101 protein-coding genes are annotated in these 115343 nt (G+C 37.2%); 61 read left to right on the top strand and 40 right to left on the bottom strand.

Annotation, left to right across the window (positions count from 1 at the left end; all coding sequences use genetic code 11):
- Window positions 1-60: 60 nt before the first annotated feature.
- Window positions 61-951 (bottom strand): hypothetical protein, encoded by an 891-nt coding sequence (locus ACI6PS_RS00505; RefSeq protein WP_421010579.1) that lies wholly within the window; start codon window positions 949-951, stop codon window positions 61-63.
- Window positions 952-1093: 142 nt separating this feature from the next.
- On the opposite strand from ACI6PS_RS00505, the gene ACI6PS_RS00500 reads away from it, so the two are divergent.
- The 8 genes from ACI6PS_RS00500 (at window position 1094) to ACI6PS_RS00465 (ending at window position 11149) form a co-directional block, all read left to right on the top strand.
- Window positions 1094-2131, top strand: a complete 1038-nt coding sequence (locus tag ACI6PS_RS00500; protein WP_421010578.1) for a formimidoylglutamase — start codon at window positions 1094-1096, stop codon at window positions 2129-2131.
- Window positions 2132-2806: a response regulator transcription factor gene (locus ACI6PS_RS00495; RefSeq protein ID WP_421010577.1), complete on the top strand. Its 675-nt coding sequence runs from the start codon at window positions 2132-2134 to the stop codon at window positions 2804-2806.
- A gap of 44 nt (window positions 2807-2850) precedes the next feature.
- Window positions 2851-4203, top strand: coding sequence for a HAMP domain-containing sensor histidine kinase (locus tag ACI6PS_RS00490; protein WP_421010576.1), 1353 nt, complete (start codon window positions 2851-2853; stop codon window positions 4201-4203).
- Window positions 4204-4299: 96 nt separating this feature from the next.
- A complete protein-coding gene (locus tag ACI6PS_RS00485) occupies window positions 4300-5586 on the top strand; it encodes a TolC family protein (protein WP_421010575.1) in 1287 nt (428 codons plus the stop codon).
- A 24-nt stretch (window positions 5587-5610) separates the two neighbouring features.
- Window positions 5611-6690 (top strand): efflux RND transporter periplasmic adaptor subunit, encoded by a 1080-nt coding sequence (locus tag ACI6PS_RS00480; protein WP_421010574.1) that lies wholly within the window; start codon window positions 5611-5613, stop codon window positions 6688-6690.
- Between the two features lie 108 nt (window positions 6691-6798).
- Window positions 6799-9888, top strand: a complete 3090-nt coding sequence (locus tag ACI6PS_RS00475) for an efflux RND transporter permease subunit (RefSeq protein WP_421010573.1) — start codon at window positions 6799-6801, stop codon at window positions 9886-9888.
- A gap of 105 nt (window positions 9889-9993) precedes the next feature.
- Entirely contained in the window at window positions 9994-10788 is a 795-nt protein-coding gene (locus tag ACI6PS_RS00470) for a HipA family kinase (protein ID WP_421010572.1), read from the top strand.
- Window positions 10766-11149: a DUF3037 domain-containing protein gene (locus ACI6PS_RS00465; RefSeq protein ID WP_421010571.1), complete on the top strand. Its 384-nt coding sequence runs from the start codon at window positions 10766-10768 to the stop codon at window positions 11147-11149. The genes ACI6PS_RS00470 and ACI6PS_RS00465 overlap by 23 nt, the downstream gene beginning before the upstream one ends.
- 54 nt (window positions 11150-11203) lie before the next feature.
- On the opposite strand, the gene ACI6PS_RS00460 is transcribed toward ACI6PS_RS00465, so the two are convergent.
- Window positions 11204-11683 carry an Lrp/AsnC family transcriptional regulator gene (locus tag ACI6PS_RS00460; protein ID WP_026705124.1) on the bottom strand — a complete coding sequence of 160 codons (480 nt, stop codon included), beginning with the start codon at window positions 11681-11683 and terminating at the stop codon, window positions 11204-11206.
- Between the two features lie 90 nt (window positions 11684-11773).
- On the bottom strand, window positions 11774-12928 hold the full coding sequence (locus ACI6PS_RS00455) for a M14 family metallopeptidase (RefSeq protein ID WP_421010570.1): 1155 nt from the start codon (window positions 12926-12928) through the stop codon (window positions 11774-11776).
- Window positions 12929-13241: 313 nt separating this feature from the next.
- On the opposite strand from ACI6PS_RS00455, the gene ACI6PS_RS00450 reads away from it, so the two are divergent.
- On the top strand, window positions 13242-13688 hold the full coding sequence (locus ACI6PS_RS00450; protein WP_421010569.1) for a helix-turn-helix domain-containing protein: 447 nt from the start codon (window positions 13242-13244) through the stop codon (window positions 13686-13688).
- A 130-nt stretch (window positions 13689-13818) separates the two neighbouring features.
- Here ACI6PS_RS00450 and ACI6PS_RS00445 read toward each other — a convergent pair whose 3' ends face one another.
- On the bottom strand, window positions 13819-14364 hold the full coding sequence (locus ACI6PS_RS00445; RefSeq protein WP_421010568.1) for a 1-acyl-sn-glycerol-3-phosphate acyltransferase: 546 nt from the start codon (window positions 14362-14364) through the stop codon (window positions 13819-13821).
- A 60-nt stretch (window positions 14365-14424) separates the two neighbouring features.
- Between ACI6PS_RS00445 and ACI6PS_RS00440 the strand changes: the two genes are divergently transcribed.
- Entirely contained in the window at window positions 14425-15099 is a 675-nt protein-coding gene (locus tag ACI6PS_RS00440) for a spermidine synthase (RefSeq protein WP_421010567.1), read from the top strand.
- A gap of 159 nt (window positions 15100-15258) precedes the next feature.
- Here the strand turns inward: ACI6PS_RS00440 and ACI6PS_RS00435 are convergent, their stop codons facing one another.
- From ACI6PS_RS00435 to ACI6PS_RS00425, 3 genes are all read right to left on the bottom strand, one after another.
- Entirely contained in the window at window positions 15259-15717 is a 459-nt protein-coding gene (locus ACI6PS_RS00435; protein WP_421010566.1) for a hypothetical protein, read from the bottom strand.
- Between the two features lie 43 nt (window positions 15718-15760).
- The gene (gene mnmA, locus ACI6PS_RS00430) at window positions 15761-16948 is read right to left on the bottom strand and encodes a tRNA 2-thiouridine(34) synthase MnmA (RefSeq protein WP_421010565.1); all 1188 of its coding nucleotides are present in this window, start codon (window positions 16946-16948) and stop codon (window positions 15761-15763) included.
- 149 nt (window positions 16949-17097) lie between these two features.
- Window positions 17098-17778: a toxin-antitoxin system YwqK family antitoxin gene (locus ACI6PS_RS00425; protein WP_421010564.1), complete on the bottom strand. Its 681-nt coding sequence runs from the start codon at window positions 17776-17778 to the stop codon at window positions 17098-17100.
- Between the two features lie 390 nt (window positions 17779-18168).
- Between ACI6PS_RS00425 and ACI6PS_RS00420 the strand changes: the two genes are divergently transcribed.
- On the top strand, window positions 18169-19155 hold the full coding sequence (locus ACI6PS_RS00420; RefSeq protein WP_421010563.1) for a fasciclin domain-containing protein: 987 nt from the start codon (window positions 18169-18171) through the stop codon (window positions 19153-19155).
- Between the two features lie 77 nt (window positions 19156-19232).
- Here the strand turns inward: ACI6PS_RS00420 and yidC are convergent, their stop codons facing one another.
- The 8 genes from yidC to ACI6PS_RS00380 form a co-directional block, all read right to left on the bottom strand.
- Window positions 19233-21137 (bottom strand): membrane protein insertase YidC, encoded by a 1905-nt coding sequence (yidC, locus tag ACI6PS_RS00415; RefSeq protein ID WP_421010562.1) that lies wholly within the window; start codon window positions 21135-21137, stop codon window positions 19233-19235.
- Between the two features lie 441 nt (window positions 21138-21578).
- The gene (locus ACI6PS_RS00410) at window positions 21579-23192 is read right to left on the bottom strand and encodes a CTP synthase (protein WP_421010561.1); all 1614 of its coding nucleotides are present in this window, start codon (window positions 23190-23192) and stop codon (window positions 21579-21581) included.
- Between the two features lie 178 nt (window positions 23193-23370).
- Window positions 23371-23604 carry a DUF3820 family protein gene (locus ACI6PS_RS00405; protein WP_421010560.1) on the bottom strand — a complete coding sequence of 78 codons (234 nt, stop codon included), beginning with the start codon at window positions 23602-23604 and terminating at the stop codon, window positions 23371-23373.
- Between the two features lie 2 nt (window positions 23605-23606).
- Window positions 23607-24008, bottom strand: coding sequence for an OsmC family protein (locus ACI6PS_RS00400; protein ID WP_421010559.1), 402 nt, complete (start codon window positions 24006-24008; stop codon window positions 23607-23609).
- Between the two features lie 10 nt (window positions 24009-24018).
- Window positions 24019-25977, bottom strand: coding sequence for a LysM peptidoglycan-binding domain-containing protein (locus ACI6PS_RS00395; protein WP_421010558.1), 1959 nt, complete (start codon window positions 25975-25977; stop codon window positions 24019-24021).
- A 71-nt stretch (window positions 25978-26048) separates the two neighbouring features.
- Window positions 26049-27578: a glutamine-hydrolyzing GMP synthase gene (gene guaA / locus ACI6PS_RS00390; RefSeq protein ID WP_421010557.1), complete on the bottom strand. Its 1530-nt coding sequence runs from the start codon at window positions 27576-27578 to the stop codon at window positions 26049-26051.
- A 101-nt stretch (window positions 27579-27679) separates the two neighbouring features.
- Window positions 27680-28729, bottom strand: a complete 1050-nt coding sequence (locus tag ACI6PS_RS00385; protein ID WP_421010865.1) for an RluA family pseudouridine synthase — start codon at window positions 28727-28729, stop codon at window positions 27680-27682.
- Window positions 28719-29336, bottom strand: coding sequence for a PASTA domain-containing protein (locus ACI6PS_RS00380; protein WP_421010556.1), 618 nt, complete (start codon window positions 29334-29336; stop codon window positions 28719-28721). The genes ACI6PS_RS00385 and ACI6PS_RS00380 overlap by 11 nt, the downstream gene beginning before the upstream one ends.
- Window positions 29337-29538: 202 nt before the next feature.
- On the opposite strand from ACI6PS_RS00380, the gene ACI6PS_RS00375 reads away from it, so the two are divergent.
- The 4 genes from ACI6PS_RS00375 to ACI6PS_RS00360 all read left to right on the top strand — a co-directional run bounded on the left by ACI6PS_RS00375 (window position 29539) and on the right by ACI6PS_RS00360 (window position 32126).
- Window positions 29539-30513: a D-alanine--D-alanine ligase gene (locus tag ACI6PS_RS00375; protein WP_421010555.1), complete on the top strand. Its 975-nt coding sequence runs from the start codon at window positions 29539-29541 to the stop codon at window positions 30511-30513.
- Between the two features lie 63 nt (window positions 30514-30576).
- Window positions 30577-31035: a pantetheine-phosphate adenylyltransferase gene (coaD, locus tag ACI6PS_RS00370; RefSeq protein ID WP_421010554.1), complete on the top strand. Its 459-nt coding sequence runs from the start codon at window positions 30577-30579 to the stop codon at window positions 31033-31035.
- A gap of 43 nt (window positions 31036-31078) precedes the next feature.
- Window positions 31079-31492 carry a hypothetical protein gene (locus tag ACI6PS_RS00365; protein WP_421010553.1) on the top strand — a complete coding sequence of 138 codons (414 nt, stop codon included), beginning with the start codon at window positions 31079-31081 and terminating at the stop codon, window positions 31490-31492.
- Window positions 31493-31559: 67 nt separating this feature from the next.
- Window positions 31560-32126 carry a PhnA domain-containing protein gene (locus ACI6PS_RS00360; RefSeq protein WP_421010552.1) on the top strand — a complete coding sequence of 189 codons (567 nt, stop codon included), beginning with the start codon at window positions 31560-31562 and terminating at the stop codon, window positions 32124-32126.
- Between the two features lie 75 nt (window positions 32127-32201).
- Here ACI6PS_RS00360 and ACI6PS_RS00355 read toward each other — a convergent pair whose 3' ends face one another.
- On the bottom strand, window positions 32202-33545 hold the full coding sequence (locus ACI6PS_RS00355) for a DEAD/DEAH box helicase (protein WP_421010551.1): 1344 nt from the start codon (window positions 33543-33545) through the stop codon (window positions 32202-32204).
- An 84-nt stretch (window positions 33546-33629) separates the two neighbouring features.
- Entirely contained in the window at window positions 33630-34226 is a 597-nt protein-coding gene (locus ACI6PS_RS00350; protein ID WP_421010550.1) for an NUDIX hydrolase, read from the bottom strand.
- A 7-nt stretch (window positions 34227-34233) separates the two neighbouring features.
- Between ACI6PS_RS00350 and pyrE the strand changes: the two genes are divergently transcribed.
- From pyrE to ACI6PS_RS00325, 5 genes are all read left to right on the top strand, one after another.
- Complete coding sequence (pyrE, locus tag ACI6PS_RS00345; protein ID WP_421010549.1) at window positions 34234-34881, top strand: orotate phosphoribosyltransferase; 648 nt, start codon at window positions 34234-34236, stop codon at window positions 34879-34881.
- Between the two features lie 67 nt (window positions 34882-34948).
- Window positions 34949-35341, top strand: a complete 393-nt coding sequence (locus tag ACI6PS_RS00340; protein WP_421010548.1) for an SRPBCC family protein — start codon at window positions 34949-34951, stop codon at window positions 35339-35341.
- 163 nt (window positions 35342-35504) lie between these two features.
- Window positions 35505-35942 carry a response regulator gene (locus ACI6PS_RS00335; RefSeq protein WP_421010547.1) on the top strand — a complete coding sequence of 146 codons (438 nt, stop codon included), beginning with the start codon at window positions 35505-35507 and terminating at the stop codon, window positions 35940-35942.
- A 9-nt stretch (window positions 35943-35951) separates the two neighbouring features.
- Entirely contained in the window at window positions 35952-36566 is a 615-nt protein-coding gene (locus tag ACI6PS_RS00330) for a biliverdin-producing heme oxygenase (RefSeq protein WP_421010546.1), read from the top strand.
- Window positions 36567-36569: 3 nt separating this feature from the next.
- Window positions 36570-38828, top strand: coding sequence for an ATP-binding protein (locus ACI6PS_RS00325; protein ID WP_421010545.1), 2259 nt, complete (start codon window positions 36570-36572; stop codon window positions 38826-38828).
- Between the two features lie 52 nt (window positions 38829-38880).
- On the opposite strand, the gene ACI6PS_RS00320 is transcribed toward ACI6PS_RS00325, so the two are convergent.
- Window positions 38881-39612 (bottom strand): biotin--[acetyl-CoA-carboxylase] ligase, encoded by a 732-nt coding sequence (locus ACI6PS_RS00320; RefSeq protein ID WP_421010544.1) that lies wholly within the window; start codon window positions 39610-39612, stop codon window positions 38881-38883.
- 92 nt (window positions 39613-39704) lie between these two features.
- Here ACI6PS_RS00320 and rsfS point away from each other — a divergent pair, with 92 nt between their 5' ends.
- The 7 genes from rsfS (at window position 39705) to ACI6PS_RS00285 (ending at window position 45346) form a co-directional block, all read left to right on the top strand.
- Entirely contained in the window at window positions 39705-40079 is a 375-nt protein-coding gene (gene rsfS / locus ACI6PS_RS00315) for a ribosome silencing factor (RefSeq protein ID WP_421010543.1), read from the top strand.
- 3 nt (window positions 40080-40082) lie between these two features.
- The gene (gene ftsH / locus ACI6PS_RS00310; protein WP_421010542.1) at window positions 40083-42017 is read left to right on the top strand and encodes an ATP-dependent zinc metalloprotease FtsH; all 1935 of its coding nucleotides are present in this window, start codon (window positions 40083-40085) and stop codon (window positions 42015-42017) included.
- Window positions 42018-42131: 114 nt separating this feature from the next.
- Entirely contained in the window at window positions 42132-42731 is a 600-nt protein-coding gene (locus ACI6PS_RS00305) for a lactate utilization protein B/C (protein WP_421010541.1), read from the top strand.
- 1 nt (window position 42732) lies between these two features.
- Window positions 42733-43566 carry a phosphatidate cytidylyltransferase gene (locus ACI6PS_RS00300; protein ID WP_421010540.1) on the top strand — a complete coding sequence of 278 codons (834 nt, stop codon included), beginning with the start codon at window positions 42733-42735 and terminating at the stop codon, window positions 43564-43566.
- A complete protein-coding gene (locus ACI6PS_RS00295) occupies window positions 43550-44209 on the top strand; it encodes a phosphatidylserine decarboxylase family protein (RefSeq protein WP_421010539.1) in 660 nt (219 codons plus the stop codon). The genes ACI6PS_RS00300 and ACI6PS_RS00295 overlap by 17 nt, the downstream gene beginning before the upstream one ends.
- The gene (locus ACI6PS_RS00290; RefSeq protein WP_421010538.1) at window positions 44210-44479 is read left to right on the top strand and encodes an acyl-CoA-binding protein; all 270 of its coding nucleotides are present in this window, start codon (window positions 44210-44212) and stop codon (window positions 44477-44479) included. It begins immediately after the preceding gene.
- A gap of 225 nt (window positions 44480-44704) precedes the next feature.
- A complete protein-coding gene (locus ACI6PS_RS00285) occupies window positions 44705-45346 on the top strand; it encodes a superoxide dismutase (protein WP_421010864.1) in 642 nt (213 codons plus the stop codon).
- A 71-nt stretch (window positions 45347-45417) separates the two neighbouring features.
- Here the strand turns inward: ACI6PS_RS00285 and ACI6PS_RS00280 are convergent, their stop codons facing one another.
- Window positions 45418-48051, bottom strand: a complete 2634-nt coding sequence (locus tag ACI6PS_RS00280) for a valine--tRNA ligase (protein WP_421010863.1) — start codon at window positions 48049-48051, stop codon at window positions 45418-45420.
- Window positions 48052-48387: 336 nt separating this feature from the next.
- On the opposite strand from ACI6PS_RS00280, the gene ACI6PS_RS00275 reads away from it, so the two are divergent.
- Window positions 48388-48825, top strand: coding sequence for a DUF1573 domain-containing protein (locus ACI6PS_RS00275; protein WP_421010537.1), 438 nt, complete (start codon window positions 48388-48390; stop codon window positions 48823-48825).
- A 135-nt stretch (window positions 48826-48960) separates the two neighbouring features.
- On the opposite strand, the gene ACI6PS_RS00270 is transcribed toward ACI6PS_RS00275, so the two are convergent.
- The 3 genes from ACI6PS_RS00270 to ACI6PS_RS00260 all read right to left on the bottom strand — a co-directional run bounded on the left by ACI6PS_RS00270 (window position 48961) and on the right by ACI6PS_RS00260 (window position 53016).
- The gene (locus tag ACI6PS_RS00270; protein WP_421010536.1) at window positions 48961-49845 is read right to left on the bottom strand and encodes an OmpA family protein; all 885 of its coding nucleotides are present in this window, start codon (window positions 49843-49845) and stop codon (window positions 48961-48963) included.
- A 32-nt stretch (window positions 49846-49877) separates the two neighbouring features.
- Window positions 49878-50660, bottom strand: a complete 783-nt coding sequence (locus tag ACI6PS_RS00265) for an OmpA family protein (RefSeq protein WP_421010535.1) — start codon at window positions 50658-50660, stop codon at window positions 49878-49880.
- Between the two features lie 166 nt (window positions 50661-50826).
- The gene (locus ACI6PS_RS00260; RefSeq protein WP_421010534.1) at window positions 50827-53016 is read right to left on the bottom strand and encodes a glutamine synthetase III; all 2190 of its coding nucleotides are present in this window, start codon (window positions 53014-53016) and stop codon (window positions 50827-50829) included.
- Between the two features lie 578 nt (window positions 53017-53594).
- Between ACI6PS_RS00260 and ACI6PS_RS00255 the strand changes: the two genes are divergently transcribed.
- Complete coding sequence (locus ACI6PS_RS00255) at window positions 53595-53852, top strand: LPXTG cell wall anchor domain-containing protein (protein ID WP_421010533.1); 258 nt, start codon at window positions 53595-53597, stop codon at window positions 53850-53852.
- Window positions 53853-54256: 404 nt separating this feature from the next.
- A complete protein-coding gene (locus ACI6PS_RS00250; RefSeq protein WP_421010532.1) occupies window positions 54257-56635 on the top strand; it encodes a glycosyltransferase in 2379 nt (792 codons plus the stop codon).
- A 112-nt stretch (window positions 56636-56747) separates the two neighbouring features.
- Here ACI6PS_RS00250 and ACI6PS_RS00245 read toward each other — a convergent pair whose 3' ends face one another.
- The 3 genes from ACI6PS_RS00245 to ACI6PS_RS00235 form a co-directional block, all read right to left on the bottom strand.
- On the bottom strand, window positions 56748-57281 hold the full coding sequence (locus ACI6PS_RS00245) for a hypothetical protein (RefSeq protein WP_421010531.1): 534 nt from the start codon (window positions 57279-57281) through the stop codon (window positions 56748-56750).
- Between the two features lie 74 nt (window positions 57282-57355).
- On the bottom strand, window positions 57356-58333 hold the full coding sequence (locus ACI6PS_RS00240; RefSeq protein WP_421010530.1) for a T9SS C-terminal target domain-containing protein: 978 nt from the start codon (window positions 58331-58333) through the stop codon (window positions 57356-57358).
- Between the two features lie 3 nt (window positions 58334-58336).
- The gene (locus ACI6PS_RS00235; protein ID WP_421010529.1) at window positions 58337-59203 is read right to left on the bottom strand and encodes an alpha/beta hydrolase; all 867 of its coding nucleotides are present in this window, start codon (window positions 59201-59203) and stop codon (window positions 58337-58339) included.
- A gap of 391 nt (window positions 59204-59594) precedes the next feature.
- Here ACI6PS_RS00235 and ACI6PS_RS00230 point away from each other — a divergent pair, with 391 nt between their 5' ends.
- Window positions 59595-59774, top strand: coding sequence for a hypothetical protein (locus tag ACI6PS_RS00230; RefSeq protein ID WP_421010528.1), 180 nt, complete (start codon window positions 59595-59597; stop codon window positions 59772-59774).
- Window positions 59775-59853: 79 nt separating this feature from the next.
- Window positions 59854-60552, top strand: a complete 699-nt coding sequence (locus ACI6PS_RS00225) for a hypothetical protein (protein ID WP_421010527.1) — start codon at window positions 59854-59856, stop codon at window positions 60550-60552.
- 3 nt (window positions 60553-60555) lie between these two features.
- On the opposite strand, the gene menD is transcribed toward ACI6PS_RS00225, so the two are convergent.
- Window positions 60556-62211 carry a 2-succinyl-5-enolpyruvyl-6-hydroxy-3-cyclohexene-1-carboxylic-acid synthase gene (menD, locus tag ACI6PS_RS00220; RefSeq protein WP_421010526.1) on the bottom strand — a complete coding sequence of 552 codons (1656 nt, stop codon included), beginning with the start codon at window positions 62209-62211 and terminating at the stop codon, window positions 60556-60558.
- A gap of 121 nt (window positions 62212-62332) precedes the next feature.
- On the opposite strand from menD, the gene ACI6PS_RS00215 reads away from it, so the two are divergent.
- Both ACI6PS_RS00215 and ACI6PS_RS00210 read left to right on the top strand, forming a co-directional pair.
- The gene (locus ACI6PS_RS00215) at window positions 62333-63517 is read left to right on the top strand and encodes a thioredoxin family protein (RefSeq protein ID WP_421010525.1); all 1185 of its coding nucleotides are present in this window, start codon (window positions 62333-62335) and stop codon (window positions 63515-63517) included.
- 1 nt (window position 63518) lies between these two features.
- Complete coding sequence (locus tag ACI6PS_RS00210; protein ID WP_421010524.1) at window positions 63519-64022, top strand: GNAT family N-acetyltransferase; 504 nt, start codon at window positions 63519-63521, stop codon at window positions 64020-64022.
- A gap of 10 nt (window positions 64023-64032) precedes the next feature.
- Here ACI6PS_RS00210 and ACI6PS_RS00205 read toward each other — a convergent pair whose 3' ends face one another.
- Window positions 64033-64626 carry a glutathione peroxidase gene (locus ACI6PS_RS00205; protein WP_421010523.1) on the bottom strand — a complete coding sequence of 198 codons (594 nt, stop codon included), beginning with the start codon at window positions 64624-64626 and terminating at the stop codon, window positions 64033-64035.
- Between the two features lie 175 nt (window positions 64627-64801).
- Here ACI6PS_RS00205 and ACI6PS_RS00200 point away from each other — a divergent pair, with 175 nt between their 5' ends.
- Window positions 64802-65332 (top strand): RNA polymerase sigma factor, encoded by a 531-nt coding sequence (locus tag ACI6PS_RS00200; RefSeq protein WP_421010522.1) that lies wholly within the window; start codon window positions 64802-64804, stop codon window positions 65330-65332.
- On the top strand, window positions 65333-66127 hold the full coding sequence (locus tag ACI6PS_RS00195; protein WP_421010521.1) for an anti-sigma factor: 795 nt from the start codon (window positions 65333-65335) through the stop codon (window positions 66125-66127).
- 117 nt (window positions 66128-66244) lie between these two features.
- Here the strand turns inward: ACI6PS_RS00195 and ccsA are convergent, their stop codons facing one another.
- Window positions 66245-69400 carry a cytochrome c biogenesis protein CcsA gene (gene ccsA / locus ACI6PS_RS00190; protein ID WP_421010520.1) on the bottom strand — a complete coding sequence of 1052 codons (3156 nt, stop codon included), beginning with the start codon at window positions 69398-69400 and terminating at the stop codon, window positions 66245-66247.
- 231 nt (window positions 69401-69631) lie between these two features.
- Here ccsA and rlmD point away from each other — a divergent pair, with 231 nt between their 5' ends.
- The 3 genes from rlmD to ACI6PS_RS00175 are packed head-to-tail and all read left to right on the top strand — an operon-like array spanning window position 69632 to window position 72310.
- Complete coding sequence (gene rlmD / locus ACI6PS_RS00185) at window positions 69632-71044, top strand: 23S rRNA (uracil(1939)-C(5))-methyltransferase RlmD (protein ID WP_421010519.1); 1413 nt, start codon at window positions 69632-69634, stop codon at window positions 71042-71044.
- Window positions 71045-71055: 11 nt separating this feature from the next.
- On the top strand, window positions 71056-71601 hold the full coding sequence (locus tag ACI6PS_RS00180) for a DUF6452 family protein (protein ID WP_421010518.1): 546 nt from the start codon (window positions 71056-71058) through the stop codon (window positions 71599-71601).
- The gene (locus ACI6PS_RS00175; RefSeq protein WP_421010517.1) at window positions 71570-72310 is read left to right on the top strand and encodes a DUF6048 family protein; all 741 of its coding nucleotides are present in this window, start codon (window positions 71570-71572) and stop codon (window positions 72308-72310) included. The genes ACI6PS_RS00180 and ACI6PS_RS00175 overlap by 32 nt, the downstream gene beginning before the upstream one ends.
- A gap of 47 nt (window positions 72311-72357) precedes the next feature.
- On the opposite strand, the gene ACI6PS_RS00170 is transcribed toward ACI6PS_RS00175, so the two are convergent.
- Window positions 72358-72591: a hypothetical protein gene (locus ACI6PS_RS00170; protein WP_421010516.1), complete on the bottom strand. Its 234-nt coding sequence runs from the start codon at window positions 72589-72591 to the stop codon at window positions 72358-72360.
- Window positions 72592-72602: 11 nt separating this feature from the next.
- The gene (locus tag ACI6PS_RS00165) at window positions 72603-73772 is read right to left on the bottom strand and encodes a THUMP domain-containing class I SAM-dependent RNA methyltransferase (RefSeq protein ID WP_421010515.1); all 1170 of its coding nucleotides are present in this window, start codon (window positions 73770-73772) and stop codon (window positions 72603-72605) included.
- A gap of 67 nt (window positions 73773-73839) precedes the next feature.
- On the opposite strand from ACI6PS_RS00165, the gene ACI6PS_RS00160 reads away from it, so the two are divergent.
- From ACI6PS_RS00160 to ACI6PS_RS00115, 10 genes are all read left to right on the top strand, one after another.
- Window positions 73840-74583, top strand: coding sequence for a class I SAM-dependent methyltransferase (locus tag ACI6PS_RS00160; RefSeq protein WP_421010514.1), 744 nt, complete (start codon window positions 73840-73842; stop codon window positions 74581-74583).
- Between the two features lie 22 nt (window positions 74584-74605).
- The gene (locus ACI6PS_RS00155; protein WP_421010513.1) at window positions 74606-75325 is read left to right on the top strand and encodes a ZIP family metal transporter; all 720 of its coding nucleotides are present in this window, start codon (window positions 74606-74608) and stop codon (window positions 75323-75325) included.
- Between the two features lie 42 nt (window positions 75326-75367).
- Entirely contained in the window at window positions 75368-76180 is an 813-nt protein-coding gene (murQ, locus tag ACI6PS_RS00150; protein ID WP_421010512.1) for an N-acetylmuramic acid 6-phosphate etherase, read from the top strand.
- A 54-nt stretch (window positions 76181-76234) separates the two neighbouring features.
- Window positions 76235-76456: a DUF6095 family protein gene (locus tag ACI6PS_RS00145; protein WP_421010511.1), complete on the top strand. Its 222-nt coding sequence runs from the start codon at window positions 76235-76237 to the stop codon at window positions 76454-76456.
- A gap of 24 nt (window positions 76457-76480) precedes the next feature.
- Complete coding sequence (locus tag ACI6PS_RS00140; RefSeq protein ID WP_421010510.1) at window positions 76481-76711, top strand: hypothetical protein; 231 nt, start codon at window positions 76481-76483, stop codon at window positions 76709-76711.
- Window positions 76696-76998 carry a type II toxin-antitoxin system RelE/ParE family toxin gene (locus ACI6PS_RS00135; protein ID WP_421010509.1) on the top strand — a complete coding sequence of 101 codons (303 nt, stop codon included), beginning with the start codon at window positions 76696-76698 and terminating at the stop codon, window positions 76996-76998. Before ACI6PS_RS00140 ends, ACI6PS_RS00135 begins: the two co-directional genes overlap by 16 nt.
- Window positions 76998-77570 carry a pentapeptide repeat-containing protein gene (locus ACI6PS_RS00130; protein ID WP_421010508.1) on the top strand — a complete coding sequence of 191 codons (573 nt, stop codon included), beginning with the start codon at window positions 76998-77000 and terminating at the stop codon, window positions 77568-77570. Before ACI6PS_RS00135 ends, ACI6PS_RS00130 begins: the two co-directional genes overlap by 1 nt.
- Before the next feature lies 1 nt (window position 77571).
- Complete coding sequence (locus ACI6PS_RS00125; protein ID WP_421010507.1) at window positions 77572-78147, top strand: DUF1572 family protein; 576 nt, start codon at window positions 77572-77574, stop codon at window positions 78145-78147.
- Window positions 78144-78518 carry a DNA topoisomerase IV gene (locus ACI6PS_RS00120; protein ID WP_421010506.1) on the top strand — a complete coding sequence of 125 codons (375 nt, stop codon included), beginning with the start codon at window positions 78144-78146 and terminating at the stop codon, window positions 78516-78518. Before ACI6PS_RS00125 ends, ACI6PS_RS00120 begins: the two co-directional genes overlap by 4 nt.
- A gap of 141 nt (window positions 78519-78659) precedes the next feature.
- The gene (locus ACI6PS_RS00115; protein ID WP_421010505.1) at window positions 78660-79433 is read left to right on the top strand and encodes a TerC family protein; all 774 of its coding nucleotides are present in this window, start codon (window positions 78660-78662) and stop codon (window positions 79431-79433) included.
- A gap of 336 nt (window positions 79434-79769) precedes the next feature.
- Here ACI6PS_RS00115 and ACI6PS_RS00110 read toward each other — a convergent pair whose 3' ends face one another.
- Together ACI6PS_RS00110 and ACI6PS_RS00105 are read right to left on the bottom strand one after the other, a co-directional pair.
- Window positions 79770-80597: a hypothetical protein gene (locus tag ACI6PS_RS00110; RefSeq protein WP_421010504.1), complete on the bottom strand. Its 828-nt coding sequence runs from the start codon at window positions 80595-80597 to the stop codon at window positions 79770-79772.
- Window positions 80598-80848: 251 nt separating this feature from the next.
- Entirely contained in the window at window positions 80849-82072 is a 1224-nt protein-coding gene (locus ACI6PS_RS00105) for a porin (RefSeq protein WP_421010503.1), read from the bottom strand.
- Between the two features lie 92 nt (window positions 82073-82164).
- Between ACI6PS_RS00105 and prmA the strand changes: the two genes are divergently transcribed.
- Together prmA and ACI6PS_RS00095 are read left to right on the top strand one after the other, a co-directional pair.
- A complete protein-coding gene (prmA, locus tag ACI6PS_RS00100) occupies window positions 82165-83001 on the top strand; it encodes a 50S ribosomal protein L11 methyltransferase (protein ID WP_421010502.1) in 837 nt (278 codons plus the stop codon).
- Between the two features lie 31 nt (window positions 83002-83032).
- A complete protein-coding gene (locus ACI6PS_RS00095; RefSeq protein ID WP_421010501.1) occupies window positions 83033-83308 on the top strand; it encodes an ATP-dependent Clp protease adaptor ClpS in 276 nt (91 codons plus the stop codon).
- Window positions 83309-83388: 80 nt separating this feature from the next.
- Here ACI6PS_RS00095 and ACI6PS_RS00090 read toward each other — a convergent pair whose 3' ends face one another.
- Window positions 83389-83853, bottom strand: a complete 465-nt coding sequence (locus ACI6PS_RS00090) for a lipocalin family protein (protein WP_421010500.1) — start codon at window positions 83851-83853, stop codon at window positions 83389-83391.
- Window positions 83854-84318: 465 nt separating this feature from the next.
- Here ACI6PS_RS00090 and ACI6PS_RS00085 point away from each other — a divergent pair, with 465 nt between their 5' ends.
- From ACI6PS_RS00085 to ACI6PS_RS00050, 8 genes are all read left to right on the top strand, one after another.
- Window positions 84319-86142, top strand: a complete 1824-nt coding sequence (locus ACI6PS_RS00085) for a T9SS type A sorting domain-containing protein (RefSeq protein WP_421010499.1) — start codon at window positions 84319-84321, stop codon at window positions 86140-86142.
- Between the two features lie 140 nt (window positions 86143-86282).
- Window positions 86283-89090: a triple tyrosine motif-containing protein gene (locus ACI6PS_RS00080; RefSeq protein WP_421010498.1), complete on the top strand. Its 2808-nt coding sequence runs from the start codon at window positions 86283-86285 to the stop codon at window positions 89088-89090.
- Between the two features lie 251 nt (window positions 89091-89341).
- A complete protein-coding gene (locus ACI6PS_RS00075; RefSeq protein WP_421010497.1) occupies window positions 89342-92386 on the top strand; it encodes a SusC/RagA family TonB-linked outer membrane protein in 3045 nt (1014 codons plus the stop codon).
- Window positions 92387-92396: 10 nt separating this feature from the next.
- Window positions 92397-93866 carry a RagB/SusD family nutrient uptake outer membrane protein gene (locus ACI6PS_RS00070; protein ID WP_421010496.1) on the top strand — a complete coding sequence of 490 codons (1470 nt, stop codon included), beginning with the start codon at window positions 92397-92399 and terminating at the stop codon, window positions 93864-93866.
- Window positions 93867-93879: 13 nt separating this feature from the next.
- Window positions 93880-95490: a hypothetical protein gene (locus ACI6PS_RS00065; protein WP_421010495.1), complete on the top strand. Its 1611-nt coding sequence runs from the start codon at window positions 93880-93882 to the stop codon at window positions 95488-95490.
- A 13-nt stretch (window positions 95491-95503) separates the two neighbouring features.
- A complete protein-coding gene (locus ACI6PS_RS00060; protein WP_421010494.1) occupies window positions 95504-97144 on the top strand; it encodes a glycoside hydrolase family 16 protein in 1641 nt (546 codons plus the stop codon).
- A gap of 78 nt (window positions 97145-97222) precedes the next feature.
- Window positions 97223-99523, top strand: a complete 2301-nt coding sequence (gene bglX / locus ACI6PS_RS00055; RefSeq protein ID WP_421010493.1) for a beta-glucosidase BglX — start codon at window positions 97223-97225, stop codon at window positions 99521-99523.
- 72 nt (window positions 99524-99595) lie between these two features.
- Window positions 99596-100348: a glycoside hydrolase family 16 protein gene (locus ACI6PS_RS00050; protein WP_421010492.1), complete on the top strand. Its 753-nt coding sequence runs from the start codon at window positions 99596-99598 to the stop codon at window positions 100346-100348.
- Window positions 100349-101300: 952 nt separating this feature from the next.
- Here the strand turns inward: ACI6PS_RS00050 and ligD are convergent.
- Together ligD and ACI6PS_RS00040 are read right to left on the bottom strand one after the other, a co-directional pair.
- On the bottom strand, window positions 101301-103898 hold the full coding sequence (gene ligD, locus ACI6PS_RS00045) for a DNA ligase D (RefSeq protein ID WP_421010491.1): 2598 nt from the start codon (window positions 103896-103898) through the stop codon (window positions 101301-101303).
- Between the two features lie 12 nt (window positions 103899-103910).
- A complete protein-coding gene (locus ACI6PS_RS00040) occupies window positions 103911-104702 on the bottom strand; it encodes a Ku protein (RefSeq protein ID WP_421010490.1) in 792 nt (263 codons plus the stop codon).
- 211 nt (window positions 104703-104913) lie between these two features.
- On the opposite strand from ACI6PS_RS00040, the gene ACI6PS_RS00035 reads away from it, so the two are divergent.
- Entirely contained in the window at window positions 104914-106551 is a 1638-nt protein-coding gene (locus ACI6PS_RS00035) for an NADP-dependent glyceraldehyde-3-phosphate dehydrogenase (RefSeq protein WP_421010489.1), read from the top strand.
- Window positions 106552-106884: 333 nt separating this feature from the next.
- On the top strand, window positions 106885-107541 hold the full coding sequence (locus ACI6PS_RS00030; RefSeq protein ID WP_421010488.1) for an ATP-binding cassette domain-containing protein: 657 nt from the start codon (window positions 106885-106887) through the stop codon (window positions 107539-107541).
- A gap of 10 nt (window positions 107542-107551) precedes the next feature.
- On the opposite strand, the gene ACI6PS_RS00025 is transcribed toward ACI6PS_RS00030, so the two are convergent.
- The 5 genes from ACI6PS_RS00025 to ACI6PS_RS00005 form a co-directional block, all read right to left on the bottom strand.
- On the bottom strand, window positions 107552-109204 hold the full coding sequence (locus tag ACI6PS_RS00025) for a tetratricopeptide repeat protein (protein WP_421010487.1): 1653 nt from the start codon (window positions 109202-109204) through the stop codon (window positions 107552-107554).
- Window positions 109205-109279: 75 nt separating this feature from the next.
- Window positions 109280-110497, bottom strand: a complete 1218-nt coding sequence (locus tag ACI6PS_RS00020; protein WP_421010486.1) for an ATP-grasp domain-containing protein — start codon at window positions 110495-110497, stop codon at window positions 109280-109282.
- A gap of 3 nt (window positions 110498-110500) precedes the next feature.
- Window positions 110501-111931, bottom strand: a complete 1431-nt coding sequence (locus tag ACI6PS_RS00015) for a leucyl aminopeptidase family protein (RefSeq protein WP_421010485.1) — start codon at window positions 111929-111931, stop codon at window positions 110501-110503.
- Window positions 111932-113068, bottom strand: coding sequence for an alpha/beta hydrolase (locus ACI6PS_RS00010; protein ID WP_421010484.1), 1137 nt, complete (start codon window positions 113066-113068; stop codon window positions 111932-111934). It lies immediately after the preceding gene.
- A gap of 172 nt (window positions 113069-113240) precedes the next feature.
- Window positions 113241-115268, bottom strand: coding sequence for a hypothetical protein (locus ACI6PS_RS00005; RefSeq protein ID WP_421010483.1), 2028 nt, complete (start codon window positions 115266-115268; stop codon window positions 113241-113243).
- Window positions 115269-115343 lie beyond the last annotated feature (75 nt).

Here is a 115343-nt window from a genome sequence, read left to right as displayed (position 1 = left end):
AAAAAGAGTCCGCCTCACAGCGAACTCTTTTTCCTTTTGAATCAATAATTAACTATACTCTTATTTCAGTGCGAAACTTGTTTTAGAAACCAATTCTCCTTTATCGAAGATGTTTACATAATAGGTTCCTTTTTCAAAATCAACACCTTTTCCGTCAAGGAATTCACAAACATCAACAGCTTCGTTATTGTAGGCAACAGTTGTCGTAAAGCTGTATGTTAGCGACATATCGCCGAAATTTTCTGTTTTCTTTTCTCCTAACACATTGTTCTTGCTGTCGATAATCTGAACATAATATTTCTTCTCTCCAGACTTCGCAATTGAATTGGCCGCCAAGGCAAAACATACTTTCAATTGGTCGGCTCTTCTGGCTTTTTCGGTTTCAATCTGTTTTCCAGAACTTCTTACTTTAATGGCTTGCGTTCTCAAGTTCATTACAACCAATTTAGAACCTTTTTCAACGGTTTTCGCAAGGTTTTCATTCTGAACCACCAAAGTATCGTTGTATTTTTTAGCATCTCCTAAAACCAAAATCGTACTGTCTCTTTCAGTAGTAAGTTTTTGGTTTTGCTTTTTAAGTTCATCGTTTTCAGCAATCAAAGCTTTCATATTACTTTGAAGCTTGTTGTATTGGTCACGGTATTTTGCCATTGAAGCGGCATCACCTTTCGACTTTTTCAAGTCAGCAATCAAGTTGATTACTTTTTCTCTTTCGGCAACCAAATCATCGGATAGAGCTGTTTTCTCTTCGATTGCTTTATCATAAGTTGCTTTAAGAATTTCAAGCTCGTCCAGTACTTTTGCTTTCTCGTCTTTTTCAGTTGTTAATTCTGTCTGCATTTTATTTGCATCAGTTGTCATCTTAAAAATGTAGGCCAAACTTCCTGCCAGTAGTAGTGCTAAAACAACAACTATCGCTTTGAGGCTTGAATTCGTTTTTTGATTTTCCATAGCATTAAGGGGTTTAAAAGGATAAATATAAAGATTAATTCTTAAAATTAATTTTAACAAATTTAAAATAATAATAAGTCGTCGCAATCTTATTAACGTAAGTTTATAGTTTTATATTATTTTTGGCAAAGAAAATAAATTTATGGAAAAGTTAATCCCTTTTACACTCACCGACCTTGCAAAAGTGACCAATCATAGAAGCGGAGAAATCAAGTTTGGCGAAAAAATGCATACCCTTCCAAAGGAAATGACTCCGATGGAATTCCTGAAAACCTGTGAAGCCAAATATGTTCTTTTCGGAATTCCAGAAGACATTGGAGTGCGCGCCAATTATGGTCGTCCCGGAGCTGCATCGGCTTGGGAAAGTGCCATAAAAAGCATTGCCAACATCCAGCACAACCGTTTTTGCAAAGGAAGCAGACTGATGGTTTTAGGAACTCTTGATGTAAAAGCAGAGATGGAATTTGTAAAGGATTTGGACTTTACAATTTCTGAAGACCGTGTAAAACTGAGCCAGACGGTAGAAAAAATTGACAAGGAAGTCGCCCATATCATTTTCAATATTGTAAAAGCGGGAAAGATTCCGATTGTAATTGGCGGAGGCCATAACAATGCTTATGGAAATATTAAAGGTTCGGCTTTGGCCAAAGGAAAACCGATCAATGCCATTAATTTTGATGCCCATTCTGATTTTAGAATCTTGGAAGGAAGACACAGCGGCAACGGATTTTCCTATGCTTTTGAAGAAGGTTTCCTAAAGAAATACTTTATTTTCGGGCTTCATGAAAGCTATACATCCAAAAGCGTTTTGGATATTATCAAGAAAATTGAAGATCGTGTTCGTTATAATACTTATGACGAAGTGAACATCCGCAAGCAGAAAAACTTCGACCAAGAGCTTTTTCAAGCGTTGAATTTCATCAAAAATGACCCATTTGGAATTGAAATCGATTTGGATGCCTTGCCGAATATTGCCAGTAGCGCTATGACCATGAGCGGTTATTCGGTGGAAGAAGTTCGTTTGTTTGTGAGCTATTTTGCTCAGAATCAAAATGCTTCTTACTTGCATATTTGCGAAGGTGCACCCGATTTGGGCGAAGAAAAAAACAACCATTTGATTGGAAAATTAATTGGCTATCTTGTAACCGATTTTATCAAGGCCAACCATAAAGAAGAATAAATGAACATCCTGCTCATCGAAGACGACAACCGAATCAGCGACTTTGTAATTAAAGGCTTGGAAGAAAACGGATTTTCCGTAAGCCTTGCCGTTACTGGAGAAATCGCCCGCGAAATGGTGTCTGAAAACGAATGGGATATTATCTTGATGGACATTATGCTTCCGGGAATTGACGGCATCCAATTGACAAAGCTGATTCGCTTCAAGAAAAACCACACGCCTATTCTGGTTTTAAGCGCTCTTGATGATGCTGACAATAAGGTTTCGGCTTTGGACAGCGGAGCCGATGATTATTTGGTAAAGCCGTTTCATTTCAAGGAATTGATTTCAAGAATAAATGCTTTAACTCGAAGAACAAAATTCAATTACAACGAAAAAGAACAGGTTTATATCTGTCATAACTTAAAAGTAAATCTGGACGAACATTCGGTTTTTCAAAACGAAAATCCAATTGATTTATCACCAAGAGAATATAAATTATTGCTTTTCCTTTTAGAAAACAAAAACAAAGTTGTTTCAAGAACCCAAATATTAAACGCTGTTTGGGGAATAAATTACGACAACAATACCAATGTTGTGGATGTTTACATCTCCTATCTGAGAAATAAAATCGATGAAAACGAGCATAAATTTATCCATACTATTAAGGGAACCGGTTATATGTTGAAGGAATAGAAATCTTTCAATCCATTAATCTTTAATCTTTCAATCCATTCGAAATGAAAATCCGAAACCGTTTAACGCTCATCTCATCCGCCACATTTGGGTTTGTGTTCATTATCGCTTCGGTTTTAATTTACATTTCGTTTTACAACAGTTCCGAGAAAGTAGTTTTTAAGGAATTGCAGAAAACCTGTCTGCTTTCGGCGATTTATTATTTGGAAAAAGACGAGCTTCCCAACTACGAACATTCTGCCATCAAGGATCAATTTGAGGAAAATATTCAAAACGATATTGTTCGTGTTTATGATGAATACAACCGGATTGCGTTCGGAAATAAAGAAAAAGACAACAACATAAATGCACGAAATTTAGAATTCATCCGAAAAAATAAAAAGCTAAGTTTTAAGTCCAATAATCATTTTTACTACGGGATTTTATACAACGACAACCAAGGAGATTTTGTGGTTTTCGTTAAAACTACAAGCGAAGTATTCAATTCACAAACCAATCGTTTGTTGGTGATTATGGCGGTAGTTTTGTTTGGTGGATTGCTTTTGATTTTCCTTTTAAGCCGATTACTTTCGAACATTGCATATCGTCCAATCACACAGGTTATTAATCAGGTTAATTCAATGGAATTAAACTCATTAGACAAACCTATCTCATCTTCTAATACAAATGATGAAGTGCAGGATTTGATTACCACTTTCAATAATTTATTAAGTCGATTATCTGATACTTTTGCCATTCAGAAGAATTTTATCAATTATGTTTCACATGAATTCAAGACTCCTTTGGCTTCCATTTCAGGCAATTTAGAAGTATTTGCTCAGAAAGAAAGAACCCCAGAAGAATACCAAAAAGTAACTTCGGAAGCGTTGGAAAATGTCTATCAAATTGAAGAAATTCTGAATAATTTGATGATGCTTTCGGGTTTAAAAACCATTCATTCTGAGAATGAAAAATTCCGAATTGACGAAACGGTTTTTAATATCAACGACAAGATTTTTGAAGTGTATGACAACCAAGAAATTAAAATTGACTTGGAAGTTAAAGATGAAAAACTGCTTTCCGTAAAAGGAAGCGAAATGCAAATCCAATTGGCACTTTACAATCTGATTGAAAATGCGGTGAAATATTCAAGCGGAAATCTAATTAGAATTTCACTTTCAGAAGTCAAAAATCAACTTCAAATCACTATTCAAGATTTCGGAAAAGGCATTCAAAAAGAAGATTTGAATTTAGTTCAACAGACTTTCTACCGGGGCAAAAATGTAGGTGATATCAAGGGAAGTGGCATCGGCTTATCGCTAGCTACGATTATTTTCAAACAAAATAACATTCAATTTTCCATTACTTCCGAAGAAAATGCAGGAACCCTTATCACACTGCTTTTTCCAAAACTCTAATCGTTTTCTAATTTTAGATTAATGCACTCTTAATGTGAGTCCAATTTTACTGTAATCTTTGCACAATAGATTTGCAGTATCTAAAAAAGACTCACATTGAAACGTATTTTATTTACCGCAATTTTCGCCAGTTTTTGGATGTCGGGCCAAGCACAAATTGACGTCGCAAAAGACACGCTGAAGATTTCAAGGGCTGAAGCCGAAACTATTTTCCTAAAAAACAATTTAAGGCTTCTATCTGAAAAACTCAACATCGACCAAGCCGAAGCACAAGTTATTCAAGCTAAATTATGGCCAAATCCTCGTTTGGAAGTGGGCGAAGTCAACCTTTGGTCGAATGCCACATCTGAGCAACTTCCTCCTATTTCTGGAAATTGGGGAAGAACTTCTGAAATTACCGTTGGCCTTGAACAATTGATTCAAACGGCTGGAAAGCGGAAAAAATTGATGGCGATGGAAAAAGTGGGAGTTGAAATCGCTCAGGAATATTTTCAAGATGTGCTTCGCATCGTCAAGATTGAATTCCGAAACAATTTAACGCATCTGCAATATGTTCAGGAAAAGCAAAATATCTACCAAAAACAACTGGTTTCGATTCAAAAACTGCTGAATGCCTACTCTAATCAAGCCAAGCAAGGCAATATTAGTAAATCGGAATTCATTCGATTAAAGGCTTCCGAATTAGAGTTTGTAAAGGAACTGAGCGATTTGCAAAAAGAAAACAACCAGCTTCAAAAAGAATTGAAGACCTTGATGAATCTGCCTTCGCAGAATTTCCTAAAAATTGACAGCGAAAATTTTGTTCCCAACTTGAGCAAAACCGAAAACATCAATCTGGTAGAATTGACTTCATCTGCTTTGGAAAATCGTCCCGATGTAAAGGTTTCCGTATTGGAAGAAAAGTACAACAATCGAAAATACAAATACGAATTGGCACAAAGAACGCCCGATGTGACGTTGTTGGCGAGCTATGACCGTGGTGGAAACATCATGAACAACTTCGTAGGCTTTGGTTTTGGAATTGATTTACCTTTCTTCAGTAGGAATCAAGGAAATATTAAAGTCGCCAAACTCGAAATCGAGAAAAGTCAATATTTGAAAGAAGAGAAGAATAATCAGGCACAACATGAAGTCATTCAAGCGTATGAAGATTTGATTGTTGCTAAGAAATTATACGAAAACATCGATATTTCCTATGAAAATGATTTGGATAAACTACTAGAAAGTCATTTGAAAAATTTTGCACAACGAAACACGAGTATGCTTGAATACCTTGATTTCGTAGAAGCTTATCTCGAAAACAAAACCATCATTTTAGAATCCAAAAAAGAACTGAACGAACATTTTGAAGAATTGCAATTCGTGATTGGAAAAGAACTTTAAACCTAACATTTGAAAATTACCCCTATGAAATATACTTATTATTTATTGCCGATTGTTTTCCTTTTCAGCTGTCAGGAAAAGGAAGTTGTGCTTCCGAAAAGTGAAAAATTTTGCCTCAATGAAGATTTAAAAAAGAAGATTACGATTGAAGAAGTAAAAAAAGAACCCATCTCAGAAACGTTTTCGTTGACAGGAAATGTGACCTACAATGCTGACAATGTAGTGCAATTTACAAGTTTGATAAATGGAATTGTGACCAATACCTTTTTCTCTTTGGGAGATTATGTCAAAAAAGGACAGGTCTTGGCGGAGATAAAAAGCACGGAATTAAACGGATTGCAATCCGAAAATAAATCGGTTGCTTCACAATTGTTAGTAGCTCAAAGACAATTGGCTTCCACAAAATCAATGTACGAAGACGGAATTGCTTCTCAAAAAGATTTGATTCAAGCCGAAAGCGAAGTGAATGTCTTGAAATCTTCTTTGGAAAATATTAAATCCAATCTGGCATTGTACAGTGCGAGTTCAGAGAAATCGGTGTTTCAAATTAAAGCACCTTCGAATGGTTTTATCGTGGCGAAAAATATGAGTTCGGGAATGCAGATTTCCGAAGGAAGCGAGCCGTTGTTTACGATTTCAGATTTGAATGAAGTTTGGGTAATGGTCAATATTTATGCAACCGACATGCAGAACATCAAGGAAAATATGGAAGTCAAAATCAAGACCTTGGCGTATCCCGATGAAACATTTAGCGGAAAAATCACTGCCTTGTCGCAAGTTTTTGATTCGGAAGAACGCGTTTTGAAAGCAAGAATCGTGATGAAGAACAAAGACTTGAAATTGAAGCCTGGAATGTCGGCCGATATCATCTTGAACAAGCAAAATGTTTCGACGGAACTGATGATTGCCGTTCCCGTAAAAGCAGTGATTTTTGACGACAATCATAACTTTTTATTGGTATATAAAGACGATTGCAACATCGAAATCAGAGAAGTTGAACCTGTTACCAAAAATAGTGAAGTGGTATATTTTGATAAAGGAATTCTTGAAAACGAGCAGATTATTACCAAAAATCAGCTTCTTATTTATGAAAGTTTAAAATAAGATTCTCTTAAAAAAAATTCAAAACCTCTTAAATTTTCTTGTATGCCTTATATGGTAAACATTTGACCATTTAAGAAATATAAGATCATTCAAGTTAAAGTAAAATTTATGCAAAAGTTTGTACAAAATATAGTGGCCTTTTCGCTGAAGAATTCGCTTATCGTTTTCTTTGCAACCGCGTTGTTGCTGGCGGGAGGAATCATAAGTTATATGCACACGCCCATTGAGGCGTTTCCGGATGTGACCAATACCCGAGCGAGAATTATTACGCAATGGCCGGGAAGAAGTGCCGAAGAAGTCGAGAAATTCATCACGCTTCCAATTTCAAAACAGATGAATACGATTCCGAAAAAGGCGGAAGTCCGTTCGATTTCACTGTTTGGATTGTCGGTTGTGACGGTTCTTTTTGATGAAGATGTGGAGGATTTTTATGCCCAGCAATATGCCTCGAACAGAATGGCCGGCGTGAGTTTGCCCGATGGTGCCGATGCCGAAATTGATCCACCTTATGGTGCAACTGGAGAGATTTTCCGATATGTCGTAAAAGGTGATTTGCCGATTAAGGAATTGACAGCCATCCAGGATTGGGTGATTGAACGCGAATTGGTTTCGGTTCCCGGTGTAGCCAATGTGGTGAGTTTTGGTGGTGAGGAAAAGATTTATGAGATAAAAATCAACCCAACCGAATTGGTGAATTACAACCTTTCGGCCTTGGATGTTTACGAAGCCGTTTCGAAAAGCAACATCAATGTTGGTGGAGATGTGATTCAGCGTGGCGACCAAGCTTATGTGGTGCGAGGTGTTGGTTTATTGGATAATATTGATGATATCGGGAACATCTTGATTGAAACGAAAGGCTCCACTCCTATTTTAGTAAAGCATGTTGCCGAAGTCAAGATTGGTTCAAAACCTCGTTTGGGACAAGTTGGCTTGGACGACGATAATGATTTGGTGGAAGGAATTGTCGTGATGCTTCGAGGCGAAAATCCGAGTGATGTGATTGAAAAATTACGCGACCGAATCGACGAATTGAACGAGAGAATTTTGCCGAAAGGCGTTACCATCGTGCCTTTTATCGACCGAACGGAATTGGTAAACACAACGGTTCACACCGTTACAAAAAACCTGATTGAAGGTGTTTTACTGGTTTCGTTGATTGTTTTCATTTTCATGTACAACTGGCGTACGACCGTGATTGTCGCATCGGTAATTCCGCTTTCGTTTTTATTTGCCATCATCATGTTGCGGATTCAGGGACTTCCCGCGAATCTGATTTCTATGGGAGCTTTGGATTTCGGACTGTTGCTCGAAGGAACTCTCGTAATCGTAGAGCAGGTTTTTGTCTCGCTCGAAAAAAAGGCACATAAAGTTGGGATGGAAAAATTCAACAAGATGTCGAAAATGGGCTTGATTAAGAAAAGCGTCGGAAGTGTTGCTACCTATATTTTCTTTGCCTTGATCATCTTGATTGTCGCATTATTACCAATTTTCTCTTTCCAAAAAGTAGAAGGAAAAATGTTCTCGCCGTTGGCTTTTACGCTTGGTTATGCATTGGTTGGTTCATTGATTTTAAGCTTGACATATGTTCCTGCGATGTGTAAAGTCTTGCTGACGAAGAACATTGTCGAGAAAGAAAATATGATTTCGAGATTCTTCCGGGAAAATCTTTTCAAACTCTTTAAATGGAGCGAAAGACATCGAAAAGCAACGGTTTATGGATTTATAATTTTATTGGCGGTTTGTTTTGGAAGGTTTGCCTATTACGGTTCCGAGTTTATTCCAAAACTGAATGAAGGTGCGATTTACATCCGTGCGACATTGCCCAACAGCATCAACTTGGATGAATCGGTCCGACTTACGAAAGAAATGAAAGTCAAACTTCAAAAATTTGAGGAAGTGAAATTCATCCTTTCGCAAACCGGAAGACCAAACGACGGAACCGACCCTACTGGTTTCTTCAACATCGAATTTCACATGGAATTGAAGCACCAAGACGAATGGAAACGAAAGGTTTCTAAAGATGAATTGATTGCGGAAATCAAGACCGTCTTGGAAGAATATCCAGGAATTAATTTCGGCTTCAGCCAGCCAATTCAGGACAATGTCGAAGAATATGTTGCCGGTGTAAAAAGTCCGTTGGTAATTAAAATATTCGGTGATGATCTGTTCAAATTGGAAGAATATGCCAATCAGGTGGCCAAATCCATTGCTCCAGTTGAAGGAATTGAAGATATTAATGTGTATAAAAATATAGGATTGCCAGAACTTCGCATCCAATTACACGATTCAAAAATGGCGCGATATGCTGTTACCACTGCCGATGCCCAAGCCGTAATTTCAATGGCAATTGGTGGACAAGCAGCGACAACTTTCTATGAAAATGAAAGGATGTTTGATGTACGAATCCGTTTTGAAAAGGAATATAGAGATTCGAAGGAAAAGATTGAAAATATCCTGATTCCAACAATGGACGGCAAAAAAGTACCGCTTCGGGAAATTGCGACAGTGAGTTATAAAACGGGACCAACCTTTATCTATCGAGAAGGAAACAGTCGCTACATCGCCATAGGCTTTAGCATTGAAGGTCGTGATTTAGGTAGTACAATTGCTGAAGCTCAGAAAAAAGTGAATGCAGAAGTGAAACTTCCGAAGGAAAATACGATGAAGTGGGCTGGAGAATTTGAAAGCAAGGAACGTGCTTCGAAACAATTGGCGATTATAGTCCCGGTTGTGTTACTATTCATATTATTCTTATTGTATTTCAATTTTGGAAATATGAAGGACACGCTGATTGCCACAAGCACGATTCCTTATGCTTTTGCGGGAGGTTTCCTCTCACTCTGGATGACGGGAACTATTTTTGGAATCTCGGCAGGAATTGGTTTCATCATCCTTTTTGGTGTGAATACGATTAACGGGATTATCCTGATTGCTGTGATGAAGGAGAATCTCAGGGCGCAAATTCCTTTAAAACAGGCTATTTCTGAAGGTGTTTACAGCAGAATCCGTCCTATTGTAATGATTGCTTTGATGGGATCTATGGGATTATTGCCTGCGGCGCTTTCATCCGGAATGGGTTCTGAAATCCAAAAGCCATTGGCGATTATGATTGTGGGAGGACTGTTGTTCTGTATGGTTTTCTCTTTGACGGTCTTGCCTCAAATCTTTTACATGGCTTATAAAAAGAAACACGGTTAGTTTTTTAATAATTGGTTTATTGTTTAGATTGTGTGATTAAAGCTCCATTTATTGGGGCTTTTTTCATTTATATTTTATGTATTTTTACATACATTAAAATTGCTTATGACAGCCAAACCCCAATTACGAACGATAAACGTAACCCGATACATCGCTCCTTTGCGAGAAGGAGGCTCCTTGCCTGCCCTTGCCGAAGCAGACGATGATTTTAAATATGTCCTAAAATTCAAAGGTGCCGGTCACGGCGTAAAAGCCTTGATAGCCGAATTGCTCGGTGGCGAAATCGCTCGAACACTAGGCTTAAGAATTCCCGAATTGGTTTTTGCAAACCTTTCTGAAGATTTTGGTAGAACCGAAGCCGATGAGGAAATTCAGGATTTATTGCAAGGAAGCCAAGGTCTGAATTTAGCTTTACACTTCTTATCCGGAGCAATCAATTTTGATCCTGTTGTAACAAATGTTGAAGCTGAATTGGCTTCGCAGATAGTGTGGCTGGATTCCTTTATCACCAATGTCGATCGTACTTTTCGTAATACCAATATGATGATCTGGCACAAGGAACTATGGTTGATCGATCACGGTGCTTCGTTCTATTTTCACCATTCTTGGGCCAATTGGGAAAGCCATGCCAAAAGTCCTTTTGCTTTGATAAAAGACCACGTGTTGTTACCGAAGGCATCTTTATTGGAAGAAACTGATAAAGCATTCAAAGCTATTTTGACCGAAGAAAAAATCAAGGAAATCGTCGATTTGATTCCTGAAGTTTGGCTAGATTGGGAAGATGCCGAAGAAAGCCCGCAAACCATCAAAAAAGTATATGCTGATTTTTTACTTACGCGATTGGCAAATTCTGAAATTTTTATAAAAGAAGCTCAAAATGCAAGACAGAAATCTATATGAATATGCCGTAATTCGCGTTGTGCCAAGGGTTGAACGCGAAGAATTCGTGAATGTAGGCATCATTTTGTTTTGCAAAAGATCACGGTTTATAAAAGTATTGTACCATTTGAACATTGAGAAGATACAATGTTTTTGTTCTCAAATTGATATAGTACAGCTGGAGCTGAATTTACGCTCTTTCCAGAAAATTGCCGAGGGCGCAAAAGATGGCGGACCAATTGCCGCTATGGAAGTTCCCGAACGCTTTAGATGGCTAACGGCTATAAGAAGTTCGGTTATACAAACCTCAAGGCCACATCCTGGATTGACAGCAAATCTGGAAGATACCATAAATAGGCTGTTCGAAGAATTGGTCATGTAAAATAAAAAACCCTCAAACTGTCAAGCTTGAGGGTTTTATTATTTTGAAATGCTATTACATATTTTTGAAGATCGTATGCATCAAACGTTTTTTATCGTTGATACTTTCTTCAAGAGAAATCATAGTTTCAGTTCTGTAAACACCTTCGATATCATCAATCATAAAGATTACATCTTTTGCATGCTTAGTATCTTTTGCTCTTATTTTACAGAAAATATTGAATTTTCCAGTAGTAACGTGGGCAACAGTTACGAAAGGAATATCATTGATACGCTCCAATACAAATTTAGTTTGAGAAGTGTTATTAAGGAAAACACCAACATAAGCAATGAAAGAATAGCCCAATTTTTCATAGTCAAGAGTCAATGAAGAACCCATAATGATTCCTGCATCCTCCATTTTCTTCACTCTAACGTGAACTGTTCCTGCAGAAATCAGCAATTTTTTTGCAATATCTGTAAATGGAACCCTTGTGTTGTCAATCAACATATCCAAAATTTGATGGTCTACCTCATCTAAACGAAACTTGCTCATAGTACTTTGTTTTTATTTTGTTTGCTTTACTTTCAAATTAAAATTCAAGTCCAAAGAGATTAATTTTTTTTCAAAAAAAACAGAAATCGACTATAATTTTACCAAACCATTAACAACTTCGATATCTTTTTCTAAATAAAAATCTGCTTTTTGATTCAAATTCGGAATATTATTATCTGAATCTGTATACATTTTCTCCTTTGCATCAAATTCGTAATGTCCGAAATTATCCTCCAAATCACCAATTTTAACAATAAAAGCGTTAAAAAAGATTTTATTATTTATTAATTCTTCCTTGTATTGAGCAGCAAAATTCGTGATTATTTCTGAACCATCATAATTTATTTTGATATTTCTGTAAACAAAATCAAAAAAATTAGGATTATTTTGAGAAATATGCATATAATCATCAATTCTCTCTTCAACTATAACGTTTTCGTAAATCGCAATAAATCCTGATAATAATGCGAAAAATATAAATTTACGGGTTACTTCTCTCTCATAATCGTCTTGAAAATGGCCTGCCTCAAATAGAATCGTTGGAGTTCCCATGCTTTGAAAAGTATCTCCGATACAATTGATGTTGAAGCCATCATCAAACCTACCTACTTGGCCGGGAATATATTTTTGAAGCACGTCATTCATTCCAGCAATAACGTTTATTGCCTTTATTCTGTTCGCGTTTAGCTCCCGTTCTTCATTATAAGAAGGAGATAGAAATGAAACCGTTGCAGGTTTTCCTGTATCGCCAACTCCAAAAATGGTTCGTTGATCGTGGAGGTTGAAGCAATAATCTGGTTTGAATTCTTCATATATCTTCCTAAGAATTCTACTTTCGGGTTGGGTCAGGTTTTGTGAATCTCGATTCAAATCTACCTTATTTGCATTTTCCCTTGTGTATAATTTTGCACCATCCGGATTCAACATCGGAATTGAATAGAAGGCAAAGGATTCCAATAATTGATTTGCAAGTTCTGATTTGTTGTTTAGAAAATTCAAAAAATCAATCAATGCTTTTGTCGTCGTACTTTCATTTCCATGCATCTGCGACCAAAGCAAAATCTTGGTTTTCCCAGTTCCGATTTGATAGGAATAAATTGGATTTTCTTGAACTGATTTTCCAATAACCTGAAGCTGGTTATTTGAATTTAATTTCATCAAAATCGGTTCAATGTCATCCAAGGTAATATAACGCCCTTTGATTTTTTCTTCCTTGTTCTGGCTAAATATTTTTTCGTAATTCATAGGTCTTTTTTCGTTTTACAAAAGTAAACATCTTTGTATTTACAACTGTAACCGTATTGATTTTATTCAAAATTTAATATTGTAAACACTAATTATTAAACATTTATGACGCAGAACACAAGTCTTTATTAAAAATATAATTGAATTAATAATTACGATTAATTAAATTGATATTCAGTATTTTATATTATTTTATATAAATTAAAAATGTAATCATATTTATTTGTTTTTTAATTATTTACATTTGTAAAATAGTCATTCAATTAGTTTTTATTTACATTTGTAACAACTTCGGAAAAATACACAAGTTACAATGGTAAACACAGACGATTTCATCAAAAGACTCGAAATTTTAATGGAACATTTAGGCATGAATGCCTCCTCTTTTGCGGATAAAATTGGAGTTCAACGCTCCAGTATTTCACATTTACTTTCGGGAAGAAACAAACCTAGTTTGGATTTTGTGATGAAGATTTTAGACATTTTTCCCGATGTAAATCTGTATTGGATTTTGAATGGAAAAGGAAATTTATTGAAAGGCGAAGTTGATTATGAAGCAACACTAGAGACCAAAAACGAAGACGACCACACTCCTATTTTGAGTTCAAATTCATCAGAAGAAAAAAACATCGAGAAGAAAATTGAAGTCGAAAATTTGAAAAGCAAAGTTTCAGAATTTCAAAATTTAAAAAAGGATTCTGACATTTTTAAGATTGTATTTTTTTACAAGGACGGAAGCTTTAAAGATTTCAATCCTTAAAATAAGAAAGCCCCAATCCAAAATTGAATTGAGGCTTTCAAAACCAAATAAAACAAAACACAAAATTTATCTTTAGCAATCTATCCCAGCATTACCATTACATACGATAAATTTTTTCTTTTGGTTTTGCTTAAAAACTATTTTCGGGTATCTTGCCGACTACGTTTTTGTAGAAACTTTTCAGAATCTCAAAATCAGCCTCAATATTTCCAGTTGGATAAAAAGGTTCGTTTAAAACCACTTGCTTTTTAGAATAATCAAAAGCAATCGGGATAATGGGCACTTCGGCCTTTAAAGCGATGTAATAGAATCCCGTTTTCCACTCGGTCACTTTCTTACGAGTTCCTTCGGGAGCAATCGCTAAACGGAAAACATCACGGTTTTTGAAAATCGAAGCAATACTGTCTACAATATTCTTTCCTCCTGTCCTGTCTAAAGGCGCTCCACCCATCCAGCGAAAATATGCTCCGAAAGGAAACATGAAAAGCTCCTTTTTGGCTACATAATTCATTTCCAAACCAATAATTCCTCTTGCAAACAATCCGATATAGAAATCATGCCAACTTGTGTGAGGCACCACAATCATTATACTTTTCTTGATGTTTGGATTCATATTGCCAACGATTTTCCAACCCATTAGCATGAAAAATATCCATTCATAAATAATCCGCTTCATTTCATAGAAAATTTTCGTAAAAATAATATTATTCATTTATTTTTGGTAAAAAACTATTGAATGCTCAAAAGAATCTTCAGTTATATCCTTCCTGTAAATATTTTAAAAAAGAGTTCAACTTTGAGTAAATCTCTTGAAGTTACTTGGGCAAATGGCGAGTTGGTTTTGGATTCTGCCAACACGAATTATTCTTACGGCAGTTTACAGCGTATTTTAAGAAAAGGCTTAAAAAGCATCGGTTATGACAAAATAATCGAAATGGAGCACATACTTGTCCTTGGTGTTGCAGGAGGAAGTGTAATTAAAACGCTGGCAAACGAAATCAAGTTTGAAGGCAAGATTACAGGTGTGGAAATCGATTCTTCGATTATAGCGCTTGCAAATGAGTATTTTCAATTGAATCAGGTTCCGAATCTGGAAATTGTGATTGATGATGCTTTTGAATTTGTATTGAAGACTAAAGAAAAATACGATTTGATTGTCATTGACATTTTTCAAGATACAACGATGCCAAATTTCTTGTTCGAAGAATTTTTCATCAACAGGATTGGATTTCTTTTAAAGGAAAATGCATTCATCCTATTCAATACAATGTGTTTGAAAGAAAATGATAACATTCGTAATGAGCAATACGTTTCGACTTTTACTGAAAAAGGATTTGGAGTTCGAAAAATTCCTAGAGTAGAGCAACATAACGAATTGATCATTATAGAAAAAACAAAAAATCCGAATTAGCATTTAGCCAATTCGGATTTTCTATTGTTTTCTGCTACTTCTCGTCTGTGGAGCAAACCTACATTAGTTTTTATCAATGTACGAAAATTTTTATATTTAGTTTTTTTTTTCAACTAAGAAATCATTACCAACTATTTCAGCATAAGATTGATGACAGTTTTATTCTCGAAAAACGTTTTTTAATTTTTCTATATATTGTTTGTGAAAAATATGACTTTCATTAATTTCTGCTTTTGAAAACTCAATGACTTTTGCTCTTAATTTTTCCAAAAAATCTATTGAACATTTACTCGAATCTAATGCGTTAAACATAGACAAAAAATTCTCAAGTAAATATTCTCCATTTTCATGATTATTTGTTTTCAATAAAATTGAACAATACAAAAAGCTTTTATCAAGATATTCATTCTTACTATCTGTAATTTCATCGACTAAAAAAAATTGAGTTTCTTCATCCCAATTCAAAATGTCTACGGATAATAATTCGCTATCAGTTTGGTTTAAATTACTAATTATATCTCTTATTATAGGTCGGTGAACATATTCCCAACTTCCATCATCCTCATTTTTAAGATTCGCTTCAATATAGTTCTTTAAGGATTTGATTGATTCTTCCATTTTATATGTTTTTGGAATAAAACTACCACTAATGTAAATTGTTTCACGAAATAACTCCCGAACCAATCAATTCATCTCCAATGTGCCAAGAAACAAATTGTCCTTCTGTAATGGCCGATTGTGGTTCTTCGAACGAAACATACATTCCTTTTTCGAATTGATGCAAGGTTGCTTTCTGCAAAGTCTGGCGGTAACGGATCCTAGCCATTACTTCCATCTTCTCACCTACTTTCAAAGCCAAATCTTGACGGATCCAGTGCACTTCTGATTTTTCAACAAACAATGCTTTTTTGAATAATCCTGGATGCTCGCTTCCCAAACCAGTGTAAATTGTATTGGTATTTACATCCGTTGCAATTACAAAAAGTGGCTCAGTTGTTCCACCAACATTCAAGCCTTTTCGCTGTCCGTTTGTAAAATAATGTGCTCCTTGGTGTTTTCCAACAACCTTTCCCATTTCTGGAGCATACGGTAAACTTTGTGCTTTAAATTCTAAATAAGCTTCCTCTGAATCAGTTTCAGGTACTTCTTGACTATAAATTGGATTATTTTTATCAATCTGAACAATCAAGCCTTCTTTGGGCTGTAATTTCTGTTGCAGAAATTCCGGCAAACGTACTTTTCCGATAAAGCACAAACCTTGAGAATCTCTTTTTTCGGCTGTAATCAATTCCATTTCAGAAGCAATCTTTCGCACTTCAGGCTTGGTCAATTCTCCGATAGGGAATAATGCTTTTGATAATTGCTCTTGCGATAATTGACACAGAAAATACGATTGGTCCTTATTATTATCTGCTCCAGAAAGCAATTGATAAACCGACTTTCCATCAACTTCAATTTCACCTTTACGGCAATAATGTCCGGTTGCAACAAAATCGGCTCCAAGGTCCAAGGCAATTTTCATGAAAACATCGAACTTGATTTCGCGGTTGCACAAAACATCCGGATTTGGCGTTCGTCCTTTTTCATATTCGTTGAACATATAGTCCACGATTTTCTCCTTGTATTGTTCGCTTAAATCAACTGTCTGGAAAGGAATTCCAAGCTTTTCAGCTACTAAAAGTGCATCGTTGCTGTCTTCCAGCCAAGGACATTCGTTGGAAATGGTAACCGAATCATCGTGCCAGTTCTTCATAAACAGACCAATCACTTCATATCCCTGCTGTTGCAACAGATAGGCTGCAACACTCGAATCTACACCTCCGGAAAGTCCAACTACGACACGTTTCATCTTAAAATAGTTTTAGAGTGCAAAAGTAAGACTAAATATTTGTTTTGAAAGTTAAGACGATTGTAATTATTTATGACGGTATAGCCCTTAAAAAAGAAGACCTGATAGTTTTAAAATCTGTCAGGCCTCTTCTATTCTAAAAGTAAAAACTATTGTTTCTTTGGAACATCTTCTTTCTTTTCGAATTTTACTTTTTTAGGAAAGGTTTCTTCTTTCTTTAATTTTCCACCTACGAAAAATTGCCATTTTCCTTTCTTTTCTCCGTTCTTGAAGTTCCCTTTTGAAGCTATAGCTCCATTTGGTTCTCTAAAAATAGCAGGACCATCGTACTTGTTATTTTTGAAATTCGCCTCTTCTATCACAACACCGCCTTTTACATAAACTTTATACGGACCTTCTTTTTTTCCATTCACATACGTTGCTTCTTCTGCAATATCGCCTTCAATGAAATAAACTTTTCGAACACCATTTAGCTGACCTTTTACGTAATGTTCTTCCGTCATCAATTGTTTGGATTCCTTGTGGTAGTATTTCCAGATGCCTTCATTGAGTCGATTTACTGTTTTTCCTTCGCTTACGATGTTCTTTTTTGTGTCGAAAACAGTTGTATAGGCTACTTTTCCGTTTTCACTGAATTCGCGTGTCGCAATTAGGCTTCCAGCTTTTGTATCGTCAAAATACTTAAAAGTGCCCACTTCTACTCCGTGTTCAAAAGTGCCTTCGTATCTAGGCCTTTTTGATTCATCGTGGATTCCTTTCCACAAACCGTGTTTTTTTCCATTAGCATCTAGCTTGTTGGATTCGGTTTGGGAATAAATATTAAAATTCATTATAAAACAAAAAAATAAAAACGCTATTTGACTACTTCTCATGTTTAATTTAATTTCTGCAAATTTATGGTATAAATTAGAATTCCAATGTTATAAACTGTTAACGAAAATTCAATTAAAATGGTATTTGGGAATGCATTTTTTTTGGCAATAATTTCTTAGAAAATCAAATTAACATCTGTTTAATAAAAATTAATAATTCAAGAACTAAAACAATATATTGTTATTGAAACAATTACCAACAGCTTAAATTATTGGAGTTAAGATATGTAATAAATACATGCTTTACATTACACTAAACAATTAATATTTTTTTGTTTAACTTTTTATAATAATAATTAAACAAAATAATTAATATCTAAATTTGATAAACCTCAAAATTTACACAATATGAAAAAGTTATTCAGATTTAGAAGCCTAGCATTATTTGTGTTGACGGCATTTTTTTTAACCTCGTGTAGTAATGACGACGATGGTACAGTGGTAGTTCCTCAACAATCCATTGTAGATATCACTGTTTCAAATCCTGATTTTAGTATTTTAGTTCAGGCATTGACCAAAGCAAATTTGGTCACTACATTAGATGGAGACGGTCCTTTTACTGTTTTCGCACCTACCAACTCAGCTTTTACAGCTTTTCTTTCGGCAAACGGTTTCGCTAGCCTTGATGCTGTACCAGCCGATGTTTTGAAACAAGTTTTGTTAAACCATGTCGTATCAGGAGAAAATCTATCCACTGATTTGTCGACTGGATATGTTACAACTCTAGGAAAAGGAAGCGCATCGACTTCAAACAATTTAAGTATGTTTGTTAATACTACAAATGGAGTTGTTCTTAACGGAGGAACAACAAATGGCGGAGCTACGGTGACTACTGCAGATATTGAAGCTAGTAATGGAGTTATTCACGTCGTTAATGGCGTAATTGGTTTACCTACAATTGTGAACCACGCAATAGCAAATCCCAGTTTTGAAATATTAGTTCAGGCGTTGACACGTAACGATCAGCCAGATTTTGCTGGAATTTTGTCGGGAACAGCTAGTTCTCCTTTTACAGTTTTTGCACCAACAGATGAAGCATTTGTTGATTTATTGGCTGAATTGGAATTATCTTCTCTAGCAAATGTTCCACAAGCGGTATTAGAAAACACATTGAAATACCACGTTGTGGCTGGAGCCAACATTTTGTCAAGTTCATTAACAAATAATCAATCGGTAACCACGTTCCAAGGAGGCACGTTTACGGTTGAATTACCTTCTTCTGGACCACAAATTAGAGATGCAAATAACAGAGTGAGTTTGATTATTGCTACAGATGTGCAAGCATCTAACGGTGTGATCCACGCTTTAGACAAGGTTATATTGCCTAATTTATAAGATTAGTTTTTTTGTTCGGTTTAATTAAAAAAGCATCCGTTTTCGGCGGATGCTTTTGCTATTTAATAGAATTACTATTATTTTTTCTTGTTTTGTAATGCTTTTTGAGCTTCGGCTTGTTCCATCATTTCTCTCATTTTTCTTTGGAACTTGCTTTCCGTCTTTGGCTTGGCTTTGTTCTCTTGAATTTGAGCATGGATTTTCTTCTCATCTACGATGTAATTTTTAATGACAAGCATAATTCCGATGGTAATTGTGTTTGAAATAAAGTAGTACAAACTCAATCCAGAAGCGTAGTTATTAAAGAAAAACAACATCATTAATGGTGAGATGTAAATCATCACTTTCATGATTTTCCCCATATCCGGCATTCCTTCCTGCTGTGGAGCCGACATTTGCTGATCGCCCGTTGTCATTTTCATGTAGAAGAAGATAGCAATAGATGCTAAAATCGGGAACAAACTCACGTGGTTTCCATAAAACGGAATATAAAATGGCAGGTTCAAAACTGAGTCAAAAGAAGACAAGTCGTCTGCCCAAAGGAAACTTTTTTGTCTCAAATCGATTGCAGATGGGAAGAATTGGAACAATGCGTAGAAAACTGGAATCTGCATCAAAGCCGGCAAACAACCTGCCATAGGATTTACTCCTGCCTTGTTGTACAACTTCATTGTTTCCTGTTGCTTCTTCATTGGATCGTTTTTGAACTTCTCCCCCAATTCATTGATTTCAGGACGCAGAACTTTCATTTTCGCCTGAGATAAGTACGATTTATACGTTACCGGCGACATCACCAATCTTACCAGAATCGTAAACACAATAATCACGATACCGAAAGAACCAATGAATGAACTCAAGAAATCATACGTAGGAATAAACACATAACGGTTGATCCATCCAAAGATTCCCCATCCAAGCGGAATTACTTCATCCAGATTTCTTTTATATTCATTTAAAATGCTGTAATCCGCTGGACCATAATACCAGTTCATGTTATAGTTTACCTCACCGCCTTTGAAAGCCAATGGCAAAACTGCCTTGAATTGCTTAGTAAAAACAGTGTCGATTTTTTCGTCTTTCACCAGATTTTCAGATGTCAATTTTGCTGATGCAAATGGTGTATCTGTCAACAGTATAGAGGTAAAGAAGTGCTGTTTGAAGGCAACATACGTTACATCCGAAGGATTTTCTTCAGATAATCCGCTTTGTCCTGTGTAATCGTCTTTTCCGTTTTCATATTCAAATACGATTTCGGCATAACGGTTTTCATACGTCACACTTTTCTCGTTTCTGTATGTTTTTAAATTCCATTCCAAATCCAATGGCTTAGAAGTATTCAAAACCGAATTCATTCCTTGTGTACGGATAGAGAAATCAAGCATATATTCGTTTGGTTTCAAAACGTAACGGTATTCAAGGAAAGCAGATGCACTTGATTTCAAACGCATGGTCAAGACTTGATTCTCACCTTCGTTGGTTAAAGTTGGTTCGAAAAACAAGTTCTTGGTATCCAAGGAACGGTTATCCTGAGTTTGCAATTTTAAGTTCAAGCTCGCATTGTTGTCCTTGATGATTTTTACCAGACTACCAGAACCTTTTTCGAATTGCTCAAAGTTTTTTACGGTTGCATCAACGATATATCCACCTTTGTTGGCGATTTTCAAGGAAAGAAAATCGTTTTCAATGGTTGTGAATTCATTTTTTGCTGATGGAAGAGTTGCAGAATAGGCAAAGTTCCCTAAAGTTCCTTTTAGTTTTTCAAGTTGGGCAGTATCGGCAACGGTTGAATCTGTTACCGTTGTAGCAACTGCTTTTGCAACTGCTTCTTGGTTCTTTGCTTCTTTTTCTACTTGTTCTTGTTTTGCTTTTTTCTCAGCAAGTTCTTTTTCTGAAGGCTGGTTTTGGTACATTATCCAAACCATAATTCCGAAAATCAATACAAATCCGATGATCGATTTGATGTCAAACTTTTTTTCTTCCATTTTTATTTTTGTTTCACTTATATGAAGTTTCCCGTTTTTGATGGGAAACTTTTATCTTGAAAACGCTGAACGTTTTGTTTTTGAATCATTTAAGAATGAAGTTTCATTATAAATGAGAACTTGATTCTTTATTTTTAAAAACATTAAGAAGTTAAGAATAAACCTTTTAATGTTTTTGAACCATTAAGAAATTAAGTTCCATTAAGAAATGAGAACTTGATTTTTTCTGATTGGAAACCATTCTGAAAACGAGAATGGATTTTTATCTAGCCCTGACTGGAGGGAAAATCCTTTTTATTTTTTTCTTTAAAAAATAAAAAGATTTGGAAGGAAGGCAGGAATATGGTTTCCCAAAATGCCTGCTGTTTCGCTCCTAAATTTCCTACTACTTTTATTATCTCCTTGGGTTAAAACCCAAGGCAATTTATAATAGTGCGAATACTATTTTTGCTTTGCTTTTACGGTTGCTTCTACGAAACTCACGAAAAGTGGGTGCGGTTTGGCAACGGTGCTCTTGTATTCCGGGTGGTATTGAACGCCTATGAAAAACGGATGCTTCTCTATTTCGACGATTTCTACCAATCCGGTGTCAGGATTTACTCCCGAGGCTTTCAAGCCGGCTTTTTCCAATTTCTCCAAATATTCGCCGTTGAACTCGTATCTATGACGGTGTCTTTCGAGAATTGTTACATCATTGTATATTTTTTGGGCCAAGGTATTTTCCTTGATGTCGCATTTCCAAGCGCCCAGACGCATTGTTCCGCCTTTGTCGGTGATGGTTTTCTGCTCCTCCATCAGGTCAATAACTGGATGCGAAGTTCCCATATTCATTTCAGTTGAATTGGCATCTGAAAGTCCGAGGACGTTTCTTGAATACTCAATTACGGCCATTTGCATCCCAAGACAGATTCCGAAAAACGGAATGTTGTTTTCACGCGCATAACGAACAGCTTCGATTTTTCCTTCGATTCCTCTTTCGCCAAAACCTGGAGCAACCAGGATTCCATCCAGACCTTCGAATTTCTCTGCCACATTTGAAGCATCGATGTATTCTGAATGCACTGAGACTACGTTTACTTTTGTTTCGTTTGCGGCACCAGCGTGAATGAATGCTTCTAAAATCGACTTGTATGAATCCTGCAATTCTACATATTTCCCAATCAGACCGATGTTTACGATGTGTTTTGGGTTTTTCAATCTGTGCAAGAACACGTTCCAGTTTTTTAAATCTGGAGTTGCTTTTTTAGGCAAATCGAGTTTCTTTAAGGCTACAACGTCCAATCCTTCTTCAAGCATCAAATTTGGCACTTCGTAAATCGTTGAAGCATCGATGGATTGTATCACAGCTTCGCGTTTTACGTTGCAAAACAAGGCTAATTTCTGACGCAATTCGTCTGAAAGTTCGTGCTCGGTTCTACAGACCAAAATGTCTGCTTTTATTCCGCTTTCCATTAATGTTTTAACGGAATGCTGGGTTGGTTTTGTTTTCAATTCTCCCGCGGCGGCCAAAAATGGTACCAAAGTCAAATGGATTACAATTCCGTTGTTTTCTCCCAATTCCCAAACCAATTGGCGAACAGATTCGATATAAGGCAATGACTCGATGTCTCCTACGGTTCCACCAATTTCAGTAATTACTATATCAAACTCACCCGTGTTTCCCAACAATTGCATCCTGTCCTTGATTTCGTTGGTAATATGCGGTACGACTTGTACGGTTTTACCAAGAAATTCTCCTCTTCTTTCTTTTTCGATCACGGAAAGATATACTCTTCCTGTGGTTACGTTGTTGGCCTGCGATGTCGGAACATTAAGAAATCTTTCGTAGTGCCCTAAGTCCAAATCGGTTTCAGCTCCGTCATCAGTTACGAAACATTCACCGTGTTCGTAGGGATTTAATGTCCCCGGATCGACGTTGATGTAAGGATCGAACTTTTGAATGGTGGTCCTGTAACCTCTGGCTTGCAATAATTTTGCTAGAGAAGCTGCGATGATCCCCTTTCCCAAGGAAGATGTCACACCGCCTGTAACAAAAATATATTTCGTTTGATTCATTGTGTTGTTGTTTGTAGTTGTGTTGTGTAAAAAACGTGGCAAAAGTAGTGAAATTAATTCGATTATGTTGATTTGGCAATTTGAAAATTTGATGATTTGGTAATTCCGTAGCTTGGAAAATCAACCATCACAATCGCATTATCAAATATTCAAATTATCACATATTCAAATCCTCAAATTATAGCGGTTTTGGATACTGCTTTTTGATGTTTCGAATAAGTTCTTCGAGTCCGTTGAGTTTTAGCTCATAAACGAGTTGCAATTGCTGACCAAGTTCTCCTTTTGGAAAACCTTTGTTGCTGTACCATACGATGTAGTATTCCGGAATATCAATTAGGTGCCAGCCTTCGTATTTTCCGAAGGGCATTTTAGTATGGGCGAGTTTGACGAGTTGCTTTTTCTGATCGTCCAAGATTACTTCCAGTTAAAGGTAACATCCTTTTCTATATCAGGATTTAAGCTTAGCAGAACAGGACAATGCATCGCCGACCTTTCTAAGATTGTTTTGGTTTTTTCGTCTACAGCAACCGACATATTCATGACAATAATAATCTTTGCAATCTTTCTTGGTTCGGCTTGCATAATCTTGGTTACTTCAACTGTAGAACCTTCCAAATCCACATTCAAATCCTTTGATTTTATAGCCATTATGGAAACCATACAGCTTCCTAATGCATTGGCTAATAAATCAGTTGGAGAAAATGCCTCACCTCTTCCATGATTGTCAGTTGGAGCATCCGAAAGGATTTCCGTTCCCGATTGCAAATGCACAGATGAAGTTCTCAATTCTCCTAAGTAAGTTACTTTTGATGTCATAATTGTATTTTTAGTTGGCTACTTTTACTGATAAATCATTATCAAAATAAAGGATATAGAATCCGTCGTTGATGTAAGCTTTTCCGTTTTTCTTTTCGTAGTCGAATTTATTCTCTACTTGTTGCGTGATATTGGTTTCTAAAGTTTCTGCAAATGATTTTTCCTGAGAAAGACGAAGCAGGGCATCAAAAGTGATATCAAAACCACGTGTCGCATATTGATTTGGGAAAACCTTGTTTGCCTCTTTATACTTTTTTTCGAAAATTTGCGCTTCATGAGTATCATTCTCCCTTGCAAGAGACGGATAAAGCAGATTTAATTTCGCCAAATTAGCCGTAACGATTTCATCTGAATCTAATTTTTCGTTTGGTTCCAAGATTACCAATTGAATCTGGTACTCCGCCAAAGAAGCTACGAGCGTATTCATGATGATTTTAATCATATAGGTATTGGACGTTTCTAAAACCACATAATTCTTTTGATCCTTGGTCAATAACGATTTTAGGCTTTCGAGTGAAACTGTTCCTTTATCTCCAAAAGAAACCATTTTTACATTACTATGATTCTCGGCAATGTATTTTCTGGTTGAGATTTTTTTAGGATCAACAATCCCAATAATATTCGCCGATTTTGAATTCATATATTCAAACATCGCATCACGCATGTATTCCGAAGAAGGCATTGATTGTATCAAATTATCATACAGAACACCTGTTTCTTTAGACAATGGAGACATTACCAAGACATTATTTTTGTTTAAGATTCCAGCTGTTTTTTCTACATTTATTTGGTAGAATGGCCCTATAACCAAATCCGTTTGTTGCAGATTATTTTGCTGAATGATGGTTGCGACACTGGAAGAATTCTTCGTTTCTTGTGAATCAAAAATCTTTACATCTACATTCAAATTCAAGGTTTTGGCAGAATCAATCGCCATCAAAGCACCTGAATAAAAATCCAAGGTCATATTCAAAAACTTATCCTTTTTAAGTCTTGCGGAAGTTGAATTTACCGTGTCGCTTTGAATTTTTGAAATATTGAAAGGTAACAACAAAGTCAATTGTTTCCTTTTTTCAAGATGAATTGATTTAGTCAAATCGGCATAACCACTTTCATCTTTTTGAGTCATTCTGGCATTTTCCGGAAGGCTTAAAATCATTCCTTCTTTCACGCCATCTTTCAACTCTGGATTCAATTTGATCAGATTTTCTTGCGAAATACCTAATTTCCTTGACAATCCAAACAAAGTTTCTTTCGGCTGAACGGTATAACCTACTTTTTCAGTTTTAATAATCTCTTCAACTTTCTTTTCTGTTTCAACAACCTTATCTTCTTGCTTAGGAGTAGATTTTGAAGTGCTTGCTGGAATTTTTAAACGGAAACCTATCTGAAGTCCATCTTTAATATCTGGATTACTTTGTTCTAAATCTTCAACAGAAATGCCGTATTGCTTTGCGATAGAATACTTTGTTTCTTTGGCTTCCACTTGATGGAAAATTTCTTTCTCAACAGTCTTATCTTTCTTTTTGTCTTCTTTTTTATCGGCTTTGGTTTCGGTATTTACTACAACGGTTTTCGAAGGAATATTGATTGTAGCACCCACTTTCAACCCTTCTTTTTTCAAGTCTGGGTTTGCTTTTTCGATGTCTTCAACCGAAACATTATACAACTTTGCCAAACCAAATAAAGTTTCCTTTGCAGCAACTGTATGCGTTTTAGAAGTAGCATCTGTTTTTTCTATGATGATCGCGCCGTTTCCTTTTGGAATCAGCAACACCATATCCGGTTTCAATCCGTTTTGCGAATCTGGATTAAGATTATAGATATTGGCTGGTGTTACTTTGTATTTTTGGGCAATCTTAGTTACCGTTTCCCCCTTTTCTACTTTGTGTTTAATAAAATTTTCCTGTGCAAAAGCAGTTGCTGAAAGCAAAAGGAATGAGGCAAATACTAAAAGGCGCTTCTTCATAAAAATGTTTGTTTAAAAGAATTTTAGCATCCTAATTCATCCGAATCAGAATGCTAAAATGTAAAAATTATTTATTCCCATTCAATGGTTGCAGGTGGTTTCGAGCTGATGTCATAAACCACTCTATTCACACCCTTCACTTTGTTGATGATGTCGTTTGATACTTTCATCAAGAAATCATAAGGCAAATGAACCCAGTCAGCAGTCATTCCGTCGGTAGATTCTACCGCTCTCAGAGCCACGACTTTCTCATAAGTCCTTTCATCACCCATAACTCCAACGCTGTTCACAGGCAAAAGAATTGCTCCAGCTTGCCAAACCTTGTCGTACAATCCCCAAGATTTCAGTCCGTCGATAAAGACAGCATCAACGTCTTGTAAGATACGTACTTTTTCTGGGGTGATATCTCCTAAAATCCTAATCGACAATCCAGGTCCTGGAAAAGGATGCCTTCCTAATAACGTCGGATCTATTCCTAATGTTGCACCTACTCTTCTCACTTCGTCCTTGAACAGCATTCGAAGCGGTTCAACTACTTTTAATTTCATAAAATCAGGCAAACCCCCTACGTTGTGATGCGATTTGATGGTAGCCGATGGTCCTTTTACCGAAACCGACTCGATCACGTCCGGATAGATTGTCCCTTGAGCCAGCCATTTTACGTCTTCGCTGATTTTCGATTCATCATCAAAAACTTCGATAAATACACGACCAATGGTTTTTCTTTTGGTTTCTGGATCACTAATTCCGGCGAGTTCATCCAAGAAGCGTGCCGAAGCATCCACACCTTTTACATTCAGTCCCATTCCTTTGTATTGTTCCAATACATTTTCGAATTCGTTTTTGCGTAAAAGTCCGTTGTTTACAAAGATACAATGCAAATTAGCTCCGATTGCTTGGTGCAATAAAACAGCTGCTACGGTAGAATCTACTCCACCAGAAAGTCCTAGAACAACTTTATCGTTTTGAATTTTCTCTTTCAATTCAGCCACCATTTCTTCTACAAAAGCATTTGGCGTGAAGTTTTGAGGCACTTCTGCTATTTTCACTAGGAAGTTTTCCAGCATTTGCTTTCCATCGGTAGAATGGTATACTTCTGGGTGAAACTGGATAGCATAAGTCGTTTCACCTTCAATTTTATAGGCTGCATTTTCTACATCGTGCGTACTCGCCAATTTGATACCGTTCGTTGGTAGTTTTTTAATGGTATCGCTATGGCTCATCCACACTTGGGAATTTTCTGAAACGCCTTCAAAAAAAGCTTCATTTTCCTTGATGAACGACAGATTTGCTCTTCCATATTCGCGGATATTGGAAGGAGCAACCTCGCCTCCGCTGAAATGCGAAAGGTATTGCGCTCCGTAACATACGGCAAGAAGTGGCAATTTACCGCGAATCTGGGATAAATCTGGATGTGGTGCATCCTCTGCGCGAACAGAAAATGGACTTCCGGAAAGGATCACGGCTTTATAACTTGATAAATCACTCGGGAAATGATTATAGGGAAAAATTTCGCAGAAAATATTTAACTCTCTGACCCTTCTCGCAATTAGTTGTGTGTATTGCGACCCGAAATCTAAAATAAGTACGTTGTGTTGCATGTGCAAAAATAACTTTTATAATTGGATTTTGAAATTGGTTTTTTAGGTTTTTTTGCAATAAAAAAACGCCTTGATTTTGCAATCAAGGCGTTTCGTGTTTTCTAATTATCTTCATCCTCTTCAGCCGAATGCGATTTCGAATAATTCCTCCATTTTTCAATGCAATCCTGCATATCCTGAGGCAATTCTGTATCAAAACGCATCATTTCACCCGTTGTAGGATGCATAAATCCTAGTGTTTTTGCGTGAAGTGCTTGTCTTGGCAAAGCCTTGAAGCAATTATCAATAAACTGTTTGTATTTCGTAAAAGTAGTTCCTTTCAAAATCAAATGACCTCCATAACGTTCATCGTTAAATAAAGTATGACCAATGTGTTTCATGTGAACACGGATCTGGTGCGTTCTACCCGTTTCCAATTGACACGAAATCAAGGTAACATAACCAAAACGTTCCAAAACCTTATAATGCGTAACAGCCGGCTTCCCTATTTCTGGATCGGCAAAAACAGCCATTTGCATTCTGTCTTTTACGTGTCGGGCAATATTTCCTTCAATTGTTCCCGCATCTTCCTTTACATTTCCCCAAACCAAGGCAATATATTCCCTTTCAGTTGTTTTCGCTTCAAATTGCTTTGCCAAATGCGTCATCGCTGCTTCCGTTTTGGCAATCACTAAAAGTCCCGAAGTATCCTTATCAATTCTATGAACCAACCCCGGACGCTCACTGCTGTTCATTGGCAAATTCTCAAAATGATGCGCCAAGGCGTTCACCAAGGTTCCTGTATAGTTTCCGTGTCCCGGATGCACAACCATTCCTGGCCCTTTATTGATCAGTAACAAGGCATCATCTTCATATACAATATCAAGCGGAATATCCTCAGGATCAACGCGGTTTTCAAATGGCGGATGCGACAACAAAATCCTCACAACATCCAAAGGTTTCACCTTATAGTTGGATTTCACCGGAACATCGTTCACATAAATATTCCCATTTGTAGCAGCATTTTGGATTTTATTTCTAGTTGCATTAGGCAACATGTGCATCAAATATTTGTCTATTCGCAGCAACAACTGTCCTTTCGGAACATCAAACCTGAAATGTTCAAATAAATCGTCTTCTAATTCTATATCAACCGTATTCTCAGAATTCATCATCTACTGGTGTTTCATTTTCGAGCACTCTAACAGTGTCTATTTCTTCTTCATAACCCACTTTTCCATCTCCCAAAACCAAATCAATTTTCGAAGCCTTCAGGATTTTATCACCCGCTTTTAGTTTCTTTCCGTTAGAATAAACTTCCAAAACCATATCTTTTCCCAGATAAGGCTTGTAGGTTTTCTTTCCAACTTCCAATCCCAAAGCAACTAAAGTCGGTTCCACCTGACGCAAGGTTTTCTCAATCACATCAGGCATTGTAACCTCTTGGTATTTATCAGAATTAATCTTAATATAAATCTTTCTTCCCGATTTCACTTTCGCCCCAGCAACAGGATCCTGCTTCACAACCGAAAATTTAGGATAACCAGCTTGAAAATCAGTAGTATCCAATAAAACATACTCCAAATCAACTTCATCCAGCTTCTCCTCCGCAGCTTCAATCGACAATTTGCTCAAATCCGGAACCGTGATTTCCTCACCGTGATTGGTCGAAAAATCCAACCATTTCAACACCACAAAAGCCAATGCCACAACAATAACAAGTGCAATCGCCAACTGCGTAAAAAACACCTTACTCGTAAGAAACTTGCGTAAACTCATATTTAATTTGATTTCCAGCAAAGATATAAAAATACTAAAGGCAATTCGTTTCAAAAAAAATGATAATTTTGTTTGATAATAATTTTCAGGAGCTAATCCCGCTATCCGTTCCAATCTTTTGTTTTTTAAAGAAAAAAACAAAAGGATTTCCACTACTATCGGGGCTAAGGCATCTGTCATCAATTTAAAATTCTTTCATCAAATGAAAAACATTGCCATCATCATGGGCGGCTATTCGAGCGAATACAAAATTTCACTCATCAGCGGAAACGTAGTCTATCAATTCCTCGACAAAAATCAGTTCACAGGATACAGAATCCACATTTTCAAGGAAAAATGGGTCTATGTAGACGATAATGATGCCGAATTTCCAATTGATAAAAACGATTTCTCAGTAACCGTTGACGGCAACAAAATCACTTTCGATTGCGTTTTCAATGCCATCCACGGAACTCCAGGCGAAGACGGACTGATGCAAGCCTATTTTGAATTGCTTCAAATCCCACAAACTTCCTGTGATTATTACCAAGCCGCACTCACATTCAACAAGCGTGATCTGCTTTCCGTTTTAAAACCTTACGGCATCAAAACAGCCATTTCTTATTACCTTAATAAAGGTGAACACATCAATACCGAAGAAATTATTTCAAAGGTTGGCTTGCCTTGTTTCGTAAAGCCAAACAAGTCAGGTTCCAGTTTCGGAATTTCAAAAGTAAAGACCGCCGAAGAGCTTCCAATAGCCATTGAAGTCGCCTATAAAGAAGACAACGAAATCATCATCGAAAGTTTCCTTGACGGTACCGAAGTTTCGGTTGGTGTAATCAATTATAAAGAAAAAATTACGGTTTTACCCATTACCGAAATCGTATCTGAAAACGACTTTTTCGATTACGAAGCCAAATACCAAGGCAAATCACAAGAAATTACACCTGCGAGAATCTCCGACGAGATGACAGCAAAAGTAAGTGCCGTAGCAAAACGTGCTTACGAAGTCCTAAAAATGAAAGGATTCTCCAGAAGCGAATTTATTATTGTTGATGGCGAACCACACATGCTCGAAATGAACACCATTCCGGGACTGACAACCGAAAGCCTTATTCCGCAACAAGCAAGGGCAGCAGGAATTTCCTTGACGGATTTGTTTACAAATGCAATTGATTTGGCTTTAGAGAAATAACCAGTTAAACAAAACACATCTTCAATTTGTGAAAATTAGTGGAATTTGTGTTCAAATATATTTATGGAAAAAACAGCAATATTCCCAGGCTCCTTCGACCCCATAACATTAGGACATTACGACCTCATTAAAAGAAGCATCCCGCTTTTCGACAAGATTGTAGTGGCAATTGGGGTGAATGCCGAAAAAAAATACATGTTTTCATTAGAAGAAAGAAAGCGCTTCATCGAAGAATCGTTTGCCGACGAACCTTCCATTTCAGTCGTTACCTATGAAGGCCTGACGATTGATTTATGCAAAAAAATGAAGGCCAAATTCATCCTCCGCGGCCTAAGAAACCCAGCCGATTTTGAATTCGAAAAGGGCATCGCCCACACCAATAGACGACTTTCAAAAATTGAAACCGTTTTCCTTTTAACGGCTGCAAACACCTCTTACATCAGTTCAAGCATCGTTCGCGACGTATTGAGAAATGGTGGAGAATATGAATTATTGGTTCCGGACGCTGTTCGAGTAAAATAATAGCCGTTCTTTTTACGTTTACCATACTATAAAATCAAAGAAAATGAAAAAATCATTAATATTATTCTCTGTGCTATTTTTTATAGTTTTGAGTTCTTTCAAAAGGGATCGTAACGAAAAAGTGCTTCCAAATGGTCATTACCTAGTTCAATTAGACAAAAAATATAGCGAACAAGGTCTAAACGATTATGAATTTATATTAGAAGATCGAAAATTCATTCATAAATTGAAAGATAAAATTGATGATTTTCAGATTGACTGGGTCGATGAAAATTCATTTAAAGTAAAAGGTCTGACTGAACCTTTAAATCCTATCGAAAGAGAAAAAGAACTCCTAGAAAACAACACCATCTATTTCAGAATCATAAAAATAGAAAGCAATAATTATCATTTTATTTTAGGCGAAGAATTTGATAAATATCCTGTCTATTCTGGAAAGTTTATAAAAATTAAATAAATGCTTTATTTTCATTAGTAAAAAGCACCATTAAACACTACTTTCGCCAAAATAACAAACGATAAAAATGAGTCTAGAACGTGAATTAATCAAAAGAAGTGGCGGAAAGTGTGAACTTTCAGGAGCTACAGAAAACCTAAAAGTATACCAAGTACTTCCAACAAGAAAAGGCGGCATCGACGAGAGTATTCTGGCAACCCAAACCCTGATCGACCAGATTGAAAATCCAGAAACAATGGATGCCAATTCTTGGAGAGGTCTGAACGACAGCATGTGGAGCGAACACCTTCCTGTTCAAGTCGTTTCTTGGAGAATGCTAAGCCGTTTGAAGAACCAAGAATTGTTGGAGCAGATGTACCTCGACGAAGACGATTTGGCGTGGGCCCAAGCAACAGGCGAAGGCGATGACGACGAAAATAAATTGGTGCACCGCGACAGCAACGGCGTCATCCTACAAACCGGAGACTCAGTAGTCCTAATCAAAGATTTAAAAGTAAAAGGCTCCAGCATGGTTGCCAAGCAAGGAACTGCCGTAAGAAACATCCGTCTGGACCATGAAAACGAAACCTATATCGAAGGAAAAGTAGACGGCCAGCAAATTGTAATCATCACTGCCTACGTGAAGAAGATATAGTTTTTAAATAAAAGAGGCAAGAAGAAAGAGGCAAGAGAAAAGACATTCCAATCTTTCTTCTTGCCTCTTTCTTCTCTACTCCTCTTTCTTCACCACTTTCCTTGCCACCTCAATCTTAAATTTTTTCCCTTTCATCTTTTCATCTTTTATGTTGTGAAGCAAATCTTTCACTTTCCCGAATTTCACGGCAGCAAACGAAATAAAATCCTTCACCTCAATCAATCCCAGATCGCCTTTCTCAAGTTTTCCCTTTTGAGAAAAGAACCCAACGATGTCAATCTTGTTCAGCTTGTTTTTCTTCCCTCCCGAAATATAGATGGTTTGAAATTCAGGTGGTTTAGGCAATGATTTCGAATTCTCTACATTCAAAACATCCATTCCATAATCGACGTAATCAAGCTTTTTTTCACTTTCGTGAACAAGCAAATAAGCCGTTCCAGAAGCCAGCATCCTTGCCGTTCGTCCGTTTCTATGTGTAAATTCATCCTCTTTTGAAGGCAAATGATAGTGAATTACGTGTTTCATTTCAGGAATATCCAAACCTCTCGCCGCCAAATCAGTCGTAATCAAATAACTCACGCTCCCGTTTCGAAACTGAATCAACGCACGTTCGCGCTCATCCTGGTCCATGCCACCATGGTAATACGTTGCATAAATCCCTCTTTCATTCAAAGTATCGCTGATCCTTTCCGCCGCATCACGATGGTTGCAGAAAATAATAGCCGATTGCGATTTCAACGAACAAATCAGGCTAAACAACGTATTGATCTTATCTTTTTCCTTCGAAACCAGCATCTTCATCGAAAGATTGGTCTTCTCCTCTTCCCTCGGAATAAAATCCAAAACCGTCGGATTCACCACCCTTGTATATTTCGGAATCTCAATATCAGAAGTAGCCGATACCAAAATCCTTTTATTCAATTTCGATAATTTCCCAATGATAAACGACATTTCCTCGTGAAAACCGAGTTGCAAAGATTTATCAAATTCATCCAAAATCAGCGTCTCAATCTTCTCTGTCCTAAAAGTCCCTCGGTCAATATGATCCGCAATTCTTCCCGGAGTTCCAATCAAAACCGCCGGCGGATTGCTCAAGTTTTTAATCTCTGTATCAATCGAATGCCCACCGTAACAAACATTCGCCTTGTAGCCCGTACCCATTTTTTTCCAAACCTGCTCAATCTGCAAACCCAGTTCCCTCGACGGAACAATAATCAAGCATTGAACAGAAAGAATTTCAGGCTGCAGCATTTCAAAAATAGGCATCAGGAAAGCCACTGTTTTCCCCGAACCCGTTGGCGAAAGCAGTAAAACATTACTTTCTTCTAAAATAGCTTCTTGCGCAGCAGACTGCATTTCATTCAGGCTTTCAAAACCTAAATTCAATAAAATGTTGTTGGAGTGATGATTTTGATTCATGCCGCAAAGGTAAATGAATTATGAGTTATGAATTATAAGTTATGAATTTTAAAAACCTAAAACACATAAAAAGCGAAAAGCCCCTTACGGGGCCTTTTCTTCAAATAATAATTTTATGTTCTCGTAGGAGTTTTTCAACGCTTCCTTGATTTCATCTGGCCCCAGCCAGGCTACTTTCTCAATACCTTCCTCCAGCTGACCTTGTGGAGTTCCGTCAAAGCTCGTCCTCATTTCAAACCAATGCGTTACTTTCAGTTTATACCTTCCATTTCTTTTAAAGATGTGATAGGTTTTCTGTAATTTATCCGTAATCACCAATTTGTCAACACCCGTTTCCTCCTCCACTTCTCGCAGAGCGGTATATTCAATCTCCTCGCCTTTTTCAATGCCGCCTTTGGGCAAATCCCATTTGCCGTTTCTAAAGATAAACAGTACTTCATTTTTCTTATTATAAACCAATCCGCCACCCGCTTTCTGAACCGGAAGCTTGGTTTTCAAAGTCTTCATAATTTCCTTCTCGTCAGGATGGTAGAGATAGGCCTTTTGAATTTTATTCTGAAATATTTTTACTATAATTTGCTTGATGTCTGCACTTTCCAACAAAAACAACTGAAAATCTGTCTCCTTGAAGATTTCATTTGTTAGAAAAAGTGGTTTGTCGTTCACAAAAACTTTATACATTTGTACTATGATTTTTAATAAAGATACTGCCAGCAAAACTGCCGAATTGCTTTTACAAATAAATGCAATTAAATTGAATCCAGGAAATCCTTTTACATGGGCTTCCGGATGGAAATCGCCTATTTATTGCGATAATAGGATAACACTCTCATTTCCACCGATAAGAAATTATCTAAAAGATGAATTTGCAAAAAATATTGAAAAACAATTCGGGAAACCCGATGTAATTGCCGGTGTCGCCACAGGTGCAATTGGCATTGGTTTGCTAGTTGCCGAAGCTTTGGCGCTTCCCTTCGTATATGTTCGGCCAGAACCAAAAAAGCATGGAAGATTAAACCAGATTGAAGGTTTCTTGCAAAAAGGACAAAACGTAGTAGTTATTGAAGATCTTATCAGCACAGGAAACAGCAGCTTGATGGCCGTTGAAGCTTTAAAGGCAGCCGGTGCAAACGTAAAAGGAATGGCCGCCATTTTCAGCTACGGATTTCAAGTTGCCGACGAAAATTTCAAGAATGCCAAGGTTGATTTATACACTTTGAGCAATTATGAAAACCTATTGCCTTTGGCCGTAAACAAAAAATACATCACCGAAGAAGAAGAAAAAACATTGCAAGAATGGAGAACAAGTCCATCTACTTGGGGTGTTGAAGTGTAGATTTTAGAATGTAGATTGTAGATTTATGATTTACTAATAATCAACTTATAACTCACAACTAAACAAAATGAATTTAGAAAGTCCTAAAGTTAACGTACCAAAATCAGCTCAATATTTGTTTGATGCCTTGTGCGACGTAAAGAATTTCGAAAAATTAATGCCGGAGAGCATCGCAAAATTTGAAGTATTGGATGAAAATGCTTTTATTTTTGGATTGAAAGGAATGCCTGAAATCAAATTAAAAATGAAAGATAAGGTTGCTCCATCAAAAGTAGTTTTAGGTGCCGCTTCGGACAAACTTCCATTTACCTTGACAGCAGATATCAATGAAACTTCAAGTGATGCTTCGGATGTGCAACTTTTCTTCGAAGGAGAATTTAACGCTATGATGGCCATGATGATCAAAGGACCTATCAGTAAATTCATTGAGACTTTGGCGCAGAACATGCATAAGCTTTAAAAACAAGATATTTTTTAGCAAAAGCCTCTTAGTTTCTAAGAGGCTTTTATTTTTACAGAAAAATCTAACAAAAAGTTTTCATCCGCAAATGGTTAGCGAACATTTAACAAAAAAAATAAAAACGATTGCTTATATTTGTTGTTGATGCTTAAAAAAGAATTTTATGAATAATGAGTTAACGATATTTTACACGGATGATGACGCAGAGGATTTAGAATTCTTTACAGAAGTAACCAGCCAAATCGGTGATCACTTGAACATTGTCACACAAAACAATGGAAAGAAATTATTGCATGATCTTGAAAATCCACCACCAAATCCGCACATCGTTTTTTTAGATCTGAACATGCCTGGTTTTAGCGGATTTGATGTCTTACAAAAATTAAGAACTTCAGATAATTTAAAAAAATTACCCGTTGTTATTTTTTCAACATCAAGCGATGAACAAACTATTGCCAAAAGTTTTGCCTTGGGAGCAAGCTTCTATGTGCCTAAACCAACAGATTTTTCGGTATTAAAGAAAACAATACAACACACTTTAAATATAGACTGGAGTACTTTTAAAACCAGTAAAGAAAATTTTGTATATCTAAACAATTAGTTCTCAATAATGAGCATTGAAAATTTAAATCAAGAAGAAGTTGCTACCGCTACTTTTTTAGAAAATTTAAGAAGTAAAACTTCACCATCACATACAGGTCTTGAAGACTTGCCAATTTCTAAAATAATTGTTGATCCAAAAATCACCAATGAAGATTACATCTTGTATCTGAATTTGATGCACGATGTGGTAAAAAATCTAGAAGACAGCATCTATCCTATTTTATCGACTGTTGTCGATGATCTTGAACAAAGAACAAAAGCTTCAATTTTAGCAAATGACATTCTTTTTGCTAAAGGAAAAATCAAGGCTTATCAGGCGCCGTTCGATACAACAAATATTTCTATCCCTTTTGCAATGGGAATTATGTACGTTGTAGAAGGATCTACGCTTGGAGGAAGGTTTATATTGAAGAACATTCAGGAAAGCCTTGGTTTTGACGAAGAAAACGGAGCCTCTTATTTTTCAGGTTACGGAAATAAAACAGGAAGCATGTGGAAAAAATTCCTAAACGTGCTAACGGATTTTGAATCTGAAACCAATTCGGCAGATGAAATTATTGCTGGAGCAGATTATGCCTTTAGTACTATTCACAAGCATTTGGCTGAAAATTCTGCTCGGTAGTTTATGAAGATAAAGGACATTGTAAACCGCGATATTGTAAATCTTACAAATTGTGAATTTGAACCAATTCATATTCCAGGAAGTATTCAGCCACATGGCTTTTTAATCGGAATTAATGCAGATTCATGGAAAATTGATTTCTGCAGTGGGAATATAGAAAACTATATTAAATCGACCTATCAATCTGCTTTAGGAAACGATTTCAAATCTATATTTGGCGAACAGCAGGAAATATTGGTTAGAGCATATATTGAACAAAACTTATTGCTTTCCTCTTCTCTTTTAAAACTTGAATTGTTAGGCAAACATTTCTTATGCACTGTACATAAAAGCAATCAAACATACATTCTGGAAGCAGAACCTTCTGATCAAGATACGAAAAAACTGGCCGATGTTTACGACCAGACCTCGCAGTTTTTATCCTATATGAATGCCACGCATACGCTAAAAGAATTATGTGAAATGGTGGTGAAAGGTACTCGTGAAATAACCGGTTACGACCGTGTTATGGTGTACCGTTTTGACAAGGATTACAACGGTGAAGTTTTTGCAGAAAGCGTTCGCGACGATTTAGAACCTTTCTTAGGTCTGCATTATCCGCATACCGATATTCCCGCTCAGGCAAGGGAATTGTACATGCAAAATCTTTTGCGATTGATTGTGGACATTGATTATACACCTGTTCCTATTTATACAATTGATGATAACGATGCTTCGAAAAACTTAGATTTAAGTCTTTCGATTTTGAGAAGTACCTCTCCAATGCACGTTCAATATCTTCACAATATGGGCGTTGGCGCAACATTGACCATTTCGCTGATTCATCAAAAGAAATTATGGGGACTGATTGCTTGTCATCACTACAGTGTTAAAAATCTTACACCAGAAATTCGATTGGCTGCACAGCTTCAAGGACATTTCATCACTTCGCAGATAGACATCCGTCAATCAAACGAAGAATACGAAGTTTCACGGAAATCGAACATTGCGCTCGAAAAATTAAATGCACTGAATCTTCCCGCGAAGGAGGATGCATTTCAAACGGTTATAGAAAATAATAATCTTCTGGAAATTTGTAATGCTTCGGGGGTTGCTATCCTATTCAATAATACCATTTATAAAAATGGATTAGTTCCGGATGATAAAAACATAAGCAAACTCGCGAAATGGCTATCGGTTTCTATAACTTCCGATACATTTTCAACAGAAAAATTAATAGATCACTTACCTGATGTTAATGATTATTGCGATGAAGCTTCTGGAATAATCTATCATTCTTTAAGCATTGACAACAACGACTGTATCATTTGGTTCCGGCCAGAATCGCTAACCGAAATTAACTGGGGAGGCGATCCAAATAAAGCCATTATTAAAGATGTAAACGGTTTGTATCCTAGAAACTCCTTCAAGTTGTACAAGGAAATCGTCAAGTGTCAAAGCAAAATTTGGTTGCAACCAGAACTAAATGCGGCCGCAAATTATGCGCATACACTGCAAAAGCAATTCAACTTGCTGATCATTTCTCAAGAAGAAGAAAAATATCGAAAACTGAGCGAACTCCTCAAGGAAACGAATTCAGAATTAGAAAATATCAATTGGATCAGCACGCATGATTTGCAGGAACCTTTGCGGAAAATCCAGATGCTATCCTCAAGATTATTAGGAAAAGAAGATGAGGAATTATCCGAAAACGTAATCAATTCGGTACAAAGGATGAATAATTCCGCACAAAGGATGCAGACATTGTTGATTGATATTTTGAAATATACCAAAATTCAACACGTTGACGATTCATTTGAAGTAGTACAACCAAAAGACGTTCTTACAGAAGTTCTATCTGATTTGACAGAGCATATCAATGAAAGAAAAGCAATTATCAACATTCCAGAATTACCTGAAATAAATGGAATTCCGTTTTTGATGAAGCAATTATTTTCAAACCTGATTCAGAATTCTTTAAAATATTCCTTTCCAGATAAAACCCCAATCGTAAACATACGATCTTTAGGAAAACAACCGTTGAATGGCGAATCCTTTGAAGTACTGGAATTTTCCGACAATGGAATTGGTTTCGATCAGCAATTTGCCGAGAATATCTTTAATATTTTCAGCAGGCTTCACACCCAAGAAGTATATAAGGGTTCCGGTGTAGGATTGGCTTTATGCAAAAAGATCATGCAAGTTCACAAAGGATTTATAGTAGCGGAAGGAGTTGAAAATCAAGGCGCAACGTTTAGATTATATTTTCCGTTGAATCAATAAAAATATACCAATTCAAAAAAAAAAGACTGAGAAAATTACTCAGTCTTTTTTATTAGTATAACATTTGAATTTCTTTGATACCGTAAGTTTTAACAGTATCATCCTCCAATAAAAGTTCCAATTGTCCAATTTTTGACACTCCTTGAATGATGCCCATAAACCTTTCTTGATTAACACTTTCAAACGGCATCGGCACTCCTTTTTTAAACAATAATTCGGTATATTTCCTCCACAATGCTGATGATTCATTATTTACTAATTTTGAAACATTTAGCTTTATTTCTTCAACAATTTTATGGAGTATTTCATCCTTCATGAAAGTCTTTTTTGCCATAATCGAAAGTGAAGAAGCTTTAGGCAAACCCTCAAAATTAGCTTGATTTACATTCAATCCGATTCCGATAATAGAATCAATATTGGCGGGACCTTTTATCACATTTTCTATAAGTATGCCACCAACTTTTTTATTGTCTGACATTATGTCGTTTGGCCATTTGATACTTAATTTCGGAATATTATATTTTTCCAAAACCGAAATAACAGCTACAGCTATGCCAACATTTAGATTATAAATTTGACTGATATCAAAAAGAAAATCTTTCACCAAGACACTCATAGTTAGATTTTTACCCTTCTCAGAAACCCAAACAGAGCCCATTTGTCCTTTGCCTTTTGTTTGATCCTCAGCAGTAATAACCGTAAAGTTTTCAGGACTATTATTGGCTAATAATTCCTTTAGAAAATCATTTGTAGAATCTATGGCATCGAGTTTGATTAATTTCATGAAAATAATTTGTGTATTGGGGTTTAATCTTATGTTAAGGTTCAAAATTAACCACAAAAAATGATAACTTTGCAAAAATAGAAAAATTTTAAATGGCGAAAAAGACTATAAATAATAATGATGTTTTACTGGCTAACATCATCAAAGGGATAGAAGAAGTTAAAGGTAACGATATTGATATCCTTGATTTAAGAGAAATTGACAATTCAGCTTGTGATTACTTCATCATTTGCAACGGAAACTCCAACACCCAAGTGAGTGCAATTGTCAACTCAGTTCAAAAAACAGTTTCAAAAGAATTAAAAGACAAGCCTTGGCATGTTGAAGGCATGGAAAATGCCGAATGGGTTTTGATGGATTATGTGAATATCGTTGTTCACGTTTTCCAAAAGCATATCCGCGAATATTACAATATTGAAAGCCTTTGGGGTGATGCAAAAATCACAACCATCAAAAACAATTACTAAAAAATGGCTAAAGAAAATAATCCAAATTCAAATAAATTCAAGATAGGTCCTTGGTTGATTCCAGGTGCACTTATTGCGTTTTTTTTACTTTTTACCATATTCAGTGGCGATTCAGCATTTGAAAAACCTACAGAAATTTCCTCTTCTAAATTCAACACTTACCTTGACAAAGGTGAAATTGATAAGGTAATCATTTACAATAAAACAGAAGCAGAGGTTTTCTTGACTGAAGCCGCCTTAAAGGAAAAAGTCCACGAAAAAGTTTCTAAAAACATGTTGGACCAACCAAACAAAGGTCCTCACTATACCTTTGATATTGGTGATATCGAATCGTTTCAAAAAAAGCTAGAAACTGCCGATAAAGAAAATAAATTAAAAGATTATAAATTTTCACAAAGAGGAAATTGGAGTGAAATTTTTGTAAGCCTATTACCAATCATCATCATTGTAGTCATTTGGATTTTCATCATGAGAAGAATGTCTGGTGGCGGTGCTGGTGGTGCTGGCGGAGGACAAATCTTCAACATAGGAAAATCAAAAGCGAAACTTTTTGACGAGAAAAACGACATTAAGATCACTTTTAAAGATGTTGCCGGTTTAGAGGGTGCAAAGGAAGAAATTCAAGAAATTGTTGAGTTTTTGAAAAACCCAGAAAAATATACTAATCTTGGTGGTAAAATTCCAAAAGGAGCACTATTGGTTGGACCTCCAGGAACAGGTAAAACGTTATTGGCGAAAGCCGTAGCCGGAGAGGCAAAAGTACCTTTCTTCTCTCTATCAGGTTCTGATTTTGTGGAAATGTTCGTAGGTGTTGGAGCTTCTCGTGTAAGAGATTTATTTAAACAAGCCAAAGAAAAATCGCCAGCCATCATTTTTATTGATGAAATTGACGCTGTTGGTAGAGCCCGTGGAAAAAACAACATGTCAGGTGGTAATGACGAACGTGAAAACACATTGAACCAATTGCTTACTGAAATGGATGGTTTTGGAACCAATTCTAATGTAATCGTATTGGCGGCAACCAACAGAGCTGATGTATTGGATAAGGCTCTAATGAGAGCTGGTCGTTTTGACAGACAGATTTTTGTTGACCTTCCGGACATTCGTGAAAGAAAGGAAATTTTTGAAGTGCATTTGGCTCCATTGAAAAAAGAGGTTGAACTGGATACTGACTTTTTAGCAAAACAAACTCCAGGTTTTTCTGGTGCTGATATTGCAAATGTTTGTAACGAAGCCGCTTTGATTGCTGCGAGAAAAGATAAGAAAGCAGTTGACAAACAAGATTTCCTTGATGCTGTTGACAGGATTGTAGGTGGCTTAGAAAAGAAAAATAAAATTGTTACTCCTGACGAGAAAAAAGCAATTGCAATTCACGAAGCAGGTCACGCAACGGTAAGTTGGATGTTGGAGCACGCAGCTCCTTTGGTAAAAGTAACAATCGTTCCTAGAGGTCAAAGTTTGGGTGCCGCTTGGTATTTGCCAGAAGAGAGGCTGATTGTTCGTCCAGACCAAATGTTGGATGAAATGTGTGCCACAATGGGCGGAAGAGCTGCTGAAAAAGTCACCTTCAACAGAATTTCGACCGGTGCCTTGAGCGATTTGGAAAAGGTAACCAGACAAGCTCGCGCAATGGTAACTATTTACGGATTGAACGATAAAATTGGAAATGTAACTTATTATGATTCTACGGGTCAGAGTGAATACAACTTCTCAAAACCTTATTCTGAAGACACAGCCAAAATTATTGACAAAGAAATTTCAGACTTGATTGAAAGTCAATACCAACGCGCGATTCAGATATTGGAAGACAATAAGGACAAGCTAAATCAATTGGCAGATATCTTAATCGAAAAAGAAGTAATCTTCAAGGACGATTTAGAAAATATCTTCGGAAAAAGAAGCTTCGACGCAAATTTGCAGGAAGAAACGAGTCTTTAAAGAAGTATTTCGACCTTTTTTTAGAAAAATCTTAATTCAATAAATATTTTGAATTAAGATTTTTTTATCTTTGAACGTTTTCAAGTCATCAATCTAGCATTTGAATAATTTTATATGAGTCTTTTTAAGAAATTTTTTGGTTCTGGTAACGATTCTTCCGATGAGGAAAAAGACAGTGACTACAACCCTTTTTCGTTAGATAATACGCCTATCGATGAATTATTTACCTTGAATTTTAAAAAAAATGGAGGTAAATTCTTGTATTGTGAAAATATGGGCGAAGTGAAGACTCATTTTGAAGATATTTTGGAAGAAAACGATTGGTTTGAAAGTGAAGCAGTTTGTTATGAGCCTAAATTGTTTAGTCTTTTGGATGAAAATAAACTCAATTACAACAAACCTGAAAATCCTAAATTTCTTTTGGCTAGTTGCGAAAATCTGATTGCTGATGAAGGTTCGATTCTTTTTTCTTCAAACCAGATTAAACAAAACAAACCTCTTGAATTGCCTGCCAATATTATCATTATGGCGACAACAAGCCAAATCATTGGCAGTAAAAGCGACGGTTTGAGAGAAATTAAAAAACGCTACGAAAGAGATTACCCAACAAATATTACTACCATTAAATATTTTGAAAAAGCAAAAGAGGAAGACTTTCTCCATTATGGAAGTGTCGCCAAAAATCTTTATTTACTGCTTTTAGAAGATCTTTAAGATGAATGAAACACTAAAGAGATCGATTTCTGGTGCTATATACATCGTTTTATTAATAGCTTCAATCCTTTATTCCACTGAAAGTTTTTTTATTCTTTTTGGCATATTCCTGCTCATTGCCGTTTATGAGTTTTGCGAATTAGTACACCTCAATAAAATCTTTCCTGTTTTAGTTGCCAGTGCTACCTACGGAAGTGTTGCCTATCTATCGGTGAATAAGATTAAATTAAGCCAAAGCTTCGACCTTACCCTACTCCTTGCTACTCTAGTTGTTTCAATAAAATGCATCATTTTTTTATTTGATGATAAAAGAAATAAAATTGATTCTATTTCACGATACGTCTATCTATTCGGCTATATTATCCTGCCATTTATTATCATTACCAAAATTCCGTTTGGAATAAAAGGCTACAATCCGAAAATTATTATTGGAATCTTTATTTTGATCTGGACAAATGATACCTTTGCTTATATCGTTGGAAAATCAATCGGAAAACATAAATTATTCGAACGCATTTCTCCTAAAAAAACCATCGAAGGATTTCTTGGAGGTATCGTATTTGCGGTAATTGCAAGTTTTTTAATCTCGAAATATTATATTGAAGGAGGAAAAATTGCTCAAAATATTTGGATTGGATTTGCTATAATCGTTGGTCTTTTTGGAACAATTGGCGATTTGATTGAATCAAAATTTAAAAGAATTGCTGGAGTAAAAGACAGCGGAAAAATAATGCCGGGCCATGGAGGCATCCTAGATCGATTAGATAGTGTTATATTTGTAGCACCCTTTATATTTTTATTTTATCAAATTTTAAACTATGTTACACTTTCATAAAGAAGGAGCGAAAACTATTTTAGGAGCTTGCGTTTTAACGGTTGCAATCGTATTTGCAGCGGATTATTTTCTAAAAGACAACTTTTGGTTGCTGAAAACTATTCAGGTAATTGCATTGATTTTCTTGATCATTATTCTTCAATTCTTCAGAAACCCAAACAGAACCATTCGTCCAGAAGATAAAAATCTGGTTGCTCCAGTTGATGGAAAAGTGGTGGTAATTGAAGAAGTTTTTGAAAGCGAATACTTCAAAGACAAACGTTTACAGGTTTCTATATTTATGTCGCCTATCAATGTACACGTAACAAGATATGCTGCAAGTGGAAAAATCAATTTCAGCAAATACCATCCAGGTAAGTTCCTTGTTGCTTGGCATCCAAAAGCCAGCGAGGAAAACGAAAGAACAACAATTGTGATTGAAACAAAAGAATTTGGTGAAATCCTATACCGACAAATTGCTGGAGCTCTTGCAAAGAGAATCGTTAATTATGCCGTAGAAGGAACTCAAGTTGTTCAGGGAACTGATGCAGGTTTCATTAAGTTCGGTTCAAGAGTAGATTTATTTTTACCACTTGGAACTGAACTAAATGTAAAGCTTAACGATGTTGTTAAAGGAAATCAGACTGTAATTGCTAAGAAATAAATGTCCGAGAAAGATTTAGAAACTCGATTTCAGGAAGCTGTAGAAATTGCTTCAAATATGACACAGGCGTCCTTACCCCAAGATGTTCAGTTGCGTCTTTATGCCTATTACAAACAATCTACAGCAGGAACAATAGGCACCAATCAAGCAAACAATTTTGACTTGAGAAATGCATTCAAAACCAATGCTTGGATGCAAATCAGTCATCTTTCGGCAGATGAAGCCAAGGAATTGTATATTGAAACCATCAATTCTATCATAAAAAAATAAACCATAAACGTTAATGATTTTTAAAATCCATTAACGTTTTTTATTTAAAATACTACCTTTATACAACTAAAACATTTCAATATGAAAAAATCGATTTACATTGTTTCTACATTAGCATTGTTCATGGGATTAACTTCCTGCAATGATAAAAAACTACAAGAAGTAGAAGTTCCGCTTCCAGAAAAAGAAGTTACAAATGCACCAATGGGAAATCCAGCGGATGTAATGGCCGATGAAGGAACTTTTAAAATGATACCGCTTCCTTATGCCTACGATGCTTTGGCTCCTTACATTGATGCCAGAACAATGGAAGTTCACTTTTCAAAACACCATTTAGGCTATACAAATAACTTGAATAAAGCCATAGCTGGAACAGAACTTGAAAAACTAACAATCGAAGAAATTCTAACTAAATTGGATTTAGAAAATAAAGCAGTTCGTAACAATGCCGGTGGATACTACAACCACAATTTCTTTTGGACCATTATGGGACCAAACGGAGGTGGTGAACCAACTGGAGCTTTGGCAGAAGCCATCAAGAAGGATTTTGGTTCTTTCGCAGATTTCAAGACACAATTTAGTGATGTTGCTACAAAGCAATTCGGTTCAGGCTGGGCTTGGCTTTTGGTTGATAAAGCGGGTAAACTTTCAGTTGCAAGTACATCCAATCAAGACAATCCTTTGATGCCAAATATTGGCGTGACAGGAACTCCAGTTTTAGCATTGGACGTTTGGGAACACGCTTATTACTTGAACTACCAAAACAAAAGAGCGGATTATATTGAAGCCTTTTTTAATGTAATCAATTGGAAAGCAGTTTCTAAAAAATATGACAGTGCCAAGCCAAAAGCGGTTGTAGCACAATAATTTTTTCCTATGTAGAAATAAAAAAAGTCCCATAATTAGGGACTTTTTTTATGCTTATAATGTAAAAGCTTTTATTTCAAACTTGCCAAACTTTGTTCGATTGTAGCAATTTTCGATAAAGCATCAGCTTCTTTTTTGCGTTCGTTTTCAATGATTTCAGCTTTTGCATTCGCTACAAACTTTTCGTTTGAAAGCTTCACTTGAACCGATTTCAAGAATTCTTTGATGTAGTTCAATTCTTCCGTCAATTTTGCAATTTCTTCATCAACGTTGATGTTTCCTGCAATTGGGATGAAATATTCATTCGATTTTACACGGAAAGACAAAGCAGAATCTACTTTTTCTGAAACATATTCGAAAGAAGTGATGTTTCCTAGTTTAGATATTACCGAATCAAAATAGGTTGAAAACTTATCATTGTTGATGGCTTTCAATTCAATTGTATCCTTGAATGGAATGTTCTTGTCTTTTCTGATGCTTCTAACACCCGAAATAACTTCTATTGTCGTTTCAAAATCAGCAATCAAATCGGCATTGAATAGTTTTGATTCTGGCCAAGTTGAAATAATCAAGGCTTCTTCTGTACTTCTTTCTTTGATTAAATGCCAGATTTCCTCTGTCAAGAAAGGCATGAAGGGATGCAACAATTTCATATTGTTCTCTAGCATTTCTATTGCTTTCGCAAAAGTAACACTGTCGATTGGTTGTTGGTAAGCTGGTTTAATCATTTCCAAGAACCATGAACAGAAATCGTCCCAAACCAATTTGTAGATTCCCATCAAGGCATCTGAAATTCTGTATTTTTCGAAATTGTCTTCAATTTCAGCTAATGTCTGATTTAGTTTTGCTTCGTACCATTCGATCGCCACTTTTGATGATTCTGGTTGTGGAATTGCATCTGAAACTTCCCATCCCTTAATTAGCTTGAAAGCATTCCAAATTTTGTTAGAAAATGCTTTTCCTTGGTTGCAAAGTTCTTCATCAAACATAATGTCGTTTCCTGCAGAAGCACTCAAAAGCAAGCCCACACGAACACCATCGGCTCCGAATTTTTCAATTAAGCCAAGTGGGTCTGGAGAATTTCCTAAAGATTTTGACATCTTGCGCCTTTGCTTGTCGCGAACCAAACCTGTCAGATACACATTGTTGAACGGTTTTTCACCTGTATATTCGTAACCTGCAATGATCATTCTCGCCACCCAGAAAAACAAAATGTCCGGACCTGTAACCAAGTCGTTTGTTGGATAATAGTATTTGAAATCTTTATTTTCTGGTTCTAAAATACCTCCGAAAACGGCCATTGGCCATAACCAAGAGGAAAACCAAGTGTCTAATGCATCAACATCTTGACGCAAATCTTCCGCTTTCAAATCTGCTTTTCCTGTAGCTTTTTGAGCTAAAACTAAAGCATCTTCACTATTTTCAGCAACTACAAAATCTTCTTTTCCATCGCCATAATAGTAGGCTGGAATTTGCTGACCCCACCAAAGTTGACGTGAAATGTTCCAATCGCGGATGTTTTCCAACCAATGACGATAAGTGTTGTCAAATTTCTTTGGGTATAATTTAATTTCTTCTGTTTCTAAAACCGCTTTGATGGCAGGTTTTACCAATTCTTCCATTTTCAGGAACCATTGGTCGGACAAGCGTGGCTCGATTACTGCTTTTGTTCTTTCAGAAGTTCCTACCTTATTCAAGTGGATTTCTGTTTTGGGCAAGCTTCCGTTTGCTTCCAATTCTTTTGCGATTTCTTCACGAACTACGAAACGGTCTTTTCCTTGGTAATGCAATCCGAAAGAATTCAAACTTGCATCATCGTTGAAAATATCAATTACTTCCAGGTTGTGTTTGTCGCCTAAAGCCTTATCGTTTACATCGTGAGCTGGGGTTACTTTCAAACAACCTGTTCCGAATTCGATGTCAACATATTCGTCTTCGATGATTGGAATTACTCTTCCTGCGATAGGAACAATTGCTTTCTTACCTTTTAGATGTGTGAAACGCTCGTCGTTTGGATTGATGCAAATGGCAGTATCTCCAAAAATAGTTTCTGGACGCGTTGTGGCAATCGTCAAGAATTCTTCCGAACCTTCGATTTTATATTTTAGGAAATATAATTTTCCTTGTTGTTCTTCGTAGTTTACTTCCTCGTCTGACAAGGTAGTTTTTGCTTCCGGATCCCAATTTACCATTCGGTAGCCACGGTAAATCATGCCTTTATTGTATAAATCAACGAAGGATTTTATTACAGAAGCCGACATATCCGGATCCATTGTGAATTTTGTACGGTCCCAATCGCAAGAGCAACCTAATTGCTTTAGTTGTTCCAAGATAGTTCCGCCGTATTTATCGGTCCATTCCCAAGCGTGTTTCAAGAATTCCTCACGTGACAAATCGTTCTTGTTGATGCCTTCTTTTTTGAGCTTGTCTACGACTTTTGCTTCAGTTGCAATAGAAGCGTGGTCCGTTCCCGGAACCCAACAAGCGTTGAATCCTTTTAGTCGAGCACGACGGATTAGAACGTCTTGAATGGTATTGTTGAGCATGTGTCCCATGTGCAAAACTCCCGTTACATTTGGCGGAGGAATTACAATGGTGTACGGTGTTCTATGGTCGGGTTCTGAGTGAAAATAATTGTTTTTCATCCAGTAGTCGTACCATTTTTGCTCGATGGCTTTGGCGTCGAATTGTGATGGAATTGTCATATCTTGTTTATTCGTTGATTCGGTTATTTGTTTCTCGATTCGTTCTTTTTTATTCCGAACGTTATGGAATATGGTTTGTTCTCTAGCCCTGATGGTGCCATTGTCTGAGCTCTTGAACTGCCTGATAAGGCAGGGCAAAGCGAGTGGCTCCAGCAGGAACATGGATTCTGAAAAAGCCCAAGCGTTTTGCTCCTAATAATAGAAATTAAACTTTTGGCACTCCTTTTGTAATGGATACAAAAGTAAAGAATTAACGGAGTATAAAAAATTAACTTTAATAATTTGTACTTTAATTAAAAGAAAGTAAATTTACCTAATCGAATTAAAAATCTTACAATGAAAAAATTATTACTTTTATTCGCTTTTGTTGGTGTTAGCGCGGTTGGTTTGGCTCAAACTGGACCAAAAATCGAATTTACAGCGAAGGACAACACGATTGATTACGGAACGGTTTCGAAAGAAACGGATAATGGTTTGAGAAGTTTTGAGTTTAAAAATACGGGAAATGCGCCTTTGATTATCTCGAATGTGCAGTCGACTTGCGGTTGTACCGTACCATCGTTTCCGAAAGAGCCGATTTTACCGGGGAAAACTGGAAAAATTGATGTGAAATACAATATGGGACCTGGTGCGATTAGAAAAACGATTACGGTTGAGTCGAACGCGGTGAATTATGAAGGTGGAAAAGTGCCTTTGAAAATCAAGGGTGAAGTGATTGTAAAAAAGGAAGTGAATCCTTTGGAGAAGAAAAAATCGATTTTAGAGAAAGCTTAAATTTTAGCTTTTAGAATATAGAAACTGTCAGAAATGGCAGTTTTTTTTGCTTAAATCTTATCTGATTTTTTTGCTTTGCGACTTGGCGACTTTGCGAGAGAAAATGGCTCGCAAAGTCGCCAAGTCGCAAAGGTTTTAGTTTTCTAGGATTAGGATTTCTACTCTTCGGTTTCCGGCACGTTCTTCTTCGGTTTTTTCGGGTAATGGATAGATGGGTTGTGTGCTTCCGAAGCCTTTGAAGGTTACTCTTGTTTTATCGATTCCTTGTCCGACTAGGAAGTTTTTGATGGCTTTTGCTCGTTCTTCGGAAAGTTTTCCTTTGTTGGATGGGTTGCAACAGATGTGGCCTTGTATTTCGATTTTCAAGGTTGGATTGTTTTGCATTACAAGCAACAATTCATACAATTTCCCTCTTGATTCGTTGACGATTGCGAAGGTATTGAATTGGAAATTCAGGTTTTCAATTTTTAGTTTTTCGCCTGCTTTTGATTCGTTTACTTGCTTCATGAAGTTGACATCTAAATTATATTCTGAAGTCGTTCCGTTTGGATTGTCGATGACGATTTTTGATGGATAATTGGCGACTGGCTTTGGTTTTGGAGCTTCTTCTATCTTTTTTATGCCTAAGATTTCATCTTCTCTTGCCAAATCTTTTTGAAGGATATAATAGATGGTTACTTTTCTGTTTTGGGATTTATCGGCCGATTGATTGTGTAATTCTCCGAAGCTTCTGGTTTTGAAATCTTCACGGATTTTTACCTTTCCGGAGATTTGATTGTAGATAAAGCTTACACGTTTTTTTGCCAATGTATCGTTGAAACCTACACTTCCATCTTCATCAGTATAACCGTTTATGGCTACGATTTTGACTTCTTTATTGGCATCCATCCAAGCAGTTAGCTTGCTTATTTCGGCTTTTTGCAATTCGAATTTATTGCTTTCGAAGAAAACAGAAAATTGCTCTTGGGAAAATCCAGAAACAGCGATAAAAAACAATAGTATGGAAAGGTATTTTTTCATTTTCAAATTTGAATGTATAACGAATGTAGGGATTATTTGCTGATTACCATAATTTCAACCCTTCTATTGGCTTCCTTTTCTGCTTCTGATTTTTCGGGTAGAGGATAAATAGGTTTTGAACTTCCAAAGCTTACATACGACAATCTTTCCTTATCAATACCGTTAAAAATTAGATACTTGTAAACCGCAATTGCTCTTAGCTTTGCTGTTTCGTAAGTATCTTTTGGCATACAGCAGATGTGTCCCTGAATCTCTATTTTTAAGGTTTTATTGGCCTCCATAATTCGTAATAAATCAACTAATATTGGGCGTGATTCGGGAACGACTACATCGCTCATATTATAGAAGTTTAGGTTTTCGAGTTTGTACTTCTCTCCAACTTTTGAATCTGTAATTTGTTTTGAAAGCTTGGATTCTGTGAGTGGTTTGGCTGTTTCTACTCTTTTTATTTGTTGATAATAAACGATTGCTTTCCTGTTTTCGCTTTGTACTTCGGATTGTTTGAAATTCTCTCCAAAGCCGATTATTTCAATGTCTTTGACATTTACTCCAGTACCTTTCAAATAGGACATCACTGTATTTGCTCTTCTTAAAGACAGCTCTTTATTGTATTCATCAGTATCAATAAAATCGCAATAGCCTTCTATTTTTGATACTTCGACAGAATCAATTGATTCCAGCCAATTAATTAATTTTTCAGTAGATTTTTCGTTTGGAATGTCTTTATTAAAATCAAAATATAATTCCAGTTTTTCTTGTGCTGATAAAAAATTTATACAAAGAAGCAATAGTAGGGTAAAGTAGTTTCGTTTCATTGGGTGATTTTTATACTAAACGATGTCTTTTAATAAATAGTATGTTTTTATATTTTAAATATTCCACCCCGCTCTTCTGGCACCCCTCCAAAGGAGGGGAAATAAATATATAAAAAAACACCTGCAAATAGAAACTTGCAGGTGTTTTTAGAATATTTAGAAGCTATTATCGTGTGAACAATAATTCTCTGTATTTAGTCAATGTCCAGGCTTCGTCGTCAACCAAAAGCTCTAGCTTGTCGCAGTGCTCTCTGATTACTTCGAAGTATGGCTTAACAGCATCACAATACGATTCTGCCATTTCTTGAGCATCTGTCAAGGCATTTGCAGTCTTTCGTGCTTCTGTCATAGCTTCAACGTTTGTATTGATTCCTTCGATATGACCCGAAATTTCTCTGATTAGAACGATTTGCTCTTTACCAATCTTTTCGAATTCTGAACCAAAGATTTCTTTCAAGCCTTTTACATTTTCAATCAACGTATTTTGATATTTGATAGCTGTTGGAATTACATGGTTTCTTGCAATATCACCTAAAACTCTTCCTTCGATTTGGATTTTCTTGGTGTATTCTTCCAACTCGATTTCGTAACGGGCTTCCACTTCAACGTGGTTCATGATTTTCAAATCGCTGAATAAATCCAACGCTTGTTTTGAAACTTTTGCTTTTAAAGCAGATGGAGTTGTCTTGAAATTACTCAAACCTCTTTTTGCCGCTTCTTGTTCCCAAGCATCGCTGTAACCATCGCCTTCGAAAAGGATATTTTTAGACGTCTTGATGTATTCTCTCAATACGTTGAAAATAGCTTCGTCTTTCTTTAAGTCTTTTTTCTCGATTAGAGTATCTACTTCTTTCTTGAAATCAATCAATTGTTTTGCAACGATGGCATTTAGCGTTGTCATTGCATTGGCACAGTTTGCAGAAGAACCAACGGCTCTGAACTCAAATTTATTTCCTGTAAAGGCAAAAGGAGAAGTCCTGTTTCGGTCTGTGTTATCCAAAAGAACGTCTGGAAGTTTCCCTACAACGTTCAATTTCAAATCGGTTTTTTCTTCTGGAGATAGTTTTCCTTTAGAAACACCTTCCAATTCAGCCAATACTTTTGTCAATTGCTCTCCGATGAAAACTGAGATGATTGCCGGTGGTGCTTCATTTGCTCCTAATCTATGGTCGTTACTTGCTGTTGCGATTGCAGCTCTTAGTAATGATTCATACGTATCAACTGCTTTGATGGTATTGATGAAAAACGTCAAAAACTGAAGGTTGCTCATTGGTGTTTTGCTCGGACTCAACAAGTTGATACCTGTATCTGTTGCCAATGACCAGTTGTTGTGCTTTCCTGAACCGTTTACACCTTTGAATGGTTTCTCGTGAAAAAGCACTTTGAAATCGTGACGCTCCCCTACTTTCTGCATTACATCCATCAATAATGAATTATGATCTACAGCAAGGTTTGTTTCTTCGAAGATTGGAGCCAACTCGAATTGATTTGGTGCTACTTCGTTGTGACGTGTTTTAACTGGAATACCCAATAGCATACATTCTTCTTCCAATTCTCTCATGTAGTTCAAGGCACGAGATGGAATTGATCCGAAATAGTGATCGTCCAATTGTTGTCCTTTTGCTGAAGTGTGCCCAAGAAGGGTTCTTCCTGTCATTTGGATATCTGGACGTGAATTTGCCAACGAGCTGTCGATTAGGAAGTATTCTTGTTCCCATCCTAAAGTGGCGGTTACTTTCTTTACATTCTTATCAAAGTATCTGCAAACTTCTGTTGCAGCTTGATCGATGGTGTGCAACGCTCTTAGCAAAGGTGTTTTATAATCTAATGCTTCTCCTGTGTATGAAATGAATACCGTTGGGATACATAATGTTGTTCCGAAGATGAAGGCTGGAGATGTTGGATCCCAGGCGGTGTAGCCACGTGCTTCAAATGTGTTTCTGATTCCTCCGTTTGGAAAACTTGACGCATCTGGTTCTTGTTGTACCAATTGAGCTCCACCAAATTTTTCTACTGGATCGCTTCCATCGTATGAAGTTTCGAAGAAAGCATCGTGCTTCTCTGCCGTTGTTCCTGTTAGGGGTTGAAACCAGTGGGTATAATGCGTTACACCTTTAGAAAGTGCCCATTCTTTCATACCCATTGCGATATAATCTGCTAATTTTCTGTCAATCTTAGTTCCGTGCTGTACGGCATCTTGAACTCCTTTGAAAGCATCTGAAGTCAAGAACTGCTTCATTGCTTTGTCATTAAAAACATTTGAACCGAAGATGTTTGACTTTCTATCGGCTTCTTCAAATTTAACTGGTTTTCTGCTTGATGCATCCTTTAATGCTTGAAAACGTAATGTTGACATAAAAATAAGTTTTAAAAGTTGTTGTACCCCTATTAATTTCGCACAAAGATATTACTTTTTTTAAATGAAAAACATTTTGCCCTATTTTTTTAGGGGTTAAATTATCAAAACAGCTATTTTTAGATTATCTAACCCTAAATAAATGGTTAAGTAATTATGAAATCATAAAAAAAACATGGTTAAGGGTGTCGGGGGCGGTGTGGTAACTCTGGGGGCTGAGGAAAAACTCTGGGGGACGGTGCGGAAGCTTTGGGGACGAGGGAAAACTCTGGGGGACGGTGCGGAAGCTTTGGGGGCTGAGGGAAAACTCTGGGGGACGGTGCGGAAGCTTCGGGGGCTGAGGGAAAACTCTGGGGGATGGTGCGGAAGCTTTGGGGGCTGAGGGAAAACTCTGGGGGACGGTGTGGAAGCTTTGGGGGACGAGGGAAAACTCTAGGGGACGGTGTGGAAGTGTTTGGGAGGTGTGTGTAGCATTGGAACACTTATACATACGTTAAAAATTGCATAAACCCTTTTCATGGGAAAATGTAAATGGGTAATTTTAGGAAAAAGAATTGCTAATTCAAAAAAAAGAAATTATGAGTAACAAAAAAGTAATTGTAGGGGTGGCAGCGGGAGTTGCATTGCTTACGGCGGCGGGAATTTTATTATACAACAGAAAAAAATCGAAGAAAGATCGCTTTATTGATGAGGCGGAACATCTTGCGGAAAACTTCAAAAGCAAGTTGAACAGCCTACAGAGAAAGGCTCAAAAGGAATTTAAAAACACTGCGAACACGGGTGAAGATCTGGCTAATGTTGCCGTGGAAAGGGTTAATCAATGGTTGGGAAAATAGATTTTTAGACAACTTGGATTTTTAGACTTCTTAGACTACTTAGACTTTTTAGATTAAAAGACAGAAGGATTATTTTATTCTTAATGTATTAATTATTTTGAAGATTTTAAACATTAAGGAGTTAAGTCTAAAACATTAAGATTTTAAGGTTTTTGAAAAACTAAAAAGCGGTTTCTTGAAAAAAGAACCGCTTTTTTTATTGGTTGTATTGGAATATAATTTAATGAAAGTGTATGTTACTTATGTCTAGCACTTTGATGTTGAAATGTTAAAACATGAATTGTATAATATTTTAGAAATATAGTATAAAGGTTCGAGGGGAATTTTAAAGAATTTTACTAAATCTGATAGTGACCCTAATTTATACTGTCAAATGATTATTAAACCTACTAAAATTGCACAAAATGGAAAACAATAACGTCTATAACCGAAATGTAAATTTGAAGTTTATGCCAATAGCTAATTCAAATAAAATCGCCAGTGATTTTTTTGCCGATAAGAAAAAAACATCAGATAATGTCTTGCCCGAAGTATTGGTGCTTACCACCTACCCTCCTCGTGAGTGCGGTATTGCCACTTATTCTGAAGATTTGATCAAGGCTTTGAGAAAGCAATTTGTGTATTCCTTTGATATCAAAATTTGTGCATTGGAGAGCAGTAAGGAAAAGCATACTTATGCGAATAAGGATGTGAAGTATATATTAGACACATCAGATGCATCCTCATATAAGGATTTGGCAGAAAAAATAAATAACGATACTAATATCAAAGTGGTTTTGTTGCAGCATGAATTTGGATTGTTTGCCGAAGGCGAAGCGGATTTCTTGAAATTTGTTTCGAATGTGAACAAGCCAATTGTATTTGTTTTCCATACTGTATTGCCACGACCAGATGAAGTTTTCAAGCAGAAAGTACAGCATTTGTTGGACCATGCTTCGGGAATTATCGTAATGACGGATGGTGCTTCGGAAATACTTACGCGTGATTATGTGGTGGACGGAGAAAAGATCAGTGTCATTGCACACGGGACGCACTTGGTGCCGCATTTGGATAAAAAAGCATTGCGAGAAAAATATGGCCTTCAGAATAAGAAAGTACTTTCGACTTTTGGACTGTTGAGCTCTGGAAAAAGTATTGAAACTACATTGGACGCGCTTCCAAACATCGTGAAAACATCGCCAGATGTGGTATTTTTGATTATTGGAAAAACGCATCCGACTGTGGCTTTGAATGAAGGCGAGCAGTATCGTGAATTTTTACAGCAAAAGATTATTGATTTGAATTTGCAAAAACATGTGAAATTCATCAACAAATATCTGCCTTTGGACGAACTTTTGGAATACCTGCAGATGACGGATGTTTATTTGTTTACTTCCAAAGATCCTAACCAAGCTGTAAGCGGGACTTTTGCCTACGCCTTAAGCTGTGGTTGTCCGGTGGTTTCTACCCCTATTCCGCATGCGAAGGAATTTTTGTCGGGCGATACGGGATTGCTTTTTGATTTTGGAAATTCGGAGCAACTGGCAGAATGCGTGAACCGTTTGTTATTTGATGTGCAGTTGAAACAGAACATCATCGCAAATGGCTTGCATAAAATTACGTGTACGGCTTGGGAGAACTCGGCTGTTGCACATGCACAGTTCTTGCAGAAAATTTCGGGCAACCAGATAGAACTACATTATAGAAATCCGGAAATCAACCTGGATCATATCAAGAAAATGACAACCGATTTTGGGATGTTGCAGTTTTCAATCTTGAATCAGCCGGATATTAATTCGGGTTATACTATTGATGACAATGCGCGTGCGATGATTGCGATGTGCCAGCATTATAAAATGACGCAGGATCCTGCTGATTTGAAATACATCAAGATTTATTTGGATTTTATTGCCTATTGCGAGCGTCCGAATATGCATTTCCTGAACTATGTAGATTTCAATAAGAACTTTACGGCGCAAAATGCAGAGGTGAATCTTGAAGACTCGACCGGAAGAGCGATTTGGGCATTGGGCTACTTGGTTTCGCTATCTTACATTATGCCTGAGGAGCTTACGCATAAAGCGGAAAGCATCCTCGAAAGATGTTTTGTTTGCTCGGAAGTGACATATTCTACGAGAGCAATGGCTTTTATCATCAAAGGATTGTATTACTATAATAGAACCGTAGATAACGAAGAAGCTGTTGCATTGACGACTACTTTGGCCAACCGATTGGTGCAGATGTACCGCCATGAATCTTCTCCTGGATGGGAATGGTATGAAAGTTACCTGACGTATGCGAATAGCGTATTGCCTGAAGCATTGCTTTGTGCGTACAGCATGACAGGAAATGAAGAATACAAGGAAATTGCCCGAACATCGATGGACTTCCTGATGAACAAAACGTTTACGGATAACAGCATCCAAGTAATCAGTAACAGAAGCTGGGAAATAAAAGGTGAGGATGTTGAACGTTATGGCGAACAACCAATTGATGTGGCCTATACGATTATCACCCTTAGAAAATTCCATGATATCTTCAAGGAAAAACAATATTTGGATAAGATGGAAATGGCGTTCAATTGGTTCCTAGGAAACAATCATTTGCAACAGGTGATTTACAATCCTTGTACGGGAGGTTGCTTTGACGGATTGGAAGAAAAAAATGTGAATTTGAACCAAGGAGCAGAATCGACCGTGAGCTATTTGATGGCACGCTTGATGAGCTATAAATATTTTGGAAACGAAAATCAAGTGTATCACAGAAGGAAAACCAAAGCTTTTGCCACACAGGAATTACATTAATATCAAGACACGGACCACATTAATTTGCACAAATACTTTATTCGGTTCGTGTCTTACCAAATTAAAAAAAGGGAAACGTAATGTTTCCCTTTTTTTGTTTGCCTATTATTTCTTAGTTCAAAACGTTAACGTTGCTGTCGTCTATTCCGTAAGCTTCAATAACTGCATTATAATCTTCAAAGTCCACCACGTTGGCTCCTCTTGAGAAATAACCTGGAACAATTACAATTCTGAATGTTTGGTTGTTTATAAATTGTGGGGTTGTAGCCAAGTTATAGGTTCCACCTGCATAGATTGTAAAATCAACTGCACTGAAATCATAATCATAATCTAATTCACCTTCGTCTAGGAATAATGTCCTTGGAATCAATTGCCAGATTGGAGTTGTTGGGTTGATTGTTCCCGACATTCTATAAATTAAGATAACATCAGAGTCTATAATGGCTGGGTTTAATTCACGGAAAATCGTGTATTCGTTGTTTTGATTCAATTGGAAATTTACGTTTTGAAGTTCAAAAACTTCACTTATTGTATCTCCGTCGCCCGGTCCTTCTGGACCTTGTGGTCCAACTGGTCCTTGATCGCCTTCACAACTTTGTAAAGTTGTCATTGCTACTACTGCTAAAAGTAAAAATATACGTTTCATAATTTTTAATGTTTAATGATTGATTTTATAAAAGTATCCCAAAAACCAAACCAAAAAAAGTATTTGTGATAATTTTAATGGTTTTCTTTATTGAGATAAAGTTGTAATAAGGTATTTAAATCCAGCAGATGCAATTGTTGCGGTGTGTTGATGATGGGTTTTAAACGGAAATATTCATTTGAAATATAATATTGCAAACCATTTTGAGTGGCTATTCCTTCGACTTGATGGTAAGGCAATGCGAGGTTTATTTTTCGTTTATTGCCCGAAAAAAAATCATTTTCCTTATAATCGTATAAAAGGTACACAAAAGGTTTAAGTTGCTTGCTGTAGCCACACAAAGCGATGAGTTTCTTGTCTTCGAGATAGGTTGCGCCGGTTATCAATCCGTTTGTATCGAGTTCTGATTTGAATTGGGCGGTATGGTTTCCGGGTTGCTTTGGTAGTGCATACAGAGCTGTCTTCTTGCTGGTCCATTGTTTGGTAAAAATATAGATACTGTCCTTGCCGACGATAAAAGCCTCGCAATCAAAATCGGTGGTGTTGGCCTTGGCTCGAATAAACTCGATTTGATTGGAATATTGGAATGCGATGGTATCTATCTGCGGGTCATTTGCCTTGAGTGAATTTTTTTCTATTCTTAAGATGTGTAAATCGTTCCGAATACCGCTCACATTGTTGCCAAAATTCCCCATATAAAAATAGGCACTGTCTTGCGAGAGTTCTTCCCAATCGTTGTTTTTGACACCTTTTAGAGGATAGCGATTGGTGATTTTTCCGAGGGTATCAAGTGCATAAATATGGGTATCGGTATCGTCGTTGTGACTCCACAATTGTTTGTCGTAGTACACTAATCCCGAGGTTTCGTTGAGGGTATCGGACAAGGTTATGGAAAAAACTGGGGTTATTTTTGTGTTTTCATATACACAACTTCCGTCGTTTAGTACTGCAGTTGGGTTATAATTTTTGGCCATAGCGTCTGTACAACCCGAGAGTTGTGCTTTTGCCGAAAGGCTTATGAAAATGAAAAGAAATAGACCTGCTTTTCTCATTGCTTACTTCACTGTTACCCCGTTTGTTTGGAATACTTTACTGAAAAAGAGGATGTGAAATGGAAGTGCATCTGCCCAATATTCCCAGGTGTGGGCTCCGGGACGTTCGGTGTAGTCGTGTGGAATCTTGGCATAGACCATACGGCGGTGCAATTCGCGATTGGGTTCTATGAGGAAATCATCTACACCACAATCGATGATGAGCGGGAGTTTGTTTTCCTTGATTTTATTGATCATCCCGATAACGGCGTGCGAATCATAGATTTCTTGCGAAGCGCCTTCGGGACCAAAAACAGGTTCCATCATTTTGTTGATCTTTTCCGGTGTGTCGCGGTTGCGGATGCCTCCCATATCGACGGCGCCACTCATACTCCCTGCCGCAGAAAAAAGTTCTGGATTTCTTGCGGAAAGATACAGTGCACCATGACCGCCCATTGAAAGTCCGGTGATGACACGGCCTGTCTTGTTGGCAACAGTGCGGTAAGTTTTGTCGATTTTTTGGACAACTTCCTTGGTGATATAAGTCTCAAACTGACTTCCCTTATTGACAGGGCTGTCGAGATAGAAGCTGAAGGTTTCGCCTTCTGGAGTGACGATGATGATGTTGTATTGGTCGGCGAGGTTTTGCAGTAATTTTTGTTGTGAGGTGTTTTTGAGCCAGTCTCTGAAATGTCCGTAGGCGCCGTGAAGAAGATAGACTACGGGATAATTCTTCTTGCTTTTTGCGTATGAATCTGGGAGAACGACAGCGGCCTTGTAGGTCTTGTCCATTGCAGTGCTGTAGATGTCGAGACTATCGACTTTAGCCGCATTTGAAGTGAAGTTGCTGGCAAAAAACGTAATGATGAGGAGTATTTTAAGCTTTCTCACGGATGATTTATTGAGTGTTTTGGTAAAGATAGGAATTTCGGCGAAAGATGGAAGATCGGAACTCTAAAACAATTTTGAATAACAATTTTTAAGAATCATTATATCTTGTTATGGTACAATACTAATAGATACATTTACCCCCTACTGCATTTGGATTAGATATAATCAAAGTTGTGTAGCCTAGTAAAAGCAATAAATTAAAGTTGTTAAGTCACAATTCTCTTCATAAGGTTCCTATCAATATGTCTTTATCACTTTTTATTTTTGATCGTATATTGGGGTACCACAACCATGAACTATCCATGGAGTATCTATGGAGTATCCATGAAGCATCCGTGAACCATGATCCACCCTGACCCGTCCTAAAATAACTATACATAAAAACGTGTATATGGAAAACCCAGAACAAGACACATGTGTGTTTGGTTCGTTTTACGATACTTCATCGATGGACGGTATCACGATGCAATATACAGGAAATGAAAAAGATTTTGTAAAAGTAGATTTGCTTCGAAATGATAATAAACTGACAACAGTTTACTTTGAGAAAAAATGGGTGGAATTTGAATAATCGTTTACCGTCTTTTTAATTTTATTATCTTCGTTTTGCTATAACAAACAGAAAATCAGTAATCTTAAAAATTGAAGCTATGGAAAACAAATACAAAACTTTAGTAGCCTTGTTTGGTGCTATATCCTTAATTAGCATTTTAGGTTTCTACGCTACTTATTTCCAATTTTTCCCTTTGTTTGAAGGCATTCCATTTTTTACACACATTCATTTTATCATATTTCTGAGTTGGTTTGCGATACTAATCTGGCAACCGATTTTAATACACCAACGCAACTATTCCTTGCACAGGAAAGTGGGACGGTTTTCTTATTTCCTTGCTCCCGTTATGGTGGTTTCAATATTGGTGATGGTAAAATTAAGCGTTGGGAAGAACCTCTCTATTTCGAGGGTACAGGCCGGAATGGCTATGGCTGGTGCACTTTTGGATGTTACTTCATTTTGTATTTTCTATGTTTACAGCATTGTAAACAAAAACCGAATCAGGAAGCACGTTGCCGGAATGATTGGCGCTTCACTTATTATCCTGAATCCTGGACTAGGCAGATTGATTGCTACCTTATTCAATCAAGAACTTGGTATTTTGGTGATGTCGTTGACGCCGTTCTTGGTGTCGCTGGTCATCCTGCTTTATGAGAAATTCCAACTCAAAAGACCAATGCTTAAAAGTCCGTATCTTTTGATTCCCTTGGTTTGGCTGGTGGAACTTGTTTTGTTTATCGTACTTCCGGGAACTGCTTTTTGGTCGGCCCTTATTGATACTATTGCAGAGGTATAATTGCTACACCAACTCCTTAAAGTACTGCAATAGAATCCTGTCGTTGTCCAAAGTTGGCGTAAAGACTTCCAAGATTGTTGGCTTTTGATTTTGCTCAAACAGATCAGTCAAAGCTTCTGAAAGCTTTTCTTCGTTGCTTGCAGAATAGTATTCAAAACCATACATCTTGGCGAGATGTTCTGCTGTGAAGCAATGTGATGTTTCGAAAAACTCATTGAATACAGGCGTTTCGGCATGACCGGGAAGAATCCTAAAGATACCTCCTCCTCCATTGTTGATGATGATGATTTTGAAATTGGCAGGAATGTATTTGTTCCAAAGCGCATTGCTGTCATATAAAAAACTGATATCGCCCGTGATGAAGGTGGTCTGCTTTTTATTGGCGAAAGCCGCCCCCACAGCAGTTGATGTGCTACCGTCAATTCCACTCGTTCCGCGGTTGCAACAGACTTCAATCGAAGGATCGATGTCGATTAATTGAGCATAGCGGATGGCTGAACTGTTGCTGATTTGCAGTTGGCTTTCTTTCGGCAAGGCCGAAATTACCCTATCAAAAACTATAAAATCGGAAAATGGAATCTTGGAAAGATAGGCATCGTGTTTCTCTTTTCGGAAGTTCTTAATGTCTTGACTTTTCTGAAAATAGTTGCTTTCTACTTTGCTTGTAGAAGGCAAAAAAGCCTTAAAAAATTGCTGTGGTGTTGTCGTAAAATGTTGCGACAAAGCACCAAACGTATCATAAGCCCTTAACGTATCGATGTGCCAATGGTGCTGTGGCTTGTATTTTCGGAGGAAAGCCTTTATCCTTTTTGAAACCACCATCCCGCCAAAGGTGATGAGGATTTCAGGTCGGAAATCTTCAAAATCTTCTAGTGTAAAAGGCGTAATGATCGTATCGATGTTGTTGATAAAGGTTGGATGATGCAAATTAGAAGTCGTTTCAGTCAACACTACAATTGATGGGTCTTCTACCAAATAATTGATGATGGCTTCATCGATTACGTTCGGATCGTTCACCCCTACGAGAATCATCTTTTTCGAAGCGGTGTTCCACGTTCCTGCGAAGGCACTCAAATCGCCAATTGGAGACGGTTGCGGTTCATCTGCGGAAGCGGCAGCTGTTACTGAAAGTGCTTCAACGGTTTCGTACAATGGCTCTTCAAAAGGCGCATTAATATGGACCGGACCTTTTTGTAACAAAGAGATATTGATGGCTTCGTTGATTTTTGCATCGTTTTCAGGAGAAGCATCTTCGTGGAGATTTGCATTATACAAAATATGGTTTGCAAAGACATTTTCCTGACGGATGGTTTGCCCGTCGCCGATGTCGATCTTGTCGTGCGGTCGATCGGCGGAAATGACCACCAACGGAATCTGGCTGTAAAAAGCTTCCGCAAGAGCCGGATAATAATTGAGCAGGGCCGAACCCGAAGTGCAGACAATGGCCACAGGCTTCTTGGTTTGCTGGGCAATCCCCAATGCAAAAAAGGCGGCGCAACGCTCGTCGGCAATACTGAAACACTTGAAATTTGGGTTGTTGACGAATCCTATGGTTAAAGGTGCATTCCTGGATCCGGGAGAAATGACAATATTGGTGAGTCCTTTTTGTTCGCAAATGGCAATGATGCTCTGCGCTAAAGGTATTTTCGGGTAAATCATCTTTTAAATTTCTGAACTACAAAGTTACAAAGTTAGAAAGGCTTTTTAACTAAGAATTAGAGATATATTAACCTATGAATTTCTATATTTGTTGCTGTTGACCCTTTAAATACAATCCAAAATGAGGTATTTTACATCTATATTCTTTCTGTTTCTGTTTTTCTCTTTTACTACTATAAACGCCCAAAATGGTATCCAATTCAGCGAAGAAAGTTTACCGATACTGCTTGAACGTTCAAAAAAAGAGAACAAGCCCATCTTCCTTATGATTTATGCAGAATGGTGTCCTCATTGCAACAAGATGAAAAAGGAAGTGTTTCCCAATACGGAAGTAGCCGATTTTATGAACAAGAATTTCATCTGTGCGTGGCAGGATATTGAAAAGGAAAATGGCGAAGCGATCAAGAAACGGTTTGATGTAAAATCGTACCCGACGTTTGTCTTTTTGGATAAAAACGAAACGCTTTTGTATAATCTTTCGGGCGAATATAAGCCTGAGACACTGATTCAAGAGGCAAAAAACGCCTTGAATCCTAAAATGCAGTTGCCGTATCTGGAAAAGCAATTTATGGAGGATCCAAGCAATGTGGATAAATGTTTAGCTTATATCCTGACTTTAGGAAAAGGGAAAGAGCGTAAGCAGATTTCGGCTCCGGCGCATAAATATTTGGCGACGCAAAGCGATAAGGATTTGGTGAGTGCCAATAACTGGAAAGTGATTGCAAATGCGGTGACGGATATTGAATCGAGGGAGTTTCAGTACGTCTTGAAAAACCAGCAGGCTTTTGCAAAAGTAGCCTCTCCCATACGAGTGGAGCGAAAAATAAACAGCGTGGTTTCAGAACTTTTAAAACCTTTTACAGAAAATCTGGATACGATTAATTACTTCAAACAACGAAAAATTGCCAAAAGCATCAACCTTCGCAACACCGATTCTTTGATTTTTAATTTTGATTTGACGCTGGCAGAAAGAGCTCAGAATTGGAATCTTTACAAAAAAATGACAGCAGAATCGGTAGAGCAATTCTTTTGGAATGATTCGAGGATGCTGAAGGAAATTGGACAGACCTATTTGAAAAACATTACCACAGTTCCCGATTTAAAAAATGCAATAAAATGGACGGGGCGTGCTTTGGAACTGGGAGAATCGTATGATGGCTATTTATTGATGGCGCAATTGAACCATAAAATAAAAGACAACAAGGAAGCGATTGTGTATGCAAAAAAAGCAAAGCAATTCTCTGAATCTATGGGTTGGAACCCGACGGATGCCAAGAAATTATTAACTGAACTTGGAGTAAAATAATATGGAAGCTATCATTCGTCCTGCGGTTATTGAAGATTTGCCTTCGATTTTAGAAATTGTCAATCACGCCATTTTGGACACTACAGCCATTTATGATTATGATGAAAGGACTTTAGCAGAGCAACAAATTTGGTTTGAAGAAAAACAAGCTTCAAATTTTCCTGTTATTGTAGCGGAATTTGAAAATGAAGTGATCGGTTTTGGGACTTACGGTGCTTTCAGGGTAAAGATTGGTTATCGGTTTACGGTAGAACATTCTGTTTATGTAAACGAGAAAGCCATTGGGAAAGGCATTGGAAAACTACTGCTTCAAAAGCTAATTGATTTGGCGAAAGAGCAAAATCATCATTCTATGATTGGCGTAATTGATGCCTCTAATTCAGCAAGTATTGCATTCCATAAAAAATTCGGCTTCCAAGAAGTAGGTATACTCAAGGAAGCCGGTTATAAATTTGACAAATGGCTGGATGTTTCTTTGATGCAACTTCCTTTAAGTGGTCAGTGATCAGTGCATGCTAAGCCTTAATCCAATCGATAATTTCTTTATCAGTTGGCAATGTTCTTGGCGAGATTACCTTTACTAGTTCACCTTTTTCATTCAGTAAATATTTTTGGAAATTCCACTCAACTTCTGAATCCTGAACACCATTTTTAGATTTTTGAGTCAGAAATTGGTAGATTGGCGCCATATCATTTCCTTTTACCGAAATCTTGTCCATCATTGGAAACGTTACCCCGTAATTTCTTTCGCAGAACGTGGCAATTTCCTCTTTTGTTCCTGGTTCCTGCTCCATAAAGTTATTTGCCGGAAAGCCAACAATCACAAAGTTTTTATCTTTATACTGATCGTAGATGGCTTGCAAATCCTTGTACTGAGGCGTCAATCCGCATTTTGAAGCGGTATTTACAACCATTACTTTTTTTCCTTTTAGGGAAGCGAAATCAAATTCGTTTCCTGACAAATCTGTTACTTTAAACTGGTGGATGTTTTGTGCCGACATAGTTTTGCTTTTTTCTTTGGCTGTTTTACTTTTCTTGTTTTGTGCGAAAGATTCGTGGCTTGCCACCAAACTTGCCATCACAAAAACGGCCATTATTATTTTTTTCATCTTATTTATTTTGGATAAAATTACGCAAAAACTCAATCGTCTGAGACAGTATTTAATTATAAATTGGGATTAAAGTTTTGTTAAACCAAAATTTTGAATAACTTTATAAACATATCCCTGGCAATCAATCCTTGTTTTGATCTGCTTTGCTAGCTATCAACCCTAAAAAACACCTATGACACAAGAAGAAATCTTGCCTTTAATTCTCAAGAAGGACGACAAGGCTTTTACAACGTTATACGATATGTACTCCAAAAATCTATACGGAATTATCTATAACCTGCTCCGCAATCACGAAGAATCGGAAGATGTTCTCCAAGAAGTTTTTGTGAAAATTTGGAAAAACATTGAAACCTATAACGAAAGTAAGGGACGCTTTTTTACGTGGATACTAAATATTGCACGTAATTCGGCAATAGACAGGCTTCGCTCAAAAGGCTTTAACAACAATCAGAAAAACTCTTCGGCTGATAATTTCGTACATCTGTTGGACGACAGTAACAAATTATCCAATATGATCGATACGATCGGAATTCAAGAATTTGTAAAAAAACTAAAGCCAAAATGCATCAAAATCATCAACCTTTTGTTCTTTAAAGGTTATACACAGCAGGAAGCTTCAGAGGAATTGGAGATTCCGTTGGGAACTGTCAAAACCCAAAACAGAAATTGCATTAATGATTTACGAAACTTTTTACAAGTATAAATGGAAGCGAGAGAATATATTGAATCTGGTATTTTAGAACTCTATGTTTTTGGTATTTTAAATGAATCCGAAACAGAAGAAGTGAACAATATGGTGGCAAAGCATCCTGAAATTAAGGAAGAAGTCCTGTCTATTGAAAAAGCGGTTATCAGTTTATCGTTTAGCATGTCGCCTTATTTATCGGCTGCAAATTATGACCGGATCCGTACACAATTGCTCGAAAAGCACAATGTTACAGAAGGCGTTGTTGAGATGAAGCCAAGAAGTAATGTTGCACTTTTTATCGGATGGGCTGCCGCAGTAGTATTGCTGATTGGTGTTGGTTATCAATATACCCAATTGGATCTGGCAAAAGAGCAGATTGTTACGACAGAATCTGAAAAGACGGCAATCGAGAAAGAATTGAATGCACTTGAAATCGACAAGCAAAAAACAGAAAGTGTTTTGGCAATTATCCGCGACGACAACAATACGGTTGTGACCTTGGGCGGACAAGCTGTTTCACCAGATTCCAAAGCAAAGGTGTATTGGAACCAAAACACACAATCGGTTTATGTCGATGCAAGAGGATTGCCGGAACCTCCTGAAGGCATGGTGTACCAGGTTTGGGCCTTGAAATTGAATCCGCTTACGCCAACAAGCATTGGTCTTTTGGATGATTTCAAATCGAATGATGCCCGATTGTTTAATGTAAGCAATACAGGTGAAGCTGAAGCATTCGGAATTACCTTGGAGCCAGCTGGCGGAAGCCCTACTCCTACTTTGGAGCAATTGTATACTCTAGGTAAAGTGTGAATTGAAAGATAAAAGGATGAAAAGATTGATGGTGTAAACTGTCATTCGGGGCAAAAATAAATCATAAAAAAGGCTCAACTTTTGTTGAGCCTTTTTGTATACTAAATATATCGAAACTTATTTCTTTAAATATTTTTTATGCTTGAAGTAAGCAAAACCAGACAATACGGTCAAGATTGCTAATGAATAGTAAAACTCAACCGGAGTTACTACTTTATCTCCACTCGCATACGAATGCAATCCTGAAAGATAGAAATTCACTCCAAAATAGGTCATCATAATGGAATAGAACGCCAAGATACTCATCAAATTAAACGCCCATTTTCCTCTGAAGAATGGTACAAAACGTGCGTGAATCACGAAAGCATATACCATGATACTGATCAAGGCCCAAGTTTCTTTTGGATCCCACCCCCAGTAACGGCCCCAGCTTTCATTGGCCCATTGTCCGCCAAGGAAGTTTCCAATGGTAAGCATGACCAAGCCAATTGTAAGCGCCATTTCGTTGATATAGGTAATCTCTTGGATATTCAAATTCATCTTGGCTTTGTTCTTTTCATTGGTAAACAACATCAAGATCAACGACACCACTCCCAAAACCATTGCAAGTGTAAACGGACCGTAGCTTCCAACAATTACCGCCACGTGGATCATCAACCAATACGAATTTAATACCGGTTGCAGGTTTGCTATCGCAGGATCCATCCAGCTCCAATGTGCAATCATTAAAATCATCGATGCTACGAAAGTTCCAGAAGCAACGGTAAGTTTAGATTTTCTATCGAAAGCCAATGTAAAGAACATTGTTGCCCAAGCCACATAAATCATCGATTCATAGGCATCACTCCAAGGCGCATGACCTGAAATGTACCAACGTGCAATCAGTCCGATTGTATGAAGTGCAAAGAAAATTCCAATCAATATATGGAAACCATTCAGTACCATACGGATTGCTTTTTTCTCATAAAATATATTGACGATTGTAAAGAGCAACATCAATAGACCTGCCATCATATACAAATAGTACAGCTTCTTGAAAATGTCGTATTTATTATAAAGAATCTCCGAAGAAACCTTATCGTCACTTGGTATAACCTTGCTTCCGTATTTCTTTTGGAAATTATGCATTCCGTCCAAAAAGAAGTCGGCTTTCTTGTAATCTTTGGTAACTCGTGCAGAATCCAAAGCCATAAAATACAACGGCAGGATTTGTTTCGTCATTACAGAATCCATTCCTTTAAAACCTGCGCTGTGCAATTCCATGTGCGAAACCCATTTGTTGTTTGCATCGTTCGGAATTGGGAAAATCTTCAAGATGCTTCCGCTCAAGGCAGAATTTAGAAGGTTTACTTTCCTATCGGTTTCAATAAAATCTTTCTGAAATTGATTTGGAACTGCTGTATTGTAAGCGTCATCCAAATAAGGTGATAATTTATAGTTTCCTTCATCATCGAAAAAACTTCTGAAGGCTATCAATTTCTGATCCTTATCAACACCCAATATCTGTCTGATACTGTCGTTCCCTTTTTTAATATAAATCAATGGAATTTCAAACCAAGCTCTAGAATATTGTGTCATCGACAGGAAAACCTGATCGGAATTCATATCCTTATATACATCACTCTTGCTTACTTTTCGCAATAATTCAGATGAAAAAGTATTCACCGGTTTCATCCTTCCCCCTGCATCCTGGATGACCAAACGTCCAAAATGATCAGCGTGTTCCTTGCTGATGACGCGCTCGTTGATGAACTTTTCTGCTACTTCTCTCGTCTCATCAGAATGACCTGCATGTTGGTCTTGAGCGTAACTTCCGAAGCTTAAAAACATTACGATTATCGTAATCAATTTTGCTTTCTTCTGTTTTACCTTTTCCAATTTCTTCTTAAGATCAGCGAAACGGGTATTTTTATCGAAAAGGATCGCCATCATTGCAATATAAAGCAAGAAGTATCCAATGTAAGTCGTCCAAGTTCCCCAGAAATCATGGTTGGCAGAAAGTACGGTTCCTTTTTCGTCCGGATCAAACGAAGCTTGGAAGAAACGGAATCCTTTGTAATCTAAAATGTTGTTCATAAAAATCCTTGCATCAAATTCTTCCTTGCCGTCAATAACCGTTACTTGGCTTTCATAAGCCGAATAACTCTTTTCTGTTCCAGGGTATTTCGAAGCGATAAAATCATTCAGCTTGATTTTAAACGGAGTTTCATAGACCTTGCTCCCGAAGAAAATGGTGAAATCTAATTTTCCTAATGTAAACGATTGTGGCGTTCCCATTTTTCCTTTAGAACCCAAAAGTGTCACGGATTTTTCTTCACCTTCGGTACTGATTTTTATCGTCAGAGCATCATCGGTAACCTTATCTTTAAAGTCGTTATTGGAAACATATCCAATCTTTCCTTTGATGGCCGGCTCTGGAAAAACAAACTGTGCGCCACCTAAATTATAAAGCGAACGCATCATCAATTGCTGTGTTGTATCTTTTGCAACACCACCTTTGAATTGGTCGGCCATTCGCATAAATTCTCCTTCAAAAGGTGCTTTTATGGTATAGGTTTCGCCTTGCGTATTGATGTTGATTGCTCCTTCTGTGTAATGATTCAAAGCAAATAGAACGTTGTGGATGTTCTGTACTTCGCCTTCTTTTAGGAAATGTTCGTGACGGCTTCCGCCTCCGGATTCTACCATTTTAAGGAATGTAATTCCGTTTGGATCTTCCTGTACTTGCTCTGTGGCACCCATTACGAAATTCTCGTATTTTATCTCATACGGCAACTGGTCGAACTTTCCTTTTATGGAGAAATCATTATTGGTTACGGGTGAAAACAAATACGGTTCTTCATGGGTTTTGCGCTTCATTTCGCCTTTGTATTCTCCATCGATGAAAACCGTCAGATAGGTTTTGTCCGAAAAAATCTGGTTGGCCACTTCGCCTTCCCTAATAGGCATCACTCCTTCGAAACTGATGTAACGCGTAATAAAAGCACCTGCAATAATTAGGATAAAAGACAAGTGAAGCAACAAGGTAGCCCATTTTTCTTTTTTGTGCAATTGATAGCGCTTGATGTTTCCGAAAAAATTTATCAGAAAGAATACCATAATCATCTCGAACCACCAAGTATTATAGACCCAGATTCTGGCCGTATCTGTATTGTAAGCATCTTCAATGAAGGTTCCGATTCCCATTGCTGTGGCAAAAACGATAAATAGAAGAGCCATTAAACGAGTGGAAAAGAGGATAGACCCTAGGAGAGAAAGTATTTTGTTATCCATTGGAGTGGAGTTTGTTTTTAGTCGGGCAAAAATACGCAAAAATGTTAGTACTCTTTTCATTCTCGCGAGAGAGTTATTCTTAAAAAAAGCATAAAATAATCCCTCTAAAATTTACCTGATTTACAAATAAATACATTTCCAACAGGATAAAATGAATTTAAATTAAAGGCAACTCAAAAATAATTCCCAATTTGAATTTATAAAACTAATCAAACTCTTATTTTTGCTGCTATGTCTAGAAAAAACACAAATAAGATTGTTTTCAATCATATAAAAGTCCTTGATGCAGGAGCGAAAGGCGTTTCGGTAGCGAAGGCTCCGGACGGAAAAGTGATATTCATTCCCAATGTAGTACCCGGAGATGTTGTTGATGTGCAAACCTTTAAAAAGCGTAAAGCTTACTATGAAGGGAAAGCCGTTCGTTTTCACGAATTTTCAGAGCACAGGGTTGAACCTGTTTGCCAGCACTTTGGTGTTTGTGGCGGTTGCAAATGGCAGAATATGAAGTATTCACAACAGCTTCTATACAAACACAATGAGGTTCGAAACCATTTGCAAAGAATTGGGAAGATTGAGCTTCCAGAGTTTGAAGACATCCTAGGTTCAAAAGAACAGTTCATGTACCGAAATAAGATGGAATTTGGTTTCTCCAATTCGCGTTGGCTAACCGAAAAAGAAATTGAAAGCACTGAAGATTTGGGGAACCGAAATGCTTTAGGTTTCCACATACCAAAAATGTGGGACAAGATTTTGGATATTACACAATGCCATCTGCAGCAAGATCCTTCGAATGCCATTCGAAATGAAATTCGTGATTTTGCAAATGAAAATGGCTTGGAGTTTTTCGATCCAAGAAACCACGAAGGATTATTGAGAACTTTAATGATTCGTACTGCTTCAACAGGAGAAATCATGGTTTTGGTTCAGTTTTTCAAAGAGGATAAAGAAAAAAGAGAGCTTTTGTTGAATTTCTTGACAGAGCGTTTTCCAGAAATTACTTCCTTGCAATATGTCATCAACGGAAAACCAAACGATACGATTTACGATCAAAATGTAATCTTATACAAAGGCCGTGATTATATCTTGGAAGAAATGGAAGGTTTGAAATTCAGCATCAATGCTAAATCTTTCTACCAAACCAATTCTGAACAAGCTTACGAATTATACAAAATCACAAGAGATTTTGCCGGTTTGACAGGCAATGAAGTTGTTTATGATTTGTATACAGGAACTGGAACCATTGCTCAATTTGTTTCAAGAAAAGCAAAAAAAGTGGTGGGTGTAGAAGCTGTTCCAGAAGCCATTGCTGATGCAAAGGAAAATGCGAAACGCAATGAAATTACCAACTGCGATTTCTTTGTAGGCGATATGAAAGTTGTTTTCAACGAAAGTTTTATTGCTCAAAATGGCAAGCCGGACGTTATCATTACCGATCCTCCTAGAGATGGAATGCACAAAGATGTAATTGAGCAGATTTTGAAAATTGCTCCAGAGAAAGTAGTCTATGTAAGTTGTAATTCTGCAACACAAGCCCGTGATTTGGCCTTGATGGACGAAAAATACAAAGTAACACGCGTTCGCCCGGTAGATATGTTTCCGCAAACGCATCACGTAGAAAATGTTGTACTTTTGGAGAGACGATAATTCTAAAATAAATGAAAAAAATATTCTGTGCATTATTTCTATTCGGATTCATTCTTATCAGTTGTGAAAAGGATGACATCTGCGATCCATCAACTCCTACTACCCCAAGATTGGTAATTAAATTTTATGATTTCAATAACCCTTCTGTAACAAAAAGAATCAATAATCTAAAGATTGTTGGCGACGGAATCAATTACAGCAAAGGCGTCTTGAACAATCAAGGAACTCAGTTCTGGACTGATTCTTTGGTATATATTCCTTTAAGGACCAATCAAGATGTTTCAAAATTTCGATTTATCCGTTTTGCAACACAGGATACCGTACTTGCCAACGCAAGAGTTGATACTTTAGAATTTAATTATTCAAGAAGAGACGAATATGTTTCCAGAGCTTGCGGTTTTAAAACTATATTTGATTTAAATGGTGGCCAAGCGCAACCGTTTATTTTAAATAATGATGAAAATACAACCCTTGGAAACTGGATCAGAGATATTGAAATAGAAACAAACACTATAAATAATGAAGATGAAACACATATCAACATATATTTCTTATAGTCTTATATTGATTTTGTGTTCATCGTCAATTGTAGCACAAGAAAAAAAGACCGATTCTACAGCAACTCCAGTAATAGAGCAACGATACGGAATTCGTTTTGGTGTTGATCTGCTAAAAATAGCACGTACGGTTTATGACAAAGATTACAAAGGTTTTGAAATTGTCGGAGATTATCGCTTGACTAGAAAATATTATTTGGCAGGGGAAATTGGAAACGAAAACAAAACTACCGACGACGACCAGGTCAATTTTACAACTAAAGGAACCTACTTTAAAGTTGGTTTTGATTATAATGCACATGAGAACTGGCTCGATCTTGAAAATATGATCCATTTGGGTTTACGCTATGGCGTAAGTTCATTCAGTCAGGAATTAAATTCATACAACATCTATAATCCAAATCCTTATTGGGGAATAGATCCATCTACTCCCGGTGGAACTGAATTCAGCGGACTTTCTGCACAGTGGCTGGAAGTTGTAGTGGGAATGAAAACAAGAGTTTTTGATAATGTCTTCGTAGGTTTCAGTTTCAGGATGAACAAACTGATGTCCAATAAAAAACCTGGAGGTTTCGACAATCTTTACATTCCTGGCTTCAACAGGACTTTCGATGGCGATTTTGGTGTAGGCTTTAACTACACGGTATCGTATCTTTTACCAATTTATAAAAAGAAAGTAGTCCCTCAAGATACAGAGGAAAAGAAATAAAAAAAGGGTAGATTAACGTCTACCCTTTTTCATTATTTTATTCTCATTTATTTGATTTCCTTAATTCCCTTCATAAAAATCCATTTCATAAAAAGCTTCTCGCCTTCATTCGTCTTTACCGCCTGAAATTGCGGTGCCAAGATTGTTCCCGCAATAAATGCCGTCAACGGCACCCAAAAACCTTCAAGATTTGTGTAGGCATCAACCAAAAATCGGATAAGGATAAACAACACTGCAAAACTCAACAGCTGATAGATAAATGCTTTTGTTTTTAAACTCATTTTATTATTATTTAATTATTTTCAGAAGTTTGAAACTTAGTCCTTTTACTTCCTTCGTACATTTCATATTTTACCAATCTTGCTTCCAAACTTCCGTTGAAAAGCTTAATTTTTCGAGATGGTTTCAAGCCGACAAACTTCAAAGCTTCAAGGTTTGCAGTAATGAACCAGGCGTTTGTTCCCGGATAATTCTGCTTCAACGTATCACCTATATTCTTGTAGAAATTTTCCATCTGTATATCCAATCGCTCTCCATAAGGCGGATTGAAAACCATGTGCAATGGTCCTTTTGTAGCCTTTTCAGTATCAAAGAAATTATTCTCCGAAATGGTCACATATTCATCCAAATTGGCATTCTTGATATTGTCTTTTGCCTTGCTCACGGCAGATGGCGCTTTATCATAACCTTTAATCGTATAATGAAACTCGCGTACTTTCTTCAACAACGAATCTACAATCCTGTCAAACAAATCATTGTCCCAATCTTTCCATTTTTCAAAAGCAAATTCCTTACGATTGATGTTTGCCGGGATGTTGCATGCAATCATTGCGGCTTCCGCCAAAATAGTTCCCGAACCACACATAGGATCGATGAAATCCCCTTGACCGTCCCAACCTGAAAGCAATAGCATTCCTGCCGCCAAAACCTCGTTGATTGGTGCAATATTTGTTGCCAATCGATAGCCACGCTGGTGCAAAGAATTTCCTGATGTATCCAACGAAACCGTACATTGGTCCTTATCAATGTGAATGTTGATTCTTAAATCGGGGTATTGCTTGTCGATGCTTGGTCGTTGCCCGGTTCTGGTTCTAAACTGATCCACAATCGCATCCTTACATTTTTGCGCAACAAACTCAGAATGGTTGAATTTCTCCGAATGCACGGTAGCATCAATCACAAAAGTCTGATTAGAATTCAAATACTTGGACCAATCCATCGAATAAATCCCTTTGTAGAGATTGTCCTCGTTGGTCGCTCGGAAAGAATAAATGGGTTTAAGGATTTTTAAAGCCGTTCTTAAAGACAAATTGGCCTTATACATGAATCCTTTATCGCCTACAAAGCTCACCATTCTCACCCCTTGTTCAACATCTTGAGCGCCCAAAACCTGTAGTTCTTTTGCCAGTATTTCTTCAAAACCAAAAAAGGTTTTGGCGACCATTTTAAAATTATTTTCCATAGTAAAATCAAGTATTCGGTGCAAAAATACACTAAATTTGCAGACTTGAATTAATAGAAAACAATAAATGTCTGAATCTCAAATTCCAAAATCCGAAAGCTGGTTTGCATCCTGGTTTGATACGCCTTATTATCACATCCTTTACAAAGACCGCGATTATGCCGAAGCACAGTTGTTCATGGACAACATCACCAATTATTTGAATCTTCCTGAAGAGGCAAAAATTTTGGATTTGGCCTGCGGAAAAGGACGTCATTCCATTTATCTGAACCAATTGGGCTTTGATGTCACAGGTGCCGATTTATCAGAAAACAGTATCGCCGAAGCCAAGAAATCGGAAAACGAAAAATTGCATTTTGTGGTACACGATATGAGAAAACCATGTAACGAACAGTTTGATGCAATTTTGAATCTCTTTACAAGTTTTGGCTATTTCGAAAATGATGCAGACAACTTAACAACCCTAAAAGCAATACAAGAGAGCCTTACTGAATATGGTTTTGCGGTGATTGATTTTATGAACGTTCATCAGGTCATCAATAATCTGGTTCCAGAAGAGGTGAAAACTGTAGATGGAATTGACTTTAAAATCAAGCGTTTCCATATTGACGGCTACATCTACAAGGAAATTGATTTTGAAGATAAAGGGCAAAAATTTCATTTTACGGAAAAAGTGAGAGCTCTGACTTTGGAAGATTTCGAAAACCTGATGGAACAAGCGGGAATTTATCTTTTGGATACTTTTGGTGATTATAAATTGAAGAAATTTCATAAGAACGAAAGCGAACGATTGATTATGGTTTTCAAATAATTGCAGATTTAGATTTATAGAAATGAATTATATCTTACCCCTACTTTCGGTTTTAATAGGCTACGGCGTTGCGCTATTTTTAAAGCCTGCCAAGAAAACCAATTTAAAATTATTGATGGCATTCAGCGGTTCGTTCCTGCTTTCCATAACAGTAATGCATCTGTTGCCCGAAGTATATGAATCCGCTCACCATGGCGACCACAGCCACTCCAACTCTATTGGAATTTTTATAATGGTTGGAATTTTGTTCCAAATTATTTTGGAATTTTTCTCGAAAGGTGCCGAACATGGACACGTTCATTCACACGGACACGACGACCATTCTAAAATGCCTTGGGCACTTTTTATAAGCCTTTGCATTCACGCCTTTATGGAAGGTTTTCCTGTTAGCCATCATAGCGATTTGGCACTCGGAATTGCCATTCATCACTTGCCGATTGCCGTTATCCTGACTTCCTTTTTCCTTAATTCGCATTTGAACAAAACAGTCGTATTCTTCTTTATGATTACGTTTGCTTTAATGACGCCACTAGGAACCCTGACAGCCGAATACTTTACCTTTTTAAAGCATTATTATACTGAAATCACAGCTGTGGTTATCGGAATCCTGTTTCACATTTCCTCTACAATCATTTTTGAAAGCAGTGAAAACCATAAATTCAATCTGGCAAAATTATCAATGATTGCAATAGGAATTGTAGTGGCTTACTTTTTAGGAATTGAAGCACCTCATTCACATTGATTTTGATTCAAATCAGTATCTTTAATCATTAATTTTTCAGATATGACCTTCACCAAAACCACTGAACAATCCTCCAAATACGAACATTTAGAAAAAATGTCGGTTGCAGAATTGCTCGCCAATATCAATCAGGAAGACAAAACCGTTCCGTTTGCTGTTGAAAAAGCACTGCCTCAAATAGAAAATCTGGTTACAGAAATCGTTTCAAAAATGAAAATTGGCGGACGATTGTTTTACATCGGAGCTGGAACATCTGGACGACTGGGAATTGTAGATGCTTCGGAATGTCCGCCAACTTTTGGTGTTCCGTTCGATTTGGTGAATGGAATCATTGCCGGTGGCGACAAAGCCATCCGAAGAGCCGTGGAAAATGCGGAAGACAATAAAACACAAGCCTGGATTGACTTGCAGGAGCAAAATATTAGTCAAAATGATGTGGTAATCGGAATTGCAGCTTCGGGAACAACACCCTATGTGATTGGTGGATTGGAGAAATGCAACGAAAACGGAATCGCAACGGGAAGTATTTCCTGCAATGCAGGAAGTCCATTGTCACAGACTGCGAAGTTGCCAATTGAAGTGATTGTAGGTCCCGAATTTGTTACGGGAAGCTCCCGAATGAAAGCAGGAACCGCACAGAAATTGATACTGAACATGATTTCAACATCAACAATGATCCAACTCGGAAAAGTAAAAGGCAACAAGATGGTCGACATGCAATTGAGCAACGACAAACTAGTCGATCGTGGTGTGAAAATGATCCTTTCGGAAATCAATGTTTCCTACGAAGAAGCCTCTGAATTACTTAAAAAATACGGAAGTGTCCGAAAAGCCGTTGAAAATTATAAGTTATAAATTATGAGTTATGAGTTTCATTCTGAACTCTAATTTTTAAAATCTAGATTCAAAATGTCTACAAATAAAAAAATATTGACCAAGGGAATTTCCTGTATGTCGTGGGCCTTGCCGGCTTTGTTTATCGGTCCGGCGGTTGTTCATTTTGCATTCATCAATAAACAACAGCCTATTTATTGGTTGATTTTGAGCATCGGGATTTTGGTTTGCCTGACAGGAATCGTATTGGTCTTTATGGGAATTAATACTATCATTAAAAGCTTGTTTGACAAGTAATTTGTATTTTTACTTAAAAAAATTATGGATATTAAAGCAGACATCAATTGGATTCACCAAGAAATTGACAAGGTAAAAGACCCTGGTTTTATTGAAAAACTCAAACATCTTCTGCAATCAAAAAATAATGTGCTAGAAGACGAAAACAGAGCGTATAATATTGACCTTGAAAAAGCTTTAGAAGATATTAAAAAGGGTGATTTTTATACGGAAGACGAAGCCAAAGCCATTGCTGCAAAATGGGGAAGAAAATAATTTGGTCCTCAAAAGCATTACTGCAACTCGAAGACATTCATTTTTATATTTTGTTTGAAAGCAAATCAATCAATATTGCAGATAAAGTAGTAGAAAAGATATTTGAAAGCACCAGCATCCTAAAAGAGCAATCCGAGATTTATAAAGTTGATACTCAAAAAAAGCCAAAAGACCCCACCTTCAGAGCTTATTATGTTTACGATTTCAAAATATCTTACCAAATTACTGAAACAAACATCAATATTCTCCGAGTGAGACACACTGCAAGAAAACCACGAAACCTCTAATGGAAAACCTAATCCACCTCTATAAAACCTTTGAAAAAGTAGTTTATCTCGACAAAAAGATAAACAACCGCGAATTTGAAGGTTGCATTTTTAAGAACTGCGATTTCTCAAACAGTGATTTTTCCTATAACACGTTCAGCGATTGCGAGTTTATCGACTGCAATCTTTCGATGACGCGCCTTTCGGGTTCGAGTATGAAGAATGCGATCTTCAAAAACTGCAAATTATTGGGCATCCAATTCAACGAATGCGATGATTTTCTGTTTGGAGTACATTTCACGGAATGTATTCTGGACTATTCTTCTTTTGCCAATAAGAAAATGCCAAAGACTAAATTCCTGCATTCTTTCTTGAAAGATGTTGTGTTTATTGGCGCCAAACTAACGGGGTCAACGTTTGACAATTGCGATTTGGCTGGTGCCATTTTTAACGATACCGAACTCAAGGAAGTCGATTTTCTTACTGCTTACAACTATACCATCGATCCGGAATTCAATCCGATGCGAAAAGCAAAGTTTTCTACGCAGGGAATCCCGGGACTTCTGGAAAAATACGACATTAAAATTCAATAATATGGAAGCAACCGTTTCTTATCTTGAAAGCGTCAAAAAGCAATTTCTCTATTATAAAATGCTTGGAGAAAAGGCGTTTGGGCAATTGGAATCCGAGCAACTTTTTGTCTCATTAAACGAAAACACCAACTCCATTGCCGTTATCGTCAAGCACCTTTCAGGTAACATGCTGTCGCGTTGGACAGATTTCCTGACCACAGACGGCGAAAAGGAATGGCGTAATCGGGACGATGAATTTGAAGACACAATCCAAACCAAGGAAGAACTAATTGCCTTTTGGAACCAAGGCTGGGATTGTTTTCTAACTACTTTAGAATCATTAGAAACCAATCATTTATCTCAAATTATTTATATTAGAAACGAAGGTCATACCGTGATTGAGGCCATCAATCGCCAATTGGCACACTATCCGTATCATATTGGGCAGATTGTTTTTTATGCCAAATTATTAAAGAAGAACGAATGGAACAGTCTTTCCATCCCTAAAAACAAATCAAGCAGCTACAACGCCGACAAGTTTTCGAAAGAAAAAACCATCAAGAATTTCACCGACGAAGAATTAAAACGTTTACAATGAAAAAAATAACCTCGCTCCTAGCCCTTTTCCTCCTATGCTCTTGTTTTGAAACACCTCAAAGAGAATGCAAAGACTTTAAAACCGGTAAGTTTCAGTTTGATTATGAAGTAGATGGCGTAAAAAAAACCACGACCTTCATCAGAACCGAGAATCAGGAAATTGATTTCTATGAAGGAAAATCAGACACTTCTTCGATCAAATGGATCAACGATTGCGAATACGTGATTCAAAAGATCAATCCGAAAAACATGCAGGAAAAAAAGGCGATTGCGATGAAAATCCTTTCTACTACCAAAGATTCCTATACCTTTGAATTCGGAATCGTAGGCAGTCCTGAAAAGCAGACTGGAACGGTAAAAAAGATCGAGTAGTTATGAGTTTCGTGCTTGATGTAAGCATTTGATTATCTTATAATTTAAAAAACTTAATTCATAAAGTATATAGCTTTTCTATAACTATCTTTAATTTAAAATTTTAAAAAACCCATAACTTATAATTCATAACTAAAAAACATGGAAGTATTTTTAAATCCCGATGCATGGGTAGCCCTACTGACACTGACTTTCTTGGAAATCATCCTGGGAATTGACAACATCATTTTTATCTCGATTGTAACGGGAAAACTTCCTGTTGAAGATCGAAAAAAAGCCACCAGAATTGGTTTATTTCTAGCAATGTTTATGCGTATAGCCCTGCTTTTTGGGATTACGTTGCTCATCGCGATGAAAGAACCTTGGTTTTCATTCGATTTTGGATGGTTCAGCGCGAGTATTTCGGGACAGGCGATGATATTGCTTCTGGGAGGTTTGTTCCTGATTTATAAGAGTACCAAGGAAATCCGTGAGAAAGTAGAACATAAAGAACACGAGGAGCAATCATTAGGCACTGCTGTAAAGAAATCATTCTCCAGCGTTATTTTCCAAATCCTTCTGATCGACTTGATTTTCTCTGTCGATTCGATCCTAACCGCTGTTGGGATGACTAACGGACTCGAAGGCGCGCTGTATATCATGATTACTGCGGTGGTGATTTCTGTTGGTGTGATGATGCTGTTTGCCGTTCCGGTTGGGAACTTTGTAAATGCAAATCCTTCCATCCAGATTTTGGGACTTGCTTTCTTAATTTTGATAGGCTTTATGCTAATTACCGAAAGTATGCACCTTTCCAACGCACAATTAGTTGGCCAACATGTAGGAGCGGTTCCTAAAGGCTACCTCTACTTTGCCATTGCATTTTCATTGGCTGTTGAATTTATCAATATGCGGATGGATAAGAATAGAAAATAATTCATAAAACTAGATGTAAAATAGCCACTCGAAAGTGAAAATGCCCCAAAAAGTAAGCTACTATTTGGGGCATTTTTATGGCATTAAAACAATAAAATATGATTTTAAAACCCATTGAACTGTTTGAAATTATATTGTTCAATTTAAGTATAATGCCAATTTGAAAACCATTTATTCTTTTCATTAGAAAGTTCCATACACTAAAAAGGATATTTTCAAGCATTTGAATGAGAGGATACTATTAATGTCATAGAATTCTTTTGATTCATAAATATACCAAACAAAAAACCCGATTACTTTCGTAATCGGGTTTTGAAATCTAATTTAAAAATTAGATTATTTTTTCAAACTGTTGTACAATTTAGCTTTTGCTTTAGCAACTTGAGCTAGAGTTACTACGTTTTTAACTTTTGTACCTTTAGCAGCTGCTGGTCTAGCAGAAGCATCAAAAATACCTAAGAAAGAACCATCGTAGTTGATTTCCATTGGAGAACCAGCAACATCACAAGTAGCAACAAAAGAAGTAGCTGTTAAATCATTAGTAAGATCTTCAGATAATACTAAGCTACCTTCACCTTGACCATCAACTGGAACCTCAGTAGAATCTAACCACATTTCATAAATATCCAAGTAGATAGCGTTAGCAACTGTTGGTAGAACAACTCCACCTTCAGCATCAAGAGCTGTCAAGAATTCAACATCAACATACTGAGCTGAATCTGCAGAAGAAGCTGTAGAAATATCAGTTCCAACAAAAACCAACACAGACCATAAAGCATGATCAGCTGTACCATCTCCATCTTGATCATAACCACCCCAGAATACTGCAGCACTTTGGTTTACGTCAAAATTTTCTCCTTCAAAAAATACTGCATTAGTAGCAGCTACTGCATTAACAGTAACGATAACTGAAGCACTTGTTAAGTTATCAAGCTTAGCTGTAAGTGAGTGAGCTCCAGTAGTTGAAGGTGTATATGGAGAAGTAATTACTGTAGTTCCATCATAAAATGTAGCACGAGCAGTAACGTCATTTCCATTGTTGTCTTTAGCAGTCAAAGTAACTGGCTGTCCTAAATCAATTGTTGTTGCGCTTGCAGTTAAAACAATTGAAGTTGCAGCTGGAGTTCCACCTCCGTTATCATCGCTTCCGCATGATACGAACATAGTTGTACTTGCCATGGCAAGAAATAAAAATAGTTTTTTCATAATAAAAATATAAGGTTTAATTAACTATCGTAAAAATATATTTAAAAATCAAAACCGCAAAGAATTGAGGCGTTTTTTTACCTTAATTAACAAAAATGTAACGTTTTCAATATTCTAATAAATAATTAGTTGTAAAACACAACATTCACCAAGCTAATTTTCAATATTTTAAAACGTTTTTATGTTTAGCTTAAAATTTCTTGTCAGATTTATATTCCTATTTCTACTTGAAAACGTAGATACCAGTTGTTTTTAGTACTACCGTCATAGTAATCCAGCGTATCGAAGGTAACTTCTGTTTGTAATTTGAAGGTATGTTCCCAGATGTATTTGGTAACTCCTATACTGTATTGCTTTGTATCTGGCACTAAAAGTTCAATGTCTTTCCCTACTTTTTGGATAGAATACCTTCCTATTATTTCATAATTGGAAGGAAAATTATAACTCAATTGATAATCAAAACCTTTTCCTACAAAGGCATAATTAAAGTCGGTGGCATCGTCTGGGTTGAACGTTAATGCGTTTTCTGATGTATTCCTGGACATATAACTTGTCATTGCGGCCCATCCGTTGTATTTAAACATAGCATCCAGCAGGATTGATTTCATGGTGCGCTGTTCAAACAAATCTACGCCAAGCTGTCCTTGTGTGCGACGGGCATGGTTATTTTGTTGAAAAGCTCCTGACAGCATCAATTTTGGTTTTGATTCCCTAATAACATCACCTTCAAAATAAGTACCGTCTTTCTTGAAAGCTCCAAAAGGAAACAATTCTACTTTTCCGGTAACGGCCACTCCATCATCGGCCTTTCCTGTTGCGTTTCGTCCTTCGCCTGTCGAAACTGCGCCTTTAAAATTATAGGAGAATTTATTCAAGTACTCATTAAGGTTATGCACTTGAAACCCAAAATCCCTATCGATGGTGAACTTTGCATTGTTGATAGAACGATCAGTCAGTTGCAAACCTCCTGAGGAATTTACACGCTGGCGGTTTCCCGGTAGCTTTGTTTGACCAAAGCTGATGTTCCAGTTTTTATTTGGCCTATAAAACAAAACGGCATCCCGAATGATATTGATGTTTTCGCCCGGAATTACCTCGCCTACATCGCCTGGAGCGAAAGACAATTGAATGGCATAAAGAAACTTTGGATTTCCAACATAACCATCAAAGCGAAGTCGCAAACGGCGAATTTGCCCGTCGTAGGCAGGTTTTTCATCCTCATTATCGATATAGGTAACGCGATTTTGCATCCTGAAACGGATGTTCAACTGAAAAAGACTGTCTGGAGAAGTCAACCCAATACCTTTTCCAAAATTATAATAAGGCAATGTGGAGAGCTTTACATCATTATCATCCTCGGTTTGCTTGATGGTTACTTGTGCTTGAAGCGAAAAAGTAAGAAAAAATACCAGAATGGCGACTGCTTTTTTCATTAAGAGGGGTGTTGTTAAGTTGATGCAAACTTAATATTAAATTTACCTACCGTATGTTATGAGAATGTTACCTTTGCGAAAAATTTAATGTCATGTCGAACATCTATTTAGGATACCATTTTACGGTTGAACCGAGAGAACTCGGGTCGGAAATCCTTGTTGCCGAATTAGGCGAAAAACCTTTTGAAAGTTTTACTGAAAGTGATTTTGGAGTTGTTGCCTATATCCAGAAACAATTTTGGACAGAAGATATTTTGGAAGATATACAAATATTAAGCTCACCAGAGTTTACCATCTCCTACAAAGTTGAAGAAATAGCACAGGTAAATTGGAACGAAGAATGGGAAAAGAATTTCGAGCCTATCGATGTAGATGGAAAATGCCACGTTCGCGCACCTTTTCATCCAAAAACAAATGCAGAATTTGACATTGTGATTGAACCCAAAATGAGTTTCGGAACCGGACACCATGAAACGACCCATATGATGATCCAGCATTTGCTTGAAACGGATGTCAGAGGTTTAAAAACGTTGGACATGGGTTGCGGAACGGCAATTTTAGCAATCCTTGCCGAAATGAAAGGTGCACAACCAATCGATGCAATTGATATTGACAATTGGTGCTACCTGAACTCTATTGAAAATGCTGAAAGAAATAATTGCAAGCACATAACCGTTTATGAAGGCGATGCCGCTTTGCTGGAAGGCAAGAATTATGATTTGATCATTGCCAACATCAACAGGAACATTCTTTTGAACGATATGGAAGCGTATGTGAAATGCCTGAATAAAGGAGGAATTTTGCTCTTGAGCGGTTTCTATGAAGAAGACATTCCTTTCATCGATGCTTCCTGCAAAGAACAAGGTTTGGCTTATGTAAAGAAATTCCAACGCAACAATTGGGTATCTTTGAAGTATAACAAAGAATAATTTTTAATTTTTAAATGAAAATTAAATTACAATGAGTACAATAGAAAAAGTATTAGAAGAAGTTTTAGTTGAAGAGGCAATTGGGTTCAACAATGAGATTGTTTTATTTAATGATGATGTAAATACTTTTGATCATGTGATTGAAACATTAATCAGAGTCTGCAACCATACTGCCGAACAAGCCGAACAATGTGCGATTTTAGTGCATTACAAAGGAAAATGTACGGTAAAAACAGGTTCTTTTGATGAACTGAAGCCTCAATGCCTACAACTACTTGAAGCAGGTTTGAGTGCGGAGATAATTTAAAAAAAAGCATTTTCTAAGCATAAAAAAAAGCATTACAACTTTACATTGTAATGCTTTTTTATTATTCAACCTTCAAATGATTAAACTTTGCTGAAGTGGTAAGAAGTTGTAACCGTGTTAGTACCAACTTGTGTGTCAAACGAGATTACAAGGGTACTGTTTGATAAAGTTGTAACTTTATAAGTCCCATCATAATTACTTTCATCAGCATTGATGATTAACACATCGTTACTTTTATTGAAAGTTCCTGGAGCCGCAGCATCATCTTCAATACAAGCATTAGCTCCGTTTTTGTAGAAATACTTGTCTTTAAAAACACTATTTGTTGCCGAGAACTCAACGTAATCCTTGTCACAACCTTCTTGATTGTTGGCATAATCCTCAGAAACTTCTTGATTTGCACCAATTTTTATAACAGTTTTTGTTGGTGTCCATTTTCCAGTGATTTCAACTGGAGTTGATGTTGAATTGTCATCACTACTACAAGATGTTAATGTCAAGCCTGCTAAAACAAAGGCTGCTACTACTAATTTAAACTTTTTCATAATTTTAATTTTTAAATGTTAATTTTTAACGAACGAAAATAAACATTTATTACCTTTTTAAATGTTAAAATTTAACTAAATACGATTTTCCATCTCAAATAAACAATCAAATAGCATATTCCCAATGTTTTAGTTGATTCAATGCAAATACAAAAAATACCATATTGCTAGATTTTAAATTAAAATTTATAAATATCCTATAATTTTAGTCAAATTATAAGCATACTAATAATTTATATTAGAAATTATGCTTTCAAAAAACAATACATTACCACAACATTTACATTTTTTCAGTTCATCACTTCACAATTTTAATTGAATAAATAGCTTTATAAAACATTAGAATTGAGTGTTTAAGCACTATTACAAATGGTTGATATCTTGTATAGTTTTTATATAGTCGGCTTTTAAAAAACTGTATTCAAATCAATCTACATTTGAGATACAACAAAAAACAATTATATCATGAAAAAAATTACGCAAACGATTTTCCTATTAATTTGCTCGTTTGGTTTTGCGCAAGCACCAACAGATGCACCACCGGTTCCAACAAGAAATGCGGCCAATGTGATTTCTATGTTTAGCAATGCTTATACGAATGTTGGAGTTGATACTTGGAAAACAGATTGGTCGGCAGCCGCTCTCGAAGAAGTTTCAATTGCTGGCAATGATTTAAAGAAATATACCAACCTGAGCTTTGTCGGTATTGAAACTGTTGGTCCAAACCTTATTGACGCAAGCAATATGACTTACTTTCATATCGATATCTGGACCTCCAATCTAACCACTTTTAGAATAAAATTGGTAGATTTTGGTGCGGATGGTGTTTTTACAGGAACTGACAATTCTGAGCATGAAGTTGTTTTTGAATCTCCATCGCAAAATACTTGGGTCAGTTATGATATTCCTCTAGCTAATTTCAGTAATTTGCTTAGCAAAGAGAACATAGCCCAGCTCATCCTGTCTGGAAATCCTAATGGCGCAGGAACTGTGTTTGTTGACAATGTTTATTTTACAAACGAAGCCAATAATATCCCTACTGATCCAACTGTGGCCGCCCCTGCTCCAACTTTGCCACAATCTGATGTGATTTCCTTATTCAGCAATACCTACACAAATGTTCCTGTGGATACTTGGGAAACAGATTGGTCAGACGCAATGCTGGAAGAAACTCAAATTGCCGGAAATGATGTTAAAAAATACAGTCCGCTTGTTTTTGCAGGAATTGAGACGGTAACTTCTCAAATTAATGCATCTGGGATGACGAAATTCAATATAGATGTTTGGTCGCCCGATTTTACTGTCTTTAAAGTTAAATTGGTCGATTTTGGTGCCGATGGTGCTTTTGGAGGTGGCGATGATTCTGAACATGAAGTTACTTTTAATGGTCCTTCCCAAAATACTTGGGTTTCATACAGCATTCCATTGGCAGACTTTACAAGTCTAACTTCTTTAGAGCATATTTCTCAAATAATCATTGTGGGTGGTGGTGCAAAAGTATATGTAGATAACGTATACTTCAGTAATGTCGCTATCATTCCGCAGGATCCAACAATTGCCGCTCCTACTCCTACTTTGCCTCAGGCGAATGTTATGTCGATGTTCAGTAATGCATATACAAATGTCCCTGTTGATACTTGGAAAACGGATTGGTCGAATGCTACTTTGACTGAAGTTCAAATTGCTGGAAATGATACTAAGAAATATACCGCTTTAGACTTTGTTGGAGTGGAAACTATTGCCAATCCGCTTAACATTGCAAACATGGTATACTTCAATGTTGATGTTTGGTCGCCAAATTTCACACTTTTCAAAGTGAAATTGGTTGATCTTGGAGCCGATGGTGTTTATGCAGGAACTGATAATGTTGAACACGAGTTGATCTTTCAAAATCCTGTTCTTGGAGAATGGATTACGATGAGCATCCCTCTTTCGGATTTTACAGGCTTGGTAACAAAGGAACATATTGGACAATTGATATTTGCCAGTAGTGGTTCGAAAGTATATGTTGATAATGTTTATTTCAGCAATGTTCCTCTAGGAACTGTTGATTTCAAAACAACATCAGTAAAAATGTATCCTAATCCTGTTGCCGATATTTTCAACATTACAGCTGAAAAAGCGATAGAAAACATTACTTTCTACAACATGTTAGGACAGCAAGTATTGACAATGAAGTCTTCTAAAACTTCAGAAAGCATAGACATATCTAGCTTTCAAAGTGGTGTTTACATTGCAAAAGTAACCGTTGATGGAAAAGTATCAACTTCAAGGATTATAAAAAAATAATATTTTTTGATTAGTTGTCAAGCACGTTTTTTCTAAGAAAAAACGTGCTTTTCTATTGTAAATACCATCCAAAATAACTTTGCTTTTTTGGCTAAAGATTATTTATATTTCTATCTTTATCACTCGATTTAAAATACATTATGAAAATTTTACCCCTTAAATTTTTATTTTTCTTAATTATCCTTCCATTCCTTGGTTATTCACAAGAACTTCCATCCATTGTAAAATACAGTTCAGAGGTTTATGGAGCGGGAAACCAGAATTGGATGCTCGACCAGAACAAGAAAAACTATCTTTATATTGCCAATAACGAAGGATTGCTTGAATTTAATGGTGCGAATTGGCGCTTATACCCCTCTCCAAATGAAACTATTCTACGTTCGGTTAAGGTAATTGATAATGTAGTCTATACAGGATGTTACATGGAATTTGGCTTTTGGATAAAAAACAAAAACGGAATTCTAGAGTATACTTCCCTAAGTAAAAAAATTAAGGGAAAACTAATTGATGATGAGCAGTTTTGGAACATCATCAACTACGATCATTGGGTCGTTTTTCAGTCCTTGAACAGGATTTACATTTACGACACCAAGACAAAACAATTCAAAATCATCACGCCAAAAAGCGGCATTTTAAAATCATTCAAAGCACAAGATGCAATCTATTTTCAAACGGTTGACGGTAGTATTTTTGAAATTAAAAATGGAAATGCACATGTTCTAATCCAAAATGAAGCCATCAAGAACAAGAAAGTACTTAATATTTTTTCGACAGCGCATGGCATACTCATACAGACACAATACTCTGGTTTTTATAAATTTATAGAGGGTAATTTAGAAAAATGGAATACCGAAGCCGATGCTTTACTCAGCTCGACAAGTATTTATTCAAGCATCGTTTTGAGTGACGGCAACTTTGCATTGGGAACCATCTCTAATGGCATCTTCATTATCAATCCACAAGGGAAAACACTTTACCATATCACGCAAAATCAAGGATTAAGCAACAATACCATCCTTTCTTTATTTGAAGACCGTGAAAAAAACCTCTGGATCGGACTCGACAATGGTATCGATTGTTTGAACATCTCCTCTCCAATAAAAACATTCTTCGATAAGACCGGAATTCTGGGAACTGTTTATTCTTCCATACAATACAAGGACAAAATATATGTTGGAACCAATCAGGGATTATTTTACAAGACCAACAATTCAAATAACCAATACCAAATTGTAAACGGAACAAAAGGCCAAGTATGGTCGCTTTTTGAATACGATAATACGCTGTTCTGCGGACATGACTCTGGTACTTTGGTTATAAATGAAGGGAACTCAACTGTAATTTACAACCAATCCGGAACTTGGAAATTTCAAAACTTCCCAAACAATCCCAACCAATTGATGCAGGGAAACTATTCTGGAATCAGTATCCTGGAAAAGACAACTAGTGGTTGGAAATTCAAAAGCAAAATAGCGGGATTTGATTATTCTTCTAAATTTTTTGAAGTAAACCTTCCTAATGAAATCATTGTAAGCCACGAGTACAAGGCTATTTTCAGATTATCACTCAACAGCGATTTCTCAAAAGTTTTAAAAGTTGAAACCTATAAATCCCCAGTAAAAGGAAAAAATGCAGGATTGGCAAAATTCAACAATACTATTATTTACGCTTCAAAGGAAGGAATCTTCAAATTCAACAACAAGAATAAGAAATTCGAAAAAGATCCTATTTTAAGCAAGGCCATTGAAAATGACGAATACCGTTCTGGAAAATTAATTGTCGATAAATCCGACAAGCTATGGCTTTTCACCAAAAACAACATCAATTACTTCACAATTGGAAAGCTAAGCAATGAGCCGAAACTCAATACGATTCCCATTCCCTACTCGCTCAACAATTCCATGCCCGGATACGAAAACATTTCCAGAATTGGGGAAAACACCTACTTCATCGGAACAACTGACGGTTATTATTCAATGAATATTAATGATTTGAATTTTAATAAATTCGAAATAAATTTGAATACAGTTTACAAGAACGAAAGTAACTCAAACATCGAATACATTTCCAACTCTGGAGATGAAACTATTGATTACGTTTCCAACAATCTTACTTTCAATTTCAGTGTTCCCGAATACAACAAATACATCGTTGCCGAATACCAATATTTGCTGGATGGCTACTACGATGAATGGAGCGAATGGTCAAACAAACCCTACGTAAGCTTCAAGAATCTGCCTTTTGGAGATTATACCTTCAAGGTAAAAGCAAGAGTGGGGAATTCACTTTCAGAAAATACCATTACTTATAATTTTACCATCGAGCGGCCTTGGTATGCTACCAATCTAGCGATACTCATCTATTTGGTCATCATTTTTGTCATCGCCTTTTTTGTAAACAAGGCGTATAAAAACTATTATCAAAATCAGAAAAACAAGCTCATCGAGGATAACAACAGGAAATTAGAACTGAAAGAAATGGAGGTTGAACAGGAGCTGCTTAAAATCAAAAATGAACAATTGGAACTGGATGTCAATAGCAAGAACCGCGAGTTGGCCGTTTCGACTATGAGTTTGATCAAAAAGAATGAATTACTCACAGCCATTAAAGAGGATTTGAAGAAAACAGATGATAGTTCTAAAAACATCAAAACTGTAATTACAACCATCAATAAAAACATCAGTGAAGAAGACACATGGGACCTGTTTAAGGAAGCATTCAACAATGCCGACAAGGATTTCTTGAAGAAGATAAAAAATGCACATTCAACACTTACCCCTAACGATTTAAGACTTTGTGCGTATCTCAGATTGAATCTTTCCTCTAAGGAAATAGCTCCTTTATTGAACATTTCGGTTCGAAGTGTTGAGATAAAACGATATCGTTTGCGTAAAAAAATGGATTTACCGCACGAACAGGGCCTTGTTGAGTACATATTATCGATATAATAGCACTACTACATTGGACCAAAACAACTATACATTACCACAACAACAACGTTGTATTTAATCTTCTTGCAAAAATTTTGTTAATTAAAATCCGTTAACAATTCTCTAACATGATGCATTGTCATTGGCTTGAGATTTTGAATATCTAAATTTTTGGATATTTTTTTTACAGTGTATATTTTTTGTTGTGGTCAATTTTAAATTATTCTCAAACAAGTACTCTAATTTTATAATTCACAAAAAACATACTTATGAAGTCAAATTATCTATTAATTTATTTTCTGTTTCTCTCCGCTTTTGGTTTTGCCCAAAGTTATGACATTGGAGGAACAGTTAAGGAATCCGGAACGGGACTACCGCTACCAGGAGTAAATGTTCAAATCAAGAATACCACAACGGGTACTTCGTCTGATTTTGATGGAAATTTTTCACTTACGAAAGTTCCATCAGGTTCGGTTGTTGTATTTAGTTATGTAGGTTTTTCTAATTTTGAATACACCGTAACATCAAGTAACAGTAATGTATCAATTTCATTACAAGAAGACACAAAAACTTTAGATGAAGTAGTTGTAATTGGTTATGGATCTCAAAAGAAGAGAGAAGTAACGGGTGCCGTTTCATCAATTGATTCTAAGACATTAGAAATATTGAAACCTATCAAAGTAGAGCAAGCTCTCCAGGGAACCATGTCAGGTGTTACAGTAACCTCCCAATCAGGAGCTCCTGGAGGTGGTTTAGATATTCGTATCAGAGGTATTGCAACAAATGGTAATAGTGCACCATTGATAATAATAGATGGATATGTTGGAGAATTAGGACTTTTAAATCCTAATGATATCGAAAACATTACAGTTCTTAAAGATGCTCAAGCGGCTATTTATGGATCTATTGGAGCAAATGGAGTTGTATTGGTTACAACCAAAAAAGGTAGAAAAAACTCAAAACCGGTTTTCAGTTATAATGTTTATACCGGTTTTCAAGAAGCCTCCCGAAAAGTTTCAGTACTAAATGCCACTGATTATGCGTTGCTTGCAAACGAAGCTTTTGCTAATGACGGAAGAGCTTTGCCTTTTCCAAATGTTTCCGGTTTAGGTAAGGGAACTGACTGGCAAGATGAAGTAATGAAAAAAGGAGTTCCTATAATCAACCATGATATTAACATTTCTGGTGGATCAGAAAAAATGACCTACTCCATCAGTGGTTCTCATCTTGACCAAGAAGGAATCGTTGGCGGAAATAAATCAGGATTTTTGAGAAATACAGGAAGGATTGGTATGACTGCAGAAGTTAATGATCGATTGAAGGTAAATGGTAATGTGATCTATACTTATTTCAACAGAAAAACATTAAATGAAAATGTTTTGGGATCAGTACTTTTCAATGCCTTGAATATGCCTTCTACGCTAACTCCTTTTGATGAAAGTGGCAATCATACTTTGGTTCCGAATGATGCAAACTATGGAAGTGAAATCATCAACCCATTAGCACAAATTGAAAATACTTACAACGATTTTAATTTCAAAAAACTAAATGGAAATTTTGGCTTGGAATATAAACTTGCAAAAGGGTTGACCTTAGTTTCCTCAATTGGTTTCAATAATTCTAATAGTGAATCAAAATCTTTTGCTAAACAGGTTGAATATGGTGGGAAAATCTACGACGTTCAACGAAGCAGTGTTACAGAAGGCCGTGTCAACCACAGTGATTACTCTTTTGATGTATATTTAGAATACAAAAAATCCTTAAATGAAGCCCATAATTTTACCTTAATGGCTGGTAATACTATCTTCAAGGAATGGGGCAGTGGTTTATATGCAACTGGATTTGATGTTCCTTATAATTCATGGGAATTTGCTTCCCTCAATTTAGCGATTGGAGCTTCAGAAGGTCTAACAAATAGTACTTATCGCTATGATAACAGAAGACTTTCCTACTTTGGAAGGTTGCAATACGATTACAAAGGAAAATATCTTGTTTCAGGTATTTTCAGACGTGATGCTTCAACAAAATTTGGACCTGAAAATGCTGTAGCAGAGTTCCCTTCTCTTACTGCTGGTTGGGTAATTTCTGAAGAAGGTTTTTTCAAGGAAAATAAATGGGTGAACTTTTTAAAATTAAGAGGAAGCTACGGAACTCTAGGTAATGATCAAATTAGTCCAGATATCTACAGTAGTCTTTTAACCGGCGAAGCCACTTATGTTTTTGATGGAAATTTATCAAATGGTATAGCAATTGGACCAATTTCTAATCCTAATGCAAAATGGGAAGAATCTGAGAAAATTGATGTTGGTCTGGATATGAATTTATTCAATGACAAAGTGACTATAGTTGCAGATTATTTTAACGACACAAGGAAAGATTTATTAATTGTAGGCGTTCCAGTATCAGGTGCTGCAGGTGGTGGAGCTCCAGGAGCAGGACTACCAACTATGAATGTTGGAGGTGTAAAAAACTATGGTTTTGAATTTGCTATCGGTTATAAAGACAAGCTTTCTGATGAATTTAATTTCAACGTCAATTACAATGTTACTTTCCTTAAAAATAAAGTAGTAAAAGTAGACAACTCAACAGGATTTGTAGAAGGTGGCAATTTTGGCGAAAGCACTCGTATTTCTAGAATGGAAGTTGGTCATTCAATGGGTTATTTCTTTGGTTATAAAACGGATGGTATTTTTCAAAACCAAGCAGAAATTGATGCGCATCCTTCACAAATTGCACTTGGAGCCAATGCCGCACCCGGAGACATCCGTTTTGTAGATGTCAATGGAGATGGTGTGATCAATACGGATGACAGAACAGATTTGGGAGACCCTATTCCTTCTGCAACAATGGGTTTAAACCTTCAATTTAACTATAAAGGATTTGATTTTGTGGCCTATACCTATGCTTCTATCGGAAATGATATGGTACGAAACTATGAAAGAAATGTAGCATTAGGCAATCGTTTAAACTATACACTTGAGAGATGGACAGGAGAAGGAACCAGCAACAGCGTACCTAGAGTAACAACCGGAGCAACTGCAAACAATAATTTTTCTGATTATTTTGTAGAAGATGCCTCTTTTTTAAGAATCCAAAATATACAACTTGGATATACTCTGGATAATAAAATCTTTGGAAAAACTGGAATCACAAGAGCTAGAATCTATACAGCTGTAAACAATTTGTACACTTTTACCAAATACAAAGGTTATGATCCAGGGGCATCAAATGGAGCACCAATTGGTGGTGGTATCGATTATGGCTTCTACCCTATTCCAAGAACGTTCATCCTTGGAGCAAACATTAACTTTTAATCTTATGACCATGAAAAAAAATATAATCGCATTTCTAACAATAAGTACGTTATTCACGAGTATTTCATGCAGTGATGATTTTGTTGATAGAAAACCTCCTTATGCAATCGACTCAGAGAATTATTTCAATTCAAAGGAAGACTATGAGAAAGCATTAATTGGAGCTTATGACCTGCTGCATGCCACGTATGTAAACGTAATGCTTGGAGAAATCGCTTCAGACAATACACTAGCTGGTGGTGGTAGTGCTACCGACGTTGTTGGTTTTCAACAAATCGACGACATGATCCACACGCCTGTAAATGCCAACTTGAAAAACATCTGGGACTGGATGTTTGCTGGTGTTGGACGTTGCAACTACATCCTTGAATTCAAAGACAAAACTGATTTTGAAGGAAAAGAACACATAATCGCTCAAACACGTTTCCTAAGAGCTTACTATCATTTTGAATTGGTAAAATGGTTCGGTGGAATTCCTTTGACGGGAGATGTTCGTTTCAAAGTAGGAGATGAACTAACGGTTCCTCGTGCCTCAGTTGAAGAAGTTTATGCTGTAATCGAGTCTGATTTGATTTATGCCATTCAAAATCTTTCAACCGAAGCGCAACCAAAAGGAAGAGTAACCGTAGGTGCTGCTCAGGCATTGTTAGGTAAAGCCTATTTGTACCAAAAGAAATATGCTCAAGCAGCAACAACACTCGACTTGGTAATAGGTTCAGGAACTTACGACCTTGTTCAAAACTACAGTACAATTTTTGAAAACAATAACGAAAACAATATTGAATCGGTTTTTGAAGTTCAATATACCGATGCCCAAGGTGCATCTTTTGATTGCTTGCAATGTTCTGAAGGAAATGTAGCAGTAGGTTTCAACGGACCAAGAACTTATTCTGGACCAATGTTTGATTCTGGATACAGCTTTAATGTTCCTACCGCAGAAGCATACGCAGCTTTTGAAAATGGAGACAACAGAAGAGATATTGCTATCTTAAACATGGTAACATGGGCAGCCGAAACAGGTGCTACTTATGGTGTAGGCCATGAACACACTGGTTTCTTCAACAGAAAATACATTCCGCGTCAAGGTGATTTGAATCTTGGTGATGACAAACTGACCAATCCTAACAATTACCGTTCTATCCGTTATGCAGATGTCCTTTTAATGGCCGCTGAAGCTTACAGTGCAGGTGGAATTGATGATGTTAAGGCTAGGCTATACCTTAATACAGTGATAGAACGTGCATTTGGAAACACAAGCCACAATGTTACAGCTTCTGGCCCTGGATTAACCGATTTGATTCTGAAAGAAAGAAGATTGGAGCTTGTAGGCGAAGGACACCGTTTCTTTGACCTAGTTAGAACTGGAAAAGCGGCCGGAACAATTCCTGGATTTGTAGCTGGAAAGCACGAATTATTCCCAATACCTTTCGAAGAAATTGGATTTTCTAATGGAAATTGGGCACAAAACCCTCAATATTAATACCTGATTTAATATGAAAAATTTAAAATATATTGTTAGTTTATTTTTCCTTGCAATCTTGATAGGTTGTACGGGAGATGATGATGTTACCAACCTAGATGGTATTGAAGCTCCAAAAAATATTTCGGCACTTTTTACAATCAAACAGGATAATTCCGGAAAAGTGACGATTCGTCCTAATGGTGAAGGATTAACTTCCTATGAAATTCATTTTGGAGATAGTACTCCTGAGCCAGTAACAATTGGCGCCGGACAAACCTACGAACACACTTATGCAGAGGGTGTTTACACGGTGAAAATTTACGGAATAGGTATAAACGGTGCAAAGACAGAGTTTACACAGCAATTAACCGTTTCGTTCTTGCAACCTACAGGTCTTGATGTAACCATCACACCGGGAGCAAGCCGTTCAGTTACTGTAAAAGCTGAGGCACAGTTGGAAACCTTCTTCCAAGTTTATTTTGGAGAAGATCCTAACCAAACCCCTGTAGAATTTATGGAAGGTGAAACGGTTACTCATACTTATGCGCAATCTGGAACTTACGAAGTAAAAGTGGTCGCTCTTAGTGGTGGTGCCGCTACAGCGGAATACACAGAAACCATTACGGTATTCGATTTAGGTCCTGCTCCAGATCCAACTTTGCTGGGCGAAGATGTTATCTCTCTTTTTAGTGGAGCATATAATAATGTACCTGTTGATACATGGAAAACAGACTGGTCAAGTGCTACTCTGGAAGATCTTGAAATTAGTGGAAATGCTACAAAAAAATATTCTAATTTAAACTTTGTAGGTATCGAAACCGTTTCTTCTATGATAGATGCTACTCAAATGACGCATTTCCATACAGATATCTGGTCAGACAATCTAACAGAATTCAAAATAAAACTGGTAGATTTTGGACCTAACGCTGCTTACGGTGGCGGCGATGATAAAGAGCATGAAATTGTAATTTCAAATCCAGCTCAAGAGCAATGGGTTAGTATCGATCTTCCTCTAAGCGCTTTCACTGGACTTACAACTCGTGGTCATATAGCACAGCTTATATATGCAGGATCACCTTCAGGAACTGCTAGTGTCTATATCGATAACGTTTATTTCTATAAGCAGAGTGCTACTCCTACAGTTGCGGCTCCTACCCCAACACTGCCTGCATCACAAGTTATTTCAATGTTCAGTAATGCTTATACAAACGTTGCAGTCGATACTTGGAAAACATCTTGGTCAAGTGCGGCTCTAGAGGATCTTCAAATTGCTGGAAACGATGTTAAGAAATATACAACCTTAAACTTCGTAGGTATCGAAGCTACTGGTGCAAATATGATTGACGCAACCGCAATGACTCATTTCCATACTGATATTTGGACAGCTAATGCTACAACTTTCAAAATTAAGTTGGTCGATTTAGGTCCAAATGGAGTTTACGACGGTGTTGGTGCTGGTGATGATAAAGAGCACGAAATAGTGATTACCTCTCCTGCTCAAAATACATGGTTGAGTTTGGATATTCCTTTAAGTGATTTTACCAATCTAACAACAAGAGGCCATATTTCACAACTTATCTATGCTGCAGTTCCAGCTGGTTCAGCAACGGTATATGTAGACAATGTTTATTTCCATAATTAATAAATAAAAAAATATGAAAAAATATATCAAGAATATAGCAATAGTACTCACCGTATTATTCGCTTTTTCAAGTTGCCATGAGGACGATAATAAATTTGGAGACATCAATTCTCCAAGTGGCATCGAAGTCGAAGCGGTAATCCTAGGAGTTTCGGATGAATTTCCTGACGGAGATGGTTCTGGTAAAGTAGATTTTGTAGCGAAAGCCAAAAATGCAACCAACTTTAAATACATCTTTAGCGACGGGACAGAAATCAATTCTCCTAGCGGCAGAATCAATAAAACCTTTACACAAGAAGGTGTGGTAACATACACTGTTACCGTTCTAGCAACAGGAACTGCTGGTGTGAGCTCTAGTATGAGTTTTGATATCAACGTTTTTAGTAACTTTAAAGATCAAGAAGCCGTTGATTTCTTAACTGGTGGAGGTTCAAAAAAATGGTATTTCGCTGCTAACGAAGTTGGGCATCTAGGTGTAGGTCCTAACAACGATAATACAGGAGAGAATGCATCGCCTATATGGTATAGCGCTCAACCATTTGAAAAAGCTGGAAATCCTGAAACCGCTTGTATCTATGATAACGAGCTTACATTTTCATTAGATGCAGATGGTAATTTAAAATTTGAACTAAACAATCAAGGAAACACATTCTATAATGCCGCATTCCATAGTTTTGGATCAAGCGATTTGTGTTTACCTCTCAATACTTCTGGATTAAAATCAGTATTCTTGAGTCCATCCGAATCTATCCTTACTCCTGAGCAAAGCCGTAAAACTGCTATGACTTTTTCAGATTCTGGATTTATGGGCTACTATATTGGTCAATCTACCTATGAAATACTGGAAATTACAGAAAACCGTATGGTTGTTCGCGCTGTAATGGGTAACGATCCAGCCCTAGCTTGGTATCACATCTTTACTACTACAAAACCGGTTCAAGGTGGCGGTGGTCCAGATGAATCATTCGATGAACTGGTTTGGGCAGATGAATTTGATGTGCCGGGAGCTCCAAATCCTGCTAACTGGGGCTATGACCTTGGTGCTGGTGGATGGGGTAATGGCGAGTTACAATACTACCGTGACAACGCCGAAAACGTAAAAGTAGAAGGTGGTTTCTTGAAAATCACAGCTAAGAAACAAACCTTCAGCGGTTCTCCTTACACTTCTGCAAGAATCAAAACCCAAGGAAAACAAAATTTCACCTATGGTAAAGTAGAAGCGCGTATCAAACTCCCAGAAGGAGTTGGTACTTGGCCGGCATTTTGGATGCTTGGTTCTAATTTCGAACAAATCAGCTGGCCTGGTTGTGGCGAAATCGACATCATGGAACACAAAGGCTACCAGCCAGGTATCATCCACGGAACTCTACACTACCCTGGCTTTTCAGGTGGTGGAGGTCCAACTCAATCAACAACGGTTAGCAATGTATCAAGTGAATTCCATAATTATTCAGTGGTATGGTCGGCTACAACAATCAAGTTTTATGTAGACGATACCTTGTTCCATACGTTCAACAACAACGGAACAACTCCTTTCAACAATGATTTCTTCATCATCCTAAACGTAGCGATGGGTGGCGGTTTCGGAGGACCAGTTGATCCAAACTTTATGCAATCAACTATGGAAGTTGATTACGTGAGAGTATACCAATAATACCAAAAACAGTTCAAAAAGAGGAGGCTGGTCTTCTAGCCTCCTTGTTTTTGAAATCCATTAATACTAAACAAAACAATGAAAAAAAGGTTCCTATATACGTCCGTTGCAGTAACGGCACTTGCCTTATTTTGTCCAAACATATCCACCGCACAAAAGAAATCCAAAGCAACTGTAAAGCGCAATCCGGTCGAACAGAGAGTGGATTCCATTTTAAAGCTCATGACTTTGGAAGAAAAAGTGGGCCAGATGAATCAATACAATGGTTTTTGGGAAGTTACAGGTCCTGCGCCAAAAGACGGACAGGCTGCACAAAAATACGAGCACCTCAAAAAAGGATGGGTCGGTTCTATGCTCAATGTTGTAGGCGTAAAAGATGTAAGAGCCTTGCAGAAAATTGCCGTAGAGGAAACCCGACTCGGGATTCCGCTTATCTTCGGTTATGACGTTATTCATGGGTACCAAACCATAAGCCCAGTTCCACTAGCCGAAGCCGCCAGTTGGGATTTGGAAGCCATCAAGAAATCAGCCGAAATGGCCGCCGAAGAAGCTTCCTCTGTTGGTCTAAACTGGACCTTTGCCCCTATGCTCGACATCTCGCGTGATGCCCGTTGGGGACGTGTGATGGAAGGTGCCGGCGAAGATCCCTTTCTTGGTAGCAAGATTGGTGTGGCAAGAGTGCAAGGTTTTCAGGGTGATTTTTCAACTTCAAAAAATATTCTGGCTTGCGCCAAACATTTCCTAGGCTATGGCTTTGCCGAAGCGGGACGTGATTACAATACAGTAGATGTCAGTACAAACACCCTTCACAATGTCCTCATTCCTCCTTTCAAGGCGGCTTTGGATGCCGGAGTCCGAACCTTCATGAACTCCTTCAATGAAGTAGATGGTATTCCAGCAACGGGAAACAAATACCTGCAAAGGGACTTGCTTAAGGGCGAATGGAATTTCACAGGCTTCATGGTATCCGATTGGGGTTCTATGGGCGAAATGATTGCACACGGTTACGCCAAAGACAATAAGCACGCCGCCGAAATTGCTGCCAATGCAGGCTCTGATATGGACATGGAATCCTATGTATATATCGAGCACCTGGCAAATTTAGTCAAGGAAGGAAAAGTAAAACAACAAGTGATTGACGATGCGGCAAGAAGAATCCTAAGAGTGAAATTTGAGTTGGGATTGTTTGACAATCCATATAAATTCTGCGACGAAAAAAGAGAAAAAGCAACCCTTGGCAATGCCGCCATGCACACAGCTGCCTTGGATATGGCAAAGAAATCAATAGTATTGCTAAAGAACCAGAACGATTTGCTTCCGCTAAAGAAATCCGGACAGAAAATCGCTGTTATCGGTGCCTTGGCAAACGATAAAAGCAGTCCGCTTGGCGGATGGAGAGGTGCTTCCAAAGACGGTAGCGCCGTATCGGTAATGGAAGGGCTTCAAAAATACAAAGGCAACCAATTGACCTACGAAAAAGGTGCCGATGTCTATTACGGAACTCCCGTATTTGGATTGGAAGTAAAAATAAACACGACCGACAAAAGCGGATTCGACAAAGCCATTCAAGCGGCCAAGAATGCCGATGTAGTCGTAATGGTATTGGGTGAAGTTGGTTTCCAATCAGGAGAAGGACGCAGCCGTGCCAACATCGATCTTCCGGGTGTACAGCAGGAACTTTTGGAAGCCGTTTATCAAACAAATCCAAACATCGTTTTGGTTCTAAACAACGGTCGTCCTTTGGCACTTCCGTGGGCAGACGCAAACATCCCAGCAATTGTGGAAGCTTGGCAATTAGGTACTGAAAGCGGTAACGCCATCGCGCAAGTGCTGTATGGCGATTACAATCCAAGTGGAAAATTGCCTATGACCTTCCCAAGAAGCGTTGGGCAGTTGCCTATCTATTACAACCAAAAAACTACTGGTCGTCCGGTAGAAAACGGAGAAGATAGCGTATTCTGGTCGCATTATACCGACGAAGAAAACACACCCCTCTACCCTTTCGGATACGGTTTGAGCTATTCTAAATTTGAATATTCAGATTTGAAAGTAAGCAGTCCCTCTTTTTCATCTAACGGAAAAATCACCGTTTCAGTTAACGTGAAAAACACCAGCAAGGTAGATGGTAAAGAAGTCGTTCAAATGTATTTGAAGGACCTTATCGGAAGCGTAACCCGACCAATGAAAGAACTGAAAGGTTTCGAGATGGTTTCGCTCAAGGCAAATGAAACAAAGACCGTAACCTTCACTATTGACAGCAAACTGATTGAGTTCTACACTGCCAATAACAAATGGGAAGCAGAACCGGGAGACTTTAAAGTATTCATCGGAGGAAGCTCTGATGCAAAGCTGGAAGGAAATTTTGAATACAAAGGTTAAACACAAATTTCACAGATTTCCACAGATTAGAATCCTTTAAATCCGTGTAATCTGTGGCAAAAAAAAAATACAATGAAGAAAATTTTAGTCCTTTTGATTATCACCAATTTTAGTTTCGCCCAACAAAAGCGAAAACTAGTCTGGGAAGAAAACTTTGATGGCAAAACGCTAAACGAAAAAGTCTGGAACATCGAACTGGGTGACGGTTGCCCAAACTGCGGTTGGGGAAATGCCGAACGCCAACTCTATACCAAAGACAACCATAAATTGGTAGACGGAAAATTAGTCATTACCGCAAAAAAGGAAGGCGATAAGTATTCCTCTACAAGAATTACCACCAAGGCAAAAAAGGAATTCAAATACGGCCGTATCGAAGCCAAGGCAAAACTGCCTGTTGGTCACGGCATCTGGCCTGCGTTCTGGATGCTAGGGTCGAATATTGATAAAGTGGGATGGCCAAAATGCGGCGAAATCGACATTCTGGAATACGTAGGTCGTGAGCCCGATATGGTCTTCACGTCGCTTCATACAAAGGACAGCCACGGTAACACCATCAACACAAAGAAGACAAAATTTGAAGACATCGAGGAAGGCTACCACGTTTTTGCAGTAGATTGGACCAAAGAAAAAATGGATTTCTTTGTAGATGGGAAATTGGTCTATACCTTCAACCCAGAAAGCAGAACCGAAGAAGTTTGGCCGTTCGATCAGCCGTTCTACATCCTAGTAAACATGGCCATCGGAGGTAACTTTGGAGGTCCGGAGGTAGACGACAAGATCTTTCCGCAAGAATTCATCATCGATTATATTAGAGTGTACGAATAAAGTTTGAGTTTAGTTAATTTTCATTTTCGTAGGAGGCATAGAGTAGCGATATTCTATGCCTTTTTTATTTTACAAGAAATAGGTGGCAGTTCTGTAAACATCATACAATTACCTATTATTCAAAATGTTGATTAAAAAAAACACTAAGAAAAGTCAAAAACTTCCAACATAAAATGAGAGTTCGCATTTTGTCTACATGGTCATGCACAATTTAAAAGATGTCCAGATGAATATGCAGATATTTGGAAGAAATGCCCATTCTCTTCAAAATCTCTCTTAAATGAATTGTAGTATTTATTCAACCTTCGGATAAACAACTACTTTCTTTTTGAAGATGCTTTTTTTTGCTTTTTACATTAGTAACGATGTTGGAATAAATGTTTTGTGTATATTCGGGTGTTATTTGACAAGTTAAGAGAGCAAATTCAGTTCTTTTCATAAACAATAACACCTTTAAATCATTGACATGAATTTTTATAACTACATATTTTATAGTATATATAAACCTATTGAAAAAGTAAATAAGTTAAGCCCTGAAATTCCAGCAGTAATTTTTTTATCAGTATTACAGTTTGTGAATATTTATTCCGTTATTCTTGTACTCAATCTCCTGCCAAATACTATAGAATTAAATTGGTTTTATATAGCGCTAGCACTTATACTCCTCTTTAATTATTTTTATTTTTTAAGAAACGAAAAATGGGAAAAAATTATAAATTATTACGCAACTAGAAAAAATAATAAAATACTGGATTTTCTAGTTTTTGTTTATCCCTTTCTATCTTTTTACATCGTTTTTAAATTACTAGAATTCAACGATACAACGATATTTATATTTCTCACCATTCTTCTCATTATAGAATTATACCACTATTTTGATTTAGATAAGATATAAGATAGCCAATAAACTTAAATCATCTGAAAAGAAGGAATCTCTCCCTCAAACAAAAATCTACCCCATTCCCTTCAAAACCTCCTTCAAATCAATCGCATCTTGAAAGAAATCCTTCCATAAATCGCCCTTGTCCTTCAAGCGTTTGGTGATGCTTTTGAGGTTGAATTTCTTGAGGTTCAGGCGACCGTTTACTTCGCTCCACTCCAGCGGAACACTAATGGTAGCGCCTTCCCTCGGACGCAAGGAATAGATACACGCCATCGTTTTTCCCTTGCCGTTTTGCAGAAAATCCAGATAGACCTTTCCTTTTCGTTTGGCAGGCATGCGTTCGAGACTTGTTATTTTGGGCAAATCCCGATGTACCATCTGGCTCACCAAATGCGAGAACTCTCGGGTTTGCTTATAGGTATATTTCGGCTTGACCGGAATAAAGATGTGCAGGCCATTGCCTCCCGAAGTCTTGATGTAAGCAGGAACCTTGAGCAGGTCGAGGATTTCTTTTACCTTGAGTGCCGTGGACACTACGTTTTTCATCGGGGCATCCTTCGGGTCGATGTCAAAAATAATATAGTCGGGATTATTGAGCGAACCCACCCTACTGCTCCACGGATTGAGCTCGATGCACCCCCAATTGGCCAGAAACAGCAACGTATCCTTGTTCTGACACAGCAGATATTCAATAGGTTCCTCCTTCGAATCTGACTTTATCTTTCGGGTCTTGATCCATTTTGGCACCTTTCCCGCCACATCCTTTTGGAAAAAACCTTCGCTCTTGATGCCGTCCGGAGTTCGCCGAAGCGATTGTGGTCGGTCCTTTAAATACGGCAGGATATAATCGGCAACGGCATCATAATAGTTGATGACATCGCCTTTTGTAATTTTCAAATCAGGCCAAAAGGCCTTATCCAGATTGGTAAATTCTACCTTGTCACTTCCTGATTTTTCACTAGGCTTTGAAGCTGTAGGGGTAGATTTTGTTTTGCCTTTAGTGGAGGCTTCGACTTCAACATTCGCTTTTTCGATGGTTACTTCCGTTGCTTTCTTATCCTCACGCAAACCCAGATACACCGGATGGCGCATGCTCCCTGTTTCAGTAAATTCCGAAAACTTGATTTGCGCCACCAATTCGGGCTTGACCCAATGGATTCCCGACATTTTTGGGGGATTGACAAAAGCTGGGGTCTTGCGTTCCAATCGGTTGAGTTTCTTTCGCAACTCTTCCAAAATCACTTCGGTAAAACCCGTACCTACTTTTCCTGAATAGTGAAATGCATCGTCCTTATAATAACCGCAAAGCAAAGCGCCTAGTCCCTTCCTTCCCCCTTGAGGGTCGGTAAAACCACCAATGACCATCTCCTGCTGTTGGTCGGTTTTGATTTTCAGCCAGTCTTTGGTGCGCTTGTCATGGTGGTATTTTGAGGTGGTTTTTTTAGCGATGATGCCTTCTCCACCTTTCTTTTTTGCCTCTTCAAAAGACTTTATCCCCTTGCCTTCCTTGTGTTCCGAATAGATAATGTTTTTGTGTTTGGGAAGAAGCGCCTTGAGTATCTTTTTACGGTGCAGCAATTCGAGCTGCCGCAAATCAAACCCTGCAAAATACAAGATATCAAACACATAAAACTTTAATTTCCCCTTGTCGGGAAAGTCGTCAAGATGTTGCAACCATTGAAAATTGCTCTTTCCCTTGCTGTCTTCTACGACCACTTCGCCATCTAAAATCATATCCTTGCTGATTGATTTCAATGCCTCCACAATGGCTGGATATTTCGAATTGAACGAGATGCCATTTCTGGAGATAAGTTGTACTTCATCGTCTTCAATCTGAGCCAATGCACGATAACCGTCGTATTTGGTTTCGAAAATCCACTCTTCATCATCAAAAGCTTCATCTGCAAGCGTGGCCAATTGTGGTCGCCAATCGTATGGAAATTTGGATAATTTGACGGCATCTTCCAAATCGGAAGCCGTAAATGCTGTTGTTGTCGTTTCGGTTTTCGATTTCGTGGTAGTATTTCCGGTTGTTTTTGAAGACGTTCTTTTGGAAATGGTTTTGTCGTCGCCGGGCCTTTTGGTTTCGCCCCACACCGCATCGGTCTTTTCAATGCCTTTAAAATCCAAACCCGACAAAACGGAATTGGGTTCGTATTCCTTCTGGTTCGCATGATCGTCCTTTGCCTTCATCAAGAGCCATTGACGGTTTTCACCTTTCATCCGAACAATATGCCAGGAACCTTTCAGCTTTTTGCCTTCGAGCGTAACCTTTATAGAACCTTCATTTAACTGTTTTCTTAACACACGTTTGTCTTCGGCTAAAGTATCAGAACCTTCCGCATGATAGGTACCTATGTCCCAAACCATGACGGTTCCGCCACCGTATTCTCCTTTCGGAATCGTACCTTCAAAATCGATATAATCCATCGGATGGTCTTCGGTTTGCACAGCCAATCTTCTATCCGAAGGATTGGACGAAGGACCTTTTGGAACCGCCCAACTTACCAGAACACCATCAATTTCCAAACGGAAATCATAATGCAAACGGGAAGCGGCGTGCTTTTGAACTACAAAGCGTAAGTTGTCCTTGGAACTTTTCTTGACTCCTTTAGGTTCTTTTGTCTTGCTGAAATCGCGCTTCTCGTTGTATTTTTCAAGTGCCATTATGTGTGTGAATTAGTTCTTAATTGCTTCCAAACTTGCTTTTAATTGTTCCAACAAATCATCGGCAGCCGTTTTAGAGGCTTTGGGTTTTGCCGTTGTTTCCTTAGTAGCAGGCTTTTTGCCTTTAGGTTCTTTGGATTTCTTTTTGATGAGTTTCAGCAGTTCATCTTTATAGGTATCTTTGTACTTTTCGGGTTCGAACTTCTCCGTCAGTTGGTCGATGATGTTCATCGCCATATCCAGCTCTTTCTTTTCAATCTTGATATTGGTTGGAATTTTTGCTTCCGATGGATCCCTCAAATCCTGATCAAATCGGATTTGAATCAAGAGGATGGCATCGTCTTCCACTTTTAGAATGCCCAAATGTTCAGTGCTTCGCAAGACAAATTTGGCCAAACCCACTTTACCGGACTTCTTTAAGGCCGCTCTCAAAAGGGCATAAGTCTTTGCGGCTGCCTTTTCAGGTTCAACGATATAAGGTTTTTCAAGATATTGCGATGGAATTTCATCTTCCAAGACAAATTCGAAAATATCAATGGTTTGGGTTTTCTCGGGCATCGCTTTTGCAAAATCTTCCTTGTCGAGAATCACATAATCGCCGTCTTCCTTTCGGTATCCTTTTGCAATATCTTCCCAAGGCACTTCTTTACCATCCTTCTTGCAGACACGTACAAATTGAATCGCACATTGATCCTTCTTACGAATCATATCCAAATCGATACGATGCGTAACGGATCCACTGAACAATCGTACTGGAATGTTTACGAGTCCGAAACTAATACCGCCTCTCCATAATGCTTTCATAATAGTTGATTTTAAATAGAAAATTAGAATTATTCTCTTGCAATTAATTACAGTATTTCGGAATAATATTTTAATATAAATCTTGAAAATTGTCTATTCTATAATTATTTAAATTTTAAGAATAACTTATGTCGATTATAAATCACACAATTAAAAAACTCATTAACTTTGTTTAGAGCCCCATCACCAAAACCACTAAAAAGAATATTTTATGAGCAATACCCAAAATACTTTCGAGGAAAAACTCAATCACCTATTTATAGCAGAAGATCAAATCCCACAACAACATCGCATAGAAGAACTGCATCAAAAACGCTACCTCAGCAATGGCGAGATGAAAAAATGGAATGGTCCAGTTCATGAAGTCTTCTCACCCGTTTATATCAAAACTTCCGAAGGATTACATCCAAAATTGATAGGTAGTTATCCTATTGGAACAGAAAAAGAAGCCCAAGAATCCCTTGACGCCGCTGTTGAAGCCTATAATGATGGTCGAGGCGAATGGCCTACGATGCCTGTTTCGGAAAGAATCAAACACGTAGAGCTTTTTACCAAGAAAATGATTGCTAAGAAAGAAGCCGTTGTAAAACTGATCATGTGGGAAATTGGTAAATCTCATGGTGACTCGATTAAAGAATTTGATAGGACTGTTGAATATATTTATGCCACCATCGATGCCTTAAAAGATATCGATCGGGATTCGTCCGGATTTCAAATTGTGGAAGGGATTGCGGCACAGGTGCGTCGTTCGCCTCTTGGAGTTGTCTTGTGTATGGGCCCATTTAATTATCCGTTAAACGAAACCTTTACTACTCTTATTCCCGCATTAATCATGGGAAATACCATTCTTTTCAAACCACCAAAATTTGGAACCCTGTTGCATTATCCATTGCAGCAAGCCTTTCAGGAAGCTTTCCCTAAAGGTGTTATTAACGTGATTTATGGTCGTGGAAATGTGATCATACCAGGCTTAATGCAATCTGGAAAAATAAACGTTTTGACTTTAATCGGGTCGAGTCGTGTAGCTAATGAACTCAAAAAACAACATCCAAAAGTAAACCAGCTTCGTGCTGTTTTAGGTTTGGATGCCAAAAACGCTTCTATCATTACTCAAAACGCCGACTTGGATTTGGCGGTTAAAGAAACCTTAACCGGCTCGTTATCCTTTAACGGACAACGCTGTACGGCTTTGAAAATAGTATTTGTTCAAAAATCTATTGCTGATGCTTTTATAGAGAAGTTCAACAAAGCCGTTTCCGAATTGAAATTTGGTTTACCTTGGGAAGAAGGAGTCAACTTGACACCTTTACCTGAGCCTTATAAAATTGATTATCTAAACGAATGTATCGCCGATGCAGAGAAATACGGTGCAAAAGTGGTTAATGATAATGGTGCTAAAACTAATGCTTCTTTCTTCTACCCTGCCGTAGTTTATCCGGTTAATAAAGATATGAAATTGTACTATGAAGAACAATTTGGCCCCATTGTTCCGATAGTTCCTTTTGATGATTTGGAGGAAACCATTCAATACCTTATTAATTCTACACACGGGCAACAAGTTAGTATCTTTAGCAACAACTCTGATGAAGTCGCTTGGATGATTGATCCTTTGGTAAATCTTGTGAGCCGTGTTAACGTCAACAGCCAATCGCAACGTGGTCCAGATGTTTTACCTTTTACAGGAAGAAAAGACAGCGCAGAAGGAACTTTATCCGTTACGGATGCGATACGCTCGTTTTCAATCCGTTCTTTGGTGGCTTTTAAGATGAATGACAGCAATAATCTGCTCGTTAATGAAATTATCGACTCTGGAAAATCAAACTTCTTGAGTACTAAATTTATATTTTAAATGGATGAAGAGCAACTTATTAAAATTCGTATCAATAGTCCGAAAGTGGAGATAATTGTTCTAAAAAATGGATAGTGCGTTTTGGAGGTTTTACAAAGATATTGCTGTAATAAATATTCCTGCATCGTTAGTATTTCTGTTATTTTTTAGTTTAACTTGGGCACTCGTTATTTTTTGTTCGTTCGGGATTGGGTTAGGATTACTGTTCTTTAAAAATTTCAAAAACTATGAATATTACCTTTATTACAATCTTGGTTACACCAAGAAAAAGTTGGTTTTGAAGATTCTAATTGTGAATCTCATTATTGCTGTTCCAATTTTACTTTTGCTAAAATGAATTCACTTGAAATAAATAATCTTAGCAAATCTTTTCGAAGCAAATTGGTCTTGAATAATGTTTCCTTGAAATGTGAAACGGGTGAAGTTGTGGGCGTTTTTGGAAGGAACGGTTCTGGAAAATCTACTTTACTCAAGTTGATTTTCGGAATATTAAAGGCCGATAATATTGAAATTAGAATCAACTCTGAAATTATACCGCCTAAAGATATAATTCCATCAGGTAAAATAGCCTATCTGCCACAAGAACCATTTTTGCCGAAAGGCATAAAAGTACGTGAAGCTATTCCTTTGTTTTATCAGAATGATGAGCAAGACAAAATATTTTATGCTCCCGGCGTTGCTAAATTTGAAAATACGTTAGTGGGAAAATTATCTATGGGAGAATTGCGGTATTTAGAAATATTGCTTATTGGGAAATTAAATCATCAATTTCTGATGCTCGACGAACCTTTTTCTATGGTTGAACCATTAATAAAGGAAATGCTGAAGGAATTACTATCTCAATTACAGAAAACCAAAGGGATTTTGCTTACCGACCACTATTACCATGATGTATTAGACACAACCAATCGAAATCTTCTAGTCAAAGATGCGGGTATTTTCAATATTCAATCCGAAGCAGACTTGAAACGATTCGAATATCTTAAGTAGTATTTCATTTTTAAATACTTGTCAAATAAGCATTGAGCGAAATATCTTCGGGAAGACCTAGTTTTTGAATAATCCTTTCCTTTCTTTTTCGGCAGGCTTCAAGAGTAATATTTAGCATCGAAGCAATTTCTTTTGAAGTCAGGTCCATATATACATAGGCTATAAAACGGATGTCATTTGGCGTCAGCTCTGGATGTTTTGCTTTTAATTTCTTTAGGAAACCATGGTTAACTTCTTCAAAATGAAGGATAAAATCGTCCCAATCGTTATCGGTCTTAATGTGGTTTTTAAGAGCCTTGATGTGATTGATCAGCAACTTATTCCCTGAAAGCTGTGGAATATCAGTAAGAGAATTCAAAATTTGCTCCAAAATCTCGTCCCTTCCTGAAGTATACAGCGCCTTGGAAGATATCTTTTGGTTCTTGAGTTCAATTTCTTTCATCAACCGCTCCTGCTCCAGCAATGCAATTTCTTCCTTACGCTTGGAAAGAAGGTTGTCGTCAATCTCTTTCTGAAGCTTCAATTCAACAATTTCCTGATTGTGCTGTGCGATTACTTTCAGCTGTTTGTTTTTGATGCGCTGTTGCCTGAACACAAATATTAGAAACAGGATTGCAATGACTCCAATTACAACTATGCTGTAAAAAAACTTACGTTCGGAAACGATTTTGCTGTCCTTTTGCGCAATTTCTCTTTCATAATTCTGTATCTGGAATTTAACTTCATTGGTCTTAAAAAGCTGATTGTTTTTTATTTCATACAACTTGCTATCGGTAGAATTTATCGAGTCCTTGTATTGAATTGCCAACTTGAAATCTTTCTTCTCAAAATAAATTTCCGACATCAGTTGAAGGATTTCTTTCTTTATTTCGAGATTGGGTTTATCGGCTAGAGCCTTAAAAGCATAAGCCAAAGCCTGCTCCAAATCATGCTCCTTAAAATAGGATTTTGCAATAACGATATGAAGATGGACAACATTTTCCGGATATTGCTCGCTATTGATGGTACTGAGTAAATGCAACGCATCTTTTCTGGCCTTTTGCGTAAAGCCCGAAAGCAAATCGTTTTTTACTAAAATTATAGAAGCAAAATCTCTAACATCCTTGGCATTTTTAAGATATACCAAAGATTGCTTCAAATAAACTCTTGCTTGGGATAATTCTTTCCTATCATTGGCCAATTCCGCCAAATTGATATAACTATAGCCTGTTTTTACAGAGTCTTTAAGTTTTAATGACAATGCCAACGCCTGCTTTAGATAACTTTCGGATTTGTCGTATTTCTTCTCACTGGTATAAATGATGGCAATATTATTCAAGATGACAAACTCATAGCTCGGATCGAGATGCTTGACGGCAATTTCGTGGCTTTTAAGATAATACGAAAGTGCCTCGCCATAATCGAGCATCATATAATAGTTTCCTCCTATATTTTGAATAGAGGAAAACATCTGTTCATACCATAGATTTTTCTCGGCTATTGCCCTCGCTTCGGTTAAAACTTCCAATGATTTAACATGGTCCTTTTTCCATAAAAAACGAAGACCTTCCTTAATGAGCGAATCGCAATGTTTTTTGGGGTCCACCGTTGCAAAACACGAATAGGACATCACCAAAAAGGCGAGGATGTAAAATGATTTAAAGAAATTTTTGCTTGGAGTCATTTTACAAATTTAATGCATAGATTTATTTAATACAATCTTGACTTGAAGATGATTTGTATGCTTTATAACTTACTTTTAATGCAAATTCTTTACACTTTCCTGTTTCGCTACAGCGGCAAAATCACGAACCAATCGATCGGCATAATTGTCCAACAGTTCCAACACTTTTTCTTTTTTATCAGAATTTACAATCAAACCTGCGTGGTATTCCAAAGGGACCCTGAAGCAAACCTCTTCATCTGAAAACGAAGACAAATCTGGATTTTCGTATTTGGATAAGGTCAGTACAATTCCTGCATAATTCTTCTTTGGTTTTGGAAGTTTATAAGTGGTTTCTCTGATCAAAGAATCTTCTATTTTAGCCCATTCTCTCCAAAGATTGATTCCCGAAGCGGCTTCGACCATTTCGGCCAAATGTGCTCCTCCTACTCTTGAAGAAGTTTCCAAGAAATAGATTTTTCCATCTTCCTTACATTTTATAAACTCTGTATGAGTGGCTCCGTGTTTCATTCCGAAAGCTTTCATAACAGCTTCATTTTGCTTTTTGATGGCTTTGTCATCGGCAGAATTGTATTCGATATTGGCACTTCTGAAAATGCCTCCGCCTTGCGAAATCTCCATTGGTGTTGCCAAATAGCGTGAGGTGATGCTGAACAACACTTTTCCTTCCAAATTCAATCCATCACAATGATAGACATCGCCGGGTTTGAATTGTTCTACTAAATATTTGAAGCGGTTATTGCCCATTTCGTTGATGTGGATCCACAAACTTTCCTTGTCGTGCACTTTGATAATCCCGGATGCAGAAGCTTCTGAGCGAGGTTTCAAAACCCACGGAGGTGAAACCGTATCGGCAAAATTATTGATTTCATGGTCGTTGAAAAGTGGTGCAAAGGCAGGAATTGGAATCCCAAAACTCTTGGCACGCATTCTCATAGCCAATTTATCACGGAAATAACGACCCGTTGTTTGTCCCATTCCGTCAATGCGAAGATTTTCACGCAAGTAAGTCGCTTTTTCAACATCAAAATCATCCAAAGCTACGATGGCATCAATCTTATGGTTTTTCATCAGATTTCCGACACCCAGCAACAAATGCTCCAGATTCCAGTCGGTATCTTGTCCTTCCATATAAAATATCTCATCGATATGTTCGTGAGGCCAAGGTTTACCGCGCAATTTTTCCGAAGTCACCAAAAAGACCGTATTTCCGAGCTTTTTTAAATTGATTAAAAAATCAGCTCCCTTGAAATAGTTTGAAACGCAAACGAATGTTTTAGTAGAATTTTCCATAGCTTAAAGATTTTCAATAAATTTAGTTAGTAAATGAACCCCATAGGCGGTTGCATGCTTGGTCTTTGCAAACTCGTCGTCCCCAAAAGCTACTCCTGCGACATCCAAATGTGCCCAGGCTTTATGTTCGTCGGTAAAATATTCTAAAAATTTGGCGGCACTGATGGCTCCCGCAATCGGTTTTCCGCTGTAGTTTCGCACATCGGCAATCTCGCTTTCAATATCTGATTTGTAACTGTCCCAAAGTGGCAACTGCCACAAACGCTCACCGATTGCATCGCCAGATTGTTGCAGTTTTTGAGAAATGTCATTGTTGTTGGTGAACAAAGCACCACATTCATATCCAAAAGTCGCCACACTGCTTCCTGTTAAAGTTGCAATATCCACAATAATTTCGGGTTTATAATTTTTGATAAGATACGACAATCCATCGGCAAGAATCAATCTTCCTTCGGCATCTGTATCAATGATTTCGATTGAAGAACCATGGTAACTTTTGATGACATCGCTTGGCAAAAACGATTTGCTATCGACTGAATTCTCGCAACAAGGAACAATTGCACTAACTTTTACAGGCAATTTCAAGTCAGCAATCAATCGCATTGCTCCGAAAACAGCTCCACCACCCGCCATATCGCATTTCATGTGCACCATTCCAGCGGTTTTGATGTTCAAACCACCCGTGTCGAAAGTAATTCCTTTTCCAACAAAACCTACGTGCTTTGTTTTGGCATCGGTTTTTTCAGGAACATATTCCATGATGATGAACTGTGGCTCCTTGTCGCTTCCCTTTCCTACCGATAGAAAAGCTTCGAGGCCTTTCTCTTTACAGGCTTCTGCTCCAAGAACTTCTACTTTAAATCCAAATTGATTTCCGTTTTCAGTGGCCCAATCTGCTAAATATTTTGGAGTAACTAAATTTGGTGGTAAATCGACCAAATTATATGTTTCCAATTGTGCTTTTGCAATTTTAATCGCTTTTTGGGCAGTTTCCGTAAAATCTTTTTTTGAAGATAAACCTAATTCAAAACCTTCCGCTAAAAATGGATGTGTTTCCTTCTTTTTGAAATGCCCCAAGCTGTATGTTCCAAGCATCAAGCCTGAAATACTTGCTTCAACCTGTTCATTTGTAAATTGTTCGGGCAAAGCCAAAACGACTTCTTTTCCAAAAACATCTTTATGCTTGGAAGCAATTCGCCTGAAAATTATTTTTAAGGATTTATAATCAAGCTCTTTTCCAAGACCGATGAAAACGTGGGTACAATCGTATTTTTCAACCAAATAATGGGTGTCTTTTTTTCCGTAGAACACTTTTGAAGCTACCGATACACCGTGAAATTCAATTGGCACAAGGCTTTTCGCATTGGTTTCAAAAACCGGAATCAAGATAGTTCCTGAATATTTTTCTAAATCTTTAATGTTTTTTGTCTGCATTTAATTGTCTTTAGTATTAAAAAATAACCATTCTATTGCCTTTGGAAATTCATCACTCCAGTAACTTTCAGTGTGCTTTCCTTCGCTATTGATGCTTAATTTTATCTTCATTTTATCTGAAGCAAATTCGCTATTGAGCATCTTTTTCTTGAATTGCTTGACGTGTTCAATCATTGTGGCGCTTTCGTCGCCTCCGGCATACAAATAAATCTTGGTGTCCTGGTCTTCATCGTCAAAATCATTGTTGATGTTCATCTTTGGAACCACCCAAAGAGAAGGCGAAAAAATCATCAGTTTTCCATATACTTCCGGATACATCAATCCACTGAAAATACTCACCAATCCGCCCATTGAGCTTCCTCCGATTCCAGTAAATTCCCGCTGTGGCTTTGTCCTGAAATTTGCATCCACAAAAGGTTTCAAAGTATCGGTTACAAAGCGAATGTATTGCTTTCCTTGTCCTGAACCCAAAACGGTTTTCCCAACATTGTATTCTTTTATCCTGTCTTTTTCGGCGTGTTCGATTGCGATTACGATGATTTTCCCAATCTTGTATTCGGCCATAACGGCCAATTTCTTGTCGATTTCCCAATTGCCAAATTCAGCTTTTTCATTAAAAAGATTTTGTGCATCTTGCAAATATAAAACCGGATAACTTTCACTTGAAAGGTCGTAATCATGGGGCAACAATGCCCAAATCTTGCGGGTTTTATTGAGTTGCGGAATTTCAAATTCCTCAGAAATCAATTTTACTTGTGGCAAAAAATCCGGCTTGAACGGAAGCCAATTCTTCCTCCATTTTGCTACGTGTTCTTTTCGCACGCCTGAATTTTGCTTGCAGGAACGGTTTTCGGTCCTGTTGCCGTATTTATCAATTTCCACCTCGCTCCAATCGCCTTTGGTAAATTTGTAAAGCAACTCATTCGGATAATCAAAATCATAAGGAAACTTGAAGTGGTACAAGCCCTCTCCTATCTTTTCCATCCTGTATTCCTTGTCCTGAGTCCGCCATTCGTTGAAATTTCCAGAAATATAAACGGGTCTGAAATCGTCTTCATCGGTCGTAAGTATGATATTTAATTGTGGTTCGGTTATGTCGTTTTCTATCTCGTTCAAAACAGTATCGGTGGAATTCATAAAATGCAAAAAAACTATAATTATCTTTATTGAAAAGTAAATATAGCTTTTTGATTATTGAAATAAAAGAAAGTTTTAGCAGAAAAAATTAGAATTAAGGATTTTGAAGAAAAGCCTTGAATTTTCTACTTAAAATTGTATTATGATTATCGAAACTCGAAAATTATCCAACTTAAAGCATTCCGTTGTACTTTCTGATGAACCATTCTGAAGCCAATGAAACGGCAATCAAAATCAGTAATAAAATACTATCGATTAAAGGGATTTTCTTGGTGATTTCCTTTTGTATAGCTTTGTAATCCTCATTTTCAAGAAGATTTTTGATTAGAGCATCCAATTGATTTGGCATAAAAGTCTTGCCACTGGTTTGCGTCGCCAATTGATTTAATTTGGCTACATCTGGATTTACAAACTGCTGTTCGATATCAAAATCCAGAATTTCGAAATAACCGCTGTAGGTGTTTTTCGATGTCAATTCCTTTACTGTAAAATTATATTGTCCGGCTGGAAGTCCGTCGAGATTGACTTTATACGAATTATTTCCCTTCAGCAAATCGTAATTCTTGGTTTGTTTCGTCTGTTTATTGGTTAATGAAATCGTCAGACGTGCTTTTTCATCAAACTCATAATTCTTGTTGAAATATTGGGCCGTAATTTCAATCGCATCACCCGAATTATAAAAACTTTCGTGGTTGACAATCAATGATTTTTTTGAATTATTAGAAGCTAAAAATTGAATCGTCTTATCGATAAACACATCAAATTTTTCGAATGATTCACTGTCGATTCGGCTTTGCAAACGCCATTTCCAAATGTTTTCTCCCAATAAAAAAGCAGTTCGTTTTCCTTGATTTTCGGCGAAAGCCAACAACGGCATTTTGGTTTGAATATTTCGGATTCTAGAAGAAAGCAACACATTTACATTCTCATTTGCCACAACTGTTCCGTAGGCATTTTGCAAAGGTGGAAGGTTTTCAAAACCGATATTATCAATCGCAAAGAGATTGAACTGCGAATCGAATTCTGACAGATAATCTTCTGTTTGCGAACTCATCTTGAACGTCAGGCTCTTTTGTTGTTGGTTAAGGAAATTGAAATCGGTATTATTTCCGGTTATGATAAAAGTATTCAGGCCAACATTTTTGTTCGTCTCAAAAATCGATTTGAATTCGGCTGTTGGTTGGTACAAAATCAAGACGTTATAATCTTGCAACGATTGAATATCTTTTGGCTTGACCAAGGTTACATTCCGTTGCAGATTGGTTTCTATCGAACGTTTCAAAGCACCAACATCGGGATGATTAATGGCTGAAACTATTGTAATTTCCGACTTCTGGTCGATTACTTCTACTGCAAAATTCTTGATATTATTGTACGTATTTTTTTCCGTCTCTTTTGAAGTTATCGAGGCCTTGAAAACCTGAAGACCAACATTATTCGCTGGAAGCAATACATTAATCACTGCTGATTTTTTTGAAGGCGAAAACGTAACGCTTTGTTTGTTGAGTACTGAATTTCCTTGCGAAATACTAAAATCGGCAGTGATGCTTTTGGTTCCTGAATAGTTTAAAAATACTTCTACAGGAAATTTATTCTTATGGAAGGCATATTTATTGACATTCAACTGATTGATTTTCAAATCAAGGAAAGTCGTAGTATCTCCCAAAATCAAAGGATAGACTTTGTTATTGGCATCAAAACTATACACATAATCGTTTCCTGTGGTTTGATTTCCATCCGAAATCAATACCGTAGGATAACCTTTATTCTTGTTGATACTTTTTAGGTTCTTTGCAACTGCTTCAAAATTCGATTGGCTTCCTTTGAAATTGAATTGTTCCGAAAGTTCAAAATCATTGTCAAATTGATAGGATTGGATATCGAATTTCTCCTGTAAATCGGCGTTTGAAGTCAGCTTTTTGTAAACTTCCAAGGCTGTTTCGTTTGCTTTTAAATTCGCAATTGAACTTGAATTGTCCATTACAATTGGTAATGGTGTTTTTTCTGTTTCGTAAGTGTTCTTGGTGATTTTTGGATTGATCAACAACAATAAAATTCCGAAAATCGAGATGAAACGCAAAAAAGCCAAAAGCAAAGTTACTTTTGACTTGCTTTTGGCTTTGTAAAAATATTGGTAAAACGACAAACCTCCTGCTATTAGTACTGAAAGTAAGATTAATAGTATGGTGATTGATGTCATTTTTTTGTTTTAATCTAATATTACGTCAACATCCCTCCGTCAACATTCATAACTTGTCCTGTAACGTAGGCACTC

The organism is Flavobacterium sp. PLA-1-15 (assembly GCF_049060005.1).
Lineage (GTDB): Bacteria > Bacteroidota > Bacteroidia > Flavobacteriales > Flavobacteriaceae > Flavobacterium.
Note: the sequence above shows the minus strand (reverse complement) of the source record. Positions and strands in the feature narration are given on the sequence as shown.

Bases quoted from the DNA above. Each gene is read 5' to 3' on its own strand.
- ACI6PS_RS00135 (WP_421010509.1), top strand. From the start codon at position 76,696: ATGGGGAAGAAAATAATTTGGTCCTCAAAAGCATTACTGCAACTCGAA.
- ACI6PS_RS00490 (WP_421010576.1), top strand. From the start codon at position 2,851: ATGAAAATCCGAAACCGTTTAACGCTCATCTCATCCGCCACATTTGGG.
- ACI6PS_RS00105 (WP_421010503.1), bottom strand. From the start codon at position 82,072: ATGAAAAAAGCAGTCGCCATTCTGGTATTTTTTCTTACTTTTTCGCTT.
- ACI6PS_RS00205 (WP_421010523.1), bottom strand. From the start codon at position 64,626: ATGAAAAAAATAATAATGGCCGTTTTTGTGATGGCAAGTTTGGTGGCA.
- ACI6PS_RS00420 (WP_421010563.1), top strand. From the start codon at position 18,169: ATGAAAAAGTTATTCAGATTTAGAAGCCTAGCATTATTTGTGTTGACG.
- ACI6PS_RS00065 (WP_421010495.1), top strand. From the start codon at position 93,880: ATGAAAAATTTAAAATATATTGTTAGTTTATTTTTCCTTGCAATCTTG.
- ACI6PS_RS00470 (WP_421010572.1), top strand. From the start codon at position 9,994: ATGACAGCCAAACCCCAATTACGAACGATAAACGTAACCCGATACATC.
- menD (WP_421010526.1), bottom strand. From the start codon at position 62,211: ATGATTTACCCGAAAATACCTTTAGCGCAGAGCATCATTGCCATTTGC.
- ACI6PS_RS00275 (WP_421010537.1), top strand. From the start codon at position 48,388: ATGAAAAAATTATTACTTTTATTCGCTTTTGTTGGTGTTAGCGCGGTT.
- rsfS (WP_421010543.1), top strand. From the start codon at position 39,705: ATGGCGAAAAAGACTATAAATAATAATGATGTTTTACTGGCTAACATC.
- ACI6PS_RS00030 (WP_421010488.1), top strand. From the start codon at position 106,885: ATGAATTCACTTGAAATAAATAATCTTAGCAAATCTTTTCGAAGCAAA.
- ACI6PS_RS00115 (WP_421010505.1), top strand. From the start codon at position 78,660: ATGGAAGTATTTTTAAATCCCGATGCATGGGTAGCCCTACTGACACTG.
- ACI6PS_RS00410 (WP_421010561.1), bottom strand. From the start codon at position 23,192: ATGAATCAAACGAAATATATTTTTGTTACAGGCGGTGTGACATCTTCC.
- rlmD (WP_421010519.1), top strand. From the start codon at position 69,632: ATGTCTAGAAAAAACACAAATAAGATTGTTTTCAATCATATAAAAGTC.
- ACI6PS_RS00070 (WP_421010496.1), top strand. From the start codon at position 92,397: ATGAAAAAAAATATAATCGCATTTCTAACAATAAGTACGTTATTCACG.
- ACI6PS_RS00160 (WP_421010514.1), top strand. From the start codon at position 73,840: ATGTCTGAATCTCAAATTCCAAAATCCGAAAGCTGGTTTGCATCCTGG.
- ACI6PS_RS00175 (WP_421010517.1), top strand. From the start codon at position 71,570: ATGAAACACATATCAACATATATTTCTTATAGTCTTATATTGATTTTG.
- ACI6PS_RS00280 (WP_421010863.1), bottom strand. From the start codon at position 48,051: ATGACAATTCCATCACAATTCGACGCCAAAGCCATCGAGCAAAAATGG.
- ACI6PS_RS00400 (WP_421010559.1), bottom strand. From the start codon at position 24,008: ATGACATCAAAAGTAACTTACTTAGGAGAATTGAGAACTTCATCTGTG.
- ACI6PS_RS00025 (WP_421010487.1), bottom strand. From the start codon at position 109,204: ATGACTCCAAGCAAAAATTTCTTTAAATCATTTTACATCCTCGCCTTT.
- ACI6PS_RS00305 (WP_421010541.1), top strand. From the start codon at position 42,132: ATGAGTCTTTTTAAGAAATTTTTTGGTTCTGGTAACGATTCTTCCGAT.
- mnmA (WP_421010565.1), bottom strand. From the start codon at position 16,948: ATGAAACGTGTCGTAGTTGGACTTTCCGGAGGTGTAGATTCGAGTGTT.
- ACI6PS_RS00300 (WP_421010540.1), top strand. From the start codon at position 42,733: ATGAATGAAACACTAAAGAGATCGATTTCTGGTGCTATATACATCGTT.
- ACI6PS_RS00250 (WP_421010532.1), top strand. From the start codon at position 54,257: ATGGAAAACAATAACGTCTATAACCGAAATGTAAATTTGAAGTTTATG.
- ACI6PS_RS00350 (WP_421010550.1), bottom strand. From the start codon at position 34,226: ATGTATAAAGTTTTTGTGAACGACAAACCACTTTTTCTAACAAATGAA.
- ACI6PS_RS00495 (WP_421010577.1), top strand. From the start codon at position 2,132: ATGAACATCCTGCTCATCGAAGACGACAACCGAATCAGCGACTTTGTA.
- ACI6PS_RS00145 (WP_421010511.1), top strand. From the start codon at position 76,235: ATGTCTACAAATAAAAAAATATTGACCAAGGGAATTTCCTGTATGTCG.
- ACI6PS_RS00165 (WP_421010515.1), bottom strand. From the start codon at position 73,772: ATGGAAAATAATTTTAAAATGGTCGCCAAAACCTTTTTTGGTTTTGAA.
- ACI6PS_RS00425 (WP_421010564.1), bottom strand. From the start codon at position 17,778: ATGAATTTTAATATTTATTCCCAAACCGAATCCAACAAGCTAGATGCT.
- ACI6PS_RS00505 (WP_421010579.1), bottom strand. From the start codon at position 951: ATGGAAAATCAAAAAACGAATTCAAGCCTCAAAGCGATAGTTGTTGTT.
- ACI6PS_RS00385 (WP_421010865.1), bottom strand. From the start codon at position 28,729: ATGAATTCTGAGAATACGGTTGATATAGAATTAGAAGACGATTTATTT.
- murQ (WP_421010512.1), top strand. From the start codon at position 75,368: ATGACCTTCACCAAAACCACTGAACAATCCTCCAAATACGAACATTTA.
- ACI6PS_RS00180 (WP_421010518.1), top strand. From the start codon at position 71,056: ATGAAAAAAATATTCTGTGCATTATTTCTATTCGGATTCATTCTTATC.
- ACI6PS_RS00015 (WP_421010485.1), bottom strand. From the start codon at position 111,931: ATGCAGACAAAAAACATTAAAGATTTAGAAAAATATTCAGGAACTATC.
- ACI6PS_RS00255 (WP_421010533.1), top strand. From the start codon at position 53,595: ATGAGTAACAAAAAAGTAATTGTAGGGGTGGCAGCGGGAGTTGCATTG.
- bglX (WP_421010493.1), top strand. From the start codon at position 97,223: ATGAAAAAAAGGTTCCTATATACGTCCGTTGCAGTAACGGCACTTGCC.
- ACI6PS_RS00090 (WP_421010500.1), bottom strand. From the start codon at position 83,853: ATGAAAAAGTTTAAATTAGTAGTAGCAGCCTTTGTTTTAGCAGGCTTG.
- yidC (WP_421010562.1), bottom strand. From the start codon at position 21,137: ATGGAAGAAAAAAAGTTTGACATCAAATCGATCATCGGATTTGTATTG.
- ACI6PS_RS00240 (WP_421010530.1), bottom strand. From the start codon at position 58,333: ATGAGAAAAGCAGGTCTATTTCTTTTCATTTTCATAAGCCTTTCGGCA.
- ftsH (WP_421010542.1), top strand. From the start codon at position 40,083: ATGGCTAAAGAAAATAATCCAAATTCAAATAAATTCAAGATAGGTCCT.
- ACI6PS_RS00005 (WP_421010483.1), bottom strand. From the start codon at position 115,268: ATGACATCAATCACCATACTATTAATCTTACTTTCAGTACTAATAGCA.
- ACI6PS_RS00320 (WP_421010544.1), bottom strand. From the start codon at position 39,612: ATGAAATTAATCAAACTCGATGCCATAGATTCTACAAATGATTTTCTA.
- ACI6PS_RS00375 (WP_421010555.1), top strand. From the start codon at position 29,539: ATGAAAAACATTGCCATCATCATGGGCGGCTATTCGAGCGAATACAAA.
- ACI6PS_RS00445 (WP_421010568.1), bottom strand. From the start codon at position 14,364: ATGAAGCGGATTATTTATGAATGGATATTTTTCATGCTAATGGGTTGG.
- ACI6PS_RS00395 (WP_421010558.1), bottom strand. From the start codon at position 25,977: ATGAAGAAGCGCCTTTTAGTATTTGCCTCATTCCTTTTGCTTTCAGCA.
- ACI6PS_RS00050 (WP_421010492.1), top strand. From the start codon at position 99,596: ATGAAGAAAATTTTAGTCCTTTTGATTATCACCAATTTTAGTTTCGCC.
- ACI6PS_RS00455 (WP_421010570.1), bottom strand. From the start codon at position 12,928: ATGAATTACGAAAAAATATTTAGCCAGAACAAGGAAGAAAAAATCAAA.
- ACI6PS_RS00075 (WP_421010497.1), top strand. From the start codon at position 89,342: ATGAAGTCAAATTATCTATTAATTTATTTTCTGTTTCTCTCCGCTTTT.
- ACI6PS_RS00245 (WP_421010531.1), bottom strand. From the start codon at position 57,281: ATGAAACGTATATTTTTACTTTTAGCAGTAGTAGCAATGACAACTTTA.
- ACI6PS_RS00200 (WP_421010522.1), top strand. From the start codon at position 64,802: ATGACACAAGAAGAAATCTTGCCTTTAATTCTCAAGAAGGACGACAAG.
- ACI6PS_RS00215 (WP_421010525.1), top strand. From the start codon at position 62,333: ATGAGGTATTTTACATCTATATTCTTTCTGTTTCTGTTTTTCTCTTTT.
- ACI6PS_RS00335 (WP_421010547.1), top strand. From the start codon at position 35,505: ATGAATAATGAGTTAACGATATTTTACACGGATGATGACGCAGAGGAT.
- ACI6PS_RS00010 (WP_421010484.1), bottom strand. From the start codon at position 113,068: ATGAATTCCACCGATACTGTTTTGAACGAGATAGAAAACGACATAACC.
- ACI6PS_RS00465 (WP_421010571.1), top strand. From the start codon at position 10,766: ATGCAAGACAGAAATCTATATGAATATGCCGTAATTCGCGTTGTGCCA.
- ACI6PS_RS00125 (WP_421010507.1), top strand. From the start codon at position 77,572: ATGGAAGCAACCGTTTCTTATCTTGAAAGCGTCAAAAAGCAATTTCTC.
- ACI6PS_RS00285 (WP_421010864.1), top strand. From the start codon at position 44,705: ATGGCCGATGAAGGAACTTTTAAAATGATACCGCTTCCTTATGCCTAC.
- ACI6PS_RS00130 (WP_421010508.1), top strand. From the start codon at position 76,998: ATGGAAAACCTAATCCACCTCTATAAAACCTTTGAAAAAGTAGTTTAT.
- guaA (WP_421010557.1), bottom strand. From the start codon at position 27,578: ATGCAACACAACGTACTTATTTTAGATTTCGGGTCGCAATACACACAA.
- ACI6PS_RS00120 (WP_421010506.1), top strand. From the start codon at position 78,144: ATGAAAAAAATAACCTCGCTCCTAGCCCTTTTCCTCCTATGCTCTTGT.
- ACI6PS_RS00460 (WP_026705124.1), bottom strand. From the start codon at position 11,683: ATGAGCAAGTTTCGTTTAGATGAGGTAGACCATCAAATTTTGGATATG.
- ACI6PS_RS00260 (WP_421010534.1), bottom strand. From the start codon at position 53,016: ATGTCAACATTACGTTTTCAAGCATTAAAGGATGCATCAAGCAGAAAA.
- ACI6PS_RS00230 (WP_421010528.1), top strand. From the start codon at position 59,595: ATGGAAAACCCAGAACAAGACACATGTGTGTTTGGTTCGTTTTACGAT.
- ACI6PS_RS00295 (WP_421010539.1), top strand. From the start codon at position 43,550: ATGTTACACTTTCATAAAGAAGGAGCGAAAACTATTTTAGGAGCTTGC.
- ACI6PS_RS00265 (WP_421010535.1), bottom strand. From the start codon at position 50,660: ATGAAACGAAACTACTTTACCCTACTATTGCTTCTTTGTATAAATTTT.
- ACI6PS_RS00500 (WP_421010578.1), top strand. From the start codon at position 1,094: ATGGAAAAGTTAATCCCTTTTACACTCACCGACCTTGCAAAAGTGACC.
- ACI6PS_RS00035 (WP_421010489.1), top strand. From the start codon at position 104,914: ATGAGCAATACCCAAAATACTTTCGAGGAAAAACTCAATCACCTATTT.
- ACI6PS_RS00450 (WP_421010569.1), top strand. From the start codon at position 13,242: ATGGTAAACACAGACGATTTCATCAAAAGACTCGAAATTTTAATGGAA.
- ACI6PS_RS00330 (WP_421010546.1), top strand. From the start codon at position 35,952: ATGAGCATTGAAAATTTAAATCAAGAAGAAGTTGCTACCGCTACTTTT.
- ACI6PS_RS00080 (WP_421010498.1), top strand. From the start codon at position 86,283: ATGAAAATTTTACCCCTTAAATTTTTATTTTTCTTAATTATCCTTCCA.
- ACI6PS_RS00020 (WP_421010486.1), bottom strand. From the start codon at position 110,497: ATGGAAAATTCTACTAAAACATTCGTTTGCGTTTCAAACTATTTCAAG.
- ACI6PS_RS00290 (WP_421010538.1), top strand. From the start codon at position 44,210: ATGTCCGAGAAAGATTTAGAAACTCGATTTCAGGAAGCTGTAGAAATT.
- ACI6PS_RS00475 (WP_421010573.1), top strand. From the start codon at position 6,799: ATGCAAAAGTTTGTACAAAATATAGTGGCCTTTTCGCTGAAGAATTCG.
- ACI6PS_RS00225 (WP_421010527.1), top strand. From the start codon at position 59,854: ATGGAAAACAAATACAAAACTTTAGTAGCCTTGTTTGGTGCTATATCC.
- ACI6PS_RS00170 (WP_421010516.1), bottom strand. From the start codon at position 72,591: ATGAGTTTAAAAACAAAAGCATTTATCTATCAGCTGTTGAGTTTTGCA.
- ACI6PS_RS00110 (WP_421010504.1), bottom strand. From the start codon at position 80,597: ATGTTCGTATCATGCGGAAGCGATGATAACGGAGGTGGAACTCCAGCT.
- ACI6PS_RS00340 (WP_421010548.1), top strand. From the start codon at position 34,949: ATGAATTTAGAAAGTCCTAAAGTTAACGTACCAAAATCAGCTCAATAT.
- ACI6PS_RS00270 (WP_421010536.1), bottom strand. From the start codon at position 49,845: ATGAAAAAATACCTTTCCATACTATTGTTTTTTATCGCTGTTTCTGGA.
- ccsA (WP_421010520.1), bottom strand. From the start codon at position 69,400: ATGGATAACAAAATACTTTCTCTCCTAGGGTCTATCCTCTTTTCCACT.
- ACI6PS_RS00360 (WP_421010552.1), top strand. From the start codon at position 31,560: ATGAGTCTAGAACGTGAATTAATCAAAAGAAGTGGCGGAAAGTGTGAA.
- prmA (WP_421010502.1), top strand. From the start codon at position 82,165: ATGTCGAACATCTATTTAGGATACCATTTTACGGTTGAACCGAGAGAA.
- ACI6PS_RS00440 (WP_421010567.1), top strand. From the start codon at position 14,425: ATGCTCAAAAGAATCTTCAGTTATATCCTTCCTGTAAATATTTTAAAA.
- ACI6PS_RS00155 (WP_421010513.1), top strand. From the start codon at position 74,606: ATGAATTATATCTTACCCCTACTTTCGGTTTTAATAGGCTACGGCGTT.
- ACI6PS_RS00365 (WP_421010553.1), top strand. From the start codon at position 31,079: ATGAAAAAATCATTAATATTATTCTCTGTGCTATTTTTTATAGTTTTG.
- pyrE (WP_421010549.1), top strand. From the start codon at position 34,234: ATGATTTTTAATAAAGATACTGCCAGCAAAACTGCCGAATTGCTTTTA.
- ligD (WP_421010491.1), bottom strand. From the start codon at position 103,898: ATGGCACTTGAAAAATACAACGAGAAGCGCGATTTCAGCAAGACAAAA.
- ACI6PS_RS00195 (WP_421010521.1), top strand. From the start codon at position 65,333: ATGGAAGCGAGAGAATATATTGAATCTGGTATTTTAGAACTCTATGTT.
- ACI6PS_RS00210 (WP_421010524.1), top strand. From the start codon at position 63,519: ATGGAAGCTATCATTCGTCCTGCGGTTATTGAAGATTTGCCTTCGATT.
- ACI6PS_RS00380 (WP_421010556.1), bottom strand. From the start codon at position 29,336: ATGAGTTTACGCAAGTTTCTTACGAGTAAGGTGTTTTTTACGCAGTTG.
- ACI6PS_RS00140 (WP_421010510.1), top strand. From the start codon at position 76,481: ATGGATATTAAAGCAGACATCAATTGGATTCACCAAGAAATTGACAAG.
- ACI6PS_RS00480 (WP_421010574.1), top strand. From the start codon at position 5,611: ATGAAATATACTTATTATTTATTGCCGATTGTTTTCCTTTTCAGCTGT.
- ACI6PS_RS00040 (WP_421010490.1), bottom strand. From the start codon at position 104,702: ATGAAAGCATTATGGAGAGGCGGTATTAGTTTCGGACTCGTAAACATT.
- ACI6PS_RS00095 (WP_421010501.1), top strand. From the start codon at position 83,033: ATGAGTACAATAGAAAAAGTATTAGAAGAAGTTTTAGTTGAAGAGGCA.
- ACI6PS_RS00355 (WP_421010551.1), bottom strand. From the start codon at position 33,545: ATGAATCAAAATCATCACTCCAACAACATTTTATTGAATTTAGGTTTT.
- ACI6PS_RS00325 (WP_421010545.1), top strand. From the start codon at position 36,570: ATGAAGATAAAGGACATTGTAAACCGCGATATTGTAAATCTTACAAAT.
- ACI6PS_RS00435 (WP_421010566.1), bottom strand. From the start codon at position 15,717: ATGGAAGAATCAATCAAATCCTTAAAGAACTATATTGAAGCGAATCTT.
- coaD (WP_421010554.1), top strand. From the start codon at position 30,577: ATGGAAAAAACAGCAATATTCCCAGGCTCCTTCGACCCCATAACATTA.
- ACI6PS_RS00085 (WP_421010499.1), top strand. From the start codon at position 84,319: ATGAAAAAAATTACGCAAACGATTTTCCTATTAATTTGCTCGTTTGGT.
- ACI6PS_RS00060 (WP_421010494.1), top strand. From the start codon at position 95,504: ATGAAAAAATATATCAAGAATATAGCAATAGTACTCACCGTATTATTC.